The sequence below is a fragment of the Amycolatopsis palatopharyngis genome (genome assembly GCF_003385185.1).
GTDB classification, from domain to species: domain Bacteria; phylum Actinomycetota; class Actinomycetes; order Mycobacteriales; family Pseudonocardiaceae; genus Amycolatopsis; species Amycolatopsis palatopharyngis.
Genome location: NZ_PQHZ01000006.1, coordinates 1 through 111225 on the forward strand (window position 1 = coordinate 1; position 111225 = coordinate 111225).

121 protein-coding genes, 2 tRNA genes and 1 pseudogene (1 of these 124 only partly in view) are annotated in these 111225 nt (G+C 68.9%); 77 read left to right on the top strand and 47 right to left on the bottom strand.

Going from position 1 to position 111225, the window contains the following annotated elements:
• Positions 1–174: 174 nt before the first annotated feature.
• Together D0C15_RS05905 and glmS are read left to right on the top strand one after the other, a co-directional pair.
• Positions 175–444: a hypothetical protein gene (locus tag D0C15_RS05905; protein ID WP_116041508.1), complete on the top strand. Its 270-nt coding sequence runs from the start codon at positions 175–177 to the stop codon at positions 442–444.
• Between the two features lie 25 nt (positions 445–469).
• Complete coding sequence (glmS, locus tag D0C15_RS05910; RefSeq protein WP_116041510.1) at positions 470–2293, top strand: glutamine--fructose-6-phosphate transaminase (isomerizing); 1824 nt, start codon at positions 470–472, stop codon at positions 2291–2293.
• A gap of 34 nt (positions 2294–2327) precedes the next feature.
• On the opposite strand, the gene hisC is transcribed toward glmS, so the two are convergent.
• On the bottom strand, positions 2328–3404 hold the full coding sequence (gene hisC / locus D0C15_RS05915; RefSeq protein WP_116041511.1) for a histidinol-phosphate transaminase: 1077 nt from the start codon (positions 3402–3404) through the stop codon (positions 2328–2330).
• A gap of 125 nt (positions 3405–3529) precedes the next feature.
• Between hisC and D0C15_RS05920 the strand changes: the two genes are divergently transcribed.
• The 8 genes from D0C15_RS05920 to D0C15_RS05955 all read left to right on the top strand — a co-directional run bounded on the left by D0C15_RS05920 (position 3530) and on the right by D0C15_RS05955 (position 9495).
• Positions 3530–4177 (top strand): dienelactone hydrolase family protein, encoded by a 648-nt coding sequence (locus tag D0C15_RS05920; protein ID WP_116041513.1) that lies wholly within the window; start codon positions 3530–3532, stop codon positions 4175–4177.
• 94 nt (positions 4178–4271) lie between these two features.
• A complete protein-coding gene (locus D0C15_RS05925; RefSeq protein WP_116041514.1) occupies positions 4272–4733 on the top strand; it encodes a hypothetical protein in 462 nt (153 codons plus the stop codon).
• Entirely contained in the window at positions 4733–5821 is a 1089-nt protein-coding gene (locus tag D0C15_RS05930; protein WP_116041516.1) for a PPE domain-containing protein, read from the top strand. The genes D0C15_RS05925 and D0C15_RS05930 overlap by 1 nt, the downstream gene beginning before the upstream one ends.
• Positions 5822–6595 carry an ESX secretion-associated protein EspG gene (locus D0C15_RS05935; protein WP_116041518.1) on the top strand — a complete coding sequence of 258 codons (774 nt, stop codon included), beginning with the start codon at positions 5822–5824 and terminating at the stop codon, positions 6593–6595.
• Between the two features lie 25 nt (positions 6596–6620).
• Complete coding sequence (locus D0C15_RS05940; RefSeq protein ID WP_116041834.1) at positions 6621–8597, top strand: acetoacetate--CoA ligase; 1977 nt, start codon at positions 6621–6623, stop codon at positions 8595–8597.
• Positions 8598–8797: 200 nt separating this feature from the next.
• Positions 8798–8887, top strand: a tRNA-Ser gene (locus D0C15_RS05945).
• Between the two features lie 56 nt (positions 8888–8943).
• Positions 8944–9016: transfer RNA gene (locus D0C15_RS05950), tRNA-Arg, on the top strand.
• A 137-nt stretch (positions 9017–9153) separates the two neighbouring features.
• Positions 9154–9495: a hypothetical protein gene (locus D0C15_RS05955; protein ID WP_162829909.1), complete on the top strand. Its 342-nt coding sequence runs from the start codon at positions 9154–9156 to the stop codon at positions 9493–9495.
• 76 nt (positions 9496–9571) lie between these two features.
• On the opposite strand, the gene D0C15_RS05960 is transcribed toward D0C15_RS05955, so the two are convergent.
• A complete protein-coding gene (locus tag D0C15_RS05960) occupies positions 9572–10372 on the bottom strand; it encodes a methyltransferase domain-containing protein (protein ID WP_116041521.1) in 801 nt (266 codons plus the stop codon).
• Between the two features lie 123 nt (positions 10373–10495).
• Here D0C15_RS05960 and D0C15_RS34655 point away from each other — a divergent pair, with 123 nt between their 5' ends.
• From D0C15_RS34655 to D0C15_RS33955, 3 genes are all read left to right on the top strand, one after another.
• Positions 10496–12226, top strand: a complete 1731-nt coding sequence (locus D0C15_RS34655; RefSeq protein ID WP_162829910.1) for a helix-turn-helix transcriptional regulator — start codon at positions 10496–10498, stop codon at positions 12224–12226.
• Positions 12219–12449: a hypothetical protein gene (locus D0C15_RS05970; protein ID WP_116041524.1), complete on the top strand. Its 231-nt coding sequence runs from the start codon at positions 12219–12221 to the stop codon at positions 12447–12449. Before D0C15_RS34655 ends, D0C15_RS05970 begins: the two co-directional genes overlap by 8 nt.
• A 90-nt stretch (positions 12450–12539) precedes the next feature.
• Complete coding sequence (locus tag D0C15_RS33955) at positions 12540–12737, top strand: hypothetical protein (protein ID WP_162829911.1); 198 nt, start codon at positions 12540–12542, stop codon at positions 12735–12737.
• Here the strand turns inward: D0C15_RS33955 and D0C15_RS05975 are convergent.
• Positions 12734–13276: a hypothetical protein gene (locus tag D0C15_RS05975; RefSeq protein WP_245975595.1), complete on the bottom strand. Its 543-nt coding sequence runs from the start codon at positions 13274–13276 to the stop codon at positions 12734–12736. The two genes, D0C15_RS33955 and D0C15_RS05975, sit on opposite strands and share 4 nt — an antisense overlap.
• 234 nt (positions 13277–13510) lie before the next feature.
• Here D0C15_RS05975 and D0C15_RS05980 point away from each other — a divergent pair, with 234 nt between their 5' ends.
• The 6 genes from D0C15_RS05980 (at position 13511) to D0C15_RS06005 (ending at position 18096) form a co-directional block, all read left to right on the top strand.
• Positions 13511–14275 (top strand): DUF2382 domain-containing protein, encoded by a 765-nt coding sequence (locus D0C15_RS05980; protein WP_116041526.1) that lies wholly within the window; start codon positions 13511–13513, stop codon positions 14273–14275.
• 170 nt (positions 14276–14445) lie between these two features.
• Complete coding sequence (locus tag D0C15_RS05985; RefSeq protein WP_116041527.1) at positions 14446–15552, top strand: LLM class flavin-dependent oxidoreductase; 1107 nt, start codon at positions 14446–14448, stop codon at positions 15550–15552.
• A complete protein-coding gene (locus D0C15_RS05990) occupies positions 15549–16172 on the top strand; it encodes an FMN reductase (RefSeq protein ID WP_116041529.1) in 624 nt (207 codons plus the stop codon). Before D0C15_RS05985 ends, D0C15_RS05990 begins: the two co-directional genes overlap by 4 nt.
• A gap of 62 nt (positions 16173–16234) precedes the next feature.
• The gene (locus tag D0C15_RS05995) at positions 16235–17023 is read left to right on the top strand and encodes a class I SAM-dependent methyltransferase (RefSeq protein WP_116041531.1); all 789 of its coding nucleotides are present in this window, start codon (positions 16235–16237) and stop codon (positions 17021–17023) included.
• Between the two features lie 73 nt (positions 17024–17096).
• Positions 17097–17783 carry a DUF7662 domain-containing protein gene (locus D0C15_RS06000; RefSeq protein ID WP_116041532.1) on the top strand — a complete coding sequence of 229 codons (687 nt, stop codon included), beginning with the start codon at positions 17097–17099 and terminating at the stop codon, positions 17781–17783.
• A 70-nt stretch (positions 17784–17853) separates the two neighbouring features.
• Entirely contained in the window at positions 17854–18096 is a 243-nt protein-coding gene (locus D0C15_RS06005) for a DUF2630 family protein (protein ID WP_116041534.1), read from the top strand.
• A gap of 12 nt (positions 18097–18108) precedes the next feature.
• Here the strand turns inward: D0C15_RS06005 and D0C15_RS06010 are convergent, their stop codons facing one another.
• The 5 genes from D0C15_RS06010 to D0C15_RS06030 form a co-directional block, all read right to left on the bottom strand.
• Positions 18109–19071 (bottom strand): neutral zinc metallopeptidase, encoded by a 963-nt coding sequence (locus D0C15_RS06010; protein ID WP_245975596.1) that lies wholly within the window; start codon positions 19069–19071, stop codon positions 18109–18111.
• A gap of 129 nt (positions 19072–19200) precedes the next feature.
• The gene (locus D0C15_RS06015; protein ID WP_116041537.1) at positions 19201–20514 is read right to left on the bottom strand and encodes an erythromycin esterase family protein; all 1314 of its coding nucleotides are present in this window, start codon (positions 20512–20514) and stop codon (positions 19201–19203) included.
• Positions 20515–20616: 102 nt separating this feature from the next.
• The gene (locus tag D0C15_RS06020; RefSeq protein ID WP_116041539.1) at positions 20617–21279 is read right to left on the bottom strand and encodes a phosphoribosyltransferase; all 663 of its coding nucleotides are present in this window, start codon (positions 21277–21279) and stop codon (positions 20617–20619) included.
• A 34-nt stretch (positions 21280–21313) separates the two neighbouring features.
• Complete coding sequence (locus D0C15_RS06025; protein WP_245975611.1) at positions 21314–21880, bottom strand: YbhB/YbcL family Raf kinase inhibitor-like protein; 567 nt, start codon at positions 21878–21880, stop codon at positions 21314–21316.
• Between the two features lie 198 nt (positions 21881–22078).
• The gene (locus tag D0C15_RS06030) at positions 22079–23785 is read right to left on the bottom strand and encodes an AMP-binding protein (RefSeq protein WP_116041543.1); all 1707 of its coding nucleotides are present in this window, start codon (positions 23783–23785) and stop codon (positions 22079–22081) included.
• Positions 23786–23902: 117 nt separating this feature from the next.
• Here D0C15_RS06030 and D0C15_RS06035 point away from each other — a divergent pair, with 117 nt between their 5' ends.
• Positions 23903–24760, top strand: a complete 858-nt coding sequence (locus D0C15_RS06035) for a helix-turn-helix transcriptional regulator (protein WP_211323101.1) — start codon at positions 23903–23905, stop codon at positions 24758–24760.
• 58 nt (positions 24761–24818) lie between these two features.
• Here D0C15_RS06035 and D0C15_RS06040 read toward each other — a convergent pair whose 3' ends face one another.
• Positions 24819–25715, bottom strand: coding sequence for a universal stress protein (locus tag D0C15_RS06040; RefSeq protein WP_116041545.1), 897 nt, complete (start codon positions 25713–25715; stop codon positions 24819–24821).
• A gap of 132 nt (positions 25716–25847) precedes the next feature.
• Between D0C15_RS06040 and D0C15_RS06045 the strand changes: the two genes are divergently transcribed.
• Together D0C15_RS06045 and D0C15_RS06050 are read left to right on the top strand one after the other, a co-directional pair.
• Positions 25848–26096, top strand: coding sequence for a hypothetical protein (locus D0C15_RS06045; protein ID WP_116041547.1), 249 nt, complete (start codon positions 25848–25850; stop codon positions 26094–26096).
• A gap of 19 nt (positions 26097–26115) precedes the next feature.
• Positions 26116–26565 (top strand): SRPBCC family protein, encoded by a 450-nt coding sequence (locus D0C15_RS06050; protein ID WP_116041549.1) that lies wholly within the window; start codon positions 26116–26118, stop codon positions 26563–26565.
• A gap of 269 nt (positions 26566–26834) precedes the next feature.
• On the opposite strand, the gene D0C15_RS06055 is transcribed toward D0C15_RS06050, so the two are convergent.
• The 8 genes from D0C15_RS06055 to D0C15_RS06090 all read right to left on the bottom strand — a co-directional run bounded on the left by D0C15_RS06055 (position 26835) and on the right by D0C15_RS06090 (position 36382).
• Entirely contained in the window at positions 26835–28427 is a 1593-nt protein-coding gene (locus D0C15_RS06055) for a phytoene desaturase family protein (protein WP_116041551.1), read from the bottom strand.
• A gap of 18 nt (positions 28428–28445) precedes the next feature.
• On the bottom strand, positions 28446–29519 hold the full coding sequence (locus D0C15_RS06060) for an NAD-dependent epimerase/dehydratase family protein (protein WP_116041553.1): 1074 nt from the start codon (positions 29517–29519) through the stop codon (positions 28446–28448).
• 4 nt (positions 29520–29523) lie between these two features.
• On the bottom strand, positions 29524–30450 hold the full coding sequence (gene ligD, locus D0C15_RS06065) for a non-homologous end-joining DNA ligase (protein ID WP_116041555.1): 927 nt from the start codon (positions 30448–30450) through the stop codon (positions 29524–29526).
• On the bottom strand, positions 30443–31885 hold the full coding sequence (ligD, locus tag D0C15_RS06070) for a non-homologous end-joining DNA ligase (protein WP_116041557.1): 1443 nt from the start codon (positions 31883–31885) through the stop codon (positions 30443–30445). The genes ligD (D0C15_RS06065) and ligD (D0C15_RS06070) overlap by 8 nt, the downstream gene beginning before the upstream one ends.
• Positions 31886–32056: 171 nt before the next feature.
• Complete coding sequence (locus D0C15_RS06075; RefSeq protein ID WP_162829912.1) at positions 32057–32521, bottom strand: DUF6401 family natural product biosynthesis protein; 465 nt, start codon at positions 32519–32521, stop codon at positions 32057–32059.
• A gap of 59 nt (positions 32522–32580) precedes the next feature.
• Entirely contained in the window at positions 32581–33309 is a 729-nt protein-coding gene (locus D0C15_RS06080; protein WP_116041561.1) for a TetR/AcrR family transcriptional regulator, read from the bottom strand.
• Positions 33310–33520: 211 nt separating this feature from the next.
• The gene (locus D0C15_RS06085) at positions 33521–33973 is read right to left on the bottom strand and encodes a (2Fe-2S)-binding protein (RefSeq protein WP_116041563.1); all 453 of its coding nucleotides are present in this window, start codon (positions 33971–33973) and stop codon (positions 33521–33523) included.
• Between the two features lie 126 nt (positions 33974–34099).
• Positions 34100–36382, bottom strand: a complete 2283-nt coding sequence (locus D0C15_RS06090; RefSeq protein ID WP_116041565.1) for a xanthine dehydrogenase family protein molybdopterin-binding subunit — start codon at positions 36380–36382, stop codon at positions 34100–34102.
• Positions 36383–36695: 313 nt separating this feature from the next.
• On the opposite strand from D0C15_RS06090, the gene D0C15_RS06095 reads away from it, so the two are divergent.
• The 4 genes from D0C15_RS06095 to D0C15_RS06110 all read left to right on the top strand — a co-directional run bounded on the left by D0C15_RS06095 (position 36696) and on the right by D0C15_RS06110 (position 40274).
• Entirely contained in the window at positions 36696–37760 is a 1065-nt protein-coding gene (locus D0C15_RS06095) for a FecCD family ABC transporter permease (protein WP_116041567.1), read from the top strand.
• Positions 37757–38842 carry a FecCD family ABC transporter permease gene (locus tag D0C15_RS06100; RefSeq protein WP_116041569.1) on the top strand — a complete coding sequence of 362 codons (1086 nt, stop codon included), beginning with the start codon at positions 37757–37759 and terminating at the stop codon, positions 38840–38842. The genes D0C15_RS06095 and D0C15_RS06100 overlap by 4 nt, the downstream gene beginning before the upstream one ends.
• Positions 38839–39636 (top strand): ABC transporter ATP-binding protein, encoded by a 798-nt coding sequence (locus tag D0C15_RS06105; RefSeq protein ID WP_116041571.1) that lies wholly within the window; start codon positions 38839–38841, stop codon positions 39634–39636. Before D0C15_RS06100 ends, D0C15_RS06105 begins: the two co-directional genes overlap by 4 nt.
• Before the next feature lie 152 nt (positions 39637–39788).
• On the top strand, positions 39789–40274 hold the full coding sequence (locus D0C15_RS06110) for a carboxymuconolactone decarboxylase family protein (RefSeq protein WP_116041573.1): 486 nt from the start codon (positions 39789–39791) through the stop codon (positions 40272–40274).
• A gap of 220 nt (positions 40275–40494) precedes the next feature.
• Here D0C15_RS06110 and D0C15_RS06120 read toward each other — a convergent pair whose 3' ends face one another.
• Positions 40495–40803, bottom strand: a complete 309-nt coding sequence (locus D0C15_RS06120) for a hypothetical protein (protein WP_116041577.1) — start codon at positions 40801–40803, stop codon at positions 40495–40497.
• Positions 40804–40918: 115 nt separating this feature from the next.
• Between D0C15_RS06120 and D0C15_RS06125 the strand changes: the two genes are divergently transcribed.
• Both D0C15_RS06125 and D0C15_RS06130 read left to right on the top strand, forming a co-directional pair.
• The gene (locus tag D0C15_RS06125) at positions 40919–41794 is read left to right on the top strand and encodes a helix-turn-helix domain-containing protein (RefSeq protein ID WP_116041579.1); all 876 of its coding nucleotides are present in this window, start codon (positions 40919–40921) and stop codon (positions 41792–41794) included.
• Positions 41787–41966 carry a DUF397 domain-containing protein gene (locus D0C15_RS06130; protein ID WP_342768553.1) on the top strand — a complete coding sequence of 60 codons (180 nt, stop codon included), beginning with the start codon at positions 41787–41789 and terminating at the stop codon, positions 41964–41966. Before D0C15_RS06125 ends, D0C15_RS06130 begins: the two co-directional genes overlap by 8 nt.
• Here D0C15_RS06130 and D0C15_RS06135 read toward each other — a convergent pair.
• The 9 genes from D0C15_RS06135 to D0C15_RS06175 form a co-directional block, all read right to left on the bottom strand.
• Positions 41917–42279, bottom strand: coding sequence for a transcriptional regulator (locus D0C15_RS06135; RefSeq protein WP_211323102.1), 363 nt, complete (start codon positions 42277–42279; stop codon positions 41917–41919). The genes D0C15_RS06130 and D0C15_RS06135 overlap by 50 nt on opposite strands.
• The gene (locus tag D0C15_RS06140) at positions 42276–42872 is read right to left on the bottom strand and encodes a hypothetical protein (RefSeq protein WP_116041584.1); all 597 of its coding nucleotides are present in this window, start codon (positions 42870–42872) and stop codon (positions 42276–42278) included. The genes D0C15_RS06135 and D0C15_RS06140 overlap by 4 nt, the downstream gene beginning before the upstream one ends.
• A 77-nt stretch (positions 42873–42949) precedes the next feature.
• Positions 42950–43507, bottom strand: coding sequence for a TetR/AcrR family transcriptional regulator (locus tag D0C15_RS06145; RefSeq protein WP_116041586.1), 558 nt, complete (start codon positions 43505–43507; stop codon positions 42950–42952).
• Positions 43504–44877: an amidase gene (locus tag D0C15_RS06150; RefSeq protein WP_116041588.1), complete on the bottom strand. Its 1374-nt coding sequence runs from the start codon at positions 44875–44877 to the stop codon at positions 43504–43506. Before D0C15_RS06150 ends, D0C15_RS06145 begins: the two co-directional genes overlap by 4 nt.
• Before the next feature lie 251 nt (positions 44878–45128).
• Positions 45129–46139 (bottom strand): right-handed parallel beta-helix repeat-containing protein, encoded by a 1011-nt coding sequence (locus D0C15_RS06155; protein ID WP_162829913.1) that lies wholly within the window; start codon positions 46137–46139, stop codon positions 45129–45131.
• Positions 46140–46228: 89 nt separating this feature from the next.
• Positions 46229–46885: an anti-sigma factor family protein gene (locus tag D0C15_RS06160; protein ID WP_116041592.1), complete on the bottom strand. Its 657-nt coding sequence runs from the start codon at positions 46883–46885 to the stop codon at positions 46229–46231.
• A complete protein-coding gene (locus tag D0C15_RS06165; protein ID WP_116041594.1) occupies positions 46882–47442 on the bottom strand; it encodes a sigma-70 family RNA polymerase sigma factor in 561 nt (186 codons plus the stop codon). Before D0C15_RS06165 ends, D0C15_RS06160 begins: the two co-directional genes overlap by 4 nt.
• 121 nt (positions 47443–47563) lie before the next feature.
• The gene (locus D0C15_RS06170; protein ID WP_116041596.1) at positions 47564–48289 is read right to left on the bottom strand and encodes a DUF998 domain-containing protein; all 726 of its coding nucleotides are present in this window, start codon (positions 48287–48289) and stop codon (positions 47564–47566) included.
• Positions 48290–48418: 129 nt separating this feature from the next.
• Positions 48419–49186, bottom strand: coding sequence for a protein phosphatase 2C domain-containing protein (locus tag D0C15_RS06175; RefSeq protein ID WP_116041598.1), 768 nt, complete (start codon positions 49184–49186; stop codon positions 48419–48421).
• 65 nt (positions 49187–49251) lie between these two features.
• On the opposite strand from D0C15_RS06175, the gene D0C15_RS06180 reads away from it, so the two are divergent.
• Complete coding sequence (locus D0C15_RS06180) at positions 49252–49458, top strand: sigma factor-like helix-turn-helix DNA-binding protein (RefSeq protein ID WP_091671342.1); 207 nt, start codon at positions 49252–49254, stop codon at positions 49456–49458.
• Between the two features lie 4 nt (positions 49459–49462).
• The gene (locus tag D0C15_RS06185; RefSeq protein ID WP_116041600.1) at positions 49463–50008 is read left to right on the top strand and encodes a Clp protease N-terminal domain-containing protein; all 546 of its coding nucleotides are present in this window, start codon (positions 49463–49465) and stop codon (positions 50006–50008) included.
• Here the strand turns inward: D0C15_RS06185 and yczE are convergent.
• Positions 50005–50646 carry a membrane protein YczE gene (yczE, locus tag D0C15_RS06190; protein ID WP_116041601.1) on the bottom strand — a complete coding sequence of 214 codons (642 nt, stop codon included), beginning with the start codon at positions 50644–50646 and terminating at the stop codon, positions 50005–50007. The genes D0C15_RS06185 and yczE overlap by 4 nt on opposite strands.
• 61 nt (positions 50647–50707) lie before the next feature.
• On the opposite strand from yczE, the gene yczR reads away from it, so the two are divergent.
• Positions 50708–52171, top strand: coding sequence for a MocR-like transcription factor YczR (yczR, locus tag D0C15_RS06195; RefSeq protein WP_162829914.1), 1464 nt, complete (start codon positions 50708–50710; stop codon positions 52169–52171).
• A gap of 503 nt (positions 52172–52674) precedes the next feature.
• Here the strand turns inward: yczR and D0C15_RS34950 are convergent.
• Positions 52675–54012, bottom strand: coding sequence for a hypothetical protein (locus tag D0C15_RS34950; RefSeq protein WP_116041605.1), 1338 nt, complete (start codon positions 54010–54012; stop codon positions 52675–52677).
• Between the two features lie 266 nt (positions 54013–54278).
• On the opposite strand from D0C15_RS34950, the gene D0C15_RS06205 reads away from it, so the two are divergent.
• Positions 54279–54899, top strand: a complete 621-nt coding sequence (locus D0C15_RS06205; RefSeq protein WP_245975597.1) for an RNA polymerase sigma factor — start codon at positions 54279–54281, stop codon at positions 54897–54899.
• Between the two features lie 26 nt (positions 54900–54925).
• Here the strand turns inward: D0C15_RS06205 and D0C15_RS06210 are convergent, their stop codons facing one another.
• Positions 54926–56122, bottom strand: coding sequence for a pyridoxal phosphate-dependent aminotransferase (locus D0C15_RS06210; protein ID WP_116041609.1), 1197 nt, complete (start codon positions 56120–56122; stop codon positions 54926–54928).
• 29 nt (positions 56123–56151) lie between these two features.
• On the opposite strand from D0C15_RS06210, the gene D0C15_RS06215 reads away from it, so the two are divergent.
• On the top strand, positions 56152–57441 hold the full coding sequence (locus tag D0C15_RS06215) for a DUF445 domain-containing protein (protein WP_116041611.1): 1290 nt from the start codon (positions 56152–56154) through the stop codon (positions 57439–57441).
• A gap of 179 nt (positions 57442–57620) precedes the next feature.
• Here the strand turns inward: D0C15_RS06215 and D0C15_RS06220 are convergent, their stop codons facing one another.
• Positions 57621–57887 (bottom strand): YciI family protein, encoded by a 267-nt coding sequence (locus D0C15_RS06220; RefSeq protein ID WP_116041612.1) that lies wholly within the window; start codon positions 57885–57887, stop codon positions 57621–57623.
• Between the two features lie 57 nt (positions 57888–57944).
• On the opposite strand from D0C15_RS06220, the gene D0C15_RS06225 reads away from it, so the two are divergent.
• From D0C15_RS06225 to D0C15_RS06235, 3 genes are all read left to right on the top strand, one after another.
• On the top strand, positions 57945–58622 hold the full coding sequence (locus D0C15_RS06225) for a Crp/Fnr family transcriptional regulator (RefSeq protein WP_162829917.1): 678 nt from the start codon (positions 57945–57947) through the stop codon (positions 58620–58622).
• A 183-nt stretch (positions 58623–58805) separates the two neighbouring features.
• Positions 58806–59165, top strand: a complete 360-nt coding sequence (locus tag D0C15_RS06230) for a hypothetical protein (RefSeq protein ID WP_162829918.1) — start codon at positions 58806–58808, stop codon at positions 59163–59165.
• A gap of 21 nt (positions 59166–59186) precedes the next feature.
• Complete coding sequence (locus D0C15_RS06235; protein ID WP_211323103.1) at positions 59187–59531, top strand: hypothetical protein; 345 nt, start codon at positions 59187–59189, stop codon at positions 59529–59531.
• On the opposite strand, the gene D0C15_RS06240 is transcribed toward D0C15_RS06235, so the two are convergent.
• Positions 59510–60043 carry a CGNR zinc finger domain-containing protein gene (locus tag D0C15_RS06240; protein ID WP_116041620.1) on the bottom strand — a complete coding sequence of 178 codons (534 nt, stop codon included), beginning with the start codon at positions 60041–60043 and terminating at the stop codon, positions 59510–59512. The two genes, D0C15_RS06235 and D0C15_RS06240, sit on opposite strands and share 22 nt — an antisense overlap.
• Positions 60044–60095: 52 nt before the next feature.
• Here D0C15_RS06240 and D0C15_RS06245 point away from each other — a divergent pair, with 52 nt between their 5' ends.
• The 3 genes from D0C15_RS06245 to D0C15_RS06255 are packed head-to-tail and all read left to right on the top strand — an operon-like array spanning position 60096 to position 61692.
• Positions 60096–60473 (top strand): VOC family protein, encoded by a 378-nt coding sequence (locus tag D0C15_RS06245; protein WP_116041622.1) that lies wholly within the window; start codon positions 60096–60098, stop codon positions 60471–60473.
• A 40-nt stretch (positions 60474–60513) separates the two neighbouring features.
• Positions 60514–60975: a TFIIB-type zinc ribbon-containing protein gene (locus D0C15_RS06250; protein ID WP_116041624.1), complete on the top strand. Its 462-nt coding sequence runs from the start codon at positions 60514–60516 to the stop codon at positions 60973–60975.
• A gap of 15 nt (positions 60976–60990) precedes the next feature.
• A complete protein-coding gene (locus D0C15_RS06255) occupies positions 60991–61692 on the top strand; it encodes an AAA family ATPase (RefSeq protein WP_116041626.1) in 702 nt (233 codons plus the stop codon).
• Here D0C15_RS06255 and tgmC read toward each other — a convergent pair.
• Complete coding sequence (gene tgmC, locus D0C15_RS06260; protein WP_116041628.1) at positions 61628–62767, bottom strand: ATP-grasp peptide maturase system methyltransferase; 1140 nt, start codon at positions 62765–62767, stop codon at positions 61628–61630. The two genes, D0C15_RS06255 and tgmC, sit on opposite strands and share 65 nt — an antisense overlap.
• A gap of 163 nt (positions 62768–62930) precedes the next feature.
• Between tgmC and D0C15_RS06265 the strand changes: the two genes are divergently transcribed.
• The 4 genes from D0C15_RS06265 (at position 62931) to D0C15_RS06280 (ending at position 65184) form a co-directional block, all read left to right on the top strand.
• Positions 62931–63350: a helix-turn-helix domain-containing protein gene (locus D0C15_RS06265; protein WP_116041837.1), complete on the top strand. Its 420-nt coding sequence runs from the start codon at positions 62931–62933 to the stop codon at positions 63348–63350.
• A gap of 5 nt (positions 63351–63355) precedes the next feature.
• Positions 63356–64072: a hypothetical protein gene (locus D0C15_RS06270; RefSeq protein WP_116041838.1), complete on the top strand. Its 717-nt coding sequence runs from the start codon at positions 63356–63358 to the stop codon at positions 64070–64072.
• An 80-nt stretch (positions 64073–64152) separates the two neighbouring features.
• Positions 64153–64449 (top strand): DUF2516 family protein, encoded by a 297-nt coding sequence (locus D0C15_RS06275; RefSeq protein ID WP_091671314.1) that lies wholly within the window; start codon positions 64153–64155, stop codon positions 64447–64449.
• A 180-nt stretch (positions 64450–64629) separates the two neighbouring features.
• Positions 64630–65184 (top strand): YbaK/EbsC family protein, encoded by a 555-nt coding sequence (locus D0C15_RS06280; protein ID WP_116041630.1) that lies wholly within the window; start codon positions 64630–64632, stop codon positions 65182–65184.
• Positions 65185–65241: 57 nt separating this feature from the next.
• On the opposite strand, the gene D0C15_RS06285 is transcribed toward D0C15_RS06280, so the two are convergent.
• On the bottom strand, positions 65242–65439 hold the full coding sequence (locus D0C15_RS06285; RefSeq protein WP_245975599.1) for a DUF397 domain-containing protein: 198 nt from the start codon (positions 65437–65439) through the stop codon (positions 65242–65244).
• A 13-nt stretch (positions 65440–65452) separates the two neighbouring features.
• Complete coding sequence (locus tag D0C15_RS06290; RefSeq protein WP_245975600.1) at positions 65453–66292, bottom strand: helix-turn-helix domain-containing protein; 840 nt, start codon at positions 66290–66292, stop codon at positions 65453–65455.
• 150 nt (positions 66293–66442) lie between these two features.
• On the opposite strand from D0C15_RS06290, the gene D0C15_RS06295 reads away from it, so the two are divergent.
• Both D0C15_RS06295 and D0C15_RS06300 read left to right on the top strand, forming a co-directional pair.
• A complete protein-coding gene (locus D0C15_RS06295) occupies positions 66443–66889 on the top strand; it encodes an SRPBCC family protein (RefSeq protein WP_116041633.1) in 447 nt (148 codons plus the stop codon).
• A gap of 125 nt (positions 66890–67014) precedes the next feature.
• Positions 67015–68025, top strand: coding sequence for an NADP-dependent oxidoreductase (locus D0C15_RS06300; protein WP_116041634.1), 1011 nt, complete (start codon positions 67015–67017; stop codon positions 68023–68025).
• Between the two features lie 202 nt (positions 68026–68227).
• Here the strand turns inward: D0C15_RS06300 and purU are convergent, their stop codons facing one another.
• The 7 genes and pseudogenes from purU to D0C15_RS06335 all read right to left on the bottom strand — a co-directional run bounded on the left by purU (position 68228) and on the right by D0C15_RS06335 (position 73462).
• Positions 68228–69103 (bottom strand): formyltetrahydrofolate deformylase, encoded by an 876-nt coding sequence (purU, locus tag D0C15_RS06305; protein WP_116041636.1) that lies wholly within the window; start codon positions 69101–69103, stop codon positions 68228–68230.
• Between the two features lie 25 nt (positions 69104–69128).
• A pseudogene (locus tag D0C15_RS06310) lies at positions 69129–69770 on the bottom strand (maleylpyruvate isomerase family mycothiol-dependent enzyme); the annotation flags it as partial.
• Positions 69667–70452 (bottom strand): DedA family protein, encoded by a 786-nt coding sequence (locus D0C15_RS06315; protein ID WP_116041638.1) that lies wholly within the window; start codon positions 70450–70452, stop codon positions 69667–69669. The pseudogene D0C15_RS06310 and the gene D0C15_RS06315, both read right to left, overlap by 104 nt.
• A complete protein-coding gene (locus D0C15_RS06320) occupies positions 70445–71146 on the bottom strand; it encodes a lysophospholipid acyltransferase family protein (RefSeq protein WP_245975601.1) in 702 nt (233 codons plus the stop codon). Before D0C15_RS06320 ends, D0C15_RS06315 begins: the two co-directional genes overlap by 8 nt.
• A gap of 77 nt (positions 71147–71223) precedes the next feature.
• Positions 71224–71976 carry a GNAT family N-acetyltransferase gene (locus D0C15_RS06325; RefSeq protein ID WP_116041642.1) on the bottom strand — a complete coding sequence of 251 codons (753 nt, stop codon included), beginning with the start codon at positions 71974–71976 and terminating at the stop codon, positions 71224–71226.
• Positions 71977–72158: 182 nt separating this feature from the next.
• Positions 72159–72983 (bottom strand): class I SAM-dependent methyltransferase, encoded by an 825-nt coding sequence (locus D0C15_RS06330; protein ID WP_116041644.1) that lies wholly within the window; start codon positions 72981–72983, stop codon positions 72159–72161.
• Complete coding sequence (locus tag D0C15_RS06335; protein ID WP_116041646.1) at positions 72962–73462, bottom strand: DUF2505 domain-containing protein; 501 nt, start codon at positions 73460–73462, stop codon at positions 72962–72964. Before D0C15_RS06335 ends, D0C15_RS06330 begins: the two co-directional genes overlap by 22 nt.
• Positions 73463–73563: 101 nt before the next feature.
• Between D0C15_RS06335 and D0C15_RS06340 the strand changes: the two genes are divergently transcribed.
• Positions 73564–74640, top strand: a complete 1077-nt coding sequence (locus D0C15_RS06340) for a UDP-N-acetylmuramate dehydrogenase (RefSeq protein ID WP_116041648.1) — start codon at positions 73564–73566, stop codon at positions 74638–74640.
• Positions 74641–74745: 105 nt separating this feature from the next.
• Here the strand turns inward: D0C15_RS06340 and D0C15_RS06345 are convergent, their stop codons facing one another.
• On the bottom strand, positions 74746–75477 hold the full coding sequence (locus tag D0C15_RS06345; protein ID WP_116041650.1) for an SDR family oxidoreductase: 732 nt from the start codon (positions 75475–75477) through the stop codon (positions 74746–74748).
• A gap of 99 nt (positions 75478–75576) precedes the next feature.
• On the opposite strand from D0C15_RS06345, the gene D0C15_RS06350 reads away from it, so the two are divergent.
• From D0C15_RS06350 to D0C15_RS06390, 9 genes are all read left to right on the top strand, one after another.
• Positions 75577–76737 carry a L,D-transpeptidase gene (locus tag D0C15_RS06350; RefSeq protein ID WP_116041841.1) on the top strand — a complete coding sequence of 387 codons (1161 nt, stop codon included), beginning with the start codon at positions 75577–75579 and terminating at the stop codon, positions 76735–76737.
• Positions 76734–77570 carry an alpha/beta fold hydrolase gene (locus tag D0C15_RS06355; RefSeq protein ID WP_425455363.1) on the top strand — a complete coding sequence of 279 codons (837 nt, stop codon included), beginning with the start codon at positions 76734–76736 and terminating at the stop codon, positions 77568–77570. Before D0C15_RS06350 ends, D0C15_RS06355 begins: the two co-directional genes overlap by 4 nt.
• A 19-nt stretch (positions 77571–77589) precedes the next feature.
• Positions 77590–78897: a D-inositol-3-phosphate glycosyltransferase gene (gene mshA / locus D0C15_RS06360; RefSeq protein WP_116041652.1), complete on the top strand. Its 1308-nt coding sequence runs from the start codon at positions 77590–77592 to the stop codon at positions 78895–78897.
• Between the two features lie 266 nt (positions 78898–79163).
• Entirely contained in the window at positions 79164–79703 is a 540-nt protein-coding gene (locus D0C15_RS06365) for a type III secretion system chaperone family protein (protein ID WP_116041843.1), read from the top strand.
• A gap of 70 nt (positions 79704–79773) precedes the next feature.
• Positions 79774–80685, top strand: a complete 912-nt coding sequence (locus D0C15_RS06370) for a DUF4349 domain-containing protein (protein ID WP_116041654.1) — start codon at positions 79774–79776, stop codon at positions 80683–80685.
• Positions 80686–81131: 446 nt separating this feature from the next.
• On the top strand, positions 81132–81872 hold the full coding sequence (locus D0C15_RS06375; protein ID WP_116041656.1) for a phosphoglyceromutase: 741 nt from the start codon (positions 81132–81134) through the stop codon (positions 81870–81872).
• Positions 81873–82048: 176 nt separating this feature from the next.
• Entirely contained in the window at positions 82049–82963 is a 915-nt protein-coding gene (locus D0C15_RS06380) for a GNAT family N-acetyltransferase (protein ID WP_116041658.1), read from the top strand.
• A 274-nt stretch (positions 82964–83237) separates the two neighbouring features.
• A complete protein-coding gene (locus tag D0C15_RS06385) occupies positions 83238–84500 on the top strand; it encodes a sensor histidine kinase (protein WP_162829919.1) in 1263 nt (420 codons plus the stop codon).
• The gene (locus D0C15_RS06390; protein ID WP_116041662.1) at positions 84497–85186 is read left to right on the top strand and encodes a response regulator transcription factor; all 690 of its coding nucleotides are present in this window, start codon (positions 84497–84499) and stop codon (positions 85184–85186) included. The genes D0C15_RS06385 and D0C15_RS06390 overlap by 4 nt, the downstream gene beginning before the upstream one ends.
• Here D0C15_RS06390 and D0C15_RS06395 read toward each other — a convergent pair.
• Complete coding sequence (locus D0C15_RS06395; protein ID WP_245975602.1) at positions 85168–85956, bottom strand: hypothetical protein; 789 nt, start codon at positions 85954–85956, stop codon at positions 85168–85170. The genes D0C15_RS06390 and D0C15_RS06395 overlap by 19 nt on opposite strands.
• A gap of 136 nt (positions 85957–86092) precedes the next feature.
• Here D0C15_RS06395 and D0C15_RS06400 point away from each other — a divergent pair, with 136 nt between their 5' ends.
• The 10 genes from D0C15_RS06400 (at position 86093) to D0C15_RS06445 (ending at position 95290) form a co-directional block, all read left to right on the top strand.
• Entirely contained in the window at positions 86093–87112 is a 1020-nt protein-coding gene (locus tag D0C15_RS06400; protein ID WP_116041845.1) for a Ppx/GppA family phosphatase, read from the top strand.
• A gap of 79 nt (positions 87113–87191) precedes the next feature.
• Positions 87192–88607 carry a hypothetical protein gene (locus D0C15_RS06405; protein ID WP_116041664.1) on the top strand — a complete coding sequence of 472 codons (1416 nt, stop codon included), beginning with the start codon at positions 87192–87194 and terminating at the stop codon, positions 88605–88607.
• A gap of 4 nt (positions 88608–88611) precedes the next feature.
• Positions 88612–89403 carry a sugar phosphate isomerase/epimerase family protein gene (locus D0C15_RS06410; protein WP_116041666.1) on the top strand — a complete coding sequence of 264 codons (792 nt, stop codon included), beginning with the start codon at positions 88612–88614 and terminating at the stop codon, positions 89401–89403.
• A gap of 79 nt (positions 89404–89482) precedes the next feature.
• Entirely contained in the window at positions 89483–90409 is a 927-nt protein-coding gene (locus D0C15_RS06415) for a proline dehydrogenase family protein (RefSeq protein WP_116041668.1), read from the top strand.
• The gene (locus D0C15_RS06420) at positions 90406–91230 is read left to right on the top strand and encodes a thioesterase family protein (RefSeq protein WP_162829920.1); all 825 of its coding nucleotides are present in this window, start codon (positions 90406–90408) and stop codon (positions 91228–91230) included. Before D0C15_RS06415 ends, D0C15_RS06420 begins: the two co-directional genes overlap by 4 nt.
• A gap of 237 nt (positions 91231–91467) precedes the next feature.
• The gene (proC, locus tag D0C15_RS06425) at positions 91468–92280 is read left to right on the top strand and encodes a pyrroline-5-carboxylate reductase (protein ID WP_116041672.1); all 813 of its coding nucleotides are present in this window, start codon (positions 91468–91470) and stop codon (positions 92278–92280) included.
• Positions 92281–92488: 208 nt separating this feature from the next.
• Positions 92489–92704, top strand: coding sequence for a helix-turn-helix domain-containing protein (locus D0C15_RS06430; RefSeq protein WP_116041673.1), 216 nt, complete (start codon positions 92489–92491; stop codon positions 92702–92704).
• 122 nt (positions 92705–92826) lie between these two features.
• Positions 92827–92928 carry a 30S ribosomal protein bS22 gene (locus tag D0C15_RS06435; protein WP_005453035.1) on the top strand — a complete coding sequence of 34 codons (102 nt, stop codon included), beginning with the start codon at positions 92827–92829 and terminating at the stop codon, positions 92926–92928.
• A gap of 218 nt (positions 92929–93146) precedes the next feature.
• Positions 93147–94196, top strand: coding sequence for an NAD-dependent epimerase/dehydratase family protein (locus tag D0C15_RS06440; RefSeq protein ID WP_116041675.1), 1050 nt, complete (start codon positions 93147–93149; stop codon positions 94194–94196).
• 41 nt (positions 94197–94237) lie between these two features.
• A complete protein-coding gene (locus D0C15_RS06445) occupies positions 94238–95290 on the top strand; it encodes a lysophospholipid acyltransferase family protein (protein WP_245975603.1) in 1053 nt (350 codons plus the stop codon).
• A 5-nt stretch (positions 95291–95295) separates the two neighbouring features.
• Here the strand turns inward: D0C15_RS06445 and D0C15_RS06450 are convergent, their stop codons facing one another.
• From D0C15_RS06450 to D0C15_RS06460, 3 genes are all read right to left on the bottom strand, one after another.
• Positions 95296–96309 (bottom strand): HAD family hydrolase, encoded by a 1014-nt coding sequence (locus D0C15_RS06450; RefSeq protein WP_116041679.1) that lies wholly within the window; start codon positions 96307–96309, stop codon positions 95296–95298.
• Between the two features lie 116 nt (positions 96310–96425).
• Positions 96426–97676 carry a DUF5667 domain-containing protein gene (locus tag D0C15_RS06455; RefSeq protein ID WP_116041681.1) on the bottom strand — a complete coding sequence of 417 codons (1251 nt, stop codon included), beginning with the start codon at positions 97674–97676 and terminating at the stop codon, positions 96426–96428.
• Between the two features lie 176 nt (positions 97677–97852).
• A complete protein-coding gene (locus D0C15_RS06460; protein ID WP_116041682.1) occupies positions 97853–98554 on the bottom strand; it encodes a sigma-70 family RNA polymerase sigma factor in 702 nt (233 codons plus the stop codon).
• Between the two features lie 398 nt (positions 98555–98952).
• On the opposite strand from D0C15_RS06460, the gene D0C15_RS06465 reads away from it, so the two are divergent.
• The 12 genes from D0C15_RS06465 to D0C15_RS06520 form a co-directional block, all read left to right on the top strand.
• Positions 98953–100473: an AMP-binding protein gene (locus tag D0C15_RS06465; RefSeq protein WP_116041684.1), complete on the top strand. Its 1521-nt coding sequence runs from the start codon at positions 98953–98955 to the stop codon at positions 100471–100473.
• Between the two features lie 16 nt (positions 100474–100489).
• Positions 100490–100723 carry a glutaredoxin family protein gene (locus D0C15_RS06470; RefSeq protein ID WP_091671596.1) on the top strand — a complete coding sequence of 78 codons (234 nt, stop codon included), beginning with the start codon at positions 100490–100492 and terminating at the stop codon, positions 100721–100723.
• An 81-nt stretch (positions 100724–100804) separates the two neighbouring features.
• Positions 100805–102406: a molybdopterin-dependent oxidoreductase gene (locus D0C15_RS06475; protein ID WP_116041686.1), complete on the top strand. Its 1602-nt coding sequence runs from the start codon at positions 100805–100807 to the stop codon at positions 102404–102406.
• A 183-nt stretch (positions 102407–102589) separates the two neighbouring features.
• Complete coding sequence (locus tag D0C15_RS06480) at positions 102590–103219, top strand: fasciclin domain-containing protein (protein WP_116041846.1); 630 nt, start codon at positions 102590–102592, stop codon at positions 103217–103219.
• Between the two features lie 310 nt (positions 103220–103529).
• Positions 103530–104426, top strand: a complete 897-nt coding sequence (locus D0C15_RS06485; protein WP_245975604.1) for a redox-sensing transcriptional repressor Rex — start codon at positions 103530–103532, stop codon at positions 104424–104426.
• Entirely contained in the window at positions 104423–105814 is a 1392-nt protein-coding gene (locus tag D0C15_RS06490; protein WP_116041688.1) for a glutamyl-tRNA reductase, read from the top strand. The genes D0C15_RS06485 and D0C15_RS06490 overlap by 4 nt, the downstream gene beginning before the upstream one ends.
• Positions 105814–106785 (top strand): hydroxymethylbilane synthase, encoded by a 972-nt coding sequence (hemC, locus tag D0C15_RS06495; RefSeq protein WP_116041690.1) that lies wholly within the window; start codon positions 105814–105816, stop codon positions 106783–106785. Before D0C15_RS06490 ends, hemC begins: the two co-directional genes overlap by 1 nt.
• Before the next feature lie 115 nt (positions 106786–106900).
• Positions 106901–108433 (top strand): bifunctional uroporphyrinogen-III C-methyltransferase/uroporphyrinogen-III synthase, encoded by a 1533-nt coding sequence (locus tag D0C15_RS06500; RefSeq protein WP_116041692.1) that lies wholly within the window; start codon positions 106901–106903, stop codon positions 108431–108433.
• A gap of 233 nt (positions 108434–108666) precedes the next feature.
• Positions 108667–109641: a porphobilinogen synthase gene (gene hemB / locus D0C15_RS06505; protein WP_116041694.1), complete on the top strand. Its 975-nt coding sequence runs from the start codon at positions 108667–108669 to the stop codon at positions 109639–109641.
• Between the two features lie 245 nt (positions 109642–109886).
• Positions 109887–110411 carry a hypothetical protein gene (locus D0C15_RS06510; protein ID WP_116041696.1) on the top strand — a complete coding sequence of 175 codons (525 nt, stop codon included), beginning with the start codon at positions 109887–109889 and terminating at the stop codon, positions 110409–110411.
• Entirely contained in the window at positions 110408–110854 is a 447-nt protein-coding gene (locus tag D0C15_RS06515) for a hypothetical protein (RefSeq protein ID WP_116041698.1), read from the top strand. The genes D0C15_RS06510 and D0C15_RS06515 overlap by 4 nt, the downstream gene beginning before the upstream one ends.
• A 13-nt stretch (positions 110855–110867) precedes the next feature.
• Positions 110868–111225, top strand: the 5' portion of a protein-coding gene (locus tag D0C15_RS06520; protein ID WP_116041700.1) for a hypothetical protein. 8 nt of this gene lie beyond the right edge of the window; the window shows 358 of its 366 coding nt (coding positions 1–358); the start codon lies at positions 110868–110870; the stop codon falls past the right edge of the window.

Here is a 111225-nt window from a genome sequence, read left to right on the forward strand (position 1 = left end):
CCCCTCGCCCTTTCCTGCCTCCGCTCTCGCGTCCGTCCCCGGCCCGCCCCCTCGCACTTTCCCGGGAAAGTGCGCGGTCTGCGTGCGCACGGCGTTCGGGGGCCATGCGAGGTCCATGCCCGAAATCGGGCAGGAAATTTGCGGATTGCGACGAGGGGTGCCACTGTCAGCTGAATGGAGGAGGTGCCGCACCCCGATCTGGTCCGCCATATCGCCGGATCCACCGGGTTGCCGGTACCCACAGCGGCCCGCGTGGTCGCCGACGTCGTCGCCTACTTCGGCGAGACCACCGAACAGTTCGTGCGGCGCCGGCACGGCGAGCTGCACCGTCGTGGTCACCGGAACGCGCAGATCTGGACGATGCTCGGCGCCGAGCTGGCGGCCCGGCCCGTCGTGGCGGACCGGCTCACCGAACGGCAGCTTCGCCGCATCGTCTACGGCTGACGCGGCGTCAGGGATTGGAAACATCATGTGCGGAATCGTTGGTTACCTAGGCTCCCGGCCCGCCGGGCCGATCCTGCTGGAGGGACTGCACCGGCTGGAGTACCGCGGGTACGACTCGGCGGGGATCGCCGTCGTGCACCGGGGCCGGCTCAAGGTGACCAAGGCCGCGGTGCGGGTGGACGAGCTGCGTGAGCTGGTGGGCAAGGGCACCGAATCGCCGGTGGGCATCGCGCATACCCGCTGGGCGACGCACGGCGAGCCGACCGATGCCAACGCCCATCCGCATGTGGACGCGAGTGGGCGGATCGCCGTGGTGCACAACGGAATCATCGAGAATGCCGAGACCCTGCGGACGAAACTGAAGGCATCCGGGGTGGCCTTCGTCTCCGACACCGACACCGAGGCGCTGGCGCACCTCATCGCCGCTGAGCGGGAGGTCGCGGACACGCTGGAGGACGCCGTGCGCGCCGCGCTGCGCGGGGTCGAGGGCGCCTACGGCATCGTCGTGCTCGATCTGCGGGAGCCTGACGAGCTCGTGGTCGCCCGCAACGGCAGCCCGATCGTGCTGGGTATCGGTGACGGCGAGATGTTCGTCGCGTCCGACGTCGCCGCACTGGTCCGGCACACCCAGCGGGTCGTCTACCTGGACGACGGCGAGCTGGCCACGATCACCAAGGGCGACTTTCGTACCAGCACACTCCAGGCCCGGCGCACCGCGAAGACGCCGACCACGGTGGACGTTGCCGAGGACGACTACCAGCTCGGCGAATTCGCCGACTTCATGCGCAAGGAGATGCACGAGCAGCCGGAGGCGGTCCGCCGCGCACTCATGGGCAGGCTGGACGAGCGCTTCGCCACCGCCCACCTCGGCGGAATCGAACTCGACCCACACGCGTTGCGCTCGATCCGGCGGGTGAAGTTCCTTGGTTGCGGCTCGGCCTACTACGCAGGGCAGCTCGGTGCGAACCTCGTCGAGGAGTGGGCGCGACTGCCCGCCGATGCCGAGCCCGCCTCGGAGTTCCGCTACCGGAATCCGGTCGTCGACCCCGACACCCTGTACGTGGCGGTCAGCCAGTCCGGGGAGACGATCGACACCCTCGCCGCCGTTCAGGAGCTCAAGCGCAAGGGCGGCCGGGTGATCGGCATGGTGAACGTGGTCGGCAGCGCCATCGCCCGCGAATGTGACAGCGGGGTTTTCCTGCACGCGGGGCCTGAGGTGTCGGTGGCCTCCACCAAAGCCGTGACGAACATGAGTGTCTGCTTCGCGATGCTGGCGCTGCTGCTGGGCCGGGTCCGGGACCTCTCTGTCGCGCACGGGCGCAGGCTCGTCACGGCGATGGCCGAGCTACCCGCCCAGGTCGAGGCCATCCTCGCCGACGAGGAACAGATCATCCTCGCGGCAGAGCGGTTCAGCTCGGCGGAGCACATGTTCTTCATCGGCCGGGTGCGCGGCTGGCCGGTGGCGCGGGAGGGTGCGCAGAAGCTCAAGGAGATCTCCTACGTACACGCCGAGGCCTACCAGGCCGCCGAGCTCAAGCACGGGCCGCTGGCACTGATCGACGAGCACATGCCCTCGGTGGTACTCGTGCCCGACGATGAGCTGCTGGCCAAGAACATCGGCACCATCGAGCAGATCAAGGCGCGCGGTGGCCCGGTCATCGCGGTCACCAACGCGGAGCTGCCCGACGGGCTCGCCGATGTGGTTCTCACCGTGCCGAGGTCGGAGCCGGAGCTGGACCCGCTCCTGTTCGCGATTCCGTTGCAGCTGTTCGCCTATCACCTGGCAGTGCGCCTCGGCCGCGACATCGACAAGCCCCGCAACCTCGCCAAGAGCGTCACCGTCGAGTGAGTCGCACTTTCCCGGGAAAGTGTGATGCCGGGTCCTATTCGCGGCGCTGGAAGCTGGCCGCGGCGTCGAGGAACACGTCGTTTTCCTCGGGGGTGCCGATGGTGACCCGGACACCGTCGCCGGCGAAAGGCCGCACGACGACCTTGCTGTTCAGCGCGTGCTCGGCGAACTCCGTGGCGCGTTCACCCAGCGGCAGCCAGACGAAGTTCGCCTGGGTCTCCGGCACGACATAGCCGGAAGCCAGCAGCGCGTCCCGGACCCTCCCGCGCTCGGCGACGATGTCCCGGCAGCGGACCATCAGCTCGTCCTTGGCGTCGAGCGAGGCGATCGCCGCCGACTGTGCCAGGGCGTTGAGGCTGAAGGGCACGTAGACCTTGCGCAGCGCCTCGATCACCTTCGCGGGGCCGGCCGCGTATCCGGCGCGCAACCCGGCGAGCCCGTATGCCTTGGAGAAGGTACGCAGCACGGCCACGTTCTCCCGCTCCCGCAGGAAATCCAGCCCGTCCGGCACCTCCTCGTCGGTGACGAACTCCCGGTAGGCCTCGTCGAGGGCCACCAGCACGTTGGGCGGCACCTGGTCGAGGAACCGGGCCAGCTGTTCCCGGCGTACGGCAGTACCGGTGGGGTTGTTCGGATTGCAGACGAACACGAGCCGGGTCCGTGGCGTGATGGCGGCCAGCATGGCGTCGAGGTCGTGGGTGTGTGTCGCATCGAGCGCGACGGTTACGGGGGTGGCCCCGGCGATCTGGGTGAGGATCGGGTACGCCTCGAACGAGCGCCAGGCGAACAGCACCTCGTCGCCGGGCTCGCAGAGGGCCTGCACCAGCTGCTGGCACAACGCCACCGAACCGCAGCCGACAGCGATCTGCTCAGCGGGCACATCCAGCTCACGGGCGATGCGGTCGACCAGGGCCCACGCACCCATGTCCGGATAACGATTGACCTGAGCGGCGGCCTGCGCGATCGCCTCGGTGACACTGGGCAACGGGCCCTCAGGTACCTCGTTGCTGGCCAGCTTGATCGCGCCCGGCACCGAGCGCCCAGGCACGTAGCTCGGCAATGAGTCGAGGTCGGCGCGGGTGTGGACGGGGGACGGCTCGGGGGACGTCATCTCTCGTGGCTCCTCAGGTCGTGGGGTGCGTCACCCACGTTATCGGGCGGCCCTACTCCGGCGAACGGCCGAGGTCGTGCTCGTCATGTTGACTCGGGTTCACCCCTTGGTGGTTGAGTGGGTACATGACGCAGACGCACACCGAGGACTACGAGCGGTCGGACGGCCGCGCGGTCCGCCTCACCTTTGCCGAACCGGACGGAGTGACGCGCGGTGGGCTGGTGGTACTGCACGAGGCCGACGGCGTGAACGACGGGGTGATGTTGCTCGTGTCCGCGCTCGCGGAGGAGGGCTGGCTCGCCGTCGCACCGCACATCACGTCGCCGGGTGCCGAGCCGGGCTGCGCCGAAGTACTGGCCGCGACGGACGTGACACTGGCCTGGCTGGTCGACCGCGACATCAGTGCGGACCTGCTCGGAGTGGTCGGATTCGACCTCGGCGGCACAGCGGCGCTCGTGGTGGCCGCGCGCCGGTCGCTCGGGGCCGCCGTCAGCGTTTCGCCGGTCGGCATCAGCAAGCCCGTTGCCAGCGACCTGCCGGCACTTGTCGACGTCGCGGGCACGGTGATCAGCCCGTGGCTGGGAATCCACGGTACCGACGACGACGCGGACGAGGCCGAGATCGAACGGCTGCGGGAAGCGGCGTCGGCGGCCAAGGTCGCGACCAACGTGGTGAGCTATCCCGGCGCCAATCATCGGTTCGACGCCGACCCCGATGCCGCCGCAGAGGCCTGGCAACGCACACTCGCCTGGTTCGACGCGCACCTGCGGTGAGCCTCCCGGGGTAATCGGGCTCGAACCGCTCCTGCACCGGCCGGCCCAGCGGTACAGTGTCGATCCCAATGTCACACAGGGGTGGGATGACATCGTGGTCGATACCGAATCGAGCCAAGGCGAATCGACGCCGGTCGCGGCGTTCGCCCAGCCGGCCGGAGCGGCGCTCGCTCCGGTCGCCCGGCAGATGCAGCAGGTCAAGGCGCAGGTACAAACCGGAGGGCTCGCCCTCGACGACAACGCGGCGCGACAACTGATGGCCGATCTCGCTTCGGTGCAGTCGCAGGTCCGGCGGCTGATCGTCGATGTGGCGGACGGCCTCGACGTCCCGATGAAGCTGGGCGACAACATCATCGGCCGCACGATGGCCGAGCGGTTGCGAAGTGCCGCGGCCGGCGATCCGGGTGCCGTATTGCCGGTGCTGGAGCAGTTCAGCGAGGTGGTGGCCGAACTGGAGGACATCGTGCGCGCGGCCGACCGGACCTATGCCGAGACCGACGAAACCGCGGCGCAAAGCACCCGGGACATCGGCCAGGCGCTGGACGGAGGTCTTTGATGGAACGCCCCGAGTTCCATATCGACGTTCCGTGTGTGCCCTGGCCTCCCCGGCCGTGGCCGCCACAGCCGCCCGAGGAGCCGGAGACCGACGCGGGCATCTTCGGGCTGCCTGTCGATTGGTCGGCCTACTCCCATCAGGAACTGCACGCGATGGTGCGGGACGGGGTGGATCTGGCCGGTGCCGACCGGGTGGCGCAGACGTGGAGCGACCTCGGTGACACCCTCGACCGGATCGCGGAGGATCTGCGCCGCGCGGTGCGGAATTCGTCGTCCGGCTGGAGCGGGGAGGCGGCGGAGCAGGCGCGGGAGGCCGCGACCGGGCTCGTGCATTGGTCTGAGGGAACGGCGGGGCGTGGGCACGGGTTGGCTGGCCTCGTCGCCGACCAGGCAGGCCACGTGCGGGTGGCCAGGGACACCATGCCCGCGCCGATCCTGCCCGCGCTGCCGGAGCGTCCGGAGGTTTCGGCCTTCGGGGAAGGTGGCTTCGCGCGGGGCGGTGAACTCGTCGCCGACACCGGAGCCCAGCGGGAGCTCGTCGCGGGCAGGCATCAGCAGGCCGCCGAGGTGATGCGACAGCTGCAGTACGACTCCGGCGAGGTGTACGGCAGGGTCCCGACCTTCCCGCCGCCTCGCGTCCGGTACGAGGATCCTCGCCCGCCCGAGCCGCAACCGAGCCCCGAGGGGGCGGACGACAGCACCACGGCCAGCGGTGTCGACGGCGCCGGTGGTGGAGCCGGAGTGCTGTCAGGTCGTCCGCAAACGCTTGCACCTGGCTCTCTTGCCGGAGCCGGGATGGCCGCTCCTGGCGGGGAACAGCTCGGTCCAGGCGGGCGAGCCGGTGTGGGGATGCCCGGTGGTTCGCCCGCCGCGGCTGGTGCGGCGGCACCCGCCGCAGGGGCAGGCGGGCGCGGACCGGTGCCTGCCGGCGGGATGCCGATGGGTGCCGCGGGTGCGGGTGCGAGGCCGGGGGCCGACAGCGAGCACAAGTCGGCTTCGTATCTGCAGGAGGAAGAGGACCTGTGGGGGCCCGACGTGCCGGTGGTGGCGCCGGTGATCGGCGAGGAGCCCCGGCGCAGGGGGATCTAGGTGCGCGACGAGACCAGTGGCTGGATCCAGCTGCACGTGGGCGAGTTCTCCCTGTTGTGGACCGAGCTGGGGCTGGGTGAGTTGCCGGCGATCCTGCGGGTGCCGCGTATCGGCAGGCTGCCCGCTGAGCGGGAGGAGCTGGTGGAGGCCGCGGGACGGGCGCTGGCCGAGCGCGGCCTCGGCACCGTTCGCGATCCGGCTGGCGATCTCGCCGATCTGTTGTACGGGCTCGCGGATCCGCGTGTCCGGCTGGACCTGCACACCGAGGGCGAGACCTTTTCGTTCGCCGCGTTCGGTTCGGTCAACAGGCAGGGCGCCGTTTCGGCCGGAGTGGCCGGGACCGAGGTGCGCCTTGGTCCGGTACGCACACCGAACCTCGTCGCGACGATGCTGGAAATCCTTCCGCCCCTGCCCGCGGCGGTCGGCAGTGGTGCCAATGTGCGAGTTGACGACTACCTTGCCGCCTGTGCCGCGGGCGAGCGTGAGGGCACTACCGCGTTCGCCGGCGTACTGCGCGCGGCAGGCCTGCGCCCGCCTGAGGTGAACGCGTTCAGCAGGGCACTGACCGGTCGTGTCGCGGGAGGTCAGCTGGGCGGCAGTGCCAGGGCGCGTGACGGTCGCTGGCAACGTGCCACGACCGTGCTGGGCTGGGTGGACACCGAGGACGGCCGGTACGCCTTGCAGCGTAAGGCCGACTGGGTCACGGCGACTCCAGTGGACGGGCCGCGGCTGCGGGCGATGGGCGAGCAACTGCTGGCAGATTTGCCGGGCTGAACCCGATAGGCCGGGCGTTAGGGTGCTGGGCATGACTGCTGACGCTCCTGAAGTGCTGTGGCGCCCGGCGCCGGACCAGGTTGCCGACTCCAAGATCGAAGCGTTTCGCCGGTGGTTGCGGGCCGAGCGCGGTGTGGAGGTCGCCGACTACCGCGAGTTGTGGGAGTACTCCACCGAGTCGATCGCCGAGTTCTGGGACTCGGTGACCGAGTTTCTCGGCGTGCGATGGCACGAGCGGCCGACGGAGGTGTTGTCCGGTACCGAGATGCCGGGTGCACGGTGGTTTGCCGGCGGCACGCTGAACTACGCCGAGCATGCGCTGGCCGGGGGCGTGGCCGGGGCCGCGAAGGGCGACAGCGAGCTCGCGGTGATCTTCCACCGCGAGGATGGTGCCGGTGGGGCCCTGACCTACGGCGACTTGCGTGCCCAGGTGGCGGCAGCCCGTGCGGCGCTGCGGGAACTCGGGGTGACGAAGGGCGACAGGGTGGTTGCGCTCGCACCCAACTGCCCGCAGACGCTGGTGGCGTTCCTCGCTGCGGCAAGCCTCGGCGCCGTCTGGTCCTCGTGCTCGCCGGACTTCGGCGTACGGGCCGTGTCCGACCGGTTCACCCAGATCGAACCCAAGGTGCTGATCGCGGTCAACGGCTACGTCTACAATGGACGCACTTTCGATGTTCGATCCACAGTGGATCAGCTGCGTGGTCAGATTCCCTCGCTGGCGGCGACGGTGCTGGTGAACTATGCGGGTGAGGGCGCGCTCGAGGGCGCGCACGACTGGGACGAGCTGCTGCGCGCACACGAAGGTGCGGCGCTGGAGTTCGACGCGGTGGAGTTCGACCACCCGCTGTGGGTGTTGTACTCGTCGGGCACGACGGGGTTGCCGAAGGGCATCGTGCAGGGGCACGGCGGGATCACCGTCGAGCACTTGAAGGCGCTCGCGCTGCAGAGCGACCTCGGGCCGGGCGAACGATTCTTCTGGTTCACCACCACCGGTTGGATGATGTGGAACTTCCTCGTCTCCGGCCTGCTCGTGGGCTCGACGATCGTGCTGTTCGACGGAAGCCCCGGCTATCCGGACCTGAGCGTGCTGTGGCAACTGGCCGAGGAGCACAAGGTGACGTACTTCGGGACGTCGGCGCCGTTCGTGCAGAGCTGTCTGAAAGCGCATCTGAAGCCGGCACAGGACTACGACCTTTCGGCATTGCGGGCGATCGGGTCCACCGGCGCTCCGTTGAGCGACGACGGTTTCCGCTGGATCGCGGACGAGATCGGCAGCGGGGTGCAGATCTGTTCGGTGTCGGGTGGTACCGACCTGTGCACGGCGTTCGTCGGGGCTGCGCCGGACGTTCCGGTATGGCTGGGGGAACTGTCCTGCCGGTGTCTCGGGGCGGCTGTGGAGGCCTATGACGAGCACGGGCAACCGGTGGTGGAGCAGGTCGGCGAGCTGATGATCACCAAGCCGATGCCGTCGATGCCGGTGTTCTTCTGGAACGACGAGGACGGCAGCAAGCTGCGGGAGGCGTACTTCGAGGAGTACCCGGGCAAATGGCGGCACGGAGACTGGATCCGGATCACCGGACGCGGGTCGGCGGTGATCTACGGCCGCAGCGACTCGACGCTGAACCGCGGTGGCGTCCGGATGGGTACGGCCGAGTTCTACCGGGTCGTCGAGGGCTTCGAGCAGATCGCCGACTCGCTGGTGATCGACACGTCGGCGAACGAGGAAGGTGAACTGCTGTGCTTCCTGGTACTCGCACCGGGAGCCAGGCTGGAGGACGTCGAGCCGACGTTACGCAAGGAGTTGCGCGCCGCGCTGTCGCCCCGGCACGTGCCGGACAGGTTCATCCTCGTCGACGAGGTGCCGCGAACGCTCAACGGCAAGAAGTGCGAAGTGCCGGTGAAGAAGATCCTGCGCGGGGTGGCGCCGGACAAGGCCGTCAGTCGTGACGCGCTGGCCAACCCGGAGTCCCTGGCTCCGTTCGTGGCCCTGGCCGAAGGGTGATTTCGGGCACAGTCGGGGCGTGAACGGCCCGTTCGCGCCCCGCTGGGAGTTCCCCAATGTGGCATTGGGGAACTTCAACGTCCCCAATGCCACATTGGGGAACCCCCCGAAGGTCCTCGCACGTCAGCGGCCCCATCCGGGGGTGCTTTGCCGGAGGGCGATGGTGCTGTGTACTCTATCTCGGCAGTGGTCGTTGGCCTGGAGGCTTCGCCTAGTCTGGTCTATGGCGCCGCACTGCTAATGCGGTTGGGGGTAACCCCCCCTCCCGGGTTCAAATCCCGGAGCCTCCGCTGGGACCCGGTTCGCCGGGTGCCGGGGCTAGCTTGCTAGCCTAACAACTGAACACGCGCCCGTAGCTCAACGGATAGAGCATCTGACTACGGATCAGAAGGTTAGGGGTTCGAATCCCTTCGGGCGCACGTCTGGTTGAGACAGCAAGACCAAGAAACCCCCTGGAAAAAGGGGGTTTCTTGCTGTCCGGGGTGGTTTCGCAAATTGCGCGGAAGCGAGGACCGGATCGGGTGAGTTGTTGCCGATATTCGACACGGTCGAGGTAATGACAGCCACATTTAGCTGGGATAATTTACGCGTAAATTCGCAGTCAATTGTAGAGGATGGTCGCGTGTTTACGCAGCGGTTGCGCCAGGGATTGGCGTTTACGGGGTTGACGTTGGGTGCCCTGGTGGTTCTGGCGCCGAGTGCGTCAGCGGAGCACCAGTCTTCGCCTGTCGGGCTTGAGGATTCGGTTACGTCCGGAGCCGGGGCGATCACCGGTTCTGTCGGTGGACTGCTGGGCGGCGTTGGCGGCAATCCGGGTATCGGCGGCGTCACTGATTCGGTTTCGGCTCCGCAGCAGATGTTCAACGAAATTCTGCCGAACGGGATTCTCGGCGGGTGAATTCACCTTCCGCCTGCCGGGCAACAGGGTTTCCTGTTGTCCGGCAGGCCCCGATCACAACCGTTCGGCCGCCCACTCATATTGGCTTCGCGACGAGGATGTGCCCACGCAGCGGGGCGGCCACCGCGCCGCCGGCCCCCACGAACGGTCGCAACGCCGTCCGGGCGCTTTCCCTGATGCGGCGATACGTCTCGTCATCAATCCGGTCGATCAGTGGTGCCCCTTCCACCTCGGTGGCCACGAGTTCCTCGACCGAGCCGAATCTCGCCGTGCCGAGGTGAGTTCTACGGGAGACGACCCGCAGTCCGGCCGCGGTGAACCATCCGCTCAGCTCATCCAGGTCGCCGCATGACCAGTAGGCCTCCATGAGCGAGGCGGCTTCGGGCCCGGCCTCGTTCGTCACGACATCGACGAGCAATCCGTACGCGGGCTGGTCGCCGATACCGGCAGGCACCACCGCGGCCACTGTGCCGTCCGTCGTCGTCACCCGCGCCATCTCCGCGAGCGCGCGGAGCCGGTCGGGAAAGAACATCAGCGACATCTGGCACAGGACGGCGTCGAACGCCTCACTCGGGAACGGCAGATCTGCCACGTCTCCCCGGTGCCATTCGAGGTCCGGCCGGACTCGCCGTGCGACGGCGAGCATGGACTCGTTCACGTGGGTCCCCACGACTACGCCGTCCGAGCCGACCTGCTCGGCGGCTATGCGGGCGACGATGCCGGTCCCGCACGCCACATCGAGCACGGCGTCACCTCGACGAATCTTCGCCGCTTCGATCACCAGTGGCGCCCATTCGGCGAAGATGCCCGGAACGAAGCGGGACTCGTACACTTCGGCCGCCTCGAGGGAAATCTGGAATGTCTCCGAACTACTCATCTCACGCTCCCGATGTTGGTCGACCAACTCAGTTCGGCGATCCGGCCCCGGCGAACATGGGTGCGAGTACCTGGTTCCGCACGTATTTCAGTGGTGCTCGACAAGTGGGATGCTGGCCACACCATGAAGCCAACGGCCGCGCACCTCCTTGGCGAAGGCAAGGCAGCCCTGGACCGGGGCGACTGGGAACAGGCCCGGTCGCTGCTGGCGAACGCCCTCGCGCTCGAGGAGACCGCAGAGACCGCGGAGACCGCGGAGACGCTGTACCTACTCGCCAGAGCGGCGGAGTGGAGTGCCGACTACCGCGACGCCATCGAACTCTACGAGCGCGCCTTCGTCGCCTACCGAGAGCTCGGCGAGACCCGGATGCCGGCGCTGATCGCGGGTCGCGAGCTGAGCTTCCTGCACATCGCCGTCTACGGCAACGAGGCTGTCTCCGGCGGCTGGCTGGCCCGTGCGCGGCGGCTGGCGGAGGAGGCGGGCGTCTGTGTCGAGGCCGGTTGGGTCGAACTCGCGTGCGCGTTGATGACCGACGACCCCGGAGCCAAGGAAAGGCATGTCGGCACCGCGGCCGATATCGCTCGCCGGTTCGGTGACGCCGACCTGCACTTCGGTGCGCTGGCCCACGAGGGCACCACCTTGGTCCTCGCCGGCCGGATCACGGCCGGGATGCTGCTGGTCGACGAGGCGGCGACCGCGGCGGCGAGTGGTGAGGTGAAGGACTACCTCACGGCAGGCGAGATCTACTGCCACATGCTGCTCTGCTGCGAACTCACCCTCGACGTACGCAGGGCACAACAGTGGATGGCGGTCGGCGACGCCTTCGGAACCCGGTCGAACGCGCCCTGGGTGCCGGCCATCTGCCGCACGCACTACGGCGGAATCCTCACCTCCGCCGGACGCTGGAACGATGCCGAGCGGCAGCTGGCGACCTCGATCACGCTCTACGAAGCCAGCTATCCGGCACTGCGCTCCAGCGCGATGGTGCGACTGGCGGACCTGCGGGTCCGACAGGGGCGTTATGCCGAGGCGGCGCGGCTGCTCGCCGGGTTCGAGTTCGATTCCTTCGCGGTGCGGCCGATGGCCCGGCTGCATCTCGCGCGTGGTGAGTACGCCGTGGCACGGCGCCTGCTGCGGCGCTGGCTCGGCGGCGGCAGCGCGCATCCGTTGCAGGCACCGGAGCTTGCGTTACTGGTCGAAGTGGAAGTGATGGCAGGCCGCATCGACGAGGCGCGGCTCGTGTACGCCCGGCTGTCGACCGTGGCGGCGGAGAACGAGCTGCCTCGCATCCGTGCGCTCGCGCAGTACTCCGCGGGAATTATCGCCGCCGCTGCCGGGGATCCCGATGCGCTGGCGCACTTCGAAGCCGCACTACCGGGTTTCGCGGCAGCCGAACTTCCGTTGGAGGAGGCCAGGGTCCGGCTCGCGATCTCGCGGTTGCTCGCCCAGTCCGCTCCGGAGATCGCCGTGCCCGGGGCCCGCTCGGCCCTGGCCGTGTTCGACGGTCTCGCCGCCGGAGCCGACGCCGATGCCGCGGCCAGCCAGCTGCGCGGGCTCGGCGAGCCAGGACGGGCGAGGCCGCGCGTTCCCGGTGCACTCACCCGCCGCGAGTCCGAGGTGCTCGTCCACATCGCCGAGGGATTGACGAACGAGCAGATCGCTCGGCGGCTCTACCTCAGCAAACGGACGGTGGAGCACCACGTGAGCAGCATTCTGCGCAAGCTTGGGCTGGCCAACCGTGCCGAGGCCACCGCGTACAGCCTGCGCGGTCCGGCTGAACACGGTGCCGCTGCGGATTTCCGGTCAGGTGGCATGCTGGCGCACGAACCACCCCGGAAGGAGCGACATGGCTGACGAACCAACCGGTGACCGGCGCGAGGACGAGAGCACGCCGATGCCGGAGAATCCGAAGACCAGCCCGGAACAGACCGTCGACGCCTTGGAAGACCGGATGTTCGGCGAGCCCCAGGATCAGCAGCGCGACGAGGACCCGGACCGACCGGCATTCGAGCAGGACCTCGAACCGGAGGACACGACCGCGGAGCGCGGACACAAGGTCGACGAGCCGCCGGCTTAGCGCGCCGCCGCTGCCTCACCCGTTTGAGGGGCGCGGAGTCGGGAACTCTCACTCAGTCGGGCGATGTGGCCAGGAGTCGAGGAGGCGCTGGTGGCTGACGGCGCGAAGGTGAAGAAGTGGCGGTCGCAAGCGCGTGAGTATGCCGAGCGAGCCGAAGCCGCCGCCGCGCGTGCGGAGGCAGCCGCCGAGCAGTTGCGCTCGTTGTCCGAGCAACCTGCCGCTGGGGAAGTACGGCAGGGGCGAATCCGTACGCTGCGCTCACGCCTCCGCCGGGCAAGGCGCCGCTAGGCACACCGTCGCGGTAGCTCCGCGGCGAACGCATCACTGGGGTTCACGATGAGGACGGTCCGGCCGTCGGCCGCTGTCGCCGCACCGACCAGCCGGGCGAGGCCCGCTCGGTGTAACGCGAAGGCCGAGAGGACCAGTACCACGAAGCCGCCGATCGCGACGCCGGCGAACGCCTGCACCGTGGACTCGGCGGCAACGATGCCCACCAGTAACGAACCGGCGAAGGCCACCAGGCCGCCGACGAACATGATCAGTGCGATCGTCAGCCAGACGGTCCTGATCCGGACGCAGTCCCGGCAGAGCGGCCACCCTTTGACGTGTGTGACACGGACTTTCTCCGCCCGCCGGCTGAGCCGATCGGCAGTGCTGAACACATTTCCGCTGAGCGTCCGGTTTCCCTCGATCTCCACTTTTGACTGCAGCGCGAAATCGACGCGTTTGACCGCAGGCCTGCCGTGCCGTGCGCAGTGCGCGGGCAGGTTTCCCGGCTGCTGCACCGACCCGGCGGGCAGCGTGTAGACGCGTTGCTCTTGCCGCACTCGAACTCCTGTCCGGGCAGATTCTGTTTCGCGGCCGAGGTCGGAGTGTACTTATTGCCATCCGCGCGTGAGTCACCTTTCGAAGAGCGCACGACCTGCACTTCTTCTGGATTACCCACATGGGTGATTCGGGCGCGCGATCGTTTCCGCCTACGGGCTGGCGGCAATGCGGACGGTGGCGGCCGGAACTCCGAGTCCGGCTCTGTGGCTCCCGAGTGGAAGGAGACAACAACCGTGGCTACCACTGTTCGTCCTGAGGAACTCATCGATGACACGGTCGTCGACGCGCAGGGCAGCAAGATCGGCAAGGTCGGCACCGTGTACATCACGGACGACACCGCGCAGCCGGAATGGGTGACCGTGAAGACCGGCATGTTCGGACAGAAGGAGAGCTTCGTTCCCCTCCAGGGTGCTCGTCGCGAGTCCGACGGCCTGCACGTGCAGGTATCGAAGGACCAGGTCTCCGATGCGCCCCAGTCCGACGGCGACGGCCACTTGTCCGACCAGGACAGCGCTCGGCTCTACCAGTACTACAACTTGCCGATTCCCCGGCAGGGCGGCAAGGGCCAGTCCAAGCAGGGGCAGCGCCAGGAGCGAGACACCTCGGCGAGGGCAGGCGAGTCGATGACCCGGTCCGAGGAGCGGCTCAAGGTCGGTACCGAGCCGGTCGAGAGCGGGCACGTCCGGCTGCGCAAGCACGTGGTGACCGAGGAGCAGCAGGTCAACGTGCCGGTCTCGCACGAGGAAGTGCGCATCGAACGCGAGCCGATCAGCGAGGCCGATCGGCGCGAGGGCGGCCAGATCGGTGAGGCCGAGCAGGAGGTCACCCTGCACGCCGAGCAACCGCGCGTCGAGAAGGAAAGCGTGCCGGTCGAGAAGGTGCGGCTCGAGAAGGAGACCGTCACCGAGGACCAGCCCGTCTCCGGGCAGGTTCGCCGGGAGGAGTTCGAGGTCGACGACGACACCCGGCGTCGCGGCGGCGGAAACCAGCGCCGCTGAACTTAACTGGCCGCGACAGCGCGGAGACCGCCCTCGACGAGGACGGTCTCCGCCAGGTCATGCGCCAAGTTCCGCTCCCTCCTGGGCGCTTCCATGGAGCCCAGGAATACCCGGTATCCGGCTACCGTTAGGGTAGTTGAACACTTAACTAACTGGGTCGAGGAGTGGAAATGCAGTTTGGGATCTTCACGGTCGGGGACGTGACCGCCGACCCGAACACCGGCAGGACCCCGACCGAAGCCGAACGAATCAAGGCCATGGTGCGGATCGCGCTCAAGGCCGAGGAGGTCGGGCTGGACGTCGTCGCAACGGGGGAGCACCACAACCCGCCGTTCGTGCCGTCCTCGCCGACCACCATGCTCGGCCACATCGCGGCGTTGACCGAGCGGATCATCCTGTCCACGTCGACCACGCTGATCACCACGAACGACCCGGTCAAGATCGCCGAGGACTACGCGATGCTGCAGCACCTCGCGGACGGCCGGGTCGACCTGATGATGGGCCGGGGCAACACAGGGCCGGTCTACCCCTGGTTCGGTCAGGACATCCGTAACGGCATTCCCCTGGCGATCGAGAACTACCACCTGCTGCGGCGCCTGTGGCGTGAGGACGTCGTCGACTGGGAGGGCAAGCTGCGTACGCCGCTGCAGGGGTTCACCTCGACACCCCGCCCGCTCGACGGGGTGCCACCGTTCGTCTGGCACGGCTCCATCCGCAGCCCGGAGATCGCCGAGCAGGCCGCATACTACGGGGACGGCTTCTTCGCCAACCACATCTTCTGGCCGAAGGAACACTTCATCCGCCTGGTGAACCTCTACCGTTCCCGCTTTGAGCACTATGGACACGGCAAGGCCGACCAGGCGATCGTCGGGCTCGGCGGCCAGGTCTTCATGCGGAAGAACTCGCAGGAAGCCGTGCGCGAGTTCCGCCCGTACTTCGACAACGCGCCGGTGTACGGACACGGCCCGTCCCTCGAGGACTTCACCGAGCAGACACCGCTGACCGTCGGCAGTCCGCAGGAAGTGATCGACAAGACGCTGACCTTCCGTGAGAACTTCGGTGACTACCAGCGCCAGCTCTTCCTTGTCGACCACGCCGGACTGCCCCTGAAGACCGTGCTGGAGCAGTTGGACCTGCTCGGCGAGGAGGTCGTTCCGGTGCTGCGCAAGGAACTCGGCGCACTGCGCCCCGCACACGTCCCCGAGGCGCCGACGCACGAGAGCCTGCGGGCCGCCGCCGGAGCGCGGAACTCCGAGAAGGCCGAGGTGAGCCGGTGAACACGCGCAAGCTCGTGGTCGTCTCCGCCGGATTGAGCCAGCCGTCGTCGACCCGGCTGCTGGCCGACCGGCTCACCGAGGCCACCCGGCCCGCGCTTGCCGCTCACGGCGTCGAGGCCGAGGTCGAGGTGGTCGAGCTGCGTGAGCACGCGCACGACCTCGCCAACAATCTGCTGACCGGCGTGCCGACGGGTGGGCTCGGCGCGGCGATCGACACCCTTGCCGGCGCCGACGGCCTGATCGCCGTCACCCCGGTTTTCAACGCCTCCTACAGCGGACTGTTCAAGCTCTTTTTCGACGTCCTCGACCCGGACTCGCTGACCGGCATGCCGGTGCTCACCGCGGCCACCGGCGGCACCCCGCGCCACTCGCTCGCGCTGGAGCACGCTCTCCGGCCGATGTTCGCCTACCTGCGAGCGGTTGTCGTGCCCACCGCCGTGTACGCGGCGTCCCCGGACTGGGGTTCCTCGGGTACGGGCGGCGGCGAGCTCGCCACGAGGATCGACAGGGCGGCGGAGGAACTCGCCGCGCTGATGGTGGCTCGCGTGCGGCGGGATACCGGACCCGCCGAGCCGACACCGTTCGAACAACTCCTCGCCGAATCGCAGGGCCACGCCTGAGCAGCGGCACGCTACGAGCGAAAACGGTGGCCGGGTAACCGAGCCGTGCCGAGACTGAGGTGATGGATCTTGGTTTCGGCGGCGAGGTCAGCGACTACTACCAGCGGTACAGACGCGGCTATCCCGATGCGGTTCCCGACGCGATCGTGCGGACCTTCGGCCTGAGCCGCGACGACCTCGTGCTTGATCTCGGTTGCGGCACGGGGCAGCTCACGTTTCCTGTGGCCGAGCGGGTCGGGGATGTCCTCGGCGTGGACCCGGAGCCGGACATGCTGCTCCGGGCCAGAGCAACCGCGATCGAGCGCGGCGCCGGCAACGTGGGGTGGATGCTGGGCGCCGACACCGACATTCCAGCGCTCGGTCGCCTGCTGGGCAGACCGATCGCCGCGGTCACCATCGGTCAGGCACTGCACTGGATGGATCACGAAGCGCTGTTCCGCTCGCTCGTCCCGTTGCTTCGAGGGGGCGGCGGCGTGGCCGTCGTGGCGAACGGAACCCCCTTGTGGTCGCAGGACACCGGATGGTCGCAGGCGCTGCGCGTCATGCTGGAGGACTGGCTCGGCACGGAACTGACTCGCACCTGCGGCACCGACGAGGCGACCAGGCAGCGGTACCGGGAAAGCCTGGTGGATTCGGGATTCGTGGTGAGCGAGGAGAGCGTGGAGTACTCCAGTGAACTCGATCTTGAGCAGATCGTCGGCGGTGTCCTCTCGGCCATGTCGGTCGACCGACTTCCCGCCCCAGGGCAACGGGCCGCCTTCGCCGGCCAGGTGCATGCCGCACTGCGAGAACATCGGCCGTTCGTGGAGCACGTACGGGTGAGGACCTTGTTGGGCCGCGTGGCGGAGTAACGCCGGCAGGCTGGGGCCGATGATCCTGGGGCGGCCGCCGAGCCAGGCGCACGAGCCGCGGGAGGAGTGCGTCATGGGGAAGTACGACCCGCTGCGCGACCATCTCGCCGCGAGGCGGGACGACGTCGCCGAGATGCGAATGACCTTCACCGAGATCGAGCAGCTGGTCGGCGCACTGCCTGCCGAGGCCCGGTCACACCGGGCTTGGTGGGCCAACGACTCGAAGATCGAGGCGCGAGCCTGGCGAGCCGCGGGATGGCATGTCGAGATGGTGGATCAGGCCGGCGAGCAGGTCGTGTTCTCCAGGGGCGTGCTGGGCGCGATCGGATACGCGGAGCCCGTGCGCCCCGCTCCTGACGCCTGGTTGTCGGGAGCACAGGTGCGAGCCATCGTGGTCCGCTACCTCACCACCGCCGGGTGGACGATCCTGCGTGCGGCCGACGAGGTCCTGGCCTCGCGTACGGGCCGGACACTCGCCGTCCAGGTCGTCGGTTCGCCAGGCCCCGCGGCAACGCCCGCGAGGGTCCGGCACGGATACGCCGCCGCGCTGCTGGGCGCGATGCGGTCCCGCGAAGCCGCCGAATCCGGCGAACTCGACACCGCGCTGGCGTTGCCCGACTCGGTCGCGTACAGGGACCTGGTCGACAGCACGCTGTCCAGCCTTTCGGACCTCGGGGTCTCGGTCCTGTTCGTCCGGGCGGACGGGCACGTCGACATCGCTGTGGGCAGACATCCCGCCGGATCCGCTCCCCTCCGGTGACAGTCGACTCCGTGGTCGCCGCGATTCTCGCCAGGTCGCTGGACGAGCGGTGCGCCGGTACCGTGAGGACATGGCTGACGACGACATCTTCGGCCGCATCGATCAGCTGGTCGACGAGGAACGCGAGCTACGTTCCCGGGCTGTCGGCAGCGGATTGAGCGACTCGGACTCCCAGCGCCTCCGGCACCTGGAAGAGCGCCTTGACCAGTGCTGGGACCTGCTGCGTCAGCGTCGCGCACGCGACGACTTCCCGGACAACGCGGAGGAACCGGCGGTTCGTCCGGTCGACGAGGTCGAGTCCTACCGGCAGTGATCCATCATGGCTTCAGCCGACCTCGGGGGCGGCAGCCGAGCGAGTGTCGCAGGCCGAGACGGTGGCCTCCTCGAAACCCTTGCGGGCCCAGTCGGCCTGGTTCTCCCTGGTGCCATGGGTCTGGCTGTCGGCCCAGTTGTGGAAGTCCTCCACGGCGGCTTTCGCGTCGGTGTCGCTGATCGAACCGCGTCCCGCCGCGCTCTCGAGGAACAGGCCGGCGAAACAGTTGGCCTGCAGTTCGAACCGGCGGCCCAGTTCGAGGTCGCCGCTGCTGCCGGCCTCGAACGTGCCCAGCTCCGCGTTCACACGGTCCATGATGCCGCTCATCCGCTGCACGTGATGGCCGTACTCGTGGGCGAGGGTCGCCAGGTGTGCGGAGCGATTGAGGTCAAGACCTTCGAGCACCCTGGTGATCGGCAGGTAGATCATTTCGTTCGCGCCGCAGTACAGCGCGGTGACCTTCGTCGAGGGCGGGAGTAAGCCGCATTCGGTGACCGGATCGTCGGACAACCTCAGGCCGACCTCGCTGAACGGCCGGTCCGCCTCCTCGATCACCGGTCGCCAGGCTCGTTCGAGACATTCGATCTCGGCCAGGTAGAAGGCGCGCAGCGCCTCCCGGTCGCCGCCGAGTTCGGGCAGGTCGCAGCTCACCCTCGGCAGGCTCGTACCGGTGGCCAGCAGCCGGTCTACCCGGGAGCCCGGGTCCTTGGCGCCCATCGGAGCCGCCGCCGACGCGTTCGTGTCGTCTGGGCCGGCCACCGAACTGATCAGGAACACGACGCCGAGAACCAGCGCCAGTACCCCGGCTACCGAGAGGACCGGCCCACGACCGGTTCGTTCCGTCTCCGGCTCGGATACGTGAGCGGCCTGCTGGGCCAGGTCGCCGGACGACTGCCGCGGCGCGAGCGGCAGGTCGTCGTCGATCAGCGGACGCGACCCCTCCGAGCCACGCCGACTTTCCCCCTCAACGTTCACAGGCACCCCGCGTAGCAGTCGAATGTCGCCGCGCCCCCACGCGAACCAGTGCCAGCATAATCGCGAAGGTCGATTAATCCTAGATCGGAACGGAAACAGACCCTGGTGAACACGTACCGCAGCGTAGCGTTACAGCCCGCTCGGGTATGTCTCCGCCTCACCACCCGCATCGGGTTCCCATGGATGCAAAGGCACCAACGCACTAGACCGATCGCAGTACACGAACGCGTCGTATCGCTGCGAGAGCACCGTCGGTACGTACCCGCCAGTTCGCTGCCGCTGCGGGTCGTACACAACGCCGATCGCCCGGTGCCCGCGTTCCCGCTCGGCCCATGCGGGCGGCGCGTCCGAGTCGAAAACGAACAGGCTGTCCCGGTCCGGCGCCGCCTGGTTGAGCAACTCCTCGGTGCTACCCGGCTGCGCGGGCGGCACGGTTGCCCTGCGCACCGGCCCGCCCCAGTGCGGGGACCCGATGACGCTGCCGCAGTACGTGCCGAACCCGACCGCGACAGCCCCGTCGCGCTCGTGCCGCTGGCGTACCAGCTGCCCCACGTTCACCATGCCCGCGTCCGCCATGTCCGTGGCTCTGGCATCGCCGACGTGCGTGTTGTGCGCCCAGACGATCGCCTTCGAGTCGGGACCGTAGGCCTCGGCCAGCCGGTCCAGGGTGTCGGTCATGTGCATGTCCCGGATGTTCCAGGCACGGGGACCGCCCCGGACCATCTCCCGGTAGTAGCGCTCCGCGTCCACCACGACCGCCGCGTTCTGCTCGGCGACGAAGGCGGGACCCAGCCCCGGCGTCGCGCTGAGGCTGGCCCGGTCGCGCAGGTCGGCCAGCAGCGCGACCACCTCGTCCTGGCAGCCCTCCGGCACCATCGAGGTCGCGACCGCGTACGACTTGGGGTCCTCGTCGTAGGGCTGGAAGCACCGGTATGCCGACAGTGCGGCCTCGACGTCGTCGGGATGGTGCTCCCGCAGGTAGTCGAGGATGGCGCGCAGCGACTCCCAGAGGCTGTACATGTCAAGGCCGTGGAAGCCGACGGGCGGATCCTGCTCGCGGGTCTTGTTCATCTCGCGTAGCCATCGCGCGAAGTCCACGACCTCCTCGTTCGCCCACATCCAGGTCGGCCAGCGCTCGAAGCCCCAGAGCACCTGTTCCGGATCGTTCGGCACCCCCGCGACGCCGGAGACGCAGCAGTGCAGCTGGTGGCAGTCCGGCCAGTCGCCCTCCACGGCCACGAAGGAGAACCCACGTTCGGCGATCAGCCGTTTGGTCAGTTCGGATCGCCAGCGGTAGAACTCGGCGGTACCGTGCGAGGCCTCGCCGAGCAGGACAAACCGCGCGTCGCCGATCCGGTCGAGCAGCGGATCGAGGTCCTGCGGGCTCAGCAGCGGCAGCGCCTGCGTTCGTGCCTGCTGAACCTCGGTGTCGTCATCGGTCATCGCTCACCGCCCACCCGTGTTGTCGCTGTCGTCTTCGTCGGCCTCGCACTTTCCCGGGAAAGTGCGAGGGGGAACCACCACGAACGAACGGGGTAGTGGTGGTCATCGGCTCCTCGACATGCCCAGTGCCGCGAGTACCTCCTCGTCGGTGGTCTGACTGAAGTCGCCATACCACTGACCGACCGACTGGAACTCGTGCGGCTGGGACAGGCAGATCACCTCGTCCGCCTCGTCGTGCACCGCGGCGGCCGCCTGCGACGAGGCGACCGGCACCGCGAGGGTGACAGTCGCGGGCCGCTGCTCCCGCAGCGCGCGCAGCGCCGCGGTGGCGGTGGCGCCGGTCGCGAGACCGTCGTCGACCAGGATCACGTCCCGATCGTCGCGGGACTCCGGCGACCGGTCCGCGTGGTACACCGTCTCCCTGCGGCGCGCCTCCGCCTGCTCCCGCTCACAGATGTCGAACAACTGCTGTCTGGTGAGTCCGAGTTTGGCCAGGAGCATGTCGTCGTAGGTCGCAGGACCGTCCGCCGTGATCGCGCCGACGCCGAGTTCCGGACGGCCGGGAGCACCGATCTTGCGGGCGACCACGACGTCGAGAGCAGCGCCGAGCCGGTCGGCGATCTCCACGGCCACGGGAACCCCGCCGCGGGCCAGGCCGAGCACCAGCGGGCGGGACCACTGCCTGTGCGCCAGTACCTCGGCCAGGTCCCGGCCCGCCTCGCCGCGGTCGGCGAAGACGGGGCCTCTGCTCGTCGTGCGTGTCATGGGATCCACCCCGTTTCTTTTCTGGATTCGAGGCTCAGCGGCCGAAGAGCCCGACGAGGTTGCCGCTGGAGATGACGTGACCCTCCATGGCCGCGTGCACTCGCTCGGCCCCCGGCGCCTCGATCAGTCCGAGCGGCTCGTCCACAGCGCACAGCCGGAAGAAGTAGCGGTGTGGTTCGTCGCCGACCGGCGGCTGGGGGCCACCCCAGCCGAGTTCACCGAAACCGTTGCGGCCCGCGGAACCACCTGGTGACTCGCCCTCGTCGACGCCGGTGGAGCCGGGAGCGATGCCGGTGACCACCCAGTGCACGAACGTGCCGTTCGGTGCGTCCGGGTCCTCACACAGCAGCACCAGTTCCCTGGTCCCGTCCGGGATACCGCCCCACTCCAGCGGTGGCGACATGTTGCCGCCCGAGTAGGAGTAACGGTCCGGAATCAGGGTGTGGTCGTTGAACGCCGAACTGCGCAGCTCCACCTGGGTCGAGAGTGGGCGCGGCGGGTCGTCGATGCCGGGCGAGCCCTGGCTCGTGCCCCTGGTGCCCTGTGGACCGGCGGCGCGCTCCGGGTCGCCGAGCGGGCGCGGCGGGTTCTCCCGCTGCAGGTCCGCGTTCGCGGCCCGGTCGGCGTGCTGGTCGGGCGCCTCGCCCGCGTCGTACTCGTCACGCAGGCGAGTGCGCTTGATGTCGTACTTGTGGCTTCCGGGATCAGGCATGCGCTCCTCCTCGCCGGTTGTCTCCAACCAGCGGGTACCCGAGCCTCGCCGCCGCACACGTGCTCAGGCGAGGCTCGGGCAGGAGCGTCAGGAACGGAACTGGTCGTCGCGGTACTCGCGGGCGCCACGCTGCTCGGCGGTGGACTCGTCCTGTTCGCGGGCCCGCAGCTCGACCCGGCGGATCTTGCCGGAGATCGTCTTCGGCAGTTCGGTGAACTCCAGCCGCCGGATCCGCTTGTACGGCGCGAGGTGCTCCCTGGCGTAGCGCAGGATGGCCTCGGCGGTGTTCTCGTCCTCGGCCCAGCCGGAGGCCAGCACCACGTAGGCCTTCGGCACGGCGAGGCGCACCGGGTCCGGCGAGGGAACGACGGCGGCCTCGGCAACGGCCTCGTGCTCGAGCAGCACGCTCTCCAGTTCGAACGGGGAGATGCGGTAGTCCGAGGCCTTGAACACGTCGTCGGTGCGTCCGACGTAGGTGATGTAGCCGTCCTCGTCGCGGGATCCGACGTCACCGGTGTGGTAGTACCCGTCGCGCATGACCTCGGCATTGCGCTCGTCATCACCGTGGTAGCCGACCATCAGCCCGAGGGGGCGCTGGGACAGGTCGATGCAGATCTCCCCGTCCTGCCCCGGCTGACCGGTGGCCGGGTCCACGAGCGCGATCACGTAGCCGGGGGTAGCGCGGCCCATCGAACCCGGCTTGATCCGCTGGCCGGGGGTGTTCGCCACCTGCACGGTGGTCTCCGTCTGGCCGTACCCGTCCCGGATGGTGATGCCCCAGGCCTTCTCCACCTGTTCGATCACCTCGGGGTTGAGCGGTTCGCCTGCTCCGACCACCTTGCGCGGCGGCGTCGCGAGCTTCGTCAGGTCTGCCTGGATGAGCATGCGCCAGACCGTCGGGGGCGCGCAGAAGCTACTCACCCCGCAACGATCCATTTCGGACAGCAAGCGGTCGGCGTCGAAGCGGGAGTAGTTGTGAATGAAGACCGTCGCTCCCGCGTTCCACGGTGCGAAGACGTTGCTCCAGGCGTGTTTGGCCCAGCCGGGGGAGGAGATGTTGAGGTGCACGTCGCCCGGCTCGAGACCGATCCAGAACATTGTGGACAGGTGGCCGACAGGGTAGGAGGCGTGTGTGTGCTCCACCAGTTTCGGCTTCGCCGTGGTACCGGAGGTGAAGTACAGCAGCAGTGGATCGGTGGCCTTCGTCGTTCCGTCGGGACGGAACTCGCCGCCCTGCGCGTCCGCGTCGCGGTAGCTGTGCCATCCGGACACCGGCTCGCCGACCGCCACGCGCGTGTAGTCACCGGGCACCGCGTCGAACTTTTCCGCGTCGGCTGAGCCGACCACGACGTGCTTCGCGCCGCCGCGCTCGATGCGGTCGACCAGGTCGGCGGGGGCAAGCAGGGTTGTCGCGGGGATGACCACGGCGCCGAGCTTCATCGCCGCGAGCATCGTCTCCCACAGCTCGACCTGGTTGCCGAGCATGAGCACGATCCGGTCACCGCGGCGCACGCCGAGCCCGGCAAGCCAGTTCGCCACCTTGTTGGAGCGCTCGGCCAGTTCGGCGAACGTCCAGCGACCCTCGCTGCCGTCCTCCTCGACGATCCACAGTGCGGCGCGGTCGGCGCTGCCGGGCTCACTCGCGAGAGTGTCGAACCAGTCCAGCGCCCAGTTGAACTCGTCCAGTTCCGGCCACCGGAACTCCCGGTAGGCGGTGTCGTAGTCCTCCAGGTGACGCAGCAGGAACTCGCGCGCGTCGCGAAACGCCTGAATGCTCGAAGCGGAAGCGGCCATGTTGTTCTCTCCCGAGGTGCGGACGGGCAATGAGTAGGATCGTGCGATCCGCCGAGGGCGCCGCACCACCCCCGATCGGGGGTGACGTGGCTGATCGCCGATGGAGGTGATCGCGTGGTGGGCGAGGCACGCCTGCGCGACGACCGGGTCGCGATCCGTGCTGCGCTGCTCCAGCTGCGCAGGGAGACGGGTCTTCCCGTGACGTTCGGTGGCCCGGTGCTGCGGGAGCGGCGGCTGCAGCTGTCCGAACTCGTCGGCACGGTCACCAACTCCTTGCAGGGCCTGGCCGTGGCACCCGGATCCGGGCTGGGTGGCAAGGTCGTGGCGTTGGGCCGGGTGCTGGCACTGAATGACTATCCCAGTGCGCGGGGGATCACGCACGACTACGACGCGGCCGTCGGCGCGGAGGGACTGCGAGCGATCATCGCGGTTCCCGTCGTGGTGCGCCGCACCGTGCGCGGAGTGCTCTACGGCGCCGCTCGCAGCACGGCGTCGCTAGGCGACAGGGCCCTCGGTGCTGCCGTGGACACCGCTCGTGCGCTGGAACAGAACCTCGTCGTCCGCGACGAACTGGACGCACGGCGTGCGAGCGTGCGCGAGGTCGCCGATGCCGGACGCGGGGCCTGGACATCCGCCGAGTGGGAGGAGGTGCGCGAGGCCCACACGGAGCTGCGGCTGCTCGCCCAGCGCACCGAGGACGCCGAGTTGCGCACGCGACTGCAGAGCGTGTGTGAGCGTCTCGCTGCGGCCCAAGGGCCCACCGGCACGCCGCTCCCGGCCGCCGCGCTGACACCGAGGGAACTCGACGTACTCGCGTGTGTGGCCGCGGGCTGCACCAACGCCGAGTCCGCGAGCAGGCTCGGCCTGCGCCCCGAGACGGTGAAGAGCTACCTCCGGCAGGCCATGCGCAAGCTCGGCACGCACGGGCGGCTGGAGACGGTCATCGCCGCTAGGCGCGCCGGCCTGCTGCCGTGATCGCTCGGCGCTTGTCCGAGAACTCAGATCACCACGGCCCCGCGATTCCCGGTTCTCGTCACGCCCTCTCGGGCTGCTGCCTCCTGATCACCATCACCGGGCATTCGGCGTGGTGCAGGAGCGCCTGGCTGGTCGAGCCCATCAGCATGCCGCGGAACCCGCCCCTGCCCCGGCTACCCACCACCATCAGCTGGGCGCCACGGCTGCACTCCAGCAGCTGGTGGCGGGGCTTGTCCCGTTCGACCACCCGGCGGACCCGCACGTCCGGGTAGCGCTCCTGCCAGCCCGCGAGCCGTTCGGCGAGCACCCGCTGCTCGGCTTCCTCCAGCGGCTCCCACTCGAACTGCAGCCGGGTCTCGCTGAACACCGCCTCGGTGTCCGCGTCGCTCCAGGTGTGCACAGCGAGTACCTCGGTGTCGCGCAGCGCGGCCTCCGCGAAGGCGTACTCGATCGCGTCCTCGCTCAGCTCACTGCCGTCCACGCCCACCACGACCGGACCGGTGGCGGCGGGCGTGCCGCGTACGGACACGACGGGGCAGTGGGCGTGTGCGGCCAGCGCGATCGTGGTGGAACCGACCAGCAGCCCGACGAAACCGCCACGGCCCGAGGCGCCCAGCACCACCATCCGGGCCGTCGTCGACATCTCGATCAGGAACGGGATGGGGGAGTCGGGAGTGACCTGCGTGTGGATCTCCACGCCTGACTCGGCCGCGGCCACCTGCTCCGCCTCGGCCACGACGTTGTTCCCGTGCTCCTCCAGCTCGTCCAGCAGCCCGCCCGGCGGTGGGAGCGTGGCGCCGATGTAGAGGTCCGGATACCCCGACGCGCTCACCAGGTGCAGCGGCGCGTTCCAGCCCTCGGCCTCCCGCGCCGCCCAGCGGACCGCGTCGAGCGCGCGTTCCGATCCGTCCACCCCCACGACGATCGGCGCGTTGCCGTGCTGTCGCATGGTCATCGGACCTCCTCGTGCTTCGGGTACCTCTGCGGAGATTGTCCCGCCGGTGATCGCTTCCTGCCGAGTGTTTCGCCGCGGCGATCCTGGGCATCCGGAGGACGACCGTGCGGGCACGATGTCGAGGAGCCGCTCATGTCACTGGAGGTCGAGCACCTACGCCGCCTGCTGGACGCGGGGCCGGGTGCACAACTGATGCTGCGCGAGGGCGACTACGTCCTCACCGGTCCATCCGGAACCGAGGAGGCGAAGGGCGCGCTGCTGGTCATTTCGCGCGCGACGCTGCGCGACCGCCTCGGTGACTCCCAGGACGGCCCCGACGAGGACAAATTGCGCGAGCAGGTGGCTCTGTTGCGAACCGAACTATCCAGTCTCGGAGCTTGACGAACCCGGAGGAGGAGGCATGACCGAGGTCTGTCGCACGGTCAACGTACCCGCGAAGGACGTCTTCGCGGTGCTGGCGGACGGCTGGTCCTATGCCGGGTGGGTGGTCGGCGCGTCACATATCCGGGACGTCGACCCGGACTGGCCCTCGGTGGGTTCGCGGATTCATCACAAGTCCGGCCCGTGGCCGGTTCAGGTCGCGGACAAGACCACTGTCCTGGCGATGGAACAGGACCGGATGCTGGAGCTGCGGGCGAAGCTGTGGGTGCTGGGCGACGTGCGCATCCGCGTTTCCCTCCTGGCGGTGTCCGAGCGGGAGACCGAAGTGCGGATGGAGGAGCATCCGACCGGCGGCCCCGTCAGCTTGGCGCCGAAGCCGCTGCAGGATCTCGTGCTCAAGCCGAGGAACCAGGAGGCGCTCGGCAGGCTCGCCGATCTGGCCGACGGACGCGGCGGCGGCACCCCCTGACTCACCGGCGACCGCACCTCCCCGAGATTCGCGCTTTCCCGGGAAAGCGCGATACCTGGCGCGCGCAACTACCGCACTTTCTCGGGAAAGCGCGATACCTGGCGCGCGCAACTACCGCACTTTCCCGGGAAAGCGCGATACCTGGCGCGCGCAACTACCGCACTTTCCCGGGAAAGTGCGATGGGTGGCGTGTGCAAGTACCGCGCTTTCTCGGGAAAGTGCGATGTCTGGCGTGTGCAAGTACCGCGCTTTCCCGGGAAAGTGCGATGTCAGGTGTAGATGCGCTGGTGCAGGCCCTGGATGAGGCGTGCGTAGACGCCGCCCGCGAGCCCGTGCCGAGCCAGTGCTGCCCTGGCGGCGTTCGCGCCGGGTGCGCCGTGCACGGCACCGCCCGGATGCGCGGTCGCTCCCGCCAGGTACAGCCGGTCCACCGGGGTGTCCGCCCTGCCGAGTCCGGGCACCGGCCGGAAGAACAGCTCCTGGTAGATGGCCGCGGTTCCGGCATTGATCGCCCCGCCGACCAGATTGGAGTTGTACGCCTCCAGCCGCACCGGGCCCTGCACCTGCCGGTCGATGATCAGGTCGGTGAAGCCCGGAGCGTGCCGTTGCACGGTCCGCTCGATGCGCCGCACCTGCTCGGCCAGTGACCGCTCGTCGTCGCAGCTGCCGTGCGGGACGTGCGTGTACGCCCAGACCGAGGCGGTTCCCTCCGGCGAGCGCGTCGGGTCGGTCGTCGTCATCTGCCCCAGCAGCAGGAACGGGTCCTCCGGCACTTTGTGTAGCTGCAGATCCGAGCTGAACCTGCTGAGCCCGTCGAGATCGGCGCCGAGGTGCACGGTTCCGGCTTCGGCCGCCCCCGGCGCCGTCCACGGCAATGGACCGGAAAGCGCCCAGTCGACCTTCACCGTCGCGTCGTCCCACCGGAAGCCGCGCAGATCCTCCAGCAGTCGCGCGGGCAGGTGCTCGGGACCGACCAGATCGAGGTACAGCGACGGGGCGGGCACATCGGCGAGCACGGCGTACCGGGCCCGGACCAGCTCCCCCGAGGCGTCCTGCACGCCCACCGCGCGACCACGGGCCGTCAGTACCCGCCGGACCGGCCGGCCGCACTGCACCTGACCACCGCGTTCGGCGAGCCGGTGCAGCAGTGCGTCGACGATTCGCCCCGCGCCACCTTCGGGCGCCGGAAACCCGACGTCCTGACCGAGCATCGCCAGCAGCCAGCCGAACACGCCACTGCCCGGCTCCTCCGAGCCGAGATCGGCGTGCATCGCGTTTCCCGCCAGCAGCAGGCGCGCGCCCTCCCCGGCGAATCGTTCCTCGACCAGCTTGCGGGCGGGCAGCGCCAGCATCCGCGCGAGCCGCAGTGCCTCCCCGGTGCCGAGCTCACGCAGCAGTCGCGTGGCGGGGCGAACCGGGGGGAACGGACGCAGCAACGCCTCCATCACGTCGTCTCGGATCCGCTGCCACTGGCCGTACATGCTCTCCCATGCGACGGCGTCCTGCGGCGCGAACTCCGCCAATGACGAGGCGGTCCGCTGGAGGTCGCGGGAGAGCACGGCGCACCGGTCGTCCGGTAGTACGTGCGCCAGCACGTCCGGTGCGTGCCGCCAGCGAAGGCCGTGCCGCTCGAGTTCCAGCCCGGCGAACACCGGGGACGCGGCCGAGAGCGGGAAGAAGGCGCTGCACAGGTCGGTGGAGAACCCGGGAGCATCCATATCCGCCGTGTGCACGGCTCCGCCCGGCTGGTCGGCTTCCTCGAGCACGAGGACCTGCCACCCCGCGTCGGCCAGCAGGTTCGCGGCGACGAGGCCGTTGTGCCCCGCGCCGATCACGACCGCGTCGACGACCTCGGTACTCACCGCAGGCCTCCTTCCTGATCAGGTCTGCGACTGACTTCCCGGCCGGCCCCAGGGGACCGACCGCAGCCGGGTCAGTACGCCGGTCCTCCCGCTGGGTTCCAGCGGGGGACTGGCGGCGCCCGCGTTGGCCCGCATCCCCTCGAGCAGGTCTTTCAACGCGCTCATGGCGTCCCACCGGGGTGCCCAGCCGAGCCGTTCCCGCGCTCGTGTCGTGTCGACGTGCGCGGCCCGGTCGGCAAGGGTCAGCCAGCCGGGGTGCACGGGCTGTAGCCCGAACCGCCAGCTCATCCCCGCCGCCGCACCGGCCAGGCCGCGGGGTACGGGAAGCCGTGGGCTGCCCGCCGCCCTGGCGATGTCGGCTGCTCCGAGGGCCGGTTCGGCTGCCAGGTTGAACGCACCGGGCTTCCCCTGGTCCAGGGCCAGCCGGATGGCGTCGGCGACGTCCTCCGCATGCACCAGTTGCAGGCGCAGGTCGTCCCACAGCGGCAGGGGCAGCCAGCGCGAGCCGAGCATGCGTTCCGGAAAGAGGGCACTGGTCAGCCACCTGCCGAACTCGCCTGCCGCATCCCGTTGCGCGACAGCACAGGGCCGGATGCGGGTCAGTGTGACCTCAGGCCGCGCGGCCGAGAACGCGTCCAGATTGCGTTCCAGTTCCGCCTTCCCCCTGCTGTAGGCGCTGCCGGGAACGCCGTCGCAGGGCCAGTCCTCGTGCACCCGCTGCCATTGCTGTGCGGGTGAGTAGGCGGCGACCGACGACGCGCAGACGATGTGTGGCACTCCGGCCGCGGCTGCGGCGCCGAGTACCGCGGCGCTGCCGTCGGTGTTCGTCCGGCGCATCGGCGGGTCCGAGCGGGGCGGGTGGATCGCCCACGCCAGGTGCACCACGGCGTCCGCCCCGGTGAAGATCTCCGCGAGTGTCGCGGGGGCGCGTGGCTCGCCTATGTCACAGGAGAACCAGGTCGCGGAGGCGTACGGAGCGCTCGCACGATCGGGCAGGCGCCGTGCCACACCGGTGATGTCCCAGTTCTCCTGGTCCTGGCAGCGTCGCAGCAGCGCCGTGCCGATGTTGCCGGTGGCGCCGGTGACCACCATCCGCTTACGCGCGGGGGAGTTTCGCGGGTCGATCCTGCACCTCCTCGAACAGGTCACCGAACTCGTCGACGCGCTGCAGCACGTCGTCGGTGGTGAAAACGAGGTCCGCGGCCCTTCGGCAGGACTCGACCTCGTCCCAGGTGACGGGGGTGGACACGGTGGGCCGATCCCGGCCGCGCAGCGAGTACGGTGCGACCGTGGTCTTGGCCGGGTTGTTCTGACTCCAGTCGATGAAGACCTTGCCCGGGCGTGCCGCCTTGGCCATCTTCGCGACGATCGCCTCCGGGTGTGCCTTCGCCAGCTTCTCGGCAAGCATCCTCGCGTATGCCGAGGTCTGTTCGGCCTTCGTGGTGCGCACGGCGCAGTAGAGCTGCATTCCCTTGGAGCCACTGGTCTTCGCCCAAGCGGTGAGACCGTCCTCGGCGAGCTCGGTGCGCAGCAGCTCCGCGACCCTGCAGCAGTCCACGATGTCGGCGGGAGCACCCGGGTCGAGGTCGAACACGAGCAGGTCGGGGGTGCGGCGAGCGCCACGCGGTCCCACGGTCCACTGTGGAATATGTAACTCCAGGGCGGCCAGATTCGCCGCCCACACCAGCGTTGGCAGGTCGTTGATCACCGGGTACTCGTTGATCTCCGAGTCACGGGAACCGCTGCTCCGGGAGCTGGAGCGTAACTTGGCTGTGCGCACCCAGTCCGGGGCGTGCCGCGAGACGTCCTTCTCGAAGAAGGGTTCGCCCTCGACCCCGTCCGGATAGCGCAGGAACGTCGCGGCCCTGTCGTGCAGGTACGGCAGGATGACCGGGGCGATCCGGCTGTAGTAGTCGATCACGTCGCGCTTGGTGAAGCCACTCGCCGGGTAGAGCACTTTGTGCAAATTGGACAGACTGAGGTTGCGGTCGTCCACTCGCACGGTGATCCGCTGCTCAGCCATCGAGGTCCACCTCGCTCGCCTTCCGGTTCGGCCGCAGACCCCGCCAGCGCGGGGACCGCAGGCAGCCGGCCTTCGTCCAGCCGCGGAACACGACCTCGCCGACGATCTCCGGCCGTACCCAGTGCACGTTACGGTCCTTGCCCGCTGGCAGCGAGTGGAACGGGCTGCGCTTGCGTTCCGCTTTCCGCAGTCGCGCGGCGAGGGAGCGCAGGTTCTCCGCGTCGAAACCGGTACCCACGTTGCCGACGTACCGCAGTGCGTTCTCGTGTGGCACGCCCAGCAACAGGGAGTCGAACGAGCCGGACCGATCCCCGTCACCGGTACGCCAACCACCGATCACCACTTCCTGCACCCGAACGCCGGTCACCACCGTCCAGTCCGGACTCTTCCGGCCCGGCCGATAGGTGCCGTCGGTGCGTTTCGCCACCACGCCGGGCAGTCCGTTCACCCGGCCCGCCCGCAGTACGGAGCCGCCGTCGCCCACATAGTGCTCAGGTGTCTGCCAGCTCGGCCCGGCCAGCCGCAGCTCGCTCAGCAGCTTCCTGCGCTCCAGGTACGGCAGTTCGAGGCAGGACCGTCCGTCCAGGTGCAGCAGGTCGACGGCCAGGTACACCGCCGGCAAGCTGGTCCTGAACCGGTTCGCCTGCCGGGTGTCCGCCGCCTGCTGCCTACGCCCGAGCGCTTCCGGACTGGGCGCACCCTGTTCGAGCACCACGATCTCGCCGTCGAGCAGCGCCTCCGTGGCCCCGAGTTCCTCACCCATGCCCCGTAACTCGGGGAAGAGGCGGGTCACGTCGGAACCCGCCTCGTCGAACAGTTGCACCCGGCCGCCCTGGGCTCTGGCGATCGTGCGCTGCCCCTGCCAGGCGAACTCGTAGGCCCATTCGTCGTCGGCTTCGGCCGTCGGCAGGGTGCCCTGCCGCGTTCGCATCGGCGGGAGAAAACCGGGAAGTGAGGCCCATTCGCGTTCGGCAGGGTCGACACGGCGGACGAGCCAGTTGCGATCGGACTCGGTGCCGTGCTGCTGGACGAACACGTAACGCCCACGTACCCGCTGCCCGTGTACTACGATCTCCACCTTGTGCCGGGACCAGTGCAGCGTCTCGTACTTTCCGTTGTCCCAGATCAGCATCTTCCCGCCGCCGTACTCACCGGCCGGGATCTCGCCCTCGAAACTCGCGTACTCCAGTGGATGGTCCTCGGTGTGCACCGCGAGCCGGGGTGTGCCCGGCTCAGGCGGCAGGCCCTTCGGTACGGCGTAGGAGACCAGCACACCTTCGCGCTCCAGCCGGACATCCCAGTGCAGTCGCCGCGCGTGGTGCTCCTGGATCACGAAGACGTCGTCGTTGCCGCGCGGTAGATCGTTCGCCTCCGGCACCGGTTCCGGGGTGCGCCGGGAATCCCTTTTCCGCCGGTACTCGTCCAATCCGGCCACGCTTTCGCACCCCGCTCCCTTCCGGCACCGCCGTGCGGGAGGAGTATCCGCCCGCGGGCCGAGTGAAACCAGTGGCGCGTCGATTACGGCAGTTGGCCCTAAACGCGGCGCGGTGCGGAAAAGTCTCCTAAACTGCCTTCGGGAGCGCGACCTCCCCCAGTACGCGCTCCCTTAAGCCTGTCGTCGCCGACCCTCCCCCTCTGTCGGCGGCGGCAGGCCCCGACCCAGCAGAGTCGCCCGCTCTTCGGGGGCGGCGAGTGCGATGAGCGAGGGCATCGGCGGGCCCCGCCGTAGCTCACTGGCCAGCCAGTAGCAGGCGAGAAACCGCAGCCCGTACCACTCGTCGGGGGTCCAGTCGCCCTCCCGCTCCGGCGGTTTCCAGCCCCGCCGGTCCGCTTCCCGGATGACCTCGAAGCCGTGGCTTGCCAACAGCACCAGCGGGGTGACCGGCTCCGGCCGGGGCACCAGTTCGTCCTCGCAGCGGACCGCATCAGCCACGGCCGCCAGGTGCGCGCGGAACTGCTGCTGCACATCGGGTCGCGTGGACAGGGCTGACCAGCCCGAATCGAGGCGTGCCTCCATCCGGCGTAACCAACGACGAGCCGATCGGTCCGTCAGCAACTCCAGCCAGTCCACACCTGATGATGCGCTCCGTAGCCGCCACCTAGCCACCCGTGACGCCCTCAGTCCGCTGGTCAGGGGATGGCGTTGACCGGACGGGCTGGTCCATCGGCCGGGTCCACGGTGCCTGTTGCGTTGGTGAGACAGGCGAGGACGGTCGCGAGCACGTGGCCGTCCAGATTGGTCAGCTCCGGCAACCGGTCCCGGCTGGTGAGCAGGCTGCCCAGCACGAGGTCGACCAGATTGGCGCCGACCTGCTCGACCGTGTCGCTGCCCTCCGGGTCGAACCACGTCCACGCCCAGTGCGCCGAGCCGAAGAACAACAGGCTCTGCACTCGTACGTCGCAGTCCCGGAACTCGCCGGAGGCGATGCCGTCCCGCAGCAAGGAGCGAACCAGCGAGAGGTACTCCGCTCGCAGCCGTACTCCCTCGGCCAGCGCGACATGCCGGGCGAGCCGGGCGATCTCCCGCTGGAAGGCGACGGTCGCCGCCCGGTCGTGCACCTGGTACAGCATGAACGCGAAAAGCAACCCGGCCAGTCGTTCGGTCGGTGAGTCGAGGCGCTCGACGATCTCGCGGGCCTCACGCAGCCTGCGCTGCATATAGGACTCGTGCAGCGCGGCGAGCAACTGGTCCTTTGTGCCGTAGTGGTGCACGATCGTGCCCTTGGAGATCTCCAATTCGTCGGCGATGTCACCGAAGTTCGTGCCGTCGTAACCCCGTTCGGCGACGTAGCGGGTGAAGGTCTCCAGGATCGCACCCGACTTGCCAGCGGTCGGTCGCCGCAGTCGTGAGGTGCTCATGTCCCTTGCCTCGCTTGCCGGCGGGTCGCACATCGCTCCGTGCGGTACCCGAGTTGTTCGCGGTGCCGGTCGCTCACGACGTCATCCCCTCCTCACCTAGGTGGGCCGTTCGGCCCTTGCCTCCGCGCCGAGGACATACGTCGGCCCCGGAAGCACGCGCTTGGGGGTCACCGTAGCGGTCGGCCGAATCACCCGGCGGAACGCGCGCCGGTTACGAGCGACCGACCTTTTTGATCGCCTCCCGAATGCGGAAGTAGGTACCGCACCGGCAGACGTTCTCGATCGCGTCGATCTCCTCGTCCGTCGGGTCCGGATTCTTCCGCAGCAGGGCGACGGTGGCCATGATCTGGCCGGGCTGGCAGTAACCGCACTGCGGCACGTCCATCTCCAGCCAGGCCTCCTGCACCGGGTGCAGTTTGTCGCCGTCGGCGAGACCCTCGATCGTGGTGACCTCGCGACCCTCCACTTCGGCCACCGGGGTCACGCACGGGTTGATCGCGGCCCCGTCGAGGTGGCTGGTGCACGCCTTGCAGACGTCGATGCCACACCCGTACTTCGGGCCCTTGACGCCGAGCTTGTCGCGAAGCACCCAGAGCAGCGGGAGGTCGGCGGGCGCGTCGACGGTGACGGCCTTCCCGTTCACGGAAAAGGTGTAGTTGGGCACGGTGGAACTCCTTGCGGGGCCTTGACTCAGCGGTGTTTGGTTCAGCACCGCGACGAAGGACGTGTCGCGGCGCGTGGAGCGCGCCTCGGCGGGCGGCAGCGATTATGGTCGTGTCGCATTCCCACCTCAGCGCGGGAAGGGCTCGAAGTCGATGTCGAAGTTGATCGGGAAACTGCGCGGTTTGGTGCCGGTCGCCCTGGCATAGGCATTGGCGATCGCGCCGACCGCCGCCGGTACCCCGAGCTCGCCAGCGCCACCGGGTTCGCCCGTGGTGATCGGCATGACCACGATCTCCACCCGCGGCGGCGAATCCTTCTGCCGTGGGTAGTGGAACTGCGAGTAGGAACCCTCGAGCGGCAGGCCATTTTCGATGTGCAGCCCCGCGCGCAACGTCGTGGCGATCGCGTCGGTGAGCCCGCCCAGCATCTGGCCCTCCAGGCCACGCGGGTTGATCGGCCGCCCGACGTCGACCACGATGCTCGCCCTGGTCACCCTCGGCTGCTTCGGGTCCCGCGCGTCCATTTCCACCAGACATGCGGTGCAGGACTTGTACTCCTCGTGGAAGGCGACACCCTGCGCGAAGCCTTCGGGCATCTCCCTGCCCCACTCGCCGATCTCCGCGACCTTGTCGAGCACGGCCCGCTGCCGGTCGTCCTTCAGGGAGGACCGGCGGAACTCCAGCGGATCCTTGCCCAGTTTCGCGGCCATCTCGTCGACGATGATCTCCTCGACACCACGTGCGTTCGCCGAGTACACCGAGCGCCAGCTGCCGGTGTACATCTTCAGCGGGATCTCGCCCAGCAGGTTGGTCACGACGCCGAAGTTGTACGGCGTCTTGACCGTGGTCAGGAAGACCGTCTGCGCGAAGCTGAGGTTGCCCCCGACCGGGATATTGGCCGCCTGCGCGGTGAGGATCTCGCCGAGCCCGTGGCCGAAGTCGGTCTCCACAGCGGCTACCCGGTGCTCGAACGAGAGCACGTTGCCGAGGGTGAACGTGGTCCGCACTTTGTGGTGGGTGGCGGGCCGGGCCCTGCCGTGACGCATGTCGTCGATGCGGGTCCACATGAGCTTGACCGGCTTGCCCATGGCCTTCGAGGCGTGCGCGGCCTCCAGCGCGGCGTCGAAGAAGAGCCTGCGACCGAAGGAACCGCCACCCTGCACGACGTGCACGGTGACCTTGTTCTCCGGAAGCCCGATCTCCCTCGCGATGGTCTGCTTCGCGACGATCGGCGATTTGAGCCCGGACCAGATCTCCGCCCTGTCGGCTCGCACGTCGGCGACGGCGGAGTTGCTCTCCAGCGGCGCGTGACTGGCGAACGCGAAATCGAACTCCGCGTCCACATGCTCGACCAGCACCGGCGGTACGGCGAACGGGAGTGCCGCCCCGCGCAGCTTCTCCTTGATCGTCTCGTTGTTCTCGTTGTCGACGGTGCCGGGATTCCACGTGACGTCCAGGGCGTCCTTCGCCTCGAGTGCGTGCCCGAACGTCTCGGCCATCACCGCGACACCGGTGGGGATCATCGCGAGGTCGATCACGCCGGGCATCGAGCGAATCGCGGCCTCGTTGTTCACCGACTTCGGTGTGCCATGGATCGTCGGCGCGCGGCGGACCATCGTCGGCATGGCACCGGGGATGTCCATGTCCAACGTGTACTGCTTGGCTCCGGTGACCATGCCGCGTGCGTCGATGCGCGAGGTCGGCGTGCCGACCAGGGTGTGGTCGGACTCCGGTTTGGGCGCGGCGGTGCCGACCGGCAGGGACGCGCGTGCCGCGGCCGCGGAGAGCGCCCCGAACGTCGCGGAACGCCCGTCCGGTGCGAACACCGAACCTCCGCGGGCCGTGAGCCGCTCGGCGGGCACGTCCCATCGCTCACCCGCGGCTGCCAGCAGCCTGGTCCGAGCGGCAGCGGCGACGTTGCGCATCGGGGTGTAGATCGCACGAATGGTGTTGGAACCGCCGGTGAGCTGGTTGAACAGCAGCTCGGGGCGGGCGTCGGCGAGGGTCACCTCGACGTTCTCCAGCGGAACACCGAGCTCCTCCGCGACCAGCATGGCCGTCGCGGTGTTGATGCCCTGCCCGACCTCCGCGCGCGGCAGTTCGACGCGGACACGGTTGTCCTCGCTGATCTCCAGCACGAGCATATGCGAGGTCGGCGCGGCAGCGAGGATCAAGATGTCGCCGAGATCGACGACGTCCGCGGGCGCAGGCAAACTGGGAATCTGGGCCTGCGCGGTACCGGGTGCGAGCGTGTCGCCGCCCAGCTTGGCCGCGATGGTCAGGGTGGGCGCCGCTACCAGAAAGGTGAGGAAGCGGCGGCGGCCGAGACCGCTCCCGCCGTGTTCGGTGTCGTCGGGCGGATCCACGCCAGGCTCGGGCGCGGAAACTGGGGGCGTGGTGGGATGGGCCATCGAGACTCCGAATTCGGCAGCGTCGCCGTGGACGTAACTGACTGCGAGCGATCGTTAGCTGTGTAGCGCGCGTCACACTACTGGCTGACCGCGCGTACGGCCACGAATCACATACCCCCTTTTGGGTGCACTCCCTACCCCATCTGCCGCCCTTAAGTACCGCCATCCGCCGCCCGAGAAGTTCCCCAATGTGGCATTGGGGAACTCCAACGTCCCCAATGCCACATTGGGGACATCCCGCAGGCGGGGAGACGATCACGGCAGAGCGGCCCCGCCGACGAGTGCGGCGAAAACAGCGGGTTAGGCTGCCCTAATGACCGCGACCATCGCCGGATCGGCCGGACAGCGCAGCCGGCGACCCGTCGTCCGCACAGGTCAGCGCCGTCGACGGCTCGCCGGCCTTTTGGTGCTGCTGCTGGCGCTGGTCGTCGCGGTCGCGCTGAGCCTGGCGTTCGGCGCGCGGGCCATCCCGCCCGGCGCGGTCTGGGACGCGCTGCTGAATCCGGCTGGTGCTGCCCAGGACCCTGACACGATCGTGGTGCGGTCACTGCGCGTTCCGCGCACGGTGATCGGCGTGCTCGTGGGGATGGCCCTCGGCGTCGCGGGCGCACTCATGCAGGGGCACACCCGCAACCCCATCGCCGATCCCGGCCTGCTCGGGGTCAACCAGGGCGCCGCGTTCGCGATCGTGCTGGCCGTCGTGGTTTTCGGGGTGGAGGGGCTCGAGTCGTTCATCTGGTTCGGGTTCGCCGGGGCGATGCTCGCCGCGATCGTGGTGTTCATCCTCGGCGCCGTCGGCGGACGCGGTTCGACGCCGGTGACGCTCGCGCTGGCCGGGGCCGCCGTGAGCGCCCTGCTTTACGGCGTGATCTCGGCGATCGTGCTCGGCAACCGGCAGGGCATGGAGACCTACCGGTTCTGGCACGTCGGATCGATCGCCGGGCGCGACTTCGCCATCGCGGAACAGATCGCGCCGTTCCTGCTCATCGGACTGCTGCTCGCGGTGATGAACGCCCCCGGATTGAACACGCTCTCACTCGGCGAAGACGTGGCCACCTCGCTCGGGCACGACCTGCGCCGCACCCGTGTCGTCGGGGTGCTGGCGATCACGCTGCTCACCGGGGCGGCCGTGGCCGCGTGCGGGCCGATCGCGTTCCTCGGCCTGATCGTGCCGCACGTCGCTCGCTTCGTGACCGGACCGGACTACCGCTGGCTGGTGCCGTTCGCCGCCCTGCTCGGCGCGGTTCTGCTGCTGGTCGCCGACGTCCTGGGCCGGATCGTCTCCGGCGACAGCTTCGAGGTCGGCATCATGCTCGCGGTCATCGGCGCGCCCGTCTTCATCGTCCTCGTGCGCAGGAGGGGACTGGCCCGGCTATGACCTCCACTGACCAGATCGACGCCGCGCCAGGGCGCAGAACCGTCCGGATCGGCCCGTTCACCGCCGCCGTACGCCCGAGGGTGGTGGCCGTGCCGCTGATCGGCCTCGGCCTGCTCGTGCTGGTCGCCGCGCTGAACATCGGCAGGGGCAGCTCCCATATCGAGGTGCTCGACGTGCTGCGCACGCTGGCCGGTGGGGGCGACCGCCGCGAACAGGGCATCATCTTCGACCTCCGGCTCCCGCGCACCCTGGCCGGAATCCTGGTCGGCGCGGGCCTCGGCCTCGCGGGCGCGGTGTTCCAGTCCATCGCCCGCAATCCGCTCGCCAGCCCGGACATCCTCGGTATCACCTGGGGTGCGGGTGCAGCCGCGGTCGCGGTGATCGTGGTCGGCGGATACCGGGGTCAGATCAGCGGGGTGGCTGCCGAGGTCGGCGTCCCACTGGCCGGGCTGGCGGGGGGAGTGCTGACCGGCGTGCTGCTGTATCTGCTGTCCTGGCGCAAGGGAATCGACGGTTATCGGCTCGTGCTGATCGGCATCGGCCTGTCCGCGGTCGGCTACAACGTGGTCAACTGGCTGCTCACGGTCGGTGACGTCGAGGACGCCACCCGTGCGACGACCTGGCTCGTCGGCAACCTGAGCGACGTCGGCTGGGAGGCGGTCACCCCGACCGCCATCGCGCTGGTCCTGCTGGTGCCCGCCGTGCTGATCTGCGCGCACACGATCGGCGGGCTTCAGTTCGGCGACGACACCGCACGTGGCCTCGGAATCCGGGTCGACGGCGCGCGAGCGACATTGCTCCTGCTGGCGGCCGCGCTGGCCGCGGTGGCCACGGCCGCGGCTGGACCCATCACGTTCGTCGCACTGGCGACTCCGCAGATCGCGCTGCGGCTGGCTCGCACGGCGCAGCCGCCACTGGCCGGTTCGCTGGTGCTCGGCGCGCTGCTCACGGTGAGCGCCGACCTCGCCGTGCGGCTCACGCCCGGCGCCTCCGACCTCCCGGTCGGGGTGCTCACTGCGATCCTCGGCGCGCCGTACCTGATCTTTCTGTTCGTCCGATCCCGTCGGGAGGCCCGCGCATGACACGTCTGAAGGCCGAGGGTGTGCGCCTCGGATACGGCGAGCGGGTGGTGGTCGACGACCTCGACCTGGACGTGGTGGACGGTTCGATCACGGTGATCATCGGACCGAACGGCTGCGGCAAGTCGACGCTGCTGCGGGCGCTCGGCCGGTTGCTCAGCCCGCGCGCGGGCGCGGTCCTGTTGGACGGCAAGCGGATCGACCGGCAGCCGACCAAGGAGGTCGCGAAGGTCGTCGGCCTGCTGCCGCAGGCGCCCAGCGCACCGGAGGGGCTGACTGTCGCCGACCTCGTCACGCGGGGCAGACACCCACACCAGAGTTGGTACCGGCAGTGGTCGGGCGACGACGAGGAGGCCGTTGGGCGGGCGCTCACGCTGACCGGGATGGACGCCCACGCTGAGCGGGTGGTGGATCACCTCTCCGGCGGACAGCGGCAGCGGGCGTGGATCTCGATGACGCTGGCGCAGGACACGTCGCTGCTGCTGCTGGACGAGCCGATCACCTATCTCGACCTCGCGCACCAGGTGGACGTACTGGATCTGGTGCACAGCCTGCATTCCGAGCGGGGGACCACGGTGGTGATGGTGCTGCACGATCTGAACCTCGCCGCCCGCTACGCCGATACGCTGGTCGCCATGCGCGACGGACAGATCGTCGCGCAGGGTGCGCCGGGGGAAGTGCTCACCGAAGAGCTGCTTTCGGACGTCTTCGGCCTGAACGCGAAGGTCCTGCCCGACCCGGTCTCCGGAACCCCGCTGGTGGTCCCGATCAGCGCCCATCTCCGCCCCGGCACCTAGACCTCGCACTTTCCCGGGAAAGTGCGAGCCCGGGGTTCACCCATTTCGTGACATCGCGGTCTATGTCGTGTGTCACGTGCCCGTGTTGTCACAACACTCGGGTGGCCGGCATCTGGTGTTCGTTCACGCGACATCAGGAATGAGGCCAGATCATGGACATCCGATTCAACATGTTCGACAACGAGATCGCTCTCAAGTTCGCCAAGCGTTTCGCCAATGCCGGAACGGTGATCACCCAGTCGCCGCTGCCGAAGTCCACGCAGGAACTGGTGTCGCTGCGTGCGAGCCAGATCAACGGCTGTGGGTGGTGCATCGACGCACACACCAAGGAGGCCGCGGCCGCCGGGGAAACCTCGGTCCGGCTCAACCTGGTCGCCGCCTGGCGGGAGTCCACTGTGTTCACCGAGGCCGAGCAGGCCGCGCTGGCACTCGCCGAAGAGGGCACCCGGCTCGCCGACGCCCATGACGGCGTGTCCGACGAGACCTGGAGCCACGTCCGTAAGCACTACGACGACGACCAGATCGCGGCACTGGTCGCCCTGGTCGCGCTGATCAACGCGGCCAACCGGCTCGCCGTGATCGTGCACCAGAAGGGTGGTTCCTACGAGCCCGGCATGTTCGACGAGATGATGAACTGATCGGCTGACGAATCCCCGCCCGGCGCCGCTGCCAAGCAGGGGACACAGGGGGCGCCGCCGGGACGCGGGAGGCTTTCCAGAACGTACGGCTCGAAGCGTGCGCCGCATTGCGCGGCGAGGTGCGAGGGGATGACGCCGTCGCCCGGCAGGCGGATCAGATGTACGACTCGCTCGCTCTCGCCGCGCGCGTGTTCGCGTAGGAGTCGCGCGAAGACGAGGGTCACGACGCACTCAACGTGACGATTACCCGCTCGGTGTCTTTGATCGTGCGGTGGATCTCCCGGACGGTGCCGCACGGCCAGGCCTGATGACAACCTCGACAACGGCCGTGCGGCCCTGTTTCGTGCTCTGCCAGCGCCGCACGCACGACGTCAACGAGGTCCGGGATGAGCCTGCGCGCCGTCGCGGTGTCCTGGGCGTCCCAGCGGGTGCACCGCATGGCGAGGAACTCCGCGCGGTCGAGATGGTCGTACAGATCGTCGCGTAGCAACGCGTAGGCATCCGCCAGTGCGGCGGGAACTGTGGTCATGGTTTGCCTCCCGCTACAAGCAAACCCTGTGTCCTGCGGACATACCCGCGCCTCTTCGGGGGATATGCCCGCGCGCCGCCACGGCACCACTTGCGCGCGGTCTACTTTCGACCGTATGGAGGATCGCGAAACCACAGTCCGCAGCCGGGAGCTAGGTGAGGGGGTGCGTGCCGTGATGCGCAGGGCTGGAGTAAGCGGCAGCGAGATCGGCCGCAAACTCGGCTGGTCGCAGAGCCGGGTTTCCCGGATTCTGACCGGAAAACGTGGCGGAACGGAAATGGAAGTGGTGAGCATCCTCGCCATCTGCGAGGTGAAGGGGGACGAGCGCGAACGGCTGATCCGGCTTGCTCGCGACCAGGCCACGCCGGGTTGGTTGCAGCAGCACGGAGACCGCCTGCCGAAGCAACTCCGCACGCTCATCGACCACGAGGACAAGGCGGTGAGCATCGGACAGTTCCAACCGGTTGTGGTGCCCGGATTGCTGCAGACCGGGGACTACGCGCGGGAGCTGATGACCGAGACCGGTAACGCGCCCGCTGATGAGATCGAGGACAGGGTTGCCGCGCGGCTGGCCAGGCAGAGCCTGATCAGCAGAAGGCCGCCAGTGCAGTTCGACTTTTTCGTCCATGAGTTCGTGCTTCGTCTCCCCATAGGCGGCAGAGCTGTGATGTCGGATCAGTTGCATCACCTGTTGCGATTGTCGGTACGCCCACAAGTCGCCATTCGAGTGGTGCCCGCCGCAGTCGGCGGGCACCCCGCCATCGCCGGGCAGTTCGAGTTCATGGAGTTCGCGGAGTTCAAGCCCGTGGTCTATCTCGACACCGAGACGTCCTGCCTCTTCCTTGAGGAGCCCGTGGAAATTGCCGCCTACCGCCGCGTTTTGCGCGGCCTCGCGAATAGGGCGCTGGATGAGGGACAATCGCGGGAGCTCATTGCCAGCCTGGCAACCGAGCTGTACCCCTCGGGAGAGGATTGCGATGAACATGGGTGAACTGGACGGCATCGCTTGGCGCACCAGCAGCTACAGCACCAACGGCGGTGACTGCGTCGAGATCGGGCACCGTGCCGACCAGGTGCTGGTCCGCGACACCAAGGACCGGCCCGGCGGCGCCCTCACCGTGCCTCGGGTGCCCTGGCATGCCCTTCTCGACCAGGTGCGTTAGTCCAGTCGCGCGCCTGCTTGTGCAGCGCGTCGAGCCGTTCCCAGTGTGCGGCCAACGCCTTGCTGCCCTCACCTGTCAGCCGAACCCATGTCTCTGGGCGCTTGCCGCTGAACCGCTTGCTGATCGTCACCAGCCCGCCCGTCTCCAGTTTGCTGAGATGCGCGGACAGGTTGCCCTTCGACAGCCCCGTGAGTCGTTGCAGGAACAGGAAGTCGGCCTGCTCGCACGCGCTGAGCGCGGTGGTGATCGCCAGCCGGGCGGGTTCGTGGATCAGTTTGTCCAGTCCGGCGAGTTCCTCGAACGGTCCGCTCACGCGCTCGTGGCCTCCCTTGATCCCAGGGTGCGCCGCAGCAGCAGGTGACCCCATACCTGCACCACGGCACCGGTCACGCAGAGCGCAAGGATCCACATCTCGGTGCGGGACAACGGATGTGGTCCTTCGGGGGCGCCGAGGGGGAACAGGCTCACGGTCAGCGCCGCGACGCCCACCAGCAGCATCGCCGGGGCGAGCGGGCGCAGGAACCAGGCTCCCGCCAGCGTCGCGCCTGCCAGAACGACGCCCTCGATGCTGATCGGCAGCGTGAGGTCGAGGCTGCCCACCAGGAGCATTGCGGCGATGACGGCGGCGGTGGGCCAGAGCAGCACGCCTTTGTGTGCCTTGCTCTCGGGCTGTCGCACCTGACCGTAGGTGCGGCGGTAGTGCCTGAGCGCCGCGGTGGTCGCGACCGCGAACAGCGGCATCGTGGCCAGAACGATCCAGCCGGTGATCCAGCCGGTGATCCAGCCGGCGGCCCAAGCCATCGACAGGCTGATCCAGCTGAGTACCGGCAAGACCGCGAGTCCCTGCAGGTACTCGAAGTGTGCGCTGACGAAGCGGACTCTTTCCAGCTCGGCGCGGTCGATCACGATTCCTCCCCAGGATTACTGACAGAGGCCGACCGTACAGCGACTCAAACCGGTTTGCAATGCAAACCGAGAAAGGTTCAGTCGGTCGCCGCACCCCGAATCAGCATGAGCAGTGAGTCCGCTGCCGGGGTCGCGCTGGTGGTGCCGGTCGCCAGCCTGCGTAACTGCAGCCCGGCAATCAGCGCCACAACCGGACCTGCGAGCCGCTCGGCGTCGGGCACACCGAGCGTGCGCAGGATGGTCAGCGTCAGTTCGTCGTAGGCCGCGAAACACCGCTGCGTCGCATCGCGCAGTGCGGGATCCCGCCCGGCCTGCAGGTACAACTCCAGTGGGGCGATCTCGTCGGTGCCGAAGGTCATCTGCTCCAGCACGCGCTCGACCGTCGCGGCGGCTTCCTGCACGGACAGGTTCTCGCCACGCTGCGCCTGCGCGAGTCCGGCCAACTGCCGGGTCTCGTCCTCGGCGAAAAGCAGCATCGCCGCACGCAGCAACTCGGTCTGACTCGGGAAGTGGTAGGTCAGTGAACCGAGCGAAACCCCGGCCTCGGCGGCGATCCGGCGGTTGGTCAATCCGGCCACACCCCGCTCGCCGATCACCCGCAGTGCCGAACGAAGGATGGTTGCCCGAGTGCTCACAACGTCGGCTTTCGTTCGTGCCAACGTTGTCCGGCCTCCAGTTCCGCGGCCAGCGAGATCAGCCGTTCCTCGGTGCCTTCCTGGCCGAGTAACTGCGCACCGAGCGGCAGGCCGTCGGGCGTGAGGCCGGCGGGCACGTTGACCCCCGGCCAGCCCAGCACGTTCCACGGCCAGGCGTAGGGGCAGGCGGCGATCATCGCCTGGTCGGTCTGCCACCCGGTGAGCCCGTCGAACCTGCCCACGCGTGGGGGCGGGGTCGCGGTGGTCGGCGCGAGCAGCACGTCGACGTCGCGGAAGACGGCGCCGACCTGTCGGTGCAGCAACGGTTCCGCCTTGCGGGACAAACGCAATGCGGCACCGCCGAGCCAGGATCCGGTCCGGGCGTTGGCCCTGGTTCGCGGATCGAGCGCGGCCGTGTCGGGCACGCGGTCCACCCAGTCGTGCACCCCGGCGAGTGAGCGCGGCAGGAAGTCCAGTCCGATCAGGCCGTAGCGTGGCTCGGCCGGGACGACCTCGTGGCCGAGTTCGGTCAGTGCTCCCGCGAGCCGGGCGACCGCTCGGCGAACCACCGGATCGAGCCGCGTTTTCGTTGCGGTGAAGGGGATTCGGGTGGACAGGCCGATGCGCAGACGGTCCGGCCTGCGCATCGCCGCATCCTGATGGCGGCGGCCGGTGCCCGCGACGACGTCGAGCAGCAATGCGGCGTCGGCAACGGTTCTGGCCAGCGGACCGATGACGGTCAGGCCGTGGAAGAGTTCCGGCTCCGGCGCGCTGGGTACGAGGCCGCGTTGCGTCTTGATACCGACGAGGTTGTTCCAGGCGGCCGGAATCCGCACCGAGCCCGCGCCGTCGGAGCCCAGCGCGGCGGGCACGAGCCCGGCGGCCACGGCAGCCGCTGACCCACCGGACGAGCCGCCGGGGGAGTAGCCGGTGTGCCAGGGGTTGCGGGTGGAGCCGAAGGCGGAGCCCTCGGTGAACGGCCACTGGCCGATCTCCGGTGTGTTCGTCTTGCCGACGATGACCGCCCCGGCGTCCTTGAGTCGCCGGACGACCTCGGAGTCGTTGTCCCGCAAGGGAAAATCGCCCGCGCAACCGAACGCAGTCGGCAGGCCCGCGATGTCCACGTCGTCCTTGATCGCGACGGGCACCCCGAGCAACGGCGCGCGCTCACCCGCGGCCAGCCGCCGATCCGCCAAGGCAGCCTCCGCCATCGCCTGCTCCTGACGCAGGAACCGGAACGCGTTCAGCGTCGGCTGCGCCCGTTCGATCCGTTCGAAAGTCTCGGTAGCGAGCCGAACGGCGGACACCCGCCCCTCCGCCAGCATCCCCGCCTGCTCCGCCAACCCCTCGAACCCAACCCCGATACCCATCCCGACGCCTCTCGTTCGTTCGAACGAACGATACCACCGTCCCCGACATCTGGAGGGCCTGCAAGTACCCCCAAGCAAGATCGACAGCGTCGCTAAGTGCCACCAAGTGCGGCGGATTGCAGGCGGATGACGGACGCCGACGCACCGGCCAGAATGAATCGCGGATCGCCACCGATCACGGCGAGACCGTGTTGCGCTGATTGACTGGCGAGGCGCGGGACCGGAAGTGGCCCCGCGACTCGCCGCGTGACCTACGTCGTCGGCGGCACCGCCTCGCCGTCGATGGTGAACGTCCCGCCGACGTTGAACACATCAGGACCCTTGGGGGCGGAGTTGTCCGTGATTCGCGTCGAAGTCACGGTCATGGTGCCGGTCGCGGAGTTCCAGAGCCCGCCACCCTCGGCGGCCGCGGTGTTGCCCTCGACGAGGCTGCGATGAACGGTGACCGTTCCGGCCCCGGTCACATGCAGACCGCCGCCGTTGCCGGGAGCCGCTCCCGTGCGGTTCGCGCGCAACGTGACCGTCTTGAGCCGGGTGTCGCCCGCGTTCGCCTCGATTCCACCACCCGCCCTGGTCGCCGCGTTGTCGTGCAGGGTACTGCGCTCGATCTTCAGCACCCCCTGGTCGTTGAAGACGCCGCCGCCGGACGCGCCGGTCCCGGTGACGACGTTGCCGTGGAGCACGGAGTCGGTGATCTTGAGCGTGCCGGTGCTACGGAACCCGCCGCCGCTTTCGCCCTCCGGCGGGGTACCGCCGGTCACCGTCAGATCGTCGACGTCGAGGCGGCCACCGATCACGTCGAAGGCGCGGTCCAGCCCGCCCGCGTCGACCCGCGCGTCATTGCCCCTGATGGACAGTCGTCCGATGACGTCGAGGTCTCCGGTCGCCGCCGCGTCTTCCCCCGGCCCGGCAATGGTGAGCCGGTATGTGGTGTGTGCGCGCAAAGTGATCTTCGTCGCTCCCTTGCGGTGATTGGCTTCTTGCACCGCAGCCCGCAACGAGCAGCGTCCGCTGGCGTCCGCGCAGATTCGGTCACCCGGTCTTACGTCTGCGCTGTCCGATGTGGTGTTGACGCGATAGCCGCCACCGAGCAGGCCGCCCAGTGTGTTGTCGAGCAGGCGGTCGAAGAAGCCGCTCGTTGTGCCGGTGTTGGTCGCCGTGCTCAACTGCGATGCCGGTGCGGCGATCGCCGTGCCGGACATGGTCATGGCAAGTCCGCCTGCGAGTAAACCGGCGAGCCCACGGGTAACAGAGGTACGCATCGTGCTGATCCTCTCGGGAGTATCGATGTCGTGACGAAGCTGGATACGTCGCCGGGGTTCGCCCCGTTCATCGCCGGGGTGAAGTTGGTTCAGAACTCGGCAGCCAGCACCGTGCGATCGGCGGCGTCGCGCACCTGCAACCCGGTGGCGTCGGCGCGCAGTACGGCACTGTTGAGATTGCAGCGCATCTCTTGCGCACCGACGCCGACGAACTCACCCGCATCCTGGGGTGTTCCCGACTCGTCGAGCACGACCACCTCGTACCTTGATCCCGATTCGAATCCGGTCCCGATCAGCTTCACCTCGACGCCCCAGGTGTGTGGCACGACCTGCGCCTGAACCTGGAGCCCGGGGGCGCTGGTGACGACGCGAACGTCCTCGGTCGGCACGAAGGGCGGATCGGGCGCCAGGACGTAGCCCGCAAGACCGCCAAGGAGCAGCGCGACAGCGGCCGCCGCAGCTGGCACCGTCCATCGTGGACGACTCCGGCGCGCCGGAGGCTCCGCGCGGATGCGCTCCAGCACCTGTTCCCGTAGTTCGGCGGGTGGCTGGGGAAGGCTGTCCAGCCGGTCCGGATCGACGGTGCGCAGTTGCGTTGCGAGTGGGGCAAGTTCCGCCAGTTCGGCGCGGCAGTCGGTGCAGCCGTCGAGGTGGGCCTCGACGGCGAGGCGCTCAGCAGGATCAAGCTGATCCAGCACATAGGCGCCCAGACTCTCCCGCAGCGCGCGGTGGTTCCGTTCGCTCATGGCTCGACTCCCATCTCGTCCAACGCCAGCCGTAACGCCTTCAGTCCGTAGAACACCCGGCTGCGTAAGGTGCCCACCGGAACGCCCTGCTCGGCGGCCACCTCCGCGTATGACCGTCCGCGTAGATAGGTGTGCACCACCGCGCCTCGGTGTTCCGGAGTGAGCCTGCGCAGTGCCTCCTCGAGCAGCCAGCCGGTCATGACCGCCTCGTCGAACCCCGGAGTGCTCTCGCCCGCCTGGCCGAGATGATCCTCCGACACCAGAGTCACGCGCGCCCGCGTCCGGCGCACCTGGTCGATCACCGCGTGCCGCGCGATGGCGAACAGCCAGACGCGCAGGCTCGCCACCGCGGGGTCGAACGTGTCCGCATTGCGCCATGCGCGGACGAAGACCTCCTGCACCACGTCCTGTGCCGCGCCCTCGTCGCGCAACTGCCGAACCGCGAAGCGGTACAACTCCGCGCCGTGAGCGTCGTAGGCAGCCCGGATCCCGTCCTCGAGGCGCAGGTCCTGTTCCCCCGAGTGTGCTCTCACAGCACGCAGGCGCGGTCGGCTCATCGCCCCTCCTTCACGGTTTGGCCCTGTCTACGGCGCTGCAGGCGAGCGCGTTCACCGTTCTCGGAGAAATCCGTGGCCAACAACGCTGAGGATTGGTGCTCCAGCGGTCGCTTGGTGGTAGCTAGCGACCTTGTGGATCTTGCTTGGGGGTACTTGCAGACGCCCTCGGTGCTCTGGTGGCGACCAGGATGAGGGTGGCCAGGAGCGCCAGGTCGGCGAGGAGGGCAAAGCGCTGGGCCAGGCCTACGGGCAGGGTCGCGGAGAGCTGCCACAGGACGGGGACTTCGCCGATCGCGTCGAGGACGTAGCTGAGTCCGAACACGCCGAGGCTGAGGACACCGATCCAGGAGGCCCGCAGCAGCAGTACGCGGCAGCGTGCCATGCCCGTCGCACCGCGCAGGCCATCCGCGATCGCGAAACCCACGCCGGGCAGGCTGAGGAAGGCGAGCAGGCTCGCGTACTGGTGGACGCGCCCGGTCGTCACGTCGACGGTGTCGGCGAAGTCCGCAGGAAACAGCGCCGCCGTGGCCAGGCCGAGCGACCAGGTGATCAACAGGATCGCGCCCGTCCGGCCCACTGCCACCCCGGCGGCTGTCAGCGCGCCGAGCAGCGCGAGTGAGCCGATCGCGAGGGACAACACGCTGGCTTCCAGTAGCCCGCTTCCCTGTTCGGTGAAGGCATAGCTGCTGATCGTGTCCAGCACCGGATCGTGCGAACTCACCACATGCAGGATCACCATCGTGAACAGCGCCCAGCCGATCGCCGAAGCCGAAGTCACGATCCACGGCCGGGTTCTGCTTGTGTCCTGACTGATGACCTCGGCTCTTCGCGCCCCCATGTCGCTCATGTGCCAAGCCTGGCGAAAAGTGTGATCCGTGTGATCCGGGAAGTCCCTGATTCACCCCTGAGAACACCCGTAGCGACGATCCCGGCTCGCGCTTTCCCGGGAAAGTGCGATGCCCACGACGGGGCGTGGTCAGCGGAAGTGGATCAACGCCAGCGCCTGGTCGTCATGCCGCTTCGGCCGCGGCCAGCGAGTCGCGTGTGGATCGTCGAGCTCGGCCGCGCGCACGGCGTCGAGAACGGCGCGCGCACCCTGTGTCCGTGCCAGTTTCAGCACCTGCGGCCAGTCCAGGATGCGGTACTCGTCCACACCGACCGCCACGCCGTCGGTGGCCAGCAGCACGGTTTCGAGTTCGGCGCGCGGCCAACTCGCCCGCACCGCGTGCTCGGCCGCGCCAGGGTCGGCTTCGGCGACCCAGAAACCACCGCTGGCGTTGCGCTGCGCCCGCACGTCTGCGCCCGTCCGAAGCTTCCCGCCTCCTCGAAGTTCCGCGATCCGGTTGTCGGAGACGACATGTACGCCTGCCGCACTGAACGCGACGATCGGGCTGTCGGCCAGTACCAGCGCGTCGACCCGCATATCCGTCCACCGCAGCATCGCCACTGTGCTCGAAGGGGAGTTGCCGATCCGCAACTCGTGTTCGTCGGCGACCTCGGCGATCGCGGACGAGAGCAGTTGTGCGAGGTCGGCGTCCGGCGCGGCGCGCAGTCCCGCCGCGAGCCGTTCGGTGAGCAGCCCGGCGTACCAGCCGCCGCTGGGCAGGTCGGGTGACGGTGAGGTCGCTCCGTCGAGCAGGACCACGGCGTTGTCCAGCACCACCACGTGGTCCTCGGTAGGGCGCGGCCTGCCGTCCGCACCAACGCCTGCCTGCTCGGCGATGTCGATGTCGATGTCGGGCACCTCTCGACATTAGCTGGCGTCAACCGAGGTTGACAGGTCAGTGGTGTCAACCTAAATTGACAGCCATGACCGAAGTAACCGATCTCGCCGCACAGGTCGGCGACCGTGACCCCCGGGTGGGCCTGCGTGCGGTCGCCGCGCTGCGGCGGCTGCTGGAGCAACTGGAGGCGGTGCAGGTCCGCAGCGCCAGAGTGAACGGCTGGTCGTGGCAGGAGATCGCCACGGAGCTGGGCGTGAGCAGGCAGGCCGTGCACAAGAAGTACGGGAGGTAGGCAGATGTTCGAGAGATTCACCCGAGAGGCACGCGTCGCCGTGATCGACGCCCAGACCCACGCCGTCCGGCTGCTCGCCGAGCGGATCGAGCCCGAGCACCTGCTGCTGGCGCTGCTCGACACCAACGCCGGGCTACTGGCCGAGCTCGACCTCCAGCCGGACGTGCTGGCCGCGGACCTCTCCCGGGATCGACGCAGGGGCGGGATCAGCGAGTCCGACGTCGCGGCGCTGGAGGAGTTCGGCATCGACGTCGAGCGGATCGTCGAGCGCGTCGAGCGGGTTCACGGGGAGAACGCGCTCGCGGGCGCCGGGCGTCCGCGTAAACGACGCTGGTTCGGGTCCGAGCACATCCCGTTCGCCGACGAGACGAAGCGAGCACTGGAACTCACCCTGACCGAAGCGCTGGAACTCGGGCACAAGCACATCGGCGTCGAGCACCTGTTGCTCGCGCTGACGACCATGCCGGGCCCCGTCGCCGACTTGCTGCAAGCGCACGGCGCCGACCATGCCGCCGTGCGTCAGGCGCTCGCCCGTGAGCGCGCGGGCTAACCGAGTTCGGCTTCCACCGGTCGGTACCGGTAGGTCACCAGCGGGAGGAAAGCCTGGACCAGCGGCCCGATCGCCAGTGCGTACAGCGCTGTGCCGATGCCGACCGTTCCGCCGAGTAGCCAGCCCGTAGCCAGCACGGTGACCTCGATGCCGGTACGCACCAGTCGCACCGATCGGCCGGTTCGAGCGGCGAGTCCGGTCATCAGGCCGTCCCGAGGTCCCGGGCCGAGCCGCGCGCCGACGTACGCGGCCGTAGCCAGGCCGTTGAGCACCACGCCGCCGACCAGCAGCACGATCTGCCAGCCGAGTACCTGCTGCTCGGGCAGCACCGCCCTGGTCAGGTCGACCGTCACCGAAATGATGATGACGTTCAGGACCGTGCCGATCCCCGGCCGCTGACGCAGCGGGATCCACAACAGCAGCACGGCCACCGAGCTGATCGCGATGATCGTGCCGAAGGTCAGTCCGGTCAGCTTCGTGAGGCCCTCGTGCAGCACGTTCCACGGGTCGAGGCCCAGGTCGGCCCTGGTGAGCATGCCCGCGCTCGCGCCGTACAGGAGGAGGCCGAGTACCAGCTGGGTCAGCCTGCGCGAAGGGTGGACGGACACGCGAACGGGGAAGAGATCAACCTGAGCCACGAGAACTACTATCTGCTGAATTGGCTGGCTTTACCATAGCCAATTCTGAATAATTGGTCTCATGAACCGCGACATTCCACCGGGTGGCCGGGTATCAGGGCGCCGCTTGGCCATGGTGCTGGGCTCCTGGCGTAACGGCGGCTCCCGGCGTGGTGCCGCCGATCTGGCCGCCGCCGTAGAGATGCAGGTACTGGACGGGCAACTCACCCCGGGCACCCGGCTGCCTGCCGAACGCGAGATGGCGGACGCGCTCGGCGTGAGCCGGACACTGGTCGGAGCCGCGCTGGACCGGCTGCGTGCGGATGGACTCGTGGCGAGCCGGCGCGGCGCCGGGTCGTGGATCACCACGCCGCGCCGCAGCGGACTCGATCCGGTCCAGCCCGAGGGAACAGGCCTGATCGACCTTGCCCGAGCTTCCCCGCCCGCCGTCGCCGGGCTGATGCCGGCCGTCGACGTGGCCAGACGACGGCTCTGCGACGAACTCGCCGGGCATGGCTACAGCGACGTCGGGCTACCGGACCTGCGTGCCAGGATCGCCGAGCGCTACACCGCGAGGGGATTGCCGACGAGCCCGGCGCAGGTGCTGGTGACCAACGGTGCCCACCATGCGTTCGTTCTGGCGCTGCGCACCCTGACTGGTCCGGGAGACCGGGTGCTGGTCGACCGGCCCAGCTATCCGAACGCCCTGGAAGCGATCCGCGCTGCCCACGCCCTCGCGGTTCCCGTCGGTGTCGACCCCAGCGGCAGGGACGGCGGGTGGGACATCGACGGGATCGAAGCCGCACTCCGGCAGGCGGCCCCCCGGCTGGCCTACCTGCTTGTCGATTTCCAGAACCCGACCGGCCTCCGGCTCGACGCTGCGGGCAGGCAGCGCCTCGGCTCCGTGCTGGCCAAAGCCCGTACACCGGTCGTCGTGGATGAGACCCACGCCGAACTGGACCTGGAAGGGGATCCGGTTTCGGGTCCGCCGCCACTGGCCGCCTTCGCGGGCGACTGGGCCATCACCGTCGGCTCGGCGGCGAAGTCGCACTGGGGAGGGCTTCGGCTCGGCTGGATCCGGGCTTCCGAGGAGATGCTCGGCCGGCTCACGGCGGCCAGGTACACCCTCGACCTCGGCTCCCCGGTGTTCGAGCAACTGGTCCTCGCGGAGCTGCTCACCGTTCCGGACTCCGTGCTCCGGACGCGCAGGGAGGAGATGCGAGCCCGGCGGGACGCGCTGGCCGACGCGGTTGCGACGTACTGCCCGCAGTGGTCGTTCCGCCTGCCGTCCGGTGGGCTCTCGTTGTGGTGCCGGCTGCCGGAGCCGGTGAGCACCCGCCTCGCGGTCGCCGCGGTCAACCACGGGGTACAGCTCGCGCCGGGGCCGCGCTTCGGTACCGATGGCGGTCTCGAGGGCTGGGTCCGGCTGCCGTTCAGTCAGCCTGTCGACCAGCTGTACGAGGCGATGCGGCGGGTGAGTGCGGCGGCGGCGTCGTTGCGTTCGTCCGCCGCGGGAGAACTCGCGATCGACACTCCGGTGGCGTGATCACCTGATCCGGACAGAAAACAGCCGGTGCGCTGGATACCGGTCCGTCTCTCCAGGGACGTGAGACGGCTGGTCATCCAGCGCACCGGCTGTATGTCGCGGCTGCTTACCGGCGCAGCCCCTCGACGCGCCGGCAAGCGCCTGCGACTCAGACGCGCATCGGACTGGTGTTCCTGCTCGGCGCGGTGAGTAGGAACGTCCGAAACGCGCCTGTGGTGGGTCCTGGCGTCGCGGGGGCAGCGCGACGCCAGGACCGGGTCCCGACCCGGCCTGGCGCGGTCGGCCGGGCGGGAAGTTGTGTGATGTGTGTGTTCATGCCTCTTGCCTCACTCGCCGGCGGGCTGCACATCGATCAGCGTCGTTCCCGAGTAGCTCACGCTGACGGTCACTCATGAATGCCCCTTACGCCCGGATTCGCGCTGTTGACAACGGCTGCGCGCGGGCGGATCAAGAGAAGTTGATCTTGGTTTGGACGCGGCGGTCCCGGCTGAACGGGGCGGAAGTCAGTCGGGGGAGGTGGTGGGCAGCGCGGCATCCCTGCTTGCGCCCTCGGCCGCGAGATCACGGCTGGTGCCCAACATGCGCAGCTGCGTGGTGTTCGCGGCCGAGCCGAGCACGGCGAGCGGCTGGCGCCCGCCTGCGGAGTTGTCGGCGCCCGCGTGCGCGTGACCGGTCGGCCCCGCTGGAGCGGTGTGCGCGGGCGAGAACGGCGTGTCACCTGGACTGCCGCCGGACCCCTTCGACGCGTTCGTGTCGCCCGCGTCGTCGGTATCGATCGCTGGTTCGGCTACTTGTGCGAGCCAGTTGTCCAGGTGATGTCGTGTCGGTGCGGCGGGCTGGCGTTCCTGCCCAGCAGGGGGAGTGGTCTTCGGGACCGGTTGCGCCGGAGCCGGAGGAGTTCGCGGGAAGTCCGGCTGTTGCACCGTCGGTGCACTCTCGGACGGGTCGTCGCCAGGCGATGCCGGCGGGGGCGCGGCTGGCGGGTTTTCGTCCCGGAGGTCGGGCAGGACTCGGATGTCCGGCAGGGGCAGTCCGATCGAGCCGCCGACTCCCGCGATCGGGTCGAGGACGGAACCCGCACTGTGGACCAGCCCGTCGACGGTGCCACTGACCGTGCCCATCAGCCCGTTTACGGTCCCGCCGACCACGCCGAGCAGGCCGCCGCTGTACTGGGCTGCGGGCTCCGTGGTGGCGAAGGTGACCGAGGGGGTCTTGCGTTCCCGGTGCTCCAGCGAGTCGCCCTCGCTTTGGCCGGAGTCCTCGTCCGCGGGCTGCCCGTGTTCGGTGGCGGGAGCCTCGCTGTCCTCGTCCGGCTTGGCCGGGTCCTGCTCGACGGGAGCGGAGACGTCCTCGCTGTTCTCGGCGGGCTCTGCTGGTTCGGCAGGCTCTGCTGGTTCCGCAGGTTCGGCGGGCTCGGCGGGCTCGGCGGGTTCCGCTGGTTCGGCGGGTTCCGCGGGCTCCGCGGGCTCGGCAGGTTCCGCGGGCTCGGCAGGTTCCGCGGGCTCCGCCGGTTCGGCGGGCTCGGCAGGTTCGGCGGGCTCGGCAGGTTCGGCGGGCTCTGCGGGTTCGGCGGGCTCGGCAGGTTCGGCGGGCTCGTCATTCGGAGCCGGAGTGGGCGCCGTGGACGTACTGTCGGAGCCCGACCGTCCGTTGTTCGCCGTGTCGTCGCTGGCCAGCGCGGGAGAACTCAGCGTGACGGCGAGCAGCCAGCCAGCCACCCCCAGTCCCACCACCAGCGACACCCTGGCCAGGACGCGCGCACGGCCGGCGTCGAGCGGGAGAACCGATCCCCTGCTCAGCATCGCCACCACCACCGTCCGGGCCTCGGCTCGTTCGAGCACCGCTGCTGCTTCGTCGGGACACAACTGGCCTGGTAGCAGCTCTACCTGGGCTGTCCTTTTTCTAGCACCGCTGGGGAGTGTTTCACCTCTGCAGCGTTCGATCCAGCCCAGTTGGCCGAATCGTCGTACCGGCACCGGTGGCGCCAGGTTCCTTGCTGGTCACGGAGGGTACCCGTCGGCGTGCGTTCGAGCACTGTGGACATGTCCTGAGTAGATCTACTCGACTAGCCCCTGACCTCGTCCAATACGGATCCGTGGAACTTTGCGTGCCGTCTCAGTCGCAGTACGTGGCCAAAAAGGCCGCGTCCGACGGACAGGCGGTAGGAGCCATGAACCTGCGTGAGGTGTGTCTGCGAGCAGCGGGTGGTGACCAGCGAGCCTGGGCTCTGCTCGTACGTCACGGCACGGGCCTTGTGCTGGCCGTCGCCAGGGCCCACCGGTTGGACGAGGCCGACGCGTGGGACGTCTGCCAATCGACCTGGCTGGCGCTCGCCACCCGCCTGCCGTCGCTGCGGGATCCGGCGGGTCTGCCTGCGTGGCTGGTCACGACGGCGCGCAGGCAGGCCGTCCAGGTGCTGCTGCGCCGCCGCCACGACCTGTGCCCGCGACTCGACAGGACGGGAGACGCCAGGTTCGCCCGTTCGCCGGAGGCGCTGCTGATGTCCGAGGAGTGCCGCAGGGCCTTCTGGCGCGCCCTCGCCGGCTTGCCGAAACGGCATCGGCAGTTGCTGTGGCTGCTGGTCACCCGGCCGGACCTCAGCCATGCGGAACTGGCCGCCGAACTCCGTATCGCGCCGGGCAGTGTTGGACCGATGCGGACGAGGTGCTTCGGCAGGATGCGCGTCCGGCTGCTCGCCGACGGATTCGACGGTGGCGACGTGCGCTGAGCCGAGTGGGTGATTCGCGAAGCGCCTCAGCCTGGGTGGTGGTGGGAGACGGGCGGGCCCAGTTTGTGCAACCGGGCGATCGCCTCGTCGAGCACCTCGTCCCGTTTGCAGAACGCGAACCGCAGGATGTGCTTCCAGTCCTGGGGCCGGTCGGTGAACACCTGCACTGGTACGGCGGCCACGCCGACCCGTTCCGGGAGCTGCCAGGCCAGGTCCGCGGCATCGGTGAAGCCCAGTGGCCGGACGTCGGCGCAGACGAAGTACGTCCCCGAGCTGGGCCGGACCGCGAATCCCGCCTCGGCGAGACCGGCGGAGAGCCGGTCCCGTTTACCCGCAAGATCGGTGCGCAGCCGTTCGACCCAGTCCAGCTCGTGGTCCAGAGCGTGGGCCACGGCGGGCTGCAGCGGCCCACCGGAAACGAAGGTCAGGAACTGCTTGGCCGCCTTGACCGCGGCCACCAGTTCGGGCCTTGCGCACACCCAGCCGATCTTCCAGCCCGTGCAGTTGAACGTCTTGCCCGCGCTGGAGATCGAGACCGTGCGCTCGGCCATGCCGGGCAGCGTCGCCAGCGGGATGTGCTCGGCTTCGTCGAAGACCAGGTGTTCGTAGACCTCGTCGGTGATCGCGATGAGGTCGTGATCGACGCAGACGGCGGCCAGCGCTTCCAGTTCGGCACGGGTGAAGACGGTGCCGGTGGGGTTGTGCGGGGAGTTGACCAGGATCGCCCGGGTTGCCGGGGTGACCGCGGCACGCACCGCTTCGACGTCGAGGCGGAACCGGCCGGTCTCGGGGTCCTCGGTCAGTGAAACGACGCGCCGCGTCGCCCCGGACATGGCGACCGACGCGGCGTAGGAGTCGTAGTACGGCTCGATGACCAGCACCTCGTCCCCGGCCTCGGTCAATGCGAGCAGGCTGGCCGCGATGGCCTCGGTGGCGCCGGTGGTGACGAGGATCTCGCTGTCCGGGTCGTAGTCCAGCCCGTAGCGGGTGCGGTGCCCGGCGATCGCGGCGCGCAGCTCGGGCCGTCCGGGGCCGGGTGGGTACTGGTTCGCGCCGTTGAACAGTGCGTTCTTGGCCGCGTCGAGCATCCCGGCAGGACCGTCGGTGTCCGGAAATCCTTGGCCGAGGTTCACCGCGCTGGTGCGCGTGGCCAGCGCGGTCATCTCCGCGAAGATGGTCGAGGTGAACGGGCGGAGGCGAGGGACGAGGGCTGGTTCGCGCATATCGGCAGATCCTCACGGACAATGGTGGGGTGAAGCAACTGACTCGCGTTCCGGCCGAGCCGCCGGGCGGCCTGGCCGGTGAGGAGGCCAAGCGGCGCGGCCTGCGCAAGATGAAGCTGGTGGCGCTGTCCTTCCTGCTCGGGGCGCTGGTGGTGTTCCTGCTGGCGAGCTGGGCCGAGTCGGCGGGCTGGCCCGGTTGGGTCGGATACGTGCGCGCGGCGGCCGAGGCGGGCATGATCGGCGGGCTGGCCGACTGGTTCGCGGTCACGGCGCTGTTCCGTCATCCGCTTGGCCTGAAGATCCCGCACACCGCGATCATCCCGAACAAGAAGGACGCGCTCGGCAGCAGCCTCGGTGACTTCGTCGGCAGCAATTTCCTGGCCGAGGACGTGGTCCGGGAAAAGCTGCGCAGCGTGGAGACATCCCGCAGGCTCGGCGGCTGGCTCGCGCAGGAGGACAACGCCGAGCGGGTGACTTCGGAACTGGCGACGGTCGTGCGTGCGGCGGTGCGGGTGCTGCGCGATGAGGACGTCCAGGCGGTGATGGAGCACGCGGTCGCGCGGCAGATCATCGACAAGCCGTGGGGTCCGCCGCTGGGCAAGCTGCTCGACCAGGTCTTCACCGACGGTGCGCACCACAAGCTGGTCGATCTGATGTGTGACCGTGCGTACGAGTGGGTGCGCGACAACCACACGTCGATGCTGCGGGTGGTGTCCGATCGCGCGCCGTCGTGGTCGCCGAAGTTCGTCGACGAGATGCTCGCGGACAAGGTGTACGGCGAGGTGCTGTCCTTCGCCTGGGCGGTGAAGACCGACGTCAACCACCCGATGCGCCTCGCGCTGGACAAGTTCCTCTCCGAGTTCGCCCAGGATCTGCAGAAGGACCCGGAGACGATGGCCAGGGCCGAGCAGGTCAAGCAGCAGGTGATCGAGCATCCCGAGGTGCAGAAACTGATCGGCTCGGCGTGGTCGACGGCGAAGGAGCTGTTGCTCAACGCGGCCGAGGATCCGTCGAGCGAGCTGCGCAAACGGGTGCGGGCCGGGTTGCGTGAACTCGGTGACCGACTGGTGCACGACGCCTCGCTGGCGGCCAAGGTGGACGGTTGGGTGGAGGGTGCAGCCGCATACGTGGTGACCAACTACTCCAGCGAGATCACCACGATCATCACCGACACCGTGGAGCGGTGGGACGCGACCGAGACTTCCCGGAAGGTGGAACTCCAGGTGGGCAGGGACCTGCAGTTCATCCGGATCAACGGCACCGTGGTCGGCGCGCTGGCCGGAGTGGCGATCTACGGGATCGCGCAACTGCTGTTCTGATGAACCGCAGGTAGGAACGCTACGTCGTCACTCCGGATAACCGCATTCGCTCGTTCAGCGGTAGCGCTGCCGAGTTATCCACACACGTTCGAGTTATCCACCGGGTTATCCACAGGCAGTCCGGTGTTTGTCCCCATTCCGGGGAACCCGGACCGTGGCCGAGCAGGCCCCGGGCACCGCTATGGGGCATCGCCGACTATCGGCTTCCATTGCCGCAGGGCGGTTACGGTCACGCCAGGTGTGGTGTAGTAGGGATCGGCGGCCATGATCGTGTCCATGCCAGCGCGGTCGGCGCGAAACACCAGCAGCGCCCCGGAATCGTCCTGCCAGGGTCCCGCCATCACCAGCTGCCCGGCCGCGCGCAGCGCCGCCAACCGCTGACGATGGGCTGCCCGCGCGGCCAGGCGGCGGGGGTGATCGTTGAACGACAACTCCAGTACGAACATGCCGCGACGGTAGAGCCGTCAATGGGTTCGGCGCTGTATCGGGTGATACTGCCATTCATGGTCCCCGACCTCGACACCCTCGCGGCTGTGCCACTGTTCGCGACACTCGACGGCAAGCGCCTTGCCCGGCTGGCCGCCGGGTCGACGGTGCGCATCGTGGATACCGGCCACGTGGTGGCCCTGCGCGGGCAGCCCGCGAGCCATCTGATCGTCGTCGAGTCCGGCACGCTGACCGCCACTTTCGACACCGCCAATGGCCGACGGCTGCGGCTGGGCGAGTTTCCCGCGCCATGTGCGGTCGACAAGGCTGCGGTGCTCGACGCGGGCGGACACACCGCGACCTGGTTGGCGGCCATCCGCTCGCAGGTGCGGCTCGTGCCCGCGGGCGACGTGCTGGCCGTCATCGACGATGTCCCCGCCGCACGCCGCCACGTCCTGGCCCATCTCGCCCAACGCCTGCGCGACCAGCAGGACGGCCTAGTGCTCGCCAGCTTCGCCGACACCACCACCCGCACCGCCGCCTGGCTCCTACGCGCCGCCGGTCACACAGGCACCAGAATCGTATTGCCTGGAGCCCAACACGGACTGGCCGAGGCGATCGGGGCGACCAGGGTCTCGGTCAACCGCGCACTCCGGACGCTCGCCGCGGACGGTCTTGTCCGGGTCGAACCGGGAGCCGTCGTGATCCTCGCGCCGGAACTGCTCGCGCATCGCGCCAGCCACGAACTCAGGTGACCACGCCGATCCCACGATCCATCACCACCGCGGATGCTCGACCAGCCGACAACCGCTCATCGGCGTGCAGTCGTGTCTGCGCCTGGAGACGCTGGTTGCGTGCCAGTGCTCTGCGTCGGACTAGTGGGATATGAGTAGTTTCCCGCTCGTCCTGGGGCGCGCCGGGCCGTAGCGTGACCGGCGATGACAACGCCATCTGACGACCGCCCGCTCCCGCCGCCGATGCGCCGCTGGCTCGGCTTCACCGCCGCGCTGGTCGGGCTGTCCCTGCTCGGCGTGGTGATCAACGCGGCGCTCGCGTTCACGGTCTCCATGGGCCGCGCCATCTGCGGCCACGGAGATTCCGGCTTCGTCTGCACTACTGCAGGTGAGCAACTGGGGATCTGGGTGCCGTGGGCGGCCTGGGTGATCGCGATCGTGCTCTCGCTGATCCTCGGCCGGAGCGCGATCCGGGCCGGCCGGTCGCCGTTCTCCAGCCTGTGGAGCGGTGCGGCAGCATATGCCGTGGGCTTTGCTGTCGCCTATTCGATCGCCGTGTCCTGAACGATGAAAGCGGTGACAACGATGCCCGACCGGCACCCGAACTGGACAGGACACCGGGTCGGCTACGCCATCACCGTGGGGGTCGTCGCGCTGGCCGGGGCGGTCGTCTCGATCGTTTCCGGGGTGTTGTTCGTAGGGGCCAGCGCCGGGTGCGGTGGAAGTCACGGGCGTTTCGTCTGCTCGGTCGACGGGCAACAGGTCGTGTTCTGGTTGCCGTGGGCCGGATGGGTACTCGCGATCGTGTCCGCCGTGGTCTACGCCGTCATCGCCGCAGGCCGTTCGCGTCTGCCTTGGCCCGGCCTGGGAATCGGGGCCGTGGTGTACGCGGTGCCGTTCCTGATCGCCTATTCGATCGCCGCGCCCTGACCTGCCTGCTCGGCGGCCGCGCGCTCACGCCAGGCGCGAGCCTTCTCCCTGTTGCCGCACACCTGCATCGAGCACCACGTGCGGGAGCGGTTGCGGGAGTGGTCGAAGAACGCCCACCTGCAGTCGTCGGCGGGGCAGATCTTCATCCGTTCCCACTCGCCAAGGACGTTGAGGCGAGCGGCGGCGGCCAGCACCGCGCCGACCGCGTCGGTGGAGGTCAGTTCCGGGCCCGCGCCCGTCAACTCGATCTGGATCGCGGTCCTGACTCGCTCCTGCCTGGCGGCCGGGTCGCCGACGGCCGCTCGTAACGCGTCCCGTGCCTGCACCCCGGCCGTCAGTGCTCCCGCGCGCAGGCCACGATCCTGCGCCCATTGCCGCCAGGTTCCGGATTCGCGCAGCACATCGACGTCGTCCTCGACGTCCAGGGTGTTCAGGAAATCGAGCACGAGGGTGATGTCCGCAGGCTCTGCCGCCACATCTCCACTGTAGGTCAACGAGGGTTGCGCACTCATTCGCTAACCAACATACTTTGTTCACTGGTTAGCTACGAGAGGGAGAGTACCCATGACCGCACCCGTGAAGACCGCGGTTCCCACCTTCGGCTCCGTGGTTCTCGACTGCCCCGACCCCGCAGCGCTCGCCGCGTTCTACGCGGAACTGCTCGAATGGCCCGCCGCCAAGGGCGACGGCGACTGGATGACCCTCGCCAACCCGGCAGGCGGCCCTTCGATCGAGTTCCAGCGCGTGGCGGACTACCAGGCGCCCGAGTGGCCCTCGGTGCGGCGTCCCCAGCAGTTCCATTTAGACCTGACCGTGGAGGATCTTGCCGCAGGGCACGAGCGAGCGTTGCGTCTCGGCGCTCGTGAGCTGGACCTGAACCCGGAGTCGTTCAAGGTCTACGGCGACCCGGCAGGGCACCCGTTCTGCCTCTGTGCCTGCTGAGGGCGATTCGAGTGACTTGGGTCTCGCCGCGGATCGAAATATGCGTAGGCTGAGATACGTGATCTGCCCGAAATGCCAGAACGTGCTGAAGACCGTCGACAAGAACGGCATCCACATCGAGCAGTGCGAGGGGTGCCGCGGCATCTTCCTCGATCGTGGTGAGCTGGAACAGATCGTCGGTGCCGAGAACGCTTACTACGCGCAGGCCGCTCCGCCGCCGTATGCGGGTGGTGCACCGATGCCGCCACCCGGGTATCAGGGGGCGCCAGCGCCCGGAGGGCATTACGGCAGGCCCGACTCGCCGCGGCCCTACGGCGGTGGCTACAAGGATTCACCCAAGCCCTACCGGGGTGGGCGCGGCGGGTACAAGGACTCGCCGAAGCCGTACCGGGGCGGACACGGGGGCTACGGCGACTCCCCACGCCCCTACGGTGGCGGACACGGCGGACACGGCGGTCACCCTCGTCGTAAGCGCAGCTTCCTCGAGAACCTCTTCGACTGAGGTCTTCTCGCGCGCATGCTCGATCTGAAGATCTGTGCGGGCTGCGGCGACCGGGCCGAGGTGCCTGTCGTCGCAGAGCCCGAGCCGGTGCTTGTCTGCCAGGTGTGCGGGCATCGGCGGCCGTTCCTGCGGCTGCCGATGTTCGCGCTCACCGGGCCGAGCGGTGCGGGCAAATCCACGGTGGGTCCCGAACTGGCGCGGGTGCTGGCCGAGCACGTCGTGGTGCTGGAACAGGACGTGCTGTGGACCGGCGCACTGCGTGAGGACGTCGACGGTCATCCGGCGTTCCGCTCCACCTGGCTGCGGATGGCCGGGATGATCCAGCAGAACGGCCGCCCCGTCGTGCTTTGCGGCACCGTGGTTCCGCCCGAGTTCGAACCGTTGCCGGAGCGGGTGTTCTTCAGCGAGATCCGTTATCTGGCACTGGTCGCCGAACCCGAGGCGCTGGACCGGCGGCTGCGGGCGCGGCCTGCCTGGCGGGAGTGGTCGCCGGAGCGGATCGAGGAGATGCTCGAGTTCAACGACTGGCTGCGCGCCGAGGCCGCATCCCTTCGGCCACCCGTGCGGTTGTTCGACACCACCCATGCAAGCCTTGGCGAGGCGGTCGCGGTCGCCAGGGACTGGGTGCTCGACGGTCTCGCCGACGCCGGGGTCACCACGGCCAGCGCAGATCACTCTCCGGCGACTCCAGCCAGAATTCCTGCAGGTCCCGGTTGATCGTGATGCCGAAGTCCGAGCGTTCCGGCTGACCCAGCTCCAACCAGCGCGCGTGTGCGTCCTCGACCCGGTCCCACAGGCGCTGGGGTCCGCCCTGCCACACGAGAAACCCTTCGCTCGTGTCGATCTGCCGAGCCCAGGAGCCGTCGGGGTGCGCGAGCCAGGTGATACCTGGCCCGTCTCCGTGCAGCGAGCAGACCTCCGGCAGTTCGAGTCCCGCGAAGAACTCGAACCTACTGGGCGGGGTGAGTAGGCCGGTCACCGAAAGGCTGGTCGGCTGCCCCGGCTCCGTCATCTCGTCTTCGGGCAGTTCGGGGATAGGCGGTAATCGGTGCGCGCGCATCGGCATGAAGCGGCCGTCCCTGGCCAGCACCCGGCCGGTGCCGGTCGCGCCATGCCCGGCGGTGATGCGCACGAGTCCCGCACCGATCGGCCGGTTCAGCGTGGTGACGACGAGCCCACCCGCTCTGGTCTGCTCAAGCCATTCGGGCGGAATCCTCGACACGGCACAGGTTCCGAGTATTCGGTCGTAGGGAGCATTTTCCGGACAGCCGAGTTCACCGTCGTCGAGCAGGCAGTACGGGTGGTAGCCGCACTCGGCGAGTGCGGCACGGGCCTTGGCGATCAGCGTCGAGTCGATGTCCACAGTGGAGACATTTGAGTCGCCGAGCCGATGGCAGAGCAGCGCTGCGTTGTATCCGGTGCCGGTGCCGATTTCGAGTACCCGGTCCGCGTCGGTCACCCGGAGCTCCTCGAGCATGATCGCCATGATTCCCGGCATGCTGGACGAACTGGTCGGCGTTCCGATCACCGGTCCTTCGCGTCGCGCGCGCACCCATGAATCAGGGTCGTCGTCGAGCTGGGTCACCAGCACCGTGTCCGCGTAGATGCGGTCGATCCAGCCTGCGTCGCCCTGTTCCACGGCCAGCCATCGGTATCCGGTCTGCACGAAGTACCGGCGCAGGAAGAGGTGCCTGGGCACCTCCGCGAAAGCGTCGATCCACTGTGGATCATGAAGTGCCCGATCGGCGCGGAGGGTGGCGACCAGCCGCCGCTTCCGGCTTAAGAGGGACATCCGCCAAGCCTAGTCCTGGTGAGCGACAACACACTCGATAGTTGCAAGCAAGGTGCTTGCAATTGCTAGCACCTGTGCGTACCGTTGATGGTGTCGCGAGGAGGTGACGCAGGTGACGGATCCAGGCACTAACGGCAGCGGAGCCGCAGATCCGCACGGCCCGATCGACAAGGTCACCGACCTCGGACGGGACATCGGCGAGTACATCCGGCAGCAGCGCAGCAGCGCGAAGATTTCGCTGCGTCAACTGTCCAAACTGGCTGGTGTGTCGAATCCGTACCTGAGTCAGATCGAGCGCGGGGTGCGCAAACCCAGCGCGGAGATCCTGCAGCAGATCGCCAAAGGACTACGGATTTCGGCCGAGGCCCTCTATGTGCAGGCCGGAATTCTGGACCTGCCGACCGGCGGACCGGTGCCCGACGCGGTCCGTGCTGATGTCGAACTGACCGAGCGGCAGAAGCAGGTCCTGCTCGACGTCTACGAGTCTTTCCGGCGAGAGAACGTCGCTGCCAAGGCAGCGCAAAGCAACAGCACGACCACCAGCATCGAGCGGTCCGCCGAGACCGCCGCACCCCAGGAGTGATGATCATGACCGATCCGAAGAACGACAAGGCTCGCAACCAGGTGAACTCTGCCCTGGACCAGGTTCGCACCTCGATGCTCGCCGCGCTCGGTGCGGGCAACCTGGCCAGCCAGGCCGTCGTCGACGCCGTGAACAAGACCCGCGAGCGGGTCACCGAGGGCAGCGAGACCGCCAGGAAGAACATCGAGGAGCTTCCGTCGGACGTGGAGAGCCTGCGCGGGAAGCTGGACCCGGCCGAGCTGCGCAAGGCGATCGACGAGTACACCGACGCCGCCCTGAAGCTGTACAACAAGCTGGCCGAGTCCGGCGAGCAGGCTTGGGACAAGCTCGTGGCGCAGCCGCAGGTGAAGCGGGCCCTTGAGCAGCTCGAGGAGGCGCTGGCCACCGCGCAGGACCGGGCCGAGGACGTGGCGTCGGACACCCGTGGTCGGGTGGACGAGGTGCTGGCGCTGGTCACCAAGCGCACCCGTTCCACCGGCGAGAAGACCGCGCGCACCGTCAAGGAGGTCGCGGGCGAGGTGGCGGAGAAGGTCGAGGAGGCCGGTGACGATCTGGCCTCGGAGACGCGCAGCGTGAGCCGCAAGGCCGCGAACAAGACCGCGCCGCGTACGGCGAGCACCACCCGCCGGTCGAGCACTTCGGCGTCGGGCACCTCGAGCACGTCGAACGGCTCGGGTGCGGCGAAGAAGAGCACCGGCACCAGCTCGAAGAGCACCAAGTAAGACGGTTCCCCTCCGGGCCCCGGCACCTGCACAGGTGCCGGGGCCCGAGGCGTTCATCCGGATTGCCGTAGGCTGGGGACGTGCCGTATCCCGCGTATCTGATCGTCACGGTCATCAGCTGGGCAGGTGTACTCGCCGGCCTTTTCGCGTTCGCGCACGCCCTGACGCAGCGCGCGGACGCTTACGCAGCCGCAGACCGCAAGACCAAGCCGATCTGGCTGGCCATCACCGGTGGTTCCACCGTGGCGATGGCGCTGTTCGGCTTCTTCGGCCCGGGGATGATCTTCTGGCTTGCCGGCCTGATCGCCTCGCTGGTCTACATCGTCGACGTCCGCCCCAAACTCATCGAAGTCCAGCGTGGCGGCCAGAACTGGTAGCTGCTCCCCTCACCTCCCGAGGTGGGGGCTTGGAGCGTCTGCAAGTACCCCCAAGCAAGATCGACTTCGTCACTAACCGCTACCAAGCTGAGCGGCTTTGGTAGCGGTTAGTGGCGTTTCTGATCTTGCTCGGTGGTACTTGCAGACGCTCCATCCCTGGACGGGGGTTAGGCTCGGGGCGTGAGTACCTGGACCATCGCCGGAACCCTGAACGTTGAGTCGGCAGCGCAGCGCAGTGAGCTGCTGGCCGAGCCCGTCGCCAAGGCGCTTGCCGCCCTTCCCGAAGCCGAGAGCGTCGGGGTCGCGGCCATCGATCCGGAACTCGCGGACACCGCGGAGTTCTGCGCCGCCTACTCCTCCCCGCTGACCGCCTCCGCCAACTGCGTGGTCGTCGCGGGCAAGCGCGCGGGCGAGGTGCGGTATGCGGCGGCGATGGTCCTGGCCACGACGCGTGCGGACGTGAACAACGTGATCAAGCGCAGGCTCGACGTCCGCAAGGCCTCCTTCGCGCCGATGGCCGAGGCCGTCGAGCTGACCGGGATGGAGTACGGCGGCATCACCCCTATCGGCCTGCCCGAAGGCTGGCCGATCCTGGTGGACAAGGCCGTCGCCGAGTCGCCCGAGTTGATCATCGGCAGCGGCATCCGTGGCAGCAAACTCCTGGTCACCGGCGCCCAGCTGGCCGCCCTCCCCGGCGCCGAGATCATCGAGGACCTGGCCAAGCCCGTCGGCTGACCCCGACTTTGCAGTTCCAGGGCCCGACTTTGCAGTTCCGAAGGCTGACTTGGCAGTTCAGGAGGCCCGAGTTGGCAGTTGCGTGGCGAGAAACCGTCGCCAGGCCGCCAACGAGACCAGCAGTGCCCCGGAATCGGGAGACTTACTGTCCCGGATACCGACGTTAGTCTCGGCGAAAGCCACCTCGACGCAGTTCCCGCCCTGGCCTTCGCTGTCGCTGTAGCTACTTCTGCGCCAGATGATGTGCGCGGGCACGGCGGCTCCTCGGTCAGATCTGGCCCGCTACGCGCTCGATCAGCGCCAGGGAATCGGTCTGATCCAGCGCCAGGCCTTCCAGGTGCTGAAAAGTGAGCCTAGCAGCGCGGACCTCGCTGGCCTTCTCTGTCTGGAACGAGCCGAACCCGTGCTCGACGTAGCCAATCTCCGGCTCGTCGGGAACCGGGAAGCGCAGGATCACGAAGCTCCCCGCGCGGCCAGGGTGAGCGGCTACCGTGCGGGGAACGACTTGCAGGGTGATTGTGGGCAGTTGTGCTCGCTCGATCAGGAAACGCAGTTGGGCGCGGAAGCCCTTCGCGTCTGGAATCGGCCGCCACAACACGGACTCGTCCACGATGGCGTGCAGCATGAGCAGGGGTTCTTTGGTGAGCCGATGTTGGCGACGGAGTCGCACAGCGACCTCGTTCTCCAACTTGTCTCGGGGTAAGGGGAGGCGTGCGCCGACGAAGCTGCCGCGCATGTACGTCTCGGTCTGCAGTAGCCCGGGGATGTAGCCCAGTTCGTAGTTCCGCACCTCGCTGGCCTCGGCTTCCAGGCTGACGAAGCCTTTGTCGTCCAGTCCGTATGCGTGCCACCAGCCGCGTTCCCTTGCGCGGTCGAACATGCGGACGTACTCGTCGTAGTCGGAGACGAGCACGCCGTAGAGGTCGAGCATGGCGAGGAACTCGTGGTAGTTCGGCAGCTGCCCCTGCTCCAGCCTGCTCATCTTCGCCGTCGAGAACCGCATCCGCGCGGCGACCTCCTCCTGCGTCATCCGGCTCTGCTCTCGCAGCCGTCGCAGGGTCCGGCCGAGCAGGCGCATACGGAAGTTCGGCTTGCGTGGATACCCCACCGGCTATCACCCCTCGAAACCATGTGGACACGGATAGTAGGACGAGAGGCGGACAGTCGAGACTCTCGACTGGCAAGGGGCGGTCGGTCAGCCGATGCCGACGAGTGGAATCGTGAGTGCTGGCGGAATCGACCACAGACAGGGAGAGTCATGGGCAAGGTCACGGCCACAGCGGAACGCTCGATCGACGCATCACCGGAGAAGGTGCGCGCGCTCGTCGCCGACTACACCGACACCAGGCCGAAAATCCTCACCGAGCAGTTTCGCGACTTCGAGGTGACCGAGGGCGGCAAGGGCGCGGGCACCGTCGCCAAGTGGAAGCTGCAGGCCACGTCCAAGCGAGTGCGTGACATCGCCGCCACGGTCAGCGAGCCGGAGCCGGGGATGCTGGTGGAGACCGACGCGAACTCCAGCATGGTCACGACCTGGACGATCCGCGAGCTCGGTGCGGGCTGCATGGTGCGGATCGAGACCTCGTGGGACGGAGCGGGCGGGATCGGCGGCTTCTTCGAGAAGACCTTCGCGCCGGGCGGGCTCAAGCGGATCTACAACGGCGTGCTGACCAACCTCGACGACATCGCGCGCGAAGAGGCGTAACAACAGACACGGTCGTTACTGAACCGCAGAGGGAAGCGCAGCGGGAATATCCGCCACATTCCCGGGGTTGCTTTCGGGAGTGACGTGTTGTGCGTCACTCCCGCACGACGACAGGAGCAGGTGCCTTGACTTCATCCGATCAGGCAACGGAGATTCGGCTCGCGGACCGCCCGTACGGTGAGCCCACCTTGGAAAATTTCTCCATTGTGGACGTCGAAGTTCCGAAACCGGGTCCGGGGCAGGTGCTGGTACGCAACGTGTTCCTCAGTGTGGACCCGTATATGCGCGGACGGATGAGCACCGCGAAGTCCTACGCCGAGCCGTACAAGGTCGGCGAGGTGATGACGGGCGGTGCGGTCGGCGAGGTCGTGGAGTCCGATGTGGACTCGCTGGCTCCCGGCGACGTCGTGCTGCATCAGCTCGGCTGGCGTTCGCACGCCGTCCTCGACCCCAAGCACGCGGTGAAGATCGACACTGAAGCGGCGCCGATGTCGGCCTACCTGAGCGTGCTTGGCATGCCCGGGCTGACTGCCTACGCCGGACTGTTCGACGTCGCGGGATTTCGGGAGGGCGACACCGTGTTCGTGTCCGGTGCGGCCGGCGCCGTCGGCTCGCTGGTCGGTCAGCTCGCGAAGCTCAAGGGCGCTAAGCGGGTCATCGGTAGTGCCGGATCGGCGGCCAAGGTTCGATACCTGACCGAGGAACTCGGCTACGACGCGGCGTTCAACTACAAGGACGGGCCGGTCACCGAGCAGCTCGCGGCGGCGGCGCCGGACGGCATCGAGGTGTACTTCGACAACGTCGGAGGCGAGCACCTGGAAGCCGCGATCGATTCGCTGAACCTGTATGGCCGGATCGTGGTCTGCGGGATGATCTCGCAGTACAACGCGACCGAGCCGACGCCCGCGCCGCGCAATCTGGGTCAGGTGATCGCCAAACGGTTCACCATGCGCGGGATGCTCGTGGCCGACCATTTCGACCTGCAGCCGAAGTTTGTCGCCGAGGTCGCGCCGCTGGTGCAGGACGGAAAGATCAAGTACTCGGAGACCGTGGTCGAGGGGCTGCGGAACGCGCCCCAGGCATTCCTCGACATGCTCAACGGCGCCAACACCGGCAAGATGCTCGTCCGCCTCTGAATCACCGCACGTTCCATAAAAGCGGCACTTTCCCGGGAAAGTGCCGCTTTTTGCGCGCCCCCCAGGGATCGCACTTTCCCGGGAAAGCGCGGTTGGGGGTAGTTAGCGACGGTGTTGATCTTGCTTGGTGGTACTTGCAGACGCCCCATCCCTGGAGGTGAGGGGGCTCGGGCTCGCGCTTTCCCGGGAAAGTGCGAGGGGGTCAGAAGACGACTGTGCGGTTGCCGTGGACCAGGACGCGGTTCTCCAGATGCCAGCGCAGGCCACGGGCCAGCGTCACCTTCTCGATGTCGCGGCCCTTGCGCACCATGTCGCGAACCGAGTCGCCGTGGTCCACGCGGATCACGTCCTGCTCGATGATCGGTCCCGCGTCCAGGTCCGCCGTCACATAGTGGCAGGTCGCGCCGACCAGCTTCACCCCGCGTTTGTGCGCCTGGTGATACGGCCGGGCACCGATGAACGACGGCAGGAAGCTGTGGTGGATGTTCACTGCGCGCCCCGCCCATGCCGCACACAGTTCGGGAGGCAGCACCTGCATGAACCGCGCGAGCACCACCGCGTGCGGATCGTGCTCGTCGACGAGCTTGCGCACCTGTTCGAAGGCCGCGGCCTTGCCCTCTGGGTCCCCCGCGGGGAACGGCACGTGATGGAACGGGATGCCATGCGCGCGGGTGATGTCGCCGAGGTTCTCGTGGTTTCCGATCACGGCGCAGACTTCCGCGTCCAGTTCCCCGGCTGCGACCCGGCCGAGCAGGTCGTAGAGGCAGTGTCCCTCCTTCGACACCAGGATCACGGCACGGCGGCGCTCGCCGGTGTCGTCGATACGCCAGTCGGTCTCGCTGCCCAGCGAGCGTGCGACCCCGGCGAACCGGGCGCGCAACTCCTCGACGTCGAACGGGATCGAGTCGGCGCGGACCTCCTGGCGGGTGAAGAACCAGCCGGTGTCCGGGTCCGTGTGGTAGGCGGCTTCGACGATCCACCCGCCGACCTCGGCGAGGAACGAGGACACGCGGGCGACGATCCCGGTGCGGTCCGGGCAGCCGAAGGTAATGACGTAGCGGCGATCTGAAGCGTGCACGGTTCGCCATCATCCCTGGTCCGGGTCACGGCGCGTGCAGCGGCTCCAGCAATGCTCGCTCGCCAACGATGCCCGCGCGGTGCGGGCGTCCCCACAAAGCCCGGTAGAGCTGGTCGGCGACGCCGGTGATGCTCAGGTCCGGTTCGAACGGCTGCTCGGGGTCGGCGGAGCGCAGCGGGGTGCCCGGTTCGAGGCGCAGCGACCACAGCCGGTCGACGTCGGTGGCGTGCACGAGCACCGACCCCTCGAACTGATGCTCGGTCCGTCTGCTCGGCAGGAGCATCGTCAGGAACTCGTCGACACCATCAGCGGCGAAGGTGGGCTCGAACGTCACCATGCCGATGCCGCCCCTGCCCGCGATGATCGCGTCCACACGGTGCACCGCCGCCTCGTGCGCCTGCCGCCGGGCCATCGAACCGACGGTGGGCGGGTACTCGCCGAAGGGCAGCCAAGCAGGTGCGTCCGGATCGTCGCCGAGTTCGTCGACGAGCGCCCCGCGTTGTTCGTCCCACCAGGCCAGCAGCGCGTCCCAGTCCTGGGGTGGGTCACCGGCGACGGCGCGTTCACCGCTCGGGTCGGCCAGGCTCGCACGTGCCCACGACTGCACCCTGGCGACGTGCCGGACGAGCCGGTGCACAGTCCAGTCCGGACACGTCGATACCGGCGCGTCCGGCCCGGCCGCGGTCGCCGCGGCCCGCAGCCCGTCGCTGTGGTCGGTCAGCGCGGTCAGAATGTCGGCGTGCTGCACGAGCCGACTGTATCCGCCTGCCAGCCTCGATACCCGCGACGGTGAGCAGCCCGAGCACGAAAGCAAGCAGCAGTCCCTTCACCGGTTCACCGGTGAACCCCACGCCTCCGGCGAACCCGATCGCGACGCTGTAGGTCGCCCAGATGCTCACGCCGATGGCGTCCAGCGCGGCGAACCGGGCGAACGGGAACCGCAGGCTCCCGGTGGCCAGCGCGGAGGCCACCCGCCCGCCAGGCAGGTAGCGCCCGGCGATGACCAGCGTCGGAGCGTGTCGTTGCACCTTCGCGCTGGCCCACTCGTAGCGTTCCCGGCCACGCTCACCCCGCTGCAACCGCCGCAGCGCCCGTGGTCCGGCCGCCCGCCCGAGCCCGTAGCCGAGGCAATCTCCCGCGAACGCACCCGTCGCGGCGACCAGGACGAGCATGGCGAGCCCCGCCGGATCGGGACCGAGCAGAACGGCAACGGTGATCACTGTCGTCTCGCTCGGCATGAACGGCAGCAGTGCGTCCAGGCCGGACACCACGAAGACGATGAGCCACAACCACGGGGAGTCCAGTGCACCCTGCAACGTCGTGGTCAGCTGGTGCAACAGGTCAAACACGGGTCAGCCCGCCGCGATCTCCCGTCACCGCGCCCCTGGCCGCCTCGGCGAGCGCCCGCCGGTCGCCCACCGCGAGCAGCACGGGGTGCGCGTCGATCCGCAGCGTGAGTTCGCGAGCCGACGCCACCCTGTGCAGGCTCGCCGCCAGGGTGTCGTCGCCGACTAATGCCGCGATCGTGCTCGGCACCGCGCCCTCGCGGTAGGAGATCGTCAGTGGCCTGATCGGGGCGCCCGCGTCGAGTGCCGCCTGGAACGCAGCCCTGCGGAACTGCCCGCCCGGCGCCGAGCACCACGTGGTGCCCTCGGGGAACACCACCACCGAGCGGCCCGAGCGCAGCAGCGACGCGAGGCGAGCCACTCCGCCGGGAAGGGCGCGCAGTGCTTCGCGATCGAGGAAGATCGTGCCCGTTCGGGTGGCCATCGAACCGAACACCGGCCAGTCCGCGACCTCGCGTTTGGCGAGGAACCCCACGGGTTCGACGGCCAGCAGCCCGACGATGTCCAGCCAGGAGATGTGGTTGGCGACGAGCAGTGTGCCGGTGGCGCCCGGCACACTCAGCCGGCGCTCCGGCGTTTCCAGGCCGACGTCGAGAGCGTCGAGTACCCGCCGGGCGTGCCCGCCCAGCTTCTCGCCGTGGGCCGAGGCAGGCGCGGCGGCAGCCAGCGCCCCCACCAGCCGCCCCCAGCGTTTCACGGTCTTCAGTCTGCTGACCGGAGGTCGAGAACGGGTGACGCATCGGGGGGTACAGGGTGAACAGACCGCATAGGGATTCATCGTTCGTTGCCGAGGAAGTACCGCAGGTAGCGCTCGTCCATGCGATTGAGCTGCAGGAGTACGAAGAAGTCGGCCACACCGAACTCCGGGTCGTGCGCGGGCGGACCGCAGACCCAGGCGCCGAGGCGCAGGTAGCCACGTAGCAGCGGCGGCAGCATGGACTGGTTCGCCCCGCGCCGCTCTGGCACCGCGGGGACCCAGGGCCGGTGCGGGCGCACCCGCAGGTCCGGCGGCGAAAGGTGGCGGGCCTCGGTGAGCTGCCGGGCCGCCGAGGCGGCAGCCCCACCGTCGGTCAGCGGGACAGAGGCGCACCCGGCGAGGTACCTGTGCCCGGACAGCAGTGCGTAGCGGGCCAGTGCCGACCACATGAGGGTGATCACCGCGCCCGTGCGGTGGTCCGGATGCACGCACGAGCGGCCCGCTTCCAGCAGGGACGGCCGCAGGGGAGTCAGCGCGGACAGGTCGAACTCCGACTCCGAGTAGAGGGCCTCGCCCCGCCCTGGCGGCAGCAGCCGGTAGGTGCCGACGATCTCCTGGGTGGGGAGGTACTCGATGATCAGGTGATCGCACCGGTCGTCGAACTCGTCTACGTCCAGGCCGGTCTCGCCGTGCACGGTCGCGCCGAGTTCGCCGGCGAACACTTCGTGCCGCAGGCGTTGAGCGGCGCGAACCCGCTCGGGTGTGGCCGCGATGGAAGTCGCGTATGTCGCGGTGGCGAGCGCCGCGGGTACCGTTGTTGCCGAGGACATGGGTCTCTCCGTTCATCCGGAAATGCTCCGCGCGGGCTCGTGATCAGCGAATGACGCGCGGGTGCTCGTGTTCTCCGGGGCCGCCGAGTTGCCGCTCGGCGGCCCCTTCTTGCACCGCTTGTGCCGATGCTGTCAGCCCGGCGTACTCGCAGGCCATGGCCTTTCGGCAATCTCCGGGAGAACTAAGGGGTGTCCCCGACCGGGGTGTCCAGGGGGGACACGGTGTCCCAGGGCACGGTGAGTTCGCCGAGCCGCCACCGGCTACGCCTGCCGATCACCGGCCAGCCGCGTTCGGCCAGCAGCCGCACGGCCTCCACCCAGCGGGCACGGGGGCCGAACGGGCTCAGCGGGGCTGCCGCGGCCCAGCAGGCGTCCAGAGTGGACAGTAGAGCGTAGATGCGTTCGCCGCTCACGTTCCGGTGAATCAATGCCTTGGGTAGGCGTTCGGCCACAGTGGACGGTCGTTCGAGCGCGGATGGGTTGCAGGACAACGTCAACGAGCGGGGACCATCATGAGTCACCGTGACCCAGGAACAGAGCCTGCCGATCTCGTTGCATGTTCCCTCCACGAGCAGGCCGCCTGGGGCGATCCGGTCCAGCATCGCCTGCCACGCGCCTGCGACCTCGCCCTCGTCGTACTGACGCAGCACGTTGAACGCGCGGACCAGAACCGGCGTCGTGCCGGCCAGTTCGAACCCACCACGCCGAAAGTCCAGCCAAGGCGGATCGGCGGCGGTCAGCGCTGTCGCGACGCGCACCGGGTCGATCTCCAGACCGAGCACGCGCACCTTCGGGTACACGGTGCGCAGCCTCCGTGCCAGCTCGACCGTCGTGACCGGGGACGCGCCGTACCCGAGGTCCACGACCAGCGGATCGGGTGCCGAACCGAGCAGGCGGGCGATCTCGGCGGACCCGGTGAGCCAGCGGTCCACCCGGCGCAGCCGGTTCGGGTTCGTGGTGCCGCGAGTCGGAACGCCGAGATGGGTTACCCGCGCTCGGCGAGCCATTTCGCGGTGAACTCCGCTTCCCGCTCCAGCAGCTTCGTGACCTGCTCGCCGATCAGTCGTTCCAGCTTGCCGCCCACGAGCGGGATGCGGACCTTCACCTCGCCGGTACTGCGCAGTTCGGTGCCCGTGCCACCTACCCGCAGTTCGGTGCGGGCTTTGATCTCGCCCGGCACGCCCTCCACGGTGGCCTTCGCGGTTCCGGTCCAGCCCTCGCCGTCGCGGCGCCAGACCTGCTCCCTGTGCACGATCAGGTCACCCTTGTGGATCGTGCGGACAGCCTGCGGCAGCCGGTCGGCGCTGACGCCCTGCACCAGCGTGAACCGCACCCCGTCGCCGGTCTCGGAGTGCTCGTCGAGGCGTGCGTGCGCACCGCCGATCTCGGCGAGGCGGGCACGTAACGCGCCTTCGTCGGACTGCGCGAGGTACACGTCTGCGACGCCCTCGCGGAACTCCGCCCGGTGCTCGATTCGGGATGCCATGACCGCAGACAGTACTTGACGGGAAACGTCTCTATGGGTCGTCTGTTCCTGATGCATAGTGCGGTCCGGTCGCCATCTCCGCTGAAGTACCGTTCGGGAATGTGAGCACTGTCGAAACGGGCACCGAGGTGACCCTCGCGAGCTACACCACCCTGCGTCTCGGCGGCCCGGCGAAGGCGTTCGCCGTCGTGGACAACGTCGAGGACCTGGTGGACACCGTGTACGCGGCCGACCGGGCGGGTGAGCGGCTGTTGCTGCTCGGCGGCGGATCGAACCTGGTGGTCGCCGACGCCGGATTCGACGGCACCGTGCTCAGGATCGCCACCAGTGGCTGGACCGTGGAGCGGGAGCAGGCCGGTGAGCTGCTGGTCGAGGTGGCGGCGGGGGAGAACTGGGACTCATTCGTGGCCGCGATGGTCGAGCAGGGCATCGGGGGAGTGGAATGCCTTTCCGGCATTCCCGGTTCGGTCGGGGCGACACCGATCCAGAACGTCGGCGCGTACGGCTGCGAGATCAGTGACGTCGTGGAGTCGGTGCGCTGCTATGACCGCGCCACCGGCGCCACTTACCCGATGACCGCGGCCGACCTCGGCTTCGCCTACCGGACCAGCGTGCTGAAGGGCACCGACGCCGGTGTGGTGCTGAGCGTGCGGTTCCGGCTGCGGGCCGACGGGCTGTCCCAGCCGATCCGCTACGCCGAGCTGGCGCGGACGCTGGATGTCGAGGTGGGCGCGCGGGTACCGGCGGCCGAGGCACGCGCGGCCGTACTCGGGTTGCGCGCGGGCAAGGGCATGGTGCTCGATGCGGCCGATCACGACACGTGGAGTGCGGGCTCGTTCTTCACCAACCCCATCATCGGTGAGCCCGAGGTGGCCGGGGTGCTGGCGCGGATCGGCGAGGTCGTCGGCGCCGATGTCGCCGTGCCGCAGTACCCGGCCGACGGCGGGGTCAAGCTTTCCGCGGCGTGGCTGATCGAGCGCGCCGGGTTCGTCAAGGGACATCAGGGGCCCGGCGGGCGGGTGTCGCTGTCGCACAAACACACCCTCGCCCTGACCAACCGGGGGACGGCCGCCACCGCCGACCTGCTGGCGCTGGCCCGTGAGGTCCGCGACGGCGTCCGGACCCGCTTCGGCGTCGAACTGCACCCCGAGCCACTGCTGATCGATTGCGCGCTGTAACCGTTCGGCGCGGGGTGGGGGTTCCCCAATGTGGCATTGGGGACGCTCAAGTTCCCGAATGCCACATTGGGGAACTCCCACCCACTCGCACTCGACGCCCGGTGACTACTCCCGGTGTGCGCGGGTGCCGTTGTACTGGGCGCGGGGTTTGACCACGATCTCGTCCAGGTTCACGTGCGGCGGCCGGGTTGCCGCGAACGCGATCACCTCCGCGACGTCCTCCGCGCTCAGCGGTCGCAGCCCTCGGTAGACACCCTCGGCGCGCTCGGCGTCGCCCTCGAACCGGTTCAGCGAGAACTCCGTCTCCACCATGCCGGGAACGATCTCGGTGAACCGGATCGGCTGGCCGAGGTGCTCCGAGCGCAGCGTCCGGTGGAGCGCCGACTGGGCGTGCTTGGCCGAGGTGTAGCCCGCACCACCGTCGTAGACCTCGTGCCCCGCGACCGAGGTCACGGTCAGCACGTGCCCGTCGCCGGAGTCGACCAGTTTCGGCAGCAGCGCCTTCGTCAGCCGCAAGGTGCCCAGCACGTTGGTCTCCCACATCCAGCGCCAGTTGTCCTCGTCGGCGGCCTCGATGCGCTCCATCCCGCGCGCTCCACCCGCGTTGTTGACCAGAACGTCGCATTCTGAGATATAGCGCACAAACGACGCAACCGATTCGGGGTCGGTGACGTCCAGTACGTGGGCCGTCCCGGACAGCTCATCGGCCAGTGGGGTGAGGCGGTCGAGCCGCCGGGCACCCAGAACGACGTGGAAGTTCGCCGCGGCGAGCGCCCTGGCGGTGGCGGCACCGATACCAGCGCTGGCCCCGGTGATCACAGCGGTTCGCTTGCTCATGACTGCATGTTGCCAGTCCCCGTGGCGACGTAACGTCGGACGGTGGCCCGCGGTTAAGCAGACAGCGGCTCTAGCGGGCGGTGCGATGGGAGGATGACGGTGATCGAACGGCGGACGATGTTCAAGGCCGCGATCGCGGCAGGTGGCGCGGTCGTGCTGACCGCGTGTTCCGGTGACGGGCAGAGCCCGGAAACCCAGCCGCCTCCCGTCGAGACCCCGCCGGAGGCCACGATCACCGCCGAGCCCGCGCCCAAGGCGAAGGAGGTCTCGGTCACCGAGCCGGTGCAGGTCACGGTGACCAAGGGCACGCTGACCGCGGTCGCGCTGACCAACAGCGAAGGCACCGCGGTCAAGGGTGAACTGGACTCGGCGAAGACCACCTGGACCAGTTCAGAGCCACTTGGCTACGGAAAGACCTACACCTACACGGCCACCGCGAGTGGTGCGGACGGCAAGAACGCCGAGTTCACCGGCAGCTTCGACACGGTCAAGCCGGCCAAGGTGATCAGGGCGACGCTCAACCCGATCGACGACGCCGTGGTCGGTGTTGGCATGCCGATCAGCGTGAAGTTCGATGAGGCCGTCACGGACCGGGCGGCTGCGCAGAAGGCGCTGAAGGTGTCGACCTCCACGGAGGTCGAGGGTGCCTGGGCGTGGCTGTCGGACCGTCAGGTCGACTGGCGACCCAAGGAGTACTGGCCGGCCAACACCGAGGTCGATGTCGCAGCGAACCTCTACGGGGTGCACTACGGCGGCGGCAGGTACGGCAAGGCCGACGTGACCACGAAGTTCACCATCGGGCGCAATCAGGTGGTCAAGATCCACACCCCGGACCACGAGATGCGGGTCTACCGCGACGGTGCGCAGTACAAGAGCTACCCGTGCAGCAACGGCAAGGACGCCGACCCAAACCTGAACACGCCGAACGGCACGGTCATCGTGATGACCAGGGAACCGACCTCGATCTTCGACAACGAGCGGTACGGCTACACCGATCTGAAGAAGAAGTGGTGCTGCCGGATCTCCAACCACGGTGAGTACATCCACGAGAACGAGGAGAACCGGGCCAATATCGGCAAACGCAACACCTCGCACGGCTGCGTAAACCTGTTCGAGGCCGACGCGAAGGACTACTTCGACTCCGCGCTGATCGGCGACCCGGTGGAGGTCACCGGCTCGAAGGTGAAGTTCCCGACGATCTCGGACGTGATGGACTGGTTACTCGACTGGTCCACCTGGCAGTCGAAGTCGGCGCTGTGAACGCCGTGGAGCACGCCGAGGTCGTCGGCGCTGACGGTGTCCGGATCGGGTTGCGGATCGCCGGTGAGCCGCACCTGCCGCCGATAGTGCTCGTGCACGGCTGGGCGCAGTCCGCGCGCGCCTGGTCGCTGCAGCTCACCGATCCGGAGCTGACCAGCGGATTCCGGCTGATCGCGATGGACCTGCGCGGGCATGGCAACTCCGGTGTCCCGGCCGAGGGGTATGACGACCCCGCGGTTTGGGCGGGGGACCTGGCCGCCGTGCTCGAGTTCGCAGGCGCACCCGCGGTCGTCGCCGGCTGGTCCTACGGCGGTTTGGTGATCACCGACTACGTGCGTGAGCACGGAACCGCACGGCTGGGCGCGATCGTGCTCGTCGGGGCGATCACCGAGATCGGCAGGGGCCGCTCCGGCGGTCAGGTCGGTTCCGCGATGCGCGCCGCGCTGCCCGCCGCGCTGTCCGAGGACGCGGATGTCGCCCTGCCCGCGTTGGTCGGTCTCAACGAGGGCATGTCCGGTTCCCCGGTTCGCGGCGAACTCGCACAGGCGCTGCTCGGCGCGACGTTGTCGGTGCCGCCCGCGGTGCGCGCAGCGCTGTTCCGGCGCACGGTCGACAGCGCCGAGGTGCTGGCCGGGGTCGACGTACCCACCCTCGTCGTGCACGGCACGGAGGATCTCGTGGTGGATCCGGCTGCGGGCGAATTCGCCGCAGGGAAGATTCCGGGGGCCACTCGACGTTGGATCCAAGGTGTAGGCCATCTGCCGTTCATCGAGGCGGCGGAGGAGTTCAACGCTGCCCTGCGGCGGTTCGCCGAAGAGCGGTCGGCACCTTGACCGAGGAGTGAACAGGTAGATGACCCTGCCCTTTCCCCCGGTGCGCACGCCGCGCCGGGTCGCTGTCGTGTCCGTGCACACCTCGCCGCTGGAACAACCGGGCACCGGCGACGCGGGCGGCATGAATGTGTACATCAGCGAGACGGCCACCGAGATGGCGCGCAGAGGCATCAGTGTCGAGGTCTTCACCAGAGCCACCTCCTCGGACCAGCCGCCGGTCGCCGAACTCGCGCCCGGGGTGCTGGTCCGGCACATTCCCGCTGGGCCCTACCAGCCGCTGGGCCGCGACGAGCTGCCCGCGCAGCTGTGCGCCTTCACGTCGGGAGTGCTGCGTGCCGAGGCGTTCCACGAGCCCGGCTACTACGACGTGATCCACTCGCACTACTGGCTGTCCGGGCAGGTGGGCTGGCTGGCGCGGGATCGCTGGGGCGTGCCGCTCGTGCATACCGCGCACACGCTTGCCAAGGTCAAGAACGCCGCGCTCGCGGAGGGGGACGTTCCCGAGCCGAGGACGCGGGTGATCGGCGAGGAGCAGGTGGTGGCCGAGGCGGACAGGCTGGTCGCCAACACGCCCGTGGAGGCTCGTGAGCTGGTCGGTTTGTACGACGCCGACCCCACCGCCGTACGCACGGTCTCGCCCGGGGTCGATCTGGAGCGGTTCACGCCCGGCTCACAGGTCTTCTCGCGCGCGGCGCTGGGACTGCCGCAGGATGCGGTGGTGCTGGCTTTCGCGGGCCGGATCCAGCCACTCAAGGCGCCGGACGTGCTGCTGCACGCGGCGGCGAACCTGTTGCGCAGGCAGCCCGAGCTGCGGGAGCGGCTGGTCGTGCTGATCGTCGGTGGCCCTTCGGGCAGTGGGATGGAGCAGCCGAGGGAGCTGCGCGAGCTGGCTGACTCGCTCGGCATCGCGGGCCAGACCCGGTTCCTGCCGCCGCAACCGGGCCAGGCGCTCGTGGACGTGTACCGCGCCGCGGACGTGGTAGCCGTACCGAGTTACAACGAGTCGTTCGGCCTGGTCGCACTGGAGGCGCAGGCGTGCGGCACACCCGTTGTGGCCGCCGAGGTCGGTGGGCTGCCGGTCGCGGTGTCGCACGGCGTTTCCGGCATGCTGGTGCCAGGTCACCGGGCGGAGGACTGGGCGAACGCGCTGGCCGCTGTCGCCCTGCGCCCCGGGCGGCGCGCGGAGCTCGGAGCCAACGCCGTCCGGCATGCGCGCAGGTTCTCCTGGGAGCGCACCACTGACGCGCTGGTGGCCACATACACCGAGGCGGCCACGGCGTTCCGCGACGCGGTGGCGCGCGCGTTGCAGGAGGAGGTAGCGGTGTGAGCAAGCCAGAGCAGCCGGCGGCTGGGGCTGGGACTGAGGGTGCGAGCACCTTGCACGCGGAGCGGAGCGAGGCCGATGGTGGCGGTGTGAGCAAGCCAGAGCAACCGGCGGCTGGGGCTGGAACTGAGGATGCGAGCACCTTGCACGCGGAGCGGAGCGAGGCCGATGGTGGCGGTGTGAGCAAGCCAGAGCAGCCGGCGGCTGGGGCTGGGACTGAGGGTGCGAGCACCTTGCACGCGGAGCGGAGCGAGGCCGATGGTGGCGGTGTGAGCAAGCCAGAGCAACCGGCGGCTGGGGCTGGGGTCGACGAGCTGGTGCGGGTTGTGCTGGACGAGGCGGAGCTGAAGTACGAGCGCCGAGGTGCTGGGCGCTACTTCGTCACCTTGCCTGGCACGAAGAAGCTGCAGACCAACTGCTGGTTGATCGCCACCGAGCATGCTTTCGTCGTGGAGGCCTTCGTCTGCCGCAGGCCGGACGAGGCGCACGAGGACGTCTATCGCTACCTCCTGCGACGCAACGCCAAGCTGTACGGCGTGCACTACACGATCGACCAGGTCGGCGACATCTATCTGGTCGGCAGGCTCGCCCTGGAGTCGGTGACGCGGGCCGAACTGGACCGGCTGCTCGGGCAGGTGCTGGAGGCCGCAGACGGCGACTTCAACACCCTGCTGGAGATCGGTTTCGCCGGCTCGATCAAGCGCGAGTGGGACTGGCGGGTCTCGCGCGGGGAGTCGCTGGCGAACCTGCAGGCGTTCAAGCACCTGATCGAGCCAGAGCACGGGCACACCCCGCTGACCGAATCGTGATCGGACCAATGCAACGCCGCTGACCTGCGAGTCCGTCCTTCCGGCGCATACGACTGGAGGGAGCGGGCGAATGAGATCACGATGGACGCGGGCGTGGGCGACGTTTCTGCTGTGCGGCGTGCTGGCAGTGCTGGTGTCGGGCTGTACCGGCGACGACGCGGGGTCGGCCACGAGCGGACAGGCGGGTGGTGAGTACGCCGGGCGAGCGCCGGCCGCCCCTGATGCGGCCGGCAGCGAGGCCGGGGTCGCGCCGCAGGAGATCCGGCCTGAGGACCAGGGCGCGAAGGCGACCGTGCCGCTGGGCCGGGTAGGTGGGCAGGACCGGCAGCTGGCCAGGAGTGCCCGGCTGGACATCGAGGCAGCGGACCTGGCGGACGCCGTAGCGCGAGCCCGGGACATCGCAGGTGAGGTGGGCGGCTATACCGGGCAGGAGCGCAGCGACCTGCACTCGGCCACGGTCGAGGTCGTCGTCCCCAGCGATGAGTTGGACGCGACGCTGAACCGGCTCTCCGCGCTCGGTGAGGTGGTGGCGCGCGAGCAGCATGCGCGGGACGTCACCGAACAGGTTGTCGACGTGCGGTCCAGGGTGCAGACGCAACAGGCCAGCGTGGCGCGCGTGCGGGAACTGCTGGATCGGGCGAACTCGATCAGCGAGATCACCTCGGTGGAGGCGGAGCTGACCAGCAGAGAAGCGGAGCTCGAGTCGCTGAAGTCGCGTCAGGAAGCGTTGGCGGGAAGCGTCGCGATGTCCACCGTCACGGTGAGCATCCGGCCGGCGGCCGCTCCCGTCGCGGCGGACTCCGGCACCGGCATCCTCGGTGGCCTCGCCGCCGGCTGGCAGGCGTTTCTCGACGTCGGTGCCGGGACGCTGACCGTGCTGGCGGCGATGCTGCCGTTCTTGGTGCTGCTGGGGTTGCCGGTGGCGCTGCTCGTCTGGTGGCTGCTGCGCAGACGGCGGACGGTCGCCGCGCTCCAGAAATGACCCCCGCGCGGGGAGCGGAGCGGCTCGAGGGAGGGGGGAGTCGCGAACTCGAGCCGCCCCGCTGACGTTCCCGCCGCGATGGACCCGGTGACGAGGGGGATGCCAACGGGGCCGGCGGGCGCAGCTCGGCAGGGGGGAGACGAGCTGCGTCTGTAGTCCGCACGGCTGGGGAGTGCGTGGTTTCCAGCCGAGCGGGACGTTAGCCAACTTGGCAGAACCGGGACCGTAATCACAAGACTACTGGTTACTCCATTCGAGTGAACTTGTGTTCGCACGTTAACGGAACGCAACTAACGTGACGTGATCGAGATCTTATTGGCGCTGTGCCGGACGTTGGAGTGATTAACTACTGCCTAGTCAACAAACTGTGGGTAGGTTCTCATTCTTTTCCGTGACAGGTCTTAACCCGCTGTTCCGGCCGGTCTCGGCTCTGGCAGGCTTGCCATATGGCCGAACTAGGGACACTCGTACTGCTGCGCCACGGGCAGAGCACGTGGAATGCGGAAAACCTGTTCACCGGCTGGGTCGACGTTCCGCTTTCGGAGCTCGGCGAGTCCGAGGCCCGAAGGGGCGGCGAACTGCTCGCGGAGTCCGGGCTGCTGCCCGACGTGGCGCACACCTCCCTGCTGCGCCGCGCGATCTCCACCGCCAACCTCGCGCTCGACGTCGCCGATCGGCACTGGATCGAGGTGCGCCGGGACTGGCGGCTCAACGAGCGGCACTACGGCGCGCTCCAGGGCAAGAACAAGAAGCAGACGCTGGAGGAGTTCGGCGAGGAGCAGTTCATGCTCTGGCGCCGCTCCTACGACACCCCGCCGCCGCTGATCGAGCCAGGTAGCGAGTTCAGTCAGGACACCGACGTGCGTTACGCGGACGAGGCGCCGCTGACCGAGTGCCTCAAGGACGTGGTCGCCAGGATGCTGCCCTACTGGGAGTCGGCGATCGTGCCGGACCTGCGGGCTGGGCGCAACGTCCTGGTCGCCGCGCACGGCAACTCGCTGCGTGCGCTGGTGAAGCACCTCGACGGGATCTCCGACGACGGCATCGCCGGGCTGAATATCCCAACCGGCATCCCGCTGCGCTACGACCTCGGTGCGGACCTGAAGCCGCTCAACCCGGGCGGTACGTACCTCGACCCGGACGCGGCCGCCGAGGCCGCCGCTGCCGTGGCGAAGCAGGGCCGCTAAATCCGTTGGCCCGTCGTGGGCGGCCCGGCTAGGGTCGCCCACGACGCCCGCCGATCGGCGAAGGAGGTGAGAGCAGTGCAGTTGCCAGAGTTCACGTGCTCCCGCCTCGGGCGGATCCACTAGGGCGTCCCCCACGACCCGGCCGGGAGTGCGCAGCCTTCCGGAAGGATCTATCTGTGACCGATCTGGTCGTACGCCCGCTGCGTGCGGGCGAGCAGCACCTCTTCCATGCTCTTCCCGAAGCCGCCCGAGTCGGCTTTCCCTTGCCTGGCAAAGACTTCGACACGCTCTTCGCGAAGGGCGAGTATCGTCCCGAGTGGACCTGGATCGCGTTGCGCGGCGAGCGGGTCGTGGCCCGCGCTGCCTGGTGGGCGGGCCCTGACGACGCCGAGCCGATAGCGCTGGACTGGTTCGACTTCGGCCACGACGTCGAGGCGGGTGTAGCCCTGCTGCGCTCGGCGCCGATCCGCGCGGAGTACTGCCTGGCGCTGCCGACCGGCTGGCAACGGGATCCGGCGCGCGCCGAGGCCACCCGCGCCCGCATCGCCGTGGCCGAGCAGGCCGGGATGCGCAGGCTGGTCGATCGCCTGAGCTACACCTGGACTCCTGACCGTCCACTGCAGCTCCGGCCGGGGCGGCTGCGCTTCCGGCCCGAACCCGACGACGACGTGATCTTCGACGTCCTGTGCCGGATACACACCGCCACCCTCGACGTCCACGCACTACTGGACATCGACCGTGGCGGGCTCGACGCCGCGGCGGAGTCGGAACTGGCGTTCCTGCGCTGGATGCCCTCGCCTCGGCAGTGGTGGCTGCTCGCGCACACTCCCGATGGCGAGTTGGTGGGAATCACCGCGCCGGGCCGCAACCACTCGGGCGCGGTCGTCGGGATCATCGGCGTCGTGCCGGAGCAGCGGGGCCACGGATACGCCTACGACCTGCTGGTGGAGTGCACGCACCGGCTGGTCGAGGCGGGAGAGACGCGAATCGGGGCAGCCACCGACGTGACCAACACCCCGATGTCCGCCACCTTCGCCAGAGCCGGCTACCCGATCACCCAGGAACGGACGTACCTGCACCACCCGGCGTGAGAAGTTCCCCAATGTGGCGTTCGGGAACTTGAACGTCCCCAATGCCACATTGGGGAACTCCAACGTCCCGAATGCCACATTGGGGAACTTCCATCCCCCGGCGATGGGCTACCCGATCGAATGAAGCGAATTTTGGGGAAGATCGACGCAGAGCGACAATTGCATGAACAGACACCGACTTGCGGGCAAATATGTAGCCCGTAGGTGTCACGACCGTCACGAGAACGCGGCCAGGACTAGGCCAGAGGGCTACCACCGCGCTTACGATTCCCCCGTGACCGCGCCTGCATCGATCGCACTGACCATCGGCGCTCTGGTGGTGGGCGTTGGCGGTGTCCTCATCGGATACCTCATCGCCAGGGTCCGCCGAGCCGACGCCGAGCGTGGGCCGACGGGACCGACCGCCGCCGAGCTGCTGCGCCGGCTGATCGGCTCCTCGCACAATGGCATCGTCGTGCTGAACCAGTTCGGCGACATGGTGCTGCACAACCCGAGGGCCGTCGCGCTCGGCCTCGTCCGGGACAACCAGGCCGACCCCAGGGCGCGTAAGGCCGCCGAGCACGTCGTGGAGAACGGCGACCCGCTGGAGATCGACCTCTCGCCGCTGGAGGTGCGCGGCAGACAGCCCGAGGCGGTACTGGCCGAAGTCCGTCCGCTCGGCGACGGATTCACCGTGGTCGAAGCCGTCGACCACTCCGAGGCCGTCCGCCTGGAAGCGACGCGGCGCGACTTCGTCGCCAACGTCAGCCACGAGCTCAAGACCCCGGTGGGCGCGATCGCCCTGCTCACCGAGGCCGTGCTGGATGCCGCAGAGGACACCGAGGAGGTTCGCCGCTTCGGCGCCAAGATCCTTCGGGAATCGACCCGCCTCGGCACCCTGGTCACCGAGCTCATCGCGCTGTCCCGGCTGCAGGGCGCCGAACGGCTGCCGGACCTCAACGTCGTGGAGGTTGACGCAGTCGTCCGGGAATCGCTCGGGCGCACGAAGCTCTCCGCCGAGTCCGCCGAGATCACCGTCACCACCGACGCACCCAGCGGACTACTGGTGGAGGGGGACCGCACCCTGCTGGTCACCGCGCTGTCCAACCTCCTCGAGAACGCCGTGGCCTACTCCCCGCCGGGAAATCCGGTGTCGATCAGCAGGCGGCTGGTGGACGACGGCGTGGAGATCGCCGTGACCGATCGGGGGATCGGGATCGCGGAGGAGGAGCAGCAGCGCGTCTTCGAGCGGTTCTATCGGGTGGACAAGGCCCGATCCAGGGCCACCGGGGGCACCGGGCTCGGGCTGGCCATCGTCAAACACGTGGCCGCCAACCACGGCGGCGAGGTGCGGCTGTGGAGCAGTCCGGGGACCGGCTCCACCTTCACCTTGCGCATCCCCGCACACCTCGGCGGCGACCCCGCCGACGCCGAGCCGGGGCGACCCGGCTCGGGCAGGACCAACCCGGCCGCCGCTCAGAACGACACGTCGTCCGAGCGGCCGACGCGGCTGGCTGTGACCGGAACCGACAGGACCGACCATGGAGGAACAGCGTGACCAGAGTGCTCATCGTGGAGGACGAGGAGTCCTTCGCCGACCCGCTGGCCTTCCTGCTACGCAAAGAGGGTTTCACGGCAGCCGTGGCCACCACCGGCCAGCAGGCCCTGGAGGAGTACGACCGCAACGGCGCCGACATCGTGCTGCTGGACTTGATGCTGCCCGGAATGAGTGGCACCGACGTGTGCAAGCAGCTCCGGCAGCGGTCCGCGGTGCCGGTGATCATGGTGACCGCTCGCGACAGCGAGATCGACAAGGTCGTAGGCCTCGAACTGGGCGCCGATGACTACGTCACCAAGCCGTACTCGGCCAGGGAACTGATCGCCAGGGTGCGCGCGGTACTGCGCCGCGGCGGCGAGCCGGGAACCGAGGGCGAACTCACGCCGCTGGTCCTGGCCGCGGGTCCGGTGCGGATGGACGTCGAGCGGCATGTGGTGACCGTCGATGGCGAGGACGTCTCGCTGCCGCTCAAGGAGTTCGACCTGCTGGAGTACCTGCTGCGTAACGTCGGCCGGGTGCTGACCAGGGGGCAGCTGATCGACCGGGTGTGGGGCGCGGACTACGTCGGCGACACCAAGACGCTGGACGTGCACGTGAAGCGGCTGCGTTCGAAGATCGAGCCGGATCCGGGGTCCCCGCGGCACCTCGTCACGGTGCGCGGTCTCGGCTACAAGTTCGAAACCTGATCCGACCGCACCCCGGACGCCGTCTGACCCTGGTAGCTCAGGGTGAGGCGGCCGTCCTGGTGGCGGAGGATGGACAGCGAACGGAACGCGGCGGCCAGCATCAGCAGCACGCCGAAGTTCTCGCCCAGCTCCTCCGCGTGGTAGGTCAGCACGTACAGCGGGCCGCTCTCGCCGGAGGCGATCAGCACGCCCTGCAGCGCTTCCATGCCCATGGCCGAGGCGAGCAGCAGCCCGCATCCGCCGATCAGGCACCAGCGCGCCATCCCGCCCAGCCTGCGGGCGAGTACCAGCACCGCGGCCAGTACGGCAGCGCCGGCCAGTAGGCCGGGCAGCAGCCAGTAGAACGGGAAACCGTCGAAGGTGACCAGGTCCTTGCCGATCCGGTCCAGGCGTTCGTGCAGCGCGGTGTGGTCGTCGAGCGACAGCGCGCCCAACACACCCGCACCGACGAACCAGGTCCACGCGCCGCGAACACCCGACGCACGCCCCGTAAGACCGACGACGACGTAGAGCAACGCGCCCAGCACCAGTAGGCCGGTGCTCCACCAGGTCGGGAGATTCCCCTCCTCGAAGACGTCGAGGTACACCTGGATCTCGCCGCGATCGTTGGTCAGCGGATGGTCGATCAGCGCGGGTACGGCCATACTCGCCACGCTGAGTACGACACTGACCCCGAACAGCACCCAGCCGAGCGTGCGCAGCCGCACCGGCTCGCCTTCGGCGGATCGCGCTGTGGCCAGCGTCATGTCCCGTTCCGTCTCGGTCGTCATAGTCGTCTCCACCTCCACGACGAGATCGGACACGTTAGCCCGGGTCGGGAATTAAAACGGACATTGGGTGCCAATTTCCGTCGTGGTGTCCGGTTGGCCACCGGCCACACCGGGAGGCCGGGTACCGTTGCCGTTCGTGCGCCTAGGTGTACTCGACGTCGGTTCCAACACCGTCCACCTGCTAGTGGTGGACGCGCATCGTGGTGCGCACCCCACGCCGATGCACTCGGAGAAGACCGTGCTGCGGCTGGCCGAGCAGATAACCGGCGACGGCGAGCTGACCGCGGCGGGTGCCGACGAACTCGTCCGCGCCGTCGAATCCGCCAAGGACGCGGCGATCCGGCTGGGCTGCGGCGACGTCATGGCATTCGCCACCTCTGCCGTCCGCGAGGCCCGCAACTCGGCGGACGTACTGCACACCGTGGCCGAGAAGACCGGCGTCCAGCTGCAGGTGCTCAGCGGCGTGGACGAGGCCAGGCTGACATTCCTCGCCGTGCGCCGCTGGTTCGGCTGGTCGGCTGGGAAGTTGCTGGTACTGGACATCGGTGGGGGCTCGCTCGAGGTCGCCATGGGCATCGACGAGGAGCCCGAACTGGCGGAATCGCTGCCCCTTGGCGCTGGACGCACCACGCGTACCCGGTTCGCGCACGATCCGCCGACCCGCTCGGAGCTGGTGGCCACCTCGGCCTGGCTGGAGGACCAGCTCTCCGGGCTGGCAAAGAAAGTGGCCCGCCTCGGCACTCCCGACCGCATCGTGGCCACATCCAAGACGTTCCGTTCGCTCGCGAGGCTGACCGGTGCGGCGCCCTCCGCCTCGGGTCCCCGGGTCCAGCGGACACTTACCGACACCGCCCTGCGGCAACTGATCGCCTTCATCTCCCGGATGCCGTCGGCGGACCTTGCGCAGCTGGAGGGCGTGAGCGCGAGCAGGGCGCACCAGCTGGTGGCTGGCGCACTCGTGGCACAGGCCACCATGCGAGGGTTGTCACTCACCGAACTGGAGATCTGTCCGTGGGCATTGCGCGAGGGAGTGATTCTGCGGCGGCTGGACCATTCCAACGGGGACGACCAGACTGCAGTGGTAACCGGGTGGGGACGTGAGACCGGACGTGGAGCTGGACGTGAATCGCGTGCGACAGGCACGGTGGAGAGGTGACGGAATGTCAGAATTGCTGTTACTTCCCAGCCGGGTCCGCGAAGTCGTCATGACTACTTCGGGTTTTGGATACAGCTAGATGAGTCGAGAGAGCGGTGGCGAGCAGCCACAGAAGACCGTGGCCGAGCTGCTCGCGCAGCACGGCGGCCAGGTCGACGGTGCCCCGCGCCGTCGGCGACGCCGGGCCGAGGACGACAGTCCGGACATCGGCGACACCGCACCACAGGCCATCATCAACCGGGTACAAGCGGACAGCGCCGCACCAGAGGCGCCGAGCAGGCGCAACGGCCGTTCACACGACGAACAGCACGAGGAGCCACAGGCGCCGCGGCGTCCCCGCGCCGCGCCGCCCCAGGAGGAGGCGGGACCGCCGACCCGCCGTGGCATGCCGGCGCGCAGGCCCGTGCCGCCGCCGGCACAACAGCCACCGGCGGCACAGCAGTCGCAGCAGCCGCCTCCTGCGCCCGCCCAGTCGGCCCAGCCGACCCAGCAGCCGGAGTCCTACGGCCGGGGCCGCGGTCCGCGTCCTGGGCCGCGGCAACAGCCCTCACAGCCGATGCAGGTGCCACCTGCGCAGCAGGGGGCACCCTCGGCCCGCCCGGACAACGGCACCGATCAGGAGGCAGCGGGCTCGCCCATGGGCACCGGCGGATACCCGGTGCCGCAGCCGCAGCCGCAGCCGCCGCCGCCCCGCCTGCGTCGCAGGCCATTGCGCCGACCCGCCGGGCCACCGCCCGTGCAGGAACCGCATACCGAGCAGTTCCCGGCGGTCCCGGCCGACGCGTCGTCGGCACAGTCCGGACAGTCCGCACAGCAGCAGGGCGCACCGGAACACGACGAGCCCCCCGCAGGGCTGGCCGGTTGGCGGCAGCGGCGGGACAAGTCGCAGATGGACGACACCGAGGTCGGCCTCATGCCGCCGGTGACCGGGCAGGACGCGGTCGAGGCGGGCCCGGCCACCGGTGCGTTCACGCCGTCATTCGACACCGGTGACCAGCCGGCGGTCGACGACCTGGACGGGTACGACCGGCCGTCCTTCGGGGCCTTCGACGACGACCCGCTGCACGAGGGTGGCCTGCGTGCCGGTGCGGTCGGCGAACTGGAGGGCGAGGCCGACGAGGCGGACGAGTACGGCTACGCCGACGACGAGCCGCTCGGCGACGCGATCGACGACGACGACCGGGATGCCGCCGACGACGACCTCGCCGACGACGAGCCGGCGACGGAGGCCTCACCCGCGAAACAGTGGATGATGCTGGCAGGCCAGCTCGCCCTCGGTGCGCTCGGTGGTGCGGCGGTCTGGCTCGGCTTCAACTGGCTGTGGGTGGAACTGCCCGCGGCGGCACTGATCGCCGCGCTGGCCGTCACGGTCGGCCTCGTGCTGATCGTGCGCAAGGTGCGCCGGGCGGAGGACCTCCAGACCACCGTGCTCGCGCTGCTGGTCGGCCTGGTGGTGACGATTTCGCCAGCCGCCCTGCTCCTCGTCTCCCAATAGCGCGATGGCGATTCCGGTCGGGCTCTCCACCGCCTCGGTCTGGCCGCTGCGGGCCTCGGCCGGTTTCGAACTGGCCGCCGATCTCGGCTACGACGGTGTCGAGGTGATGGTCTGGGCCGATCCCCTCAGTCAGGATGTGCAGGCCCTGCACAGGCTGTCCAGGGAGACCGGAATGCCGGTCCTGTCGGTGCACTCGCCCTCACTGCTGATCACGCAGCGGGTGTGGTCGCCGGATCCGGAGATCCGGCTCCGGCGAACGGTGGATGCGGCACTGGAGCTGGAGGCGCCGACCGTTGTCGTGCACCCACCGTTTCGGTGGCAGCGCCGCTACGGTGACGCCTTCGCCGATCTCGTGGCCGAACTGGAGTACACCAGCGGGGTGGCGATCGCGGTGGAGAACATGTTCAAGGTCCGTCCGCCAGGCGCGAGCCGCAACAGCCGTGTCTCGGCGTTTCGTCCTTCGATCGACCCGACCGACGTGGGCTACGCGAACTACACCCTCGACCTCTCCCACACCGCCGCGGCGGGCGCGGACGCGATGGCCCTGGCGGAGCGAATGGGCCCTGGACTGACCCACCTGCACCTCGCGGACGGAACCGGGTTGCCGAAGGACGAGCACCTCGTGCCGGGCAGGGGTACCCAGCCCTGTGCTGAACTGCTGGAGAAGCTCGCGACCAGCGGTTTCGATGGGCAGGTTGTGCTTGAGGTCAACACCAGGGGTGCCGGACAACGCGCTCGACGCGCACGGGAACTCGCGGAGGCACTGTTGTTCGCGCGGCTGCATTTGGGGCAGTGACTCGTTCAAGATCGACTTGTCCGTCGGACACCCGTCGTATCTACCCCAAAGGAGCGAAGTGAACACGTAGGGTTTCACTGTGCACCCGCTCCGTTCGCTGATCCTGGCCGCCGCTGGCAACGAGATGATCCAGCGTGCTGTCGCCAACGCACCGGTTGCCCGATCCGTCGTCCGGCGCTTCGTGGCAGGGGAGACCACGGAAGCCGCGGTTCGCACCGTCCGCCGCCTCGCCGACGACGGACTGCACGCCAGCCTCGACTACCTCGGTGAGGACACCGGCGATGCGGAGCAGGCCGAACGCATCGTGCAGGCATATCTCGCCGTGCTCGACCGGCTGCACGCCGAGGGCCTCGCGGGCTGGTGCGAGGTGAGCATCAAGCTTTCCGCCGTCGGCCTTCGGCTGGACCCCGCATTCGCGGTCAACAACGCCTACCGGGTCTGCGCTGCCGCCGAGCAGTGTGGAACCACCGTGACACTGGACATGGAGGACCACACCACCACGGACGCGACACTCACCGCCCTGACAGAACTGCGCAGAACCTGGCCCTGGGTGGGTGCCGTACTGCAGTCTTACCTGCGGCGAACCGAGAATGATGTCGCCGCGCTTGCGGTGCCGGGTTCCCGGGTGAGGTTGTGCAAGGGGGCCTACGCCGAGCCGCCCGAGGTCGCGTTCGAGGGCAGGCACGACGTGGATCTGAACTATGTCCGCTGCGCGAATGCGCTGCTCGAAGGGGGCGGTTATCCGATGTTCGCCACACACGATCCGCGGCTGGTGAGCGTGGTCGCCGAGCGCGCCAGGTGGTTCGGTCGCAAGCGGGGTGGGTACGAGTTCCAGATGTTGCACGGAATCAGGCCGGACGAGCAGCGCAAGCTCGCCGCCGAAGGTGAGACCGTTCGTGTCTACGTGCCCTACGGGGAGCAGTGGTACGGCTATCTGATGCGCAGGCTGGCCGAACGCCCTGCGAACCTGACCTTCTTCCTCCGCTCGCTGGCCAGCCGTTCGTGAGCGTCCCGGATCCCGTGCCGGTTCCGTTCGGCACGGTGTGCTCGCCCCGGTCCCTCGGCGACGGGACATTCACCGCCGACCTGCGCCCCGAGTGGTCCATCGGTAACCACCCACACGGAGGCTTCCTGCTGGCACTGCTGGCCAGGACCGCGATCGGCGCGCTCGCCGAACGTGGTGAACCACCGGCCGATCCGCTTGTCGTGAGCGCGGAGTTCCTGCGCCCGCCCGCGATCGGGCCGGTGCTGCTGCGCAGCGATGTGCGCAAGGTCGGCAGACGCGCCACGGTCGTGGCTGTTTCGCTCGAACAGCGCGGCCGCAGCTGCGTCGAGGCCAGGGTGACGGTGGGCAGGTTGCCGTTACGCAGGCCGCTGTGGTCCGACGTGCCGACCATGCCTGCCGAGCCGCCTGCCGGTGCGATCATGCTGAGCGGCGCCACCGCCGAGGGAGTTTTCAATCTCTCGAAGGGCTGCGACGTGCGGCTCGACCCGGCCAGCGCGGGGTACCTCAGTGGCCGGACCGGTGACCCGCCGCGGATGCGGTTGTGGGTGCGGCCCCGCGAGGGGGAGCCGGACTCGTACTTCGCCCTGCTGGCTGGCGACATCAACCCCCCGGTGGTGTTCAACCTCGGTCGCTCTGGCTGGGCGCCGACGGCCCAGTTGACCGCGCTGCTGCGGACCCGGCCCGCGCCCGGCTGGCTGCGGGTGCAGGTGGACTGCCGGGCCGTGCACGACGCGTGGTTCGACTCCGATGCCACGGTCGTCGATGCCCAGGGCAGGCTCGTCTGCCAAGCGCGCCAGCTGGCCCTCGCCCCCGCAGGCTGACCCGCCCCCCTCTCGCACTTTCCCGGGAAAGCGCGAGACGAGCGCGCGCCGGCCCTACCCGCGCTTTCCCGGGAAGCGCGGAGCCTTGCCGCCCCGACCTGCGCCTTGCGCTGCCCGAGGTCGCACTTTCCCGGGAAAGTGCGAGCCGCCGGGGCTGGTCCCTCTCGCACTTTCCCGGGAAAGCGCGAGGGCTGGTGGGCGATGGGCCCGATGGGGGAGGCAGGTACGTTCTCTGCCATGACCACCATCGCGGTACTTGGCGCGGGAAAGATCGGTGAGGCGCTGCTGTCCGGCCTGTTGCAGGGCGGCCGCAACGCCGCGGACCTGCTGTTCACCGAGCGGCATCCGGAGCGTGCGGCTGAGCTGACCGAACGCTATGGCGTCGCCGCCGTCGAGGTGGCCGACGCCGCCAAGCGCGCCGACGTCCTCGTGGTGGCCGTCAAGCCCCAGGACATCGATCCCGTGCTGGACGAGCTCGCCCCGCTGCTCGGCTCGGGGTCGCTCGTGGTCTCCCTCTGCGCCGGCCTGCCCACCGCGCTGTACGAGCGCAGGCTCGCCGAGGGCACCCCGGTTGTCCGGGTCATGCCGAACACCCCGATGGTCGTCGGTGAGGCGATGAGCGCGATATCTCCCGGGCGGCACGCGACGGCAGAGCACGTGCGAGTCGTATCCGAACTGCTGTCCTGTGTCGGCAGTGTGGTCGAGGTCCCCGAGGCGCAGCAGGACGCGGTCACCGCGCTGTCCGGCTCCGGGCCCGCGTACTTCTTCTACCTGGTCGAGGCCATGATCGACGCCGGAATCCTGCTCGGGCTCCCGCGTGCGGTGGCCGAGAAACTGATCATCCAGTCGGCGGTCGGCGCTGCCAAGATGCTGGACCGCACCGACGAGCATCCAGTGATCCTGCGCGAGGCCGTCACCTCACCCGCTGGCACGACCATCAACGCGATCCGCGAGCTGGAGAAGCACGGCGTGCGCGCGGCGCTGCTGGCCGCCATCGAGGCCGCCCGCGATCGCTCCGTCGAACTCGGCAAGGCCCACGAGGACCACTGAGCCCGGCCCGCCGGTACGGCTGTCGGCGGTTTACGGCGTGAAGTACCACCAACGGTAGGCCGATCGGTGCTGGTCGGGGGCGAACTTCGCGCCAGGCGTCGCACTGGCCCCACCCGCACCGCTACCCTCGATAGAAGCACGTGCGTGTCGGTACCGCCGGTGGGGAAGCCGCGCGGCGCGACACGTGCAGGAAAAGGCACGGTGAACTATGCCGCCGAACAAGAAAGACGAAGCCCAAGGACCACGGCAGGTCCAGTTCCTGACGGTCGCCGAGGTGGCCACGCTGATGCGTGTCTCCAAGATGACGGTCTACCGGCTCGTCCACTCGGGCGAGCTGCCCGCCGTGCGAGTCGGCAAGTCGTTCCGGGTGCCCGAAAAGGCAGTCCACACCTACCTGGAGGGCGCGTACTTCGACGTGGGGTAAGCCCCATGGAAAGGCCGCTGGTACCTGCCGGGTAACCTGGTAGGCCGATCGTGGCAGATGCGCTCGGAGTTGGACGACGCGCTGTCTCGCGTGACCCCAACGAACGACGTGAAGGAGCACCTGTGGGCTCGGTGATCAAGAAGCGCCGCAAGCGCATGTCCAAGAAAAAGCACCGCAAGCTGTTGCGCCGCACGCGAGTGCAGCGTCGCAAGCAGGGTAAGTGACCTCTGCGGCGACCAGTCTTGACGCGGCCCGTCCGACATCTGTCGGGCGGGCCGCCGCCATCTGGGTGACATACCGGTAGAACCGGTGTGACCTGGGTTAACAGCAGGTAAGAGGGCCCTCGAGCTGACCAAGTTGGCGGTAGCATCCGGGACGCGTACTCGCGAATCCCGTACTCACAGGCCCCATACGAGTGCCACAACCCGCCCCAGGGGGTCGAATGCCGTCCAACATCGTGCTCGTCACGGGCGTCGGGAGTGAACTCGGCGGCCGGTTACTGGCCCGGCTGGGAAACGACTCGCGCCTCGAACGGGTGATCGGCGTGGACACCACGCCGCCAGGGAGGGCCGTCCTGCAGCGGATGGGCAGAGCCGAATTCGTCCGTGCGGACATCCGTAACCCACTGATCGCGAAGGTCATCAGCTCGGCCAAGGTCGACACGGTCGTGCACGCCTCCACCACCGCGCATCCTGCCGGACCCGGCAGGCGCTCGGTGATCAAGGAAGTCAACGTCATCGGCACCATGCGGCTGCTCGCGGCCTGCCAGCGCTCGCCGCTCGTGCGCAAGCTGGTGGTCAAGTCCACCGCCGCGGTCTATGGCGCGGGCGCCCGCTCGCCCGCGGTGTTCACAGAGGACTCCGAGCTCATCCCGTCGTCCAGTGGCGGCTACGCCAAGGACGCGGTGGAGATGGAGGGCTACGTGCGCGGGCTCGCCAGGCGGAGGCCGGACATCACCGTCACGATGGCCCGCTTCATCAACCTCATCGGCCCCGAGATCGACACCGTGCTCGGCCGTTACTTCGCCCTGCCGGTGGTACCGACGGTCCTCGGCTACGACGCCCGCATGCAGCTACTGCACTCCGCCGACGCGCTGGCCGTGCTGGAGCATGCCACGATCGAGGACAAGCCTGGCGTGTTCAACGTGGGCAGTGACGGGGTACTCACGCTCTCGCAAGCCATTCGCCGCGCGGGCAGGCTGGAGCTACCGGTGCCGCGCGGCGCTGTGCCTTCGGTCGGCAGGGTGCTGCATGGTGCGCGGGTGGTGGACTTCTCGGCCGACCAGGTGCGGTTGCTGAACTTCGGCCGGGTCGTGGACACCACTCGGCTGAAGACGGTTTTCGGCTACACGCCGAAATGGAACACGCGGGACGCGTTCGACGACTATGTACGTGGACGGGGGCTACGTCCGGTGCTCGATGGACACCGGCTGGCCGGTTTGGCGGGCAAGGTCGCCGTGGCCGCCGCGACGGGACAGGCCTCGAGCAGGTGAACGGACACGGGTACGGACGCTGGGAAGGCGAGGCGGAACCAGTGACGGAAGGCACGGAGGCCCAGATCATCCCGCTGCACGCGCCGGAGCGGGGCAACGGGCAGCACGACCGGGGCGGGCAGGCGGCGAGGCATCCCGAACCGCCACCGGCGGACCCGCAGCGTGCCGATGCGCCGGTCTTCACCTTCCCCGGCCGGGAGGCCCCAGAGTCCGTACAGGCGGTCGACGCGGGATCGGACGGGCTGCCCGAGGGACTGGGCGCCGCGCTCGACTTCCTGCGCCACCGGCTGACCGGCGACTACACGGTCGACGAGTTCGGCTTCGACCGCGAACTCACCGACACGCTGCTGCTGCCACCGCTGCGGCTGCTGTACGAGAAATGGTTCAGGGTCAGCACAGAGGGTGTGGCGAACCTGCCGGACACCGGTGGCGCGCTCGTGGTCTGCAACCACTCGGGCGTTCTGCCGCTGGATTCGGTGATGACCGCTGTCGCGGTACACGACGAGCACCCAAGGCACCGGCACCTGCGGATGCTCGGCGCGGACCTGGTGTTCCGGATCCCGATGGTCGGGGCGCTGGCCCGCAAGTCCGGGCAGACCCTGGCCTGCCAGCCGGACGCCGAACGGCTGCTGCGCGGCCAGGGGGATTCCGGCGGAGAGTTGGTCGGAGTCTGGCCGGAAGGCTTCAAGGGCGTCGGCAAACCGTTCTCCTCGCGGTACAAACTGCAGCGGTTCGGCCGCGGTGGCTTCGTCTCGGCGGCACTGCGCTGCGGAGTGCCGATCATCCCGTGTGCCATCGTCGGCGCGGAGGAGATCTATCCCAAGATCGGTGACCTCAAGCCGCTGGCCAGGTTGCTCGGCCTGCCGTACTTCCCGGTGACGCCGTTCTTTCCGCTACTGGGTCCGCTCGGAGCCGTTCCGTTGCCCACGAAGTGGCATATCGAGTTCGGTGAACCGATCAGCACCGACTCGTTCGAGCCGGATGCCGAGGAGGACCCGATGCTGGTCTTCAACCTGACCGACCAGGTGCGGGAGTCCATCCAGCAGATGCTCTACCGCAGGCTGGCCCAGCGCCGGAGCATCTTCCGCGGCTGAGGCCGTCAGGCCGCGCGCTTGCGGTAGGCCAGGCCCGCGGCGACCGCGCCCGCCACCGCGCCCGCGCCGAGTACCGAGGGCACGCCGATCTTGGCGGCCTTGCGTCCGGTGCGGAAGTCGCGGATCTCCCAGTTCCGCTGCCGCGCGACGTCGCGCAGGCCGGCGTCCGGGTTCACCGCGACGGCGGTGCCGACGACCGAGAGCATCGGCACGTCGTTCTGCGAGTCGGAGTAGGCGGTGCACCGGCGCAGGTTCAGGCCTTCCCGCGCGGCCAGCGCGCGTACGGCGTGCGCCTTGGCGTGCGCGTGCAGCATGTCGCCGACCAGCCGTCCGGTGTAGACACCGTCGACCTGCTCCAGCACCGTGCCGAGTGCGCCGGTGAGCCCGAGCCGGCGCGCGATGATCGCCGCCAGCTCCACCGGCGTCGCGGTCACCAGCCACACCCGCTGTCCGGCGTCCAGGTGCATCTGGGCCAGCGCCCGCGTGCCGGACCAGATCTTGTCGGCCATCAGCTCGTCGTAGATCTCCTCGCCGACCGCGTTCATCTCCTCGACGGTACGACCAGCCACAAAGGACAAACCCTGCTCACGACTGGACCTGATGGTGTCCGGACTCTCCCTGCCGCCGACTCGGAACTTCACCTGTTGCCAGGCGAAACCAGCCAGATCGGAGCTCGTGAAGTACTTGCGGGAGGCGAGGCCGCGGGCGAAATGGAAGATCGAGGCGCCCATCATCATCGTGTTGTCCACGTCGAAGAAGGCGGCCGCCGTCAGATCCGGTTGCGCCGGTGCGGGTGGTTCGGTGGTGTCGTCCTGTTGTGCGGTTTCGGATTCAAATTCTGGTTCCGCCACCGGCGCGGCGGCCTCGGCGATGACCTCTGCCTCGGCCAATGCTGCCGTCGAGGATGCCTCCATCGCTACGGCGGCATCGGCCGACGCCTCACCGGCCAGCGCAGCGAGGCGTTCGAGTTCCTGGCCCTTACTCCGGCCACGCCACCGTGACACGCACACCGCCTCCACACCTGCGACACATCGGGCCATGGACTTACGGCCGGAGCGGCCGCAGCCCGTGCAACACAGTATCGAGTATGCCCGCCGCCCGTGTCGCGGTGGATGACGTGCGTGGGTCCGGCGAGCTAACCGATGCCGACGTCCGGCATCTCCGGGCTCAGCGGTGGCACGGACACCACCGCGGGCGGCTCGGGCGTCGAGTCCGGCACTCTCGACCGCGAGACCGATGTCGGAGCAGGTGCGCGTAGCCGCTCTCGCGGAACGTAGGCGGGATTCGCCGGAACCGACACCGACTCGGTCTCCGGCGAGTCCGGGATGGTGGCCGGCTCATCCGGCGACGTCCGGCTGCCGACCATGGTGGCGTTCGGCGCTGCCGGATCAGTGTCCTTCGGGCTTTCGGTGCCGCTGGTGTCCCCGTCGCGCGAGCTGGGCCCCGCCGACGCGGATGGTGTTGCCGAGCCGGCAGCGCGGTTGCCCGGCACGGTGCCGCATTCCTGCTGCGAGGGCAGGACACCGAGTTCGTCCGACTCACCAGAAGTGATCTGGTAGCAGTTCATCCGCCCGGCCAGGGCGGTCGCGCGTGCGTCGACCTCCTGCAACAGGATCGCCGTCCGCGCCCGGTCCGCGGCCACTTCGGCGGGCAGCGCGACGCGCAGGTCGGCGAGCCGGTCGGACTGCGTCCGCACCCATTCGCGCAACAGCGTGAGCTGGCTGCCGTCGGAGGTGGTCGCGATCGTCGTCAACTGGGCGACCCCGGCGCGGGTGTCGCTGCCGAAGTCGGCCAGGGCGACCCGGAAGCCGTCGTAGTCGGTTCCCGGTTCGGCCCGGTCCGCGAGGCGGGCCAGTTCGACCAGCCGGTAGCCCGCGTACTCGAGTCGTTTGCGTGCCCGGTCCCCCTCGTCGAGGGTCAGGGTCAGCGAGGCGCTCTCCTGAGCCCGTTTCACCTGGTACAGCAGATCGCCGGGAAGCGAGTCGCTGGACATGGTCGTGCCGATGCCGGCAAGTGCGAGCACAAGGCAGAACGCCGCGGCCACCATGGCGGCCAGCCGGGGCTTGGGTCGTTCCCGTTCGGGCTCGGGACTCCTGGGACGGGGCACGGTGACTTCGGCGTCTTCGGCCAGCCCGGTGCCGGAAGTGCCGACCGGCTTCAGCGTCGTCACTCTGCTCGCCGGTTCCGGCTCACTGATCCTGGCGGCGATCCGCTCGCGAGTCCGGGAGTCCGGTGCACCTTCGGCGCCCGCGCTGCGCAGGGCGGACACGACGGCCAGTTCGTCGGCGAACTCCTGGTCGTCGAGGTGGCTGGCACCCTGGTCGACGGCACGAGCGAACCGCTCACGCGCGCCCCGCTCCCGCGGGATCCGGCCAGGCACGTCCACGACACATCCTCGTCGTCAGGCAGAGTTCAACTTGGTACCCCTTCGTGCAAGAGCAACGAATGGCAGGGGCCACCGGTTACGGCGGCAGCCCGGGAGCCAGTCGAAAGTCGCACCTCGCGACGTCAACCTATCGTGTCTTTTGCACAGAACGTGCAAAGGAGGAGGACGACCGTTGGTCAGCGCAGACCGGTCGGTAACAGCTGGGCGAGCCTGCGCACCGCACGATGCTGCAGCGCCTTTATCGCGCCCTCGTTGCGGTTCATGATCTCGGCGGTCTCGGCGACCGACATGCCCTGCAGGAACCGCAGGACGATGCACTCACGCTGGTCGTCACCGAGGTCGGAGATGCAGCGGAACAGCTCGTCGTTCATCGCCCTGCTGAGCACCTGCTGCTCCGGACCCGAAGCAGGCTGGGCCTGCATACCGGTGAACCGCGCAGTACCGGTGTCACTCACCTCGTCGGTGACGATCTCCAACCGGTATCGGCTGGACTTCACGTGATCGAGCACCAGGTTGCGGGCGATCGTGACGAACCAGGCGCCGACGTCGCGGCCCTGGTAGCTGACCGAGGTGATGCGCCGCAGCGCGCGCAGGAAGGTCTCGCTGGTGAGGTCCTCGGCAAGTTCCCGGTCGCCCAACCGGAAGAGGATGTAGCGGTAAACGACGTCGACGTAGCGGTCGTACAGCTTGCCGAACGCGCCGGTGTCGCCCTCCTGGGCGAGGTGCACCAGCTCCCAGGCCTCCGCTGTGGCGATCTCCGCGGGGTCGGGTACGGCCGGCGCCATCGGCACCGCGGGCAGCACGGGGGCGCTGACCGGCGCCACCGCTGGGCGCGCTACCAGGGCAGGGCCTGCCGAAACAGCAAACTGCAGGCTCATCCGTCGCACCTCCAACAGCCTCGTGTCTCGCCGCTCGCGTGATCATCGCCACCTGAGCGCGTATCGCAGCATACGTCTAGTTACCCGAAAGTAGGTAGTGGTGTTCCGATTGCGATGAGGAGACGGCGGCCGACCCTCCCCATGACGGGGGAGGGCAATGCCAGACTGTGCATCTCTCATCCGGAAGCGAAAGGGGCTGCGCTGTGACCGCTGACGGGGCGTCTGAGAACAGGGAACCGCGAGGTCATGGTGATTCGTGGAACTCGGCCGGCGAAGTCCCGCTATCGACGCGGCAGGGCGTCAGCCAGCAGAACCAGACGGACGCTGTGAGTCAGGGCCCTGGCGGTTCGATCGCGGACCCGAGTTCGCGGACAAGCTCTGACCGGGCGACCGGACACGTGGGCAACGTTGCCGATCTGCTCGCCGCCACCGCTTCAGCGAGGCCAGACGCGGCCGCGCTGGTGGACACCGCGACGTCGGTGACGCTCAGCTGGGCGGACGTGGACGCGGCGGTGGATGCACAGGCGCGCGAGCTCAGGGCCGCGGGACTGTCCCCGGGCGACCGGGTCGTGCTCTGCCTGCCCACCTCGGCGGCGTTCGTGATCGCGCTGTTCGGTGTGCTGCGTGCCGGCGGGGTCGCCGTGCCGCTCCCGCCGCAGGGCCCAGGCTCGGAGCTGTCCGGCCTGCTCGAGCACAGTGGCGCGGGCCTGCTGATCGGTGCCGATGTCCATGCCGGGGTCGATGCCGACGACCTTCCCGCCGGCGTGCGGGTGCTGCGGGCGGCCACCGCGGGTGAGCAGCGGCCCGAGCAGGTGGAGCCGGTCGGGGCGGGCGAGGACCTCGCGGTGCTCTCGTACACCTCCGGAACGACCGGAGCGCCGCGCGGGGTGATGCTGTCGCATCGCGCGCTGCTGGCCAACGTCACCCAGCTCGAACAGCTCCAGGTCCGGGTGGTCGAGCCCGGCGACCGGGTGCTGATCACCATCCCGATGTTCCACGTCTACGGTCTCGGCCCCGGCCTGCTGGCCGGCACGTCGGCGGGCGCGACGCTGGTGCTCGCCGAGCGGTTCGACGTGCACGCCGCGCTGCAGGCCTGCGCGGAGTACCGGGTGACCTCGCTGCTCGGGGTGCCCACGATGTACGTGGAACTCGCCGCACTGCCCGCGGCCGAACTGGGCGAGGGCCTCGCGACGGTCCGCCTGCTCACCTCGGGCGCCGCCCCGTTGCATCCGAAGGTGCTGGCCGCGATCCGGGCAGCGACCGGCCTCGGTGTGTTCGAGGGGTACGGGCTGACCGAGACCGCCCCCGTGGTCACCACCACGATGGTCACCGGATACCCGAAGCCGGGTTCTGTCGGCAGGCCGCTACCCGGGGTCGAGCTGCGGCTCGTGGACAGCGACGGCACCGTGGGCCCGGTACCGCTCGACCCCGCGGACCCGGACGACGTGTTCGCCGAGGACGACGGGCAGCCGATGGGCACGGGCCTGGTGTCGATCCGTGGGGCCAACCTGTTCTCCGGCTACTGGCCCGACGGCGCGCACGGCCCGGACGCGGAGGGCTGGTTCCGTACCGGCGACGTGGGCTACCTGGACATCGACGGCGATCTGCACCTGGTGGACCGGGCCAACGATCTGATCATCGTCAACGGGTTCAACGTCTTCCCGAACGAGGTGGAGGGCGTCATCAACGCACTTCCCGGGGTGGCGGAGTCGGCGGTGGTCGGCGTCGTCGACGAGCGCAGCGGCGAGGCCGTCAAGGCCGTGATCGTGCCCGAGCAGGGCGCGGCACTGTCGGAGCAGCAGGTGCTGGACGCGTGCGTGCGGGCACTCGCCGCGTACAAGGTTCCGCGCACGGTGGAGTTCGCCGATTCGCTGCCGCATTCGGCGACGGGCAAGCTACGGCGGATGAAGCTCAGGTAGTCAAGGAGGGCTGTTCATGCACCAGGTGACCGTGATGACCAGGCAGGGCTGCTCCGCATGCGAGCGCGCCGAGCGGGACGTGGAGCGGATCTGCGGCGAGCTGGGCGTGCAGTGGTCGGCCCTCGACGTGGACAGCGACACCGAGTGGCGGGCCGAGTACGGTGACCGGGTACCGGTGATCCTCGTCGACGGCGACGAACACGGCTACTGGTCCGTCGAGGAGGACCGCCTGCGCCGCGCACTCGCGTGACGGAGACGCACCGGCGGTCGTAAGTCACCCGTAAGGTCGGCTGCGGCAATCAAAACCCTCATCTGCTCCGAATATGGAGACATGAGCACCGATGTGACTGCCGTTGACGGCACCCAAGACCACAAACCCAGGCTGTCGGTGCCCGTTGCCGCGCTGGTCGGCGTGCTCGCGCTGGCCTCGGCGCTGGCCGCCGGGCACCTCGTGGCCGCCTTTGTCGGACTGAACGCCTCGCCGTACCTGGCCGTGGGTAACTCGGCCATCGACCTGACGCCGTCCTGGCTGAAGGACTTCGCGATCGAGACGTTCGGGGACAAGGACAAACTCGTACTCCTCGCCTCCATGGCCGTGGTGATGGTGGTACTCGCCGCGATCGCGGGCGTTCTGTCCCGCAGGTCCGCGCTGATCGGCACGGTGCTCATCGCCGTGTTCGGCCTGATCGGCATGGTCGCGGTGTTCAACCGGCCCGGTCTCGGCCAGCTCTCCCTGCTCGCCCCGGTGGCCAGCCTCGTGGCCGGCGTGCTGGTGTTCCGCTGGCTGCACAGCCTGGCGATGCGGCGCGCCGCCGCTGTCGAGCGCGACGCGAGCACCGAAGAGGGGCAGGAGGAGTCCGGTGACCCCAACCGCCGCAGGTTCCTGGTGGGTGCGGGTGGAGTCGCCGTCGGCGCGGGCGTGGTCGGCCTCGGCGGGCAGCTCGTCTCCGGTGTGCGCGACGCCAGCGCCTCCCGCGCTGCCATCGGCGCGTTCGAACTCGCCGAGAAGGCACCGCCGATCCCGGCCGACGCGGCTTTCCCGAAGCTCGGCACTCCGCCGTTCATCACCCCGAACAACCAGTTCTACCGGGTGGACACGGCACTGGTCGTGCCGCAGGTGCGGGCCGAGGACTGGTCTTTGCGCATCCACGGAATGGTGGACCGGGAAATCACTCTCGATTTCGATGACATTCGAAACAGGCCGCTGATCGAGCGCACGATCACCATGACCTGCGTGTCCAATCCGGTCGGCGGTGAATACATCTCCACAGCCAACTTCATCGGCATCGAACTGCGCGACGTGCTCAACGAGGCCGGTGTGCGTCAGGGCGCGGAACAGCTGTTCTCCACGAGTGAGGACGGCTGGACTTGCGGCACTCCGGTGGAGGCCGCACTGGACCCCGCGCGTGGCGCGATGCTCGCGATCGGCATGAACGGCGAGCCGTTGCCCCTGGAGCACGGTTTTCCCGTGCGCATGGTGATTCCCGGCCTCTACGGCTACGTGTCGGCCACGAAGTGGGTACGCGACATGGAGATCACCACCTGGGAGGCGCGCAACGCCTACTGGCTCAACCGTGACTGGGCCGAGCGTGCGCCGATCAAGACGATGTCCAGGATCGACGCGCCGAAGGGGTTCGCCAACCTGTCCGCGGGAAAGGTGGTCGTCGCCGGCATCGCCTGGGCGCAGACCATCGGTATCGCGAAGGTCGAGGTGCGTCTGGACGACGGCCCGTGGCAGGAGGCCGAACTCGGCGCGGTGGTGAACGACAGGACCTGGCGGATGTGGCAGATCGCGCTGGACGTGCCGCCGGGCAATCACAAGGTGATCTCCCGCGCGACGGACGAGTCCGGCTACACCCAGACCGAGGAGCGGGTCGGCACCGTGCCCGACGGTGCCACGGGCCAGCCGACAGTCGTGTTCAACACGGCCTAGTTCCGAAATTCACCGGAATAACTCGAACGAGTGGCAATCCGCCGCCCAACCTGCCCCGAATTACCGGTGACAAGCAAGCCAGTTCGTTTTATCCGGCCCCTGTCGGAGGTCCGGACCCAGAATGGAGTGATTTCAGTGAGGAACGTGCGACGCTTCGCAGGAGCCGGTATCGCCGCGGTGGCAATGCTGTCCATCGCCGCTTGTGGCAGCGAGGGAAACGGCGACGAAGCCGGTAGCGAGGGAACCGAGCAGGCGCCGGCCTCGTCGGCGATGGAGTCCCCCAGCAGCGAGGCCGCCGCCGGTGGCGACGGTGTGACCACCGCATCCGACGTCTACGGACCCGGCTGTTCACAGGTCCCGACCGAGGGCGAAGGTTCCGTCCAGGGCATGATCGACGACCCGGTGGCCACCGCGGCCAGCAACAACCCGCTGCTGACCAAGCTGGTCGCCGCCGTCGGTGCGGCCGACCTTGGCGACACCCTGAACAACGCCGAGGCGCTGACCGTGTTCGCGCCGGCCGACCCGGCCTTCGACGCGCTGGGTGAGGAGAAGTTCAAGGAGCTCGCCAGCAAGCCGGACGAGCTGGCCCCGATCCTGACGTACCACGTTGTCGGGCAGCGCCTCGACCGCGAGGGCCTGGTTGAGGCCGGGACCGTCGAGTCGCTGAACACCTCCGGTGGCGAGCTGAAGATCGAGGGCGAGGGCGAGAACATGACCGTCAACGGCGCCAAGGTGCTGTGCGGCAACGTCCCGACCGCGAACGCGACCGTCTTCGTGATCGACTCGGTGCTCATGCCGGGTACCAACAAGTGATGAACTGAACTCCCGCGGCACTCGAAGGCCCGTGCGACACCCGTCGCGCGGGCCTTCGTGCTGCTCGGGGCCGGGTGTGGCGTGTACGACCGGTTATGGCGGCAGGGGCCGGTCGCGAGGCATTCTGGGGTGATGGCAACGGCATGGACCAGCCACTTTGTGCCTGCGTTCACAAATAGCTACCGTATTGCCATCGACCCGCGCGGACCGGATATCGAACACCCCTGCGTTCGCAAGGTCAAGAGTTGAGCTACGAAAGTATGTACGCCGATGGCGGGCCGGATGCGGCCCGCTGACGAGGAGAGCCAGCGTGGTGGCAGAGCGGGGCCGGCGAAACGGGGCCCAGGCCGCGCACAAGCGCGGCCGGGGAGCCGCCAGGGCCACTCCCGACGCCGACAACGCTCCGACCGCGGAGATGCCCGCGGTCGACGCGGGTAACGGCGCGACCGGAGAGGGCGAGGCCGTCAGGGCCAAGGCCATCCCGGAGGCAGCGGTCGCCCGCCTTGCCGTCTATCTACGGGTGCTGTCCGGCATGGCCGACCAGGGCGCGACGACCGTCTCCAGCGAGGAGCTCTCCGCCGTCGCCGGGGTGAACTCCGCGAAGCTGCGCAAGGACCTCTCGTACCTCGGCTCCTACGGAACGCGCGGCGTGGGTTACGACGTGACCGTGCTGGTCGGGCAGATCGAACGCACGCTGGGGCTGACCCGCAAGCACAAGGTCGCCGTGGTGGGAATCGGAAACCTGGGCCACGCGTTGGCCAACTACGGTGGCTTCCCCGGTCGCGGGTTCCCGGTCGAGGCGTTGTTCGACGTCGACCCCGATCTGGTCGGAGTGCCGGTCGGTGGCCTGCCGGTGTCGCATCTGGACGACATTCCCGCGGTGTGCACCGAGCGGCAGATCTCCATCGGAGTCATCGCGACCCCGCCGACGGCGGCGCAGTCGGTCTGTGACCGCCTGGTCGCGGGCGGGGTGCAGTGCATTCTGAACTTCGCCCCTGTGGTTCTGCAGGTGCCCGAGCATGTGGAGGTGCGGAAGGTGGATCTGGCCGTTGAGCTGCAGATCCTGTCCTTCCACGTCGCCAGGCGCGCGGATATCGCGGAGGCGGCGGCGTCGGCAGCGGCAGCGACCAACGGAGCCTCGAGTGACTCGCGAGTACCGACGGCGAAGCTGGGCCTTGGCAACGGATTTGTGAGGCAAGAGACATGAGTGTGCTGGCCATCGGGCTCTCGCATCGGACGGCGGACCTGACGCTGCTCGAGCGGGCGGCCGTATCCGCCGACGAGCTCGGCAAGGTGCTGCATGAGCTGCAGAAGGCGCAGCACATCTCCGAGGTGATGCTGGTCTCGACCTGCAACCGCATCGAGGTCTACGCGATCGTGGAGACCTTCCACGGTGGCCTGGCCGATGTGGCGGACGTACTGGCCCGGCAGGCGGGCATGGAGCCCGCACAGCTCTACGACAACCTGTACGTGCACTACGCGGGCGCGGCGGTCGAGCACGTGTTCTCGGTCGCGTCCGGCCTGGACTCGATGGTCGTCGGCGAGACGCAGATTCTCGGCCAGGTCCGTGCTGCCTACGCCACCGCGGGCGAGGCGGGAACCGTGGGCAGCGCGCTGCACGAGCTCGTCCAGACCACGCTGCGCGTCGGCAAGCGGGTGCACTCCGAAACCGGCCTGGACGCACTTGGTGCTTCGGTGGTCTCCGAGTCACTCGCGGCGGCCGGCGACCTGACCGGCCGTCACGCGCTGGTCATCGGAGCCGGCTCGATGGGTGCGCTCGCGGCCTCCCAGCTGCGCAAGGGTGGAATCGGTTCGGTCACCGTGGCCAACCGAACCGAGAGCAACGCGGTCAGGCTGGCCGCATCGGTCAGTGAGTCCGGGATCCCGGCCACTTCCGTGCCGATGAGCGACCTCGCGGGCGCCGTCGCGCGGGCCGACGTCGTGGTCAGCTGCACCGGGGCGCAGCAGGCCGTGCTCACCACAGAGCACGTGACCGAGCGTCCGGAGCGGCCACTGGTGATCTGCGACCTCGGGCTGCCGAGGGACGTCGACGCCGCCGTGGCAGGAGTGGCCGGCGTCGAGGTGGTGGACCTCGAGACGGTCCGCCGCCGGATGAACGAGGCAGGGGCGCATACCGAGAAGCAGATCGCGCGGGCCGCGGGGATCGTGCTGGACGAGGTGCGGGAGTACCTGGCCGGCCAGCGCAGCGCGGAGGTCACGCCGACCGTGACGGCTTTGCGCAAGCGTGCCGCCGAGGTGGTCGACGCCGAACTGCTGCGTCTGAACAACCGCCTGCCCGACCTCGACGGCGACGTTCGCGAGGAAGTGGGCCGCACCGTGCGCCGGGTGGTGGACAAACTGCTGCACGCACCGACCGTGCGGGTCAAGCAGCTGGCCGCCGAGACCGCGGGCACCGACTACGCCACCGCGCTGAGCGAACTGTTCGGGCTCGACCCGCAGGCGCCCGCCGCCGTGTCCAGTGTCGCGGCGACTGCCAAGCACGACCAGATCGACATCCACGGTGTCCGTAATGGACCGTCGCATGTGGACGACGGGCGGACGCGCGTTTCCGATGAGACTGACGGTGAAAACTGATGACACGGACCATCCGGATCGGCACCAGGGGCAGCAAGCTCGCCCTCGCCCAGACCGGCACCATCGCCAAGATGCTCGAGGATGCCGGGCAGCCGGTCGAGATCGTCAGGGTGTCCACGCCGGGGGACCGGTCGAGCGCCCCGATCGCCGAGATCGGTGTCGGCGTGTTCACCTCCGCGCTGCGTGAGGCACTGCTGGAGAAGCGGATCGACGTCGCGGTGCACTCCTACAAGGACCTGCCGACGGCACCGGAGAGCGGCATCGTGCTGGCCGCCGTCCCGCCCCGCGCCGACCCGAGGGATGCCCTGATCGCCCGCGACGGACTGACACTCGGGGAACTGCCTCCCGGTTCGGTCGTGGGAACCGGATCGCCACGCCGGATCGCGCAGCTGCGCGCGCTCGGTCTCGGCCTCGAGGTCACCCCGATTCGCGGAAACATCGATACCCGGATCGGCAAGGTCACCAGCGGCGAACTCGACGCGGTCGTGCTCGCCAGGGCCGGCCTGTCCAGGGTGGACCGGTTGCACGACATCACCGAGACGCTGGACCCGATCCAGATGCTGCCCGCGCCGGCCCAGGGTGCGCTGGCGGTGGAGACACGTGTCGATGAGGTGGACATAGAACATCTTCTTCAATCCATTGTGGATGACGAAGTGACGAGGGTCGCCGTGACCGCGGAGCGCGCCATGCTGGCCGCGCTCGAAGCCGGTTGCAGCGCACCAGTCGGCGCACTGGCCGATGTGGTGGAGGACCTCGACGAGAACGGTTCCGTTGTGGAGCGAATCTCGTTGCGTGGGGTCGCCGCCGCTGGGCTCGACGGGATCGGGGCGGGCTCCAGCCCGGTGGAGATCCTGCGTGCATCGGCCGTCGCCGAAAAGAGCGAGGCAGAGCAGCTCGGCCGGGATCTGGCCGCGGAGCTGCTTGACCTCGGAGCCGGAATGCTGTCCGGTCCGGGGCACAACTCGCGCTGAGAAGGGTTGGTGCGAGGCGTGAGGTCCGCGCGCATCCGCCAACAGTGACGAACACGCCCAGTAGAGATACGGCCGCACGTGATCGCCATGGCCGCTGATGAGGAGAAATACAAACATGACCCGCGCACGAAAGACCACGGGGCGAGTCGCCTTCGTGGGCTCGGGCCCCGGGGACGCCGGACTGCTTACTGTCCGCGCCCAGGAGTTGCTGGCCAAGGCCGACCTGGTGGTGACCGATCCGGACGTGCCGTCCGGAGTGCTGACGTTCGCAGGTCCGGAAGCCGAGGTGCGTCCCGCCGTCGGTGAACCGGGCGACGTCGCCAAGGACCTTGCCGCCGAGGCCAAGGCAGGCAGGCTGGTGCTGCGGCTGATCGCGGGCGACCCGCTGACCCAGCCCGCGGTGGTGGCCGAGGTGCAGGCCGTGTCCAAGACCAGCGCCGTCTTCGACGTGGTGCCCGGAGTGTCGCCAGGCGCGGCGGTTCCCGCCTACGCGGGTGTCGCACTCGGTGGCACGCACACCGAGGTGGACGTTCGGTCCGAAGTGGACTGGGGCGCGCTCGCGGCGACACCTGGCCCGTTGGTGCTGCACGCGACGTCCAGCCACCTCGCCGAGGCGGCGTCCGCGCTGGTGGAGAAGGGTGTTCCCGCCCAGACCGCGGTCGCGGTCACGTCCAACGGCACGATCAACACCCAGCGCACGGTCGACAGCACGCTGGCTTCGCTGTCCGCCGACGCGGGCGAGCTCGTCGGGCCGCTGGTCGTCACCATCGGCCAGGAGGCGGGCAACCGCTCGAAGCTCTCCTGGTGGGAGTCGCGCGCACTGTACGGCTGGAAGGTGCTCGTTCCGCGCACCAAGGAGCAGGCGGGCGACATGGCCGACCGGCTGCGTAGCCACGGCGCCACCTCGCACGAGGTGCCGACGATCTCCGTCGAGCCGCCGCGCAGCCCTGCGCAGATGGAGCGCTCGGTGAAGGGGCTCGTCGACGGCCGCTACCAGTGGATCGTCTTCACCTCCACCAACGCGGTGCGCGCGGTGTGGGAGAAGTTCGAGGAGTTCGGCCTGGACGCGCGCGCGTTCTCCGGTGTGAAGATCGCCTGCGTCGGCGAGGCCACCGCTGAGAAGGTGCGTTCCTTCGGCATCATCCCGGAGCTCGTGCCCTCCGGTGAGCAGTCCAGCGAGGGCCTGCTCGAGGAGTTCCCGCCCTACGACGACGTGCTCGACCCGGTGGACCGGGTGCTGCTGCCCCGCGCCGACATCGCCACGGAGACCCTCTCCGCGGGCCTGCGCGACCGGGGCTGGGAGATCGACGACGTGACGGCGTACCGCACGGTGCGTGCCGCGCCGCCACCCGCCGAGACCCGCGAGATGATCAAGACTGGCGGGTTCGACGCGGTGTGCTTCACCTCGTCGTCCACGGTCCGCAACCTCGTGGGTATCGCCGGAAAGCCGCACACCCGGACGCTCGTAGCCTGCATCGGCCCGAAGACGGCCGAGACGGCGACGGAGTTCGGCCTGCGGGTCGACGTCCAGCCGGAGACGCCGAACGTCATCGCACTGGTCGACGCGCTCGCCGAGCACGCTGCCCGCCTGCGGGCCGAGGGCGCACTGCCCCCGCCGCGCAAGGCCAAGCGCGCCCGCCGTTCCTGATCCACGGCATCAAGGGCCACCGTGGCCACCGGCGAGGCACCCCCTCCCAGTGACCACGGTGGCCCTTCCCACGTCCCCGCCCATCGCCAATGCGGCGTTTGGGACGTTGGAGTTCCCCAATGCCACATTGGGGACGTTAGATGTCCCGAATGCCACATTGGGGAACTCCAAGTTCCCGAATGCCACATTGGGGGCATCACCGCCTCCGCGGCCGCCGGAGTACCGTCGCTGACGTGTTTCCCGAGCATCGCCCGCGGCGTCTGCGGGTCACCCCAGCCATGCGGCGCCTGGTCAGCGAGACAACCCTCCGGCCGCGCCAGCTGATTCTGCCCATGTTCGTCGCAGAGGGCGCCGATTCGCCCCGGCCCATCTCCAGCATGCCGGGCGTCGTGCAGCACACCCGTGACTCGCTGCGTAAGGCCGCCGTTGAGGCGGTCGAAGCAGGCGTCGGCGGTTTGATGATCTTCGGCGTCCCCAGCACGCGCGACGCCACCGGTTCGGGGGGCTTCGACGAGCACGGCATCCTCAATGTCGCTCTGCGCGACCTGCGTGCCGAACTCGGCGACAGCACGGTGCTGATGGCCGACACCTGCCTGGACGAGTTCACCGACCACGGGCACTGCGGTGTGCTGGACGCACAGGGCCGAGTGGACAACGACGCCACCCTGCAGCGCTACGCCGAGATGGCGCTCGCGCAGGCCGAAGCGGGCGCGCACCTGCTAGGGCCGAGCGGCATGATGGACGGGCAGGTCGGCGTGATCCGCCGGGCGCTGGACGACGGCGGCTTCGTCGACACCGGCATCTTCGCCTACTCCGCCAAGTACGCCAGTGCGTTCTACGGCCCCTTCCGCGAGGCAGTGGACTCCCAGCTCAAGGGCGACCGCAAGACCTACCAGCAGGACCCGGGCAATGCCCGGGAAGCGCTGCGGGAGATCGAACTGGATGTCGCCGAGGGTGCGGACATGGTGATGGTCAAGCCCGCGCTGGCCTACCTGGACGTCGTGCGGGCTGCCGCCGAGGCGTCCCCGGTTCCGGTCGGCGCCTACAACATCTCCGGCGAGTACGCGATGGTCGAGGCGGCCGCCGAGAAGGGCTGGCTGGATCGGGAACGCACGGTCCTGGAAATGCTCACGTCGATGCGCAGGGCCGGAGCGGACATGATCCTCACCTACTGGGCCGCCGAAGCCGCCACCTGGCTCGCCGACTGACGCCGGTCACCCCCCAGCCCTCCCGCACCAGCTAGGAGTGTCTGCAAGTACGCCCAAGCAAGATCAACTCCGTCGCTAACTACCACCAAGTGAGATCGAGCCGAGTCAGCTTGGGTGTAGAAAACAGCGAAATGGATCTTGCTTGGGCGTACTTGCAGACGCGCCAACTACGGGGGTGGGGACGGCCGTCAATCGCGGGTCGGTCGACGGCGTTACCCCGGCTCCTCGCCGGTAGGGTGCTCTGCGTGACTACTCCGGACGAATCGGACGACCAGCGGCGGGCCGACGGTCTGCCGCCCGCGCCTCGGATGCCCGGGGACGCACCGAGGGTGGTGGATCCGCCCAAGCTGGTGAACGTCTCCTTCGGCCTGTGGATCGCGTCGGGTGTAGCCATGGTCCTCGGATACGTCGTGACGCTCGTCAACAAGGACGAGATCGTCGCCCAGCTGCTGGAGATCTCCGGCAACAACGAAATCAGCGAGGAGCAGCTCGCCTCCGGCACCACCAGTTTCCTCTGGGCCGCGCTGGTCGGAGCGATCGCCTTCGCCGTGATGTTCGCGCTGTTCGCCTACAAGGCGCGCGAGGGCACGCGCTCGGCTCGCACCGTGCTCACGGTGCTCGCGGTGATCACGATGCTCTTCCAGTTGCTGTTGTTCGGTCATCGCCTGTTCGGCAGCCTCTCCGCGCTGCTCGCGGCCATCGCCGTCGTGCTGCTCTACCTGCCGAGCGTCACCGGCTACTTCCCGAAGATCCCGAAGTCACTGTCATGACCACGGCAGGCGAGGAGCCGGTGCTCTACCGCGAGCCGGGCTCCGGTCTGGCTCCGCTGTTGTGGGGACCGATTTTCGCGCTCGTCGGATTCCTGTCCGAGGTGGTGCTCGGCGGCCCGACCCACCCGGTGCCCTGGACGCTGATCGGCCTCGCCCTGCTTGCCATGACCGCCCTGTGGGTCTACGCGCGGCGCCGGTTCCTCGCGGTGCGGCTGACCCCGTCGACCCTCTGGCAGGGACGGGAACCGCTGCCGGTGCGGCGCATCGTCGAGGTGGACGACGTCGGCGCGCCGGTCGGTGCCACCGTGCTCGGTGGTGGCTGGACGGTCCCCCGCAAGTACGACGAGCTTCCGCTCCGGCTCGACGACGACTCCGTCGTGGTGGCGTGGGCCAAGGACGTCGAGGCACTACGCGCTGCCCTGCACGAGACCCGGCGCACATGAGATCATGCACGGCATGACCGAGGTCGCCGCCGGACCGGCCGGCTCCCCAGCGTGGCCGGCGGAACCGCCACCGCCCAGCGAGCGGCTACACCAGCCGTGGCGCGCGTTCGTCGCGCTGTTCGAGTTGGGCCTGGCCGGCCTTTCGTTCTGGTTCGCCACGCTGTGCTGGTCGAACGTCGTCGTCCCGGTGGTCCTGCGCCTCGGCGACGGCACCGAGCTGACCTCCACCAGGTACGAGGGCGACTGGGTGGCGGGTGCGATCGCCCTGGGCGCGCTGGCCTGCCTGCTGGTGGTGGACGCCGTGCGCCAGCTGCTGCTCGCCGTGCGCGCACGCCGCAGGCCGAGCAAAAAGCACCGCAAGGACGCCACCA

Excerpts from the sequence above, each read along its gene's own strand:
- D0C15_RS06460 (WP_116041682.1), bottom strand. The coding sequence starts at position 98,554 with ATGAGCCTGCAGTTTGCTGTTTCGGCAGGCCCTGCCCTGGTAGCGCGC.
- D0C15_RS05985 (WP_116041527.1), top strand. The coding sequence starts at position 14,446 with ATGCAGTTTGGGATCTTCACGGTCGGGGACGTGACCGCCGACCCGAAC.
- D0C15_RS06125 (WP_116041579.1), top strand. The coding sequence starts at position 40,919 with ATGGAGGATCGCGAAACCACAGTCCGCAGCCGGGAGCTAGGTGAGGGG.
- D0C15_RS06015 (WP_116041537.1), bottom strand. The coding sequence starts at position 20,514 with ATGACCGATGACGACACCGAGGTTCAGCAGGCACGAACGCAGGCGCTG.
- D0C15_RS06235 (WP_211323103.1), top strand. The coding sequence starts at position 59,187 with ATGCCCGACCGGCACCCGAACTGGACAGGACACCGGGTCGGCTACGCC.
- D0C15_RS06005 (WP_116041534.1), top strand. The coding sequence starts at position 17,854 with ATGGCTGACGACGACATCTTCGGCCGCATCGATCAGCTGGTCGACGAG.
- D0C15_RS06325 (WP_116041642.1), bottom strand. The coding sequence starts at position 71,976 with ATGTCCTCGGCAACAACGGTACCCGCGGCGCTCGCCACCGCGACATAC.
- D0C15_RS06220 (WP_116041612.1), bottom strand. The coding sequence starts at position 57,887 with ATGTTCGTACTGGAGTTGTCGTTCAACGATCACCCCCGCCGCCTGGCC.
- glmS (WP_116041510.1), top strand. The coding sequence starts at position 470 with ATGTGCGGAATCGTTGGTTACCTAGGCTCCCGGCCCGCCGGGCCGATC.
- D0C15_RS06330 (WP_116041644.1), bottom strand. The coding sequence starts at position 72,983 with ATGGCTCGCCGAGCGCGGGTAACCCATCTCGGCGTTCCGACTCGCGGC.
- D0C15_RS06245 (WP_116041622.1), top strand. The coding sequence starts at position 60,096 with ATGACCGCACCCGTGAAGACCGCGGTTCCCACCTTCGGCTCCGTGGTT.
- hemC (WP_116041690.1), top strand. The coding sequence starts at position 105,814 with ATGACACGGACCATCCGGATCGGCACCAGGGGCAGCAAGCTCGCCCTC.
- D0C15_RS06470 (WP_091671596.1), top strand. The coding sequence starts at position 100,490 with ATGCACCAGGTGACCGTGATGACCAGGCAGGGCTGCTCCGCATGCGAG.
- D0C15_RS06180 (WP_091671342.1), top strand. The coding sequence starts at position 49,252 with ATGACCGAAGTAACCGATCTCGCCGCACAGGTCGGCGACCGTGACCCC.
- D0C15_RS06345 (WP_116041650.1), bottom strand. The coding sequence starts at position 75,477 with ATGAGCAAGCGAACCGCTGTGATCACCGGGGCCAGCGCTGGTATCGGT.
- D0C15_RS06090 (WP_116041565.1), bottom strand. The coding sequence starts at position 36,382 with ATGGCCCATCCCACCACGCCCCCAGTTTCCGCGCCCGAGCCTGGCGTG.
- D0C15_RS06230 (WP_162829918.1), top strand. The coding sequence starts at position 58,806 with ATGACAACGCCATCTGACGACCGCCCGCTCCCGCCGCCGATGCGCCGC.
- D0C15_RS06335 (WP_116041646.1), bottom strand. The coding sequence starts at position 73,462 with ATGGCATCCCGAATCGAGCACCGGGCGGAGTTCCGCGAGGGCGTCGCA.
- D0C15_RS06080 (WP_116041561.1), bottom strand. The coding sequence starts at position 33,309 with ATGAGCACCTCACGACTGCGGCGACCGACCGCTGGCAAGTCGGGTGCG.
- D0C15_RS06095 (WP_116041567.1), top strand. The coding sequence starts at position 36,696 with ATGACCGCGACCATCGCCGGATCGGCCGGACAGCGCAGCCGGCGACCC.
- D0C15_RS06170 (WP_116041596.1), bottom strand. The coding sequence starts at position 48,289 with ATGAGCGACATGGGGGCGCGAAGAGCCGAGGTCATCAGTCAGGACACA.
- D0C15_RS05930 (WP_116041516.1), top strand. The coding sequence starts at position 4,733 with ATGGAACGCCCCGAGTTCCATATCGACGTTCCGTGTGTGCCCTGGCCT.
- D0C15_RS06405 (WP_116041664.1), top strand. The coding sequence starts at position 87,192 with ATGAGTCGAGAGAGCGGTGGCGAGCAGCCACAGAAGACCGTGGCCGAG.
- D0C15_RS06410 (WP_116041666.1), top strand. The coding sequence starts at position 88,612 with ATGGCGATTCCGGTCGGGCTCTCCACCGCCTCGGTCTGGCCGCTGCGG.
- D0C15_RS05955 (WP_162829909.1), top strand. The coding sequence starts at position 9,154 with ATGACAGCCACATTTAGCTGGGATAATTTACGCGTAAATTCGCAGTCA.
- D0C15_RS06050 (WP_116041549.1), top strand. The coding sequence starts at position 26,116 with ATGACCGAGGTCTGTCGCACGGTCAACGTACCCGCGAAGGACGTCTTC.
- D0C15_RS06000 (WP_116041532.1), top strand. The coding sequence starts at position 17,097 with ATGGGGAAGTACGACCCGCTGCGCGACCATCTCGCCGCGAGGCGGGAC.
- D0C15_RS06370 (WP_116041654.1), top strand. The coding sequence starts at position 79,774 with ATGAGATCACGATGGACGCGGGCGTGGGCGACGTTTCTGCTGTGCGGC.
- D0C15_RS06395 (WP_245975602.1), bottom strand. The coding sequence starts at position 85,956 with ATGACGACCGAGACGGAACGGGACATGACGCTGGCCACAGCGCGATCC.
- tgmC (WP_116041628.1), bottom strand. The coding sequence starts at position 62,767 with ATGTCCCTCTTAAGCCGGAAGCGGCGGCTGGTCGCCACCCTCCGCGCC.
- D0C15_RS06210 (WP_116041609.1), bottom strand. The coding sequence starts at position 56,122 with ATGCGCGAACCAGCCCTCGTCCCTCGCCTCCGCCCGTTCACCTCGACC.
- D0C15_RS05905 (WP_116041508.1), top strand. The coding sequence starts at position 175 with ATGGAGGAGGTGCCGCACCCCGATCTGGTCCGCCATATCGCCGGATCC.
- yczR (WP_162829914.1), top strand. The coding sequence starts at position 50,708 with ATGAACCGCGACATTCCACCGGGTGGCCGGGTATCAGGGCGCCGCTTG.
- hisC (WP_116041511.1), bottom strand. The coding sequence starts at position 3,404 with ATGACGTCCCCCGAGCCGTCCCCCGTCCACACCCGCGCCGACCTCGAC.
- D0C15_RS06045 (WP_116041547.1), top strand. The coding sequence starts at position 25,848 with ATGTCACTGGAGGTCGAGCACCTACGCCGCCTGCTGGACGCGGGGCCG.
- D0C15_RS06475 (WP_116041686.1), top strand. The coding sequence starts at position 100,805 with ATGAGCACCGATGTGACTGCCGTTGACGGCACCCAAGACCACAAACCC.
- D0C15_RS06130 (WP_342768553.1), top strand. The coding sequence starts at position 41,787 with ATGGGTGAACTGGACGGCATCGCTTGGCGCACCAGCAGCTACAGCACC.
- D0C15_RS06040 (WP_116041545.1), bottom strand. The coding sequence starts at position 25,715 with ATGACCATGCGACAGCACGGCAACGCGCCGATCGTCGTGGGGGTGGAC.
- D0C15_RS05970 (WP_116041524.1), top strand. The coding sequence starts at position 12,219 with ATGGCTGACGAACCAACCGGTGACCGGCGCGAGGACGAGAGCACGCCG.
- D0C15_RS06105 (WP_116041571.1), top strand. The coding sequence starts at position 38,839 with ATGACACGTCTGAAGGCCGAGGGTGTGCGCCTCGGATACGGCGAGCGG.
- D0C15_RS06480 (WP_116041846.1), top strand. The coding sequence starts at position 102,590 with ATGCTGTCCATCGCCGCTTGTGGCAGCGAGGGAAACGGCGACGAAGCC.
- D0C15_RS34655 (WP_162829910.1), top strand. The coding sequence starts at position 10,496 with ATGAAGCCAACGGCCGCGCACCTCCTTGGCGAAGGCAAGGCAGCCCTG.
- D0C15_RS06020 (WP_116041539.1), bottom strand. The coding sequence starts at position 21,279 with ATGACACGCACGACGAGCAGAGGCCCCGTCTTCGCCGACCGCGGCGAG.
- D0C15_RS06185 (WP_116041600.1), top strand. The coding sequence starts at position 49,463 with ATGTTCGAGAGATTCACCCGAGAGGCACGCGTCGCCGTGATCGACGCC.
- D0C15_RS05920 (WP_116041513.1), top strand. The coding sequence starts at position 3,530 with ATGACGCAGACGCACACCGAGGACTACGAGCGGTCGGACGGCCGCGCG.
- D0C15_RS06490 (WP_116041688.1), top strand. The coding sequence starts at position 104,423 with ATGAGTGTGCTGGCCATCGGGCTCTCGCATCGGACGGCGGACCTGACG.
- proC (WP_116041672.1), top strand. The coding sequence starts at position 91,468 with ATGACCACCATCGCGGTACTTGGCGCGGGAAAGATCGGTGAGGCGCTG.
- D0C15_RS06160 (WP_116041592.1), bottom strand. The coding sequence starts at position 46,885 with ATGAGCGAACGGAACCACCGCGCGCTGCGGGAGAGTCTGGGCGCCTAT.
- D0C15_RS06295 (WP_116041633.1), top strand. The coding sequence starts at position 66,443 with ATGGGCAAGGTCACGGCCACAGCGGAACGCTCGATCGACGCATCACCG.
- D0C15_RS06240 (WP_116041620.1), bottom strand. The coding sequence starts at position 60,043 with ATGAGTGCGCAACCCTCGTTGACCTACAGTGGAGATGTGGCGGCAGAG.
- ligD (WP_116041555.1), bottom strand. The coding sequence starts at position 30,450 with ATGGCTGAGCAGCGGATCACCGTGCGAGTGGACGACCGCAACCTCAGT.
- mshA (WP_116041652.1), top strand. The coding sequence starts at position 77,590 with ATGACCCTGCCCTTTCCCCCGGTGCGCACGCCGCGCCGGGTCGCTGTC.
- D0C15_RS06060 (WP_116041553.1), bottom strand. The coding sequence starts at position 29,519 with ATGGTGGTCACCGGCGCCACCGGCAACATCGGCACGGCGCTGCTGCGA.
- D0C15_RS06440 (WP_116041675.1), top strand. The coding sequence starts at position 93,147 with ATGCCGTCCAACATCGTGCTCGTCACGGGCGTCGGGAGTGAACTCGGC.
- D0C15_RS05960 (WP_116041521.1), bottom strand. The coding sequence starts at position 10,372 with ATGAGTAGTTCGGAGACATTCCAGATTTCCCTCGAGGCGGCCGAAGTG.
- D0C15_RS05995 (WP_116041531.1), top strand. The coding sequence starts at position 16,235 with ATGGATCTTGGTTTCGGCGGCGAGGTCAGCGACTACTACCAGCGGTAC.
- D0C15_RS06225 (WP_162829917.1), top strand. The coding sequence starts at position 57,945 with ATGGTCCCCGACCTCGACACCCTCGCGGCTGTGCCACTGTTCGCGACA.
- D0C15_RS06250 (WP_116041624.1), top strand. The coding sequence starts at position 60,514 with ATGCGTAGGCTGAGATACGTGATCTGCCCGAAATGCCAGAACGTGCTG.
- D0C15_RS06150 (WP_116041588.1), bottom strand. The coding sequence starts at position 44,877 with ATGGGTATCGGGGTTGGGTTCGAGGGGTTGGCGGAGCAGGCGGGGATG.
- D0C15_RS06430 (WP_116041673.1), top strand. The coding sequence starts at position 92,489 with ATGCCGCCGAACAAGAAAGACGAAGCCCAAGGACCACGGCAGGTCCAG.
- D0C15_RS06110 (WP_116041573.1), top strand. The coding sequence starts at position 39,789 with ATGGACATCCGATTCAACATGTTCGACAACGAGATCGCTCTCAAGTTC.
- D0C15_RS06100 (WP_116041569.1), top strand. The coding sequence starts at position 37,757 with ATGACCTCCACTGACCAGATCGACGCCGCGCCAGGGCGCAGAACCGTC.
- D0C15_RS06375 (WP_116041656.1), top strand. The coding sequence starts at position 81,132 with ATGGCCGAACTAGGGACACTCGTACTGCTGCGCCACGGGCAGAGCACG.
- D0C15_RS06120 (WP_116041577.1), bottom strand. The coding sequence starts at position 40,803 with ATGACCACAGTTCCCGCCGCACTGGCGGATGCCTACGCGTTGCTACGC.
- D0C15_RS06155 (WP_162829913.1), bottom strand. The coding sequence starts at position 46,139 with ATGCGTACCTCTGTTACCCGTGGGCTCGCCGGTTTACTCGCAGGCGGA.
- D0C15_RS06500 (WP_116041692.1), top strand. The coding sequence starts at position 106,901 with ATGACCCGCGCACGAAAGACCACGGGGCGAGTCGCCTTCGTGGGCTCG.
- D0C15_RS06165 (WP_116041594.1), bottom strand. The coding sequence starts at position 47,442 with ATGAGCCGACCGCGCCTGCGTGCTGTGAGAGCACACTCGGGGGAACAG.
- D0C15_RS06515 (WP_116041698.1), top strand. The coding sequence starts at position 110,408 with ATGACCACGGCAGGCGAGGAGCCGGTGCTCTACCGCGAGCCGGGCTCC.
- D0C15_RS06030 (WP_116041543.1), bottom strand. The coding sequence starts at position 23,785 with ATGGCCGCTTCCGCTTCGAGCATTCAGGCGTTTCGCGACGCGCGCGAG.
- D0C15_RS06270 (WP_116041838.1), top strand. The coding sequence starts at position 63,356 with ATGACCGATCCGAAGAACGACAAGGCTCGCAACCAGGTGAACTCTGCC.
- D0C15_RS06255 (WP_116041626.1), top strand. The coding sequence starts at position 60,991 with ATGCTCGATCTGAAGATCTGTGCGGGCTGCGGCGACCGGGCCGAGGTG.